Annotated in this window: 106 protein-coding genes and 1 tRNA gene (2 of these 107 cut by a window edge); 42 read left to right on the plus strand and 65 right to left on the minus strand. The window is 68.5% G+C overall.

Features of this window, described 5'->3' with window-relative positions; all coding sequences use genetic code 11:
- Together OB895_RS08005 and OB895_RS08010 are read left to right on the plus strand one after the other, a co-directional pair.
- Positions 1–1,418: the 3' portion of a TrkH family potassium uptake protein gene (locus OB895_RS08005; RefSeq protein WP_042539422.1), read on the plus strand. 13 nt of this gene lie to the left of the window's left edge; 1,418 of the gene's 1,431 nt are visible here — the last part of the coding sequence; the start codon falls outside the window, past its left edge; the stop codon is at positions 1,416–1,418.
- Positions 1,411–2,082, plus strand: coding sequence for a potassium channel family protein (locus OB895_RS08010; protein ID WP_042538973.1), 672 nt, complete (start codon positions 1,411–1,413; stop codon positions 2,080–2,082). The genes OB895_RS08005 and OB895_RS08010 overlap by 8 nt, the downstream gene beginning before the upstream one ends.
- Before the next feature lie 17 nt (positions 2,083–2,099).
- On the opposite strand, the gene OB895_RS08015 is transcribed toward OB895_RS08010, so the two are convergent.
- Both OB895_RS08015 and proC read right to left on the minus strand, forming a co-directional pair.
- Positions 2,100–2,387 (minus strand): DUF1905 domain-containing protein, encoded by a 288-nt coding sequence (locus tag OB895_RS08015; RefSeq protein WP_079112305.1) that lies wholly within the window; start codon positions 2,385–2,387, stop codon positions 2,100–2,102.
- Between the two features lies 1 nt (position 2,388).
- Positions 2,389–3,228, minus strand: coding sequence for a pyrroline-5-carboxylate reductase (gene proC, locus OB895_RS08020; RefSeq protein WP_079112304.1), 840 nt, complete (start codon positions 3,226–3,228; stop codon positions 2,389–2,391).
- Positions 3,229–3,288: 60 nt separating this feature from the next.
- Here proC and OB895_RS08025 point away from each other — a divergent pair, with 60 nt between their 5' ends.
- Positions 3,289–4,260 carry a cation diffusion facilitator family transporter gene (locus tag OB895_RS08025; protein WP_042538967.1) on the plus strand — a complete coding sequence of 324 codons (972 nt, stop codon included), beginning with the start codon at positions 3,289–3,291 and terminating at the stop codon, positions 4,258–4,260.
- Between the two features lie 21 nt (positions 4,261–4,281).
- Here OB895_RS08025 and OB895_RS08030 read toward each other — a convergent pair whose 3' ends face one another.
- Positions 4,282–4,737, minus strand: a complete 456-nt coding sequence (locus tag OB895_RS08030) for a nucleoside deaminase (protein WP_079112303.1) — start codon at positions 4,735–4,737, stop codon at positions 4,282–4,284.
- An 82-nt stretch (positions 4,738–4,819) separates the two neighbouring features.
- On the opposite strand from OB895_RS08030, the gene upp reads away from it, so the two are divergent.
- The gene (gene upp / locus OB895_RS08035) at positions 4,820–5,452 is read left to right on the plus strand and encodes a uracil phosphoribosyltransferase (RefSeq protein WP_042538962.1); all 633 of its coding nucleotides are present in this window, start codon (positions 4,820–4,822) and stop codon (positions 5,450–5,452) included.
- 17 nt (positions 5,453–5,469) lie between these two features.
- On the opposite strand, the gene OB895_RS08040 is transcribed toward upp, so the two are convergent.
- Positions 5,470–6,411: a LysR family transcriptional regulator gene (locus OB895_RS08040; RefSeq protein ID WP_042538960.1), complete on the minus strand. Its 942-nt coding sequence runs from the start codon at positions 6,409–6,411 to the stop codon at positions 5,470–5,472.
- Between the two features lie 119 nt (positions 6,412–6,530).
- Here OB895_RS08040 and OB895_RS08045 point away from each other — a divergent pair, with 119 nt between their 5' ends.
- Together OB895_RS08045 and OB895_RS08050 are read left to right on the plus strand one after the other, a co-directional pair.
- The gene (locus OB895_RS08045) at positions 6,531–7,535 is read left to right on the plus strand and encodes a putative oxygenase MesX (protein ID WP_042538958.1); all 1,005 of its coding nucleotides are present in this window, start codon (positions 6,531–6,533) and stop codon (positions 7,533–7,535) included.
- The gene (locus tag OB895_RS08050) at positions 7,532–8,584 is read left to right on the plus strand and encodes a methionine synthase (protein ID WP_079112302.1); all 1,053 of its coding nucleotides are present in this window, start codon (positions 7,532–7,534) and stop codon (positions 8,582–8,584) included. Before OB895_RS08045 ends, OB895_RS08050 begins: the two co-directional genes overlap by 4 nt.
- Before the next feature lie 63 nt (positions 8,585–8,647).
- Here the strand turns inward: OB895_RS08050 and OB895_RS08055 are convergent, their stop codons facing one another.
- The 3 genes from OB895_RS08055 to nadE form a co-directional block, all read right to left on the minus strand.
- Positions 8,648–9,415, minus strand: a complete 768-nt coding sequence (locus OB895_RS08055) for a hypothetical protein (protein WP_079112301.1) — start codon at positions 9,413–9,415, stop codon at positions 8,648–8,650.
- A gap of 34 nt (positions 9,416–9,449) precedes the next feature.
- Complete coding sequence (locus tag OB895_RS08060) at positions 9,450–12,920, minus strand: TM0106 family RecB-like putative nuclease (protein WP_079112300.1); 3,471 nt, start codon at positions 12,918–12,920, stop codon at positions 9,450–9,452.
- Between the two features lie 71 nt (positions 12,921–12,991).
- Positions 12,992–13,810 carry an NAD(+) synthase gene (gene nadE / locus OB895_RS08065; RefSeq protein WP_042538954.1) on the minus strand — a complete coding sequence of 273 codons (819 nt, stop codon included), beginning with the start codon at positions 13,808–13,810 and terminating at the stop codon, positions 12,992–12,994.
- Positions 13,811–13,922: 112 nt separating this feature from the next.
- Here nadE and OB895_RS08070 point away from each other — a divergent pair, with 112 nt between their 5' ends.
- Positions 13,923–14,480 carry a phosphorylase family protein gene (locus tag OB895_RS08070; protein ID WP_042539416.1) on the plus strand — a complete coding sequence of 186 codons (558 nt, stop codon included), beginning with the start codon at positions 13,923–13,925 and terminating at the stop codon, positions 14,478–14,480.
- 50 nt (positions 14,481–14,530) lie between these two features.
- Here OB895_RS08070 and OB895_RS08075 read toward each other — a convergent pair whose 3' ends face one another.
- The 5 genes from OB895_RS08075 to OB895_RS08095 all read right to left on the minus strand — a co-directional run bounded on the left by OB895_RS08075 (position 14,531) and on the right by OB895_RS08095 (position 21,467).
- Entirely contained in the window at positions 14,531–17,527 is a 2,997-nt protein-coding gene (locus OB895_RS08075; RefSeq protein ID WP_079112299.1) for an AAA family ATPase, read from the minus strand.
- A gap of 72 nt (positions 17,528–17,599) precedes the next feature.
- Complete coding sequence (locus OB895_RS08080) at positions 17,600–18,754, minus strand: exonuclease SbcCD subunit D (RefSeq protein ID WP_042538950.1); 1,155 nt, start codon at positions 18,752–18,754, stop codon at positions 17,600–17,602.
- A 109-nt stretch (positions 18,755–18,863) separates the two neighbouring features.
- A complete protein-coding gene (locus OB895_RS08085; protein WP_079113912.1) occupies positions 18,864–20,309 on the minus strand; it encodes an MFS transporter in 1,446 nt (481 codons plus the stop codon).
- Positions 20,310–20,638: 329 nt separating this feature from the next.
- Positions 20,639–21,106 (minus strand): DIP1984 family protein, encoded by a 468-nt coding sequence (locus tag OB895_RS08090; RefSeq protein WP_042538948.1) that lies wholly within the window; start codon positions 21,104–21,106, stop codon positions 20,639–20,641.
- A gap of 52 nt (positions 21,107–21,158) precedes the next feature.
- Entirely contained in the window at positions 21,159–21,467 is a 309-nt protein-coding gene (locus OB895_RS08095) for a GNAT family N-acetyltransferase (RefSeq protein ID WP_042538946.1), read from the minus strand.
- Between the two features lie 329 nt (positions 21,468–21,796).
- On the opposite strand from OB895_RS08095, the gene OB895_RS08100 reads away from it, so the two are divergent.
- From OB895_RS08100 to OB895_RS08110, 3 genes are read left to right on the plus strand one after another with little or no spacing between them, the layout of a single operon-like run.
- Complete coding sequence (locus tag OB895_RS08100; RefSeq protein ID WP_042538945.1) at positions 21,797–22,501, plus strand: winged helix-turn-helix domain-containing protein; 705 nt, start codon at positions 21,797–21,799, stop codon at positions 22,499–22,501.
- Positions 22,502–22,536: 35 nt separating this feature from the next.
- A complete protein-coding gene (locus tag OB895_RS08105) occupies positions 22,537–23,496 on the plus strand; it encodes a DNA-3-methyladenine glycosylase family protein (protein WP_042538944.1) in 960 nt (319 codons plus the stop codon).
- Positions 23,497–23,533: 37 nt separating this feature from the next.
- On the plus strand, positions 23,534–23,731 hold the full coding sequence (locus OB895_RS08110) for a hypothetical protein (protein WP_042538943.1): 198 nt from the start codon (positions 23,534–23,536) through the stop codon (positions 23,729–23,731).
- Between the two features lie 3 nt (positions 23,732–23,734).
- Here the strand turns inward: OB895_RS08110 and OB895_RS08115 are convergent, their stop codons facing one another.
- The 4 genes from OB895_RS08115 to OB895_RS08130 are packed head-to-tail and all read right to left on the minus strand — an operon-like array spanning position 23,735 to position 27,539.
- Positions 23,735–24,490: an iron ABC transporter ATP-binding protein gene (locus OB895_RS08115; RefSeq protein ID WP_042538942.1), complete on the minus strand. Its 756-nt coding sequence runs from the start codon at positions 24,488–24,490 to the stop codon at positions 23,735–23,737.
- Positions 24,487–25,512, minus strand: a complete 1,026-nt coding sequence (locus OB895_RS08120; RefSeq protein WP_042538940.1) for an iron chelate uptake ABC transporter family permease subunit — start codon at positions 25,510–25,512, stop codon at positions 24,487–24,489. The genes OB895_RS08115 and OB895_RS08120 overlap by 4 nt, the downstream gene beginning before the upstream one ends.
- A complete protein-coding gene (locus OB895_RS08125; RefSeq protein ID WP_042538938.1) occupies positions 25,505–26,494 on the minus strand; it encodes an iron chelate uptake ABC transporter family permease subunit in 990 nt (329 codons plus the stop codon). The genes OB895_RS08120 and OB895_RS08125 overlap by 8 nt, the downstream gene beginning before the upstream one ends.
- Before the next feature lie 52 nt (positions 26,495–26,546).
- Positions 26,547–27,539: a siderophore ABC transporter substrate-binding protein gene (locus OB895_RS08130; RefSeq protein ID WP_079112297.1), complete on the minus strand. Its 993-nt coding sequence runs from the start codon at positions 27,537–27,539 to the stop codon at positions 26,547–26,549.
- 102 nt (positions 27,540–27,641) lie between these two features.
- Here OB895_RS08130 and OB895_RS08135 point away from each other — a divergent pair, with 102 nt between their 5' ends.
- From OB895_RS08135 to OB895_RS08155, 5 genes are all read left to right on the plus strand, one after another.
- Positions 27,642–28,409, plus strand: coding sequence for a siderophore-interacting protein (locus OB895_RS08135; protein ID WP_311879766.1), 768 nt, complete (start codon positions 27,642–27,644; stop codon positions 28,407–28,409).
- 33 nt (positions 28,410–28,442) lie between these two features.
- Positions 28,443–28,847: a VOC family protein gene (locus OB895_RS08140; RefSeq protein ID WP_042538932.1), complete on the plus strand. Its 405-nt coding sequence runs from the start codon at positions 28,443–28,445 to the stop codon at positions 28,845–28,847.
- Between the two features lie 276 nt (positions 28,848–29,123).
- Positions 29,124–30,293, plus strand: a complete 1,170-nt coding sequence (locus tag OB895_RS08145; protein WP_079112295.1) for an RtcB family protein — start codon at positions 29,124–29,126, stop codon at positions 30,291–30,293.
- 157 nt (positions 30,294–30,450) lie between these two features.
- Positions 30,451–30,741, plus strand: a complete 291-nt coding sequence (locus OB895_RS08150) for a hypothetical protein (RefSeq protein ID WP_079113911.1) — start codon at positions 30,451–30,453, stop codon at positions 30,739–30,741.
- Between the two features lie 17 nt (positions 30,742–30,758).
- Positions 30,759–31,574, plus strand: coding sequence for an acyl-CoA thioester hydrolase/BAAT C-terminal domain-containing protein (locus tag OB895_RS08155; RefSeq protein ID WP_079112294.1), 816 nt, complete (start codon positions 30,759–30,761; stop codon positions 31,572–31,574).
- Between the two features lie 2 nt (positions 31,575–31,576).
- Here the strand turns inward: OB895_RS08155 and OB895_RS08160 are convergent, their stop codons facing one another.
- Both OB895_RS08160 and OB895_RS08165 read right to left on the minus strand, forming a co-directional pair.
- On the minus strand, positions 31,577–33,031 hold the full coding sequence (locus OB895_RS08160; protein WP_056375663.1) for an MFS transporter: 1,455 nt from the start codon (positions 33,029–33,031) through the stop codon (positions 31,577–31,579).
- 58 nt (positions 33,032–33,089) lie between these two features.
- The gene (locus OB895_RS08165; protein ID WP_079112293.1) at positions 33,090–34,433 is read right to left on the minus strand and encodes a M20/M25/M40 family metallo-hydrolase; all 1,344 of its coding nucleotides are present in this window, start codon (positions 34,431–34,433) and stop codon (positions 33,090–33,092) included.
- Positions 34,434–34,531: 98 nt separating this feature from the next.
- On the opposite strand from OB895_RS08165, the gene OB895_RS08170 reads away from it, so the two are divergent.
- The 4 genes from OB895_RS08170 to OB895_RS08185 all read left to right on the plus strand — a co-directional run bounded on the left by OB895_RS08170 (position 34,532) and on the right by OB895_RS08185 (position 36,814).
- The gene (locus tag OB895_RS08170) at positions 34,532–35,542 is read left to right on the plus strand and encodes an FUSC family protein (protein ID WP_079112292.1); all 1,011 of its coding nucleotides are present in this window, start codon (positions 34,532–34,534) and stop codon (positions 35,540–35,542) included.
- Positions 35,543–35,580: 38 nt separating this feature from the next.
- Entirely contained in the window at positions 35,581–35,979 is a 399-nt protein-coding gene (locus tag OB895_RS08175) for a DUF1801 domain-containing protein (RefSeq protein WP_079112291.1), read from the plus strand.
- A 62-nt stretch (positions 35,980–36,041) separates the two neighbouring features.
- Positions 36,042–36,308 (plus strand): thioredoxin domain-containing protein, encoded by a 267-nt coding sequence (locus tag OB895_RS08180; RefSeq protein WP_042538922.1) that lies wholly within the window; start codon positions 36,042–36,044, stop codon positions 36,306–36,308.
- Between the two features lie 95 nt (positions 36,309–36,403).
- Positions 36,404–36,814 carry a VOC family protein gene (locus OB895_RS08185; RefSeq protein ID WP_042538920.1) on the plus strand — a complete coding sequence of 137 codons (411 nt, stop codon included), beginning with the start codon at positions 36,404–36,406 and terminating at the stop codon, positions 36,812–36,814.
- 112 nt (positions 36,815–36,926) lie between these two features.
- Here OB895_RS08185 and thrC read toward each other — a convergent pair whose 3' ends face one another.
- Positions 36,927–38,330, minus strand: coding sequence for a threonine synthase (gene thrC / locus OB895_RS08190; RefSeq protein WP_079112290.1), 1,404 nt, complete (start codon positions 38,328–38,330; stop codon positions 36,927–36,929).
- 176 nt (positions 38,331–38,506) lie between these two features.
- On the opposite strand from thrC, the gene OB895_RS08195 reads away from it, so the two are divergent.
- Genes OB895_RS08195 through treZ form a run of 4 tightly spaced genes read left to right on the plus strand, consistent with a single transcriptional unit; the run spans position 38,507 to position 45,097 of the window.
- Positions 38,507–38,791 (plus strand): hypothetical protein, encoded by a 285-nt coding sequence (locus OB895_RS08195; RefSeq protein WP_079112289.1) that lies wholly within the window; start codon positions 38,507–38,509, stop codon positions 38,789–38,791.
- A complete protein-coding gene (glgX, locus tag OB895_RS08200) occupies positions 38,788–40,998 on the plus strand; it encodes a glycogen debranching protein GlgX (RefSeq protein ID WP_042538916.1) in 2,211 nt (736 codons plus the stop codon). Before OB895_RS08195 ends, glgX begins: the two co-directional genes overlap by 4 nt.
- Positions 40,995–43,343 (plus strand): malto-oligosyltrehalose synthase, encoded by a 2,349-nt coding sequence (treY, locus tag OB895_RS08205; protein ID WP_311879770.1) that lies wholly within the window; start codon positions 40,995–40,997, stop codon positions 43,341–43,343. Before glgX ends, treY begins: the two co-directional genes overlap by 4 nt.
- A complete protein-coding gene (gene treZ / locus OB895_RS08210) occupies positions 43,340–45,097 on the plus strand; it encodes a malto-oligosyltrehalose trehalohydrolase (RefSeq protein ID WP_079112287.1) in 1,758 nt (585 codons plus the stop codon). The genes treY and treZ overlap by 4 nt, the downstream gene beginning before the upstream one ends.
- Positions 45,098–45,103: 6 nt before the next feature.
- Here treZ and OB895_RS08215 read toward each other — a convergent pair whose 3' ends face one another.
- A complete protein-coding gene (locus OB895_RS08215) occupies positions 45,104–45,580 on the minus strand; it encodes a GNAT family N-acetyltransferase (RefSeq protein WP_079112286.1) in 477 nt (158 codons plus the stop codon).
- A gap of 119 nt (positions 45,581–45,699) precedes the next feature.
- Between OB895_RS08215 and OB895_RS08220 the strand changes: the two genes are divergently transcribed.
- Together OB895_RS08220 and OB895_RS08225 are read left to right on the plus strand one after the other, a co-directional pair.
- A complete protein-coding gene (locus tag OB895_RS08220) occupies positions 45,700–46,032 on the plus strand; it encodes an ArsR/SmtB family transcription factor (protein WP_153302134.1) in 333 nt (110 codons plus the stop codon).
- Positions 46,032–46,715: a cation efflux transmembrane domain-containing protein gene (locus OB895_RS08225; RefSeq protein WP_079113910.1), complete on the plus strand. Its 684-nt coding sequence runs from the start codon at positions 46,032–46,034 to the stop codon at positions 46,713–46,715. Before OB895_RS08220 ends, OB895_RS08225 begins: the two co-directional genes overlap by 1 nt.
- Positions 46,716–46,922: 207 nt before the next feature.
- Here the strand turns inward: OB895_RS08225 and OB895_RS08230 are convergent, their stop codons facing one another.
- The gene (locus tag OB895_RS08230) at positions 46,923–47,525 is read right to left on the minus strand and encodes a response regulator transcription factor (RefSeq protein WP_042538906.1); all 603 of its coding nucleotides are present in this window, start codon (positions 47,523–47,525) and stop codon (positions 46,923–46,925) included.
- Positions 47,522–48,745: a sensor histidine kinase gene (locus OB895_RS08235; RefSeq protein ID WP_042538904.1), complete on the minus strand. Its 1,224-nt coding sequence runs from the start codon at positions 48,743–48,745 to the stop codon at positions 47,522–47,524. Before OB895_RS08235 ends, OB895_RS08230 begins: the two co-directional genes overlap by 4 nt.
- Positions 48,746–48,901: 156 nt before the next feature.
- On the opposite strand from OB895_RS08235, the gene OB895_RS08240 reads away from it, so the two are divergent.
- Complete coding sequence (locus OB895_RS08240) at positions 48,902–49,444, plus strand: hypothetical protein (RefSeq protein ID WP_042539404.1); 543 nt, start codon at positions 48,902–48,904, stop codon at positions 49,442–49,444.
- Positions 49,445–49,516: 72 nt separating this feature from the next.
- On the opposite strand, the gene OB895_RS08245 is transcribed toward OB895_RS08240, so the two are convergent.
- The 4 genes from OB895_RS08245 to OB895_RS08260 all read right to left on the minus strand — a co-directional run bounded on the left by OB895_RS08245 (position 49,517) and on the right by OB895_RS08260 (position 54,359).
- Positions 49,517–51,151 (minus strand): Ig-like domain-containing protein, encoded by a 1,635-nt coding sequence (locus OB895_RS08245; protein ID WP_153302133.1) that lies wholly within the window; start codon positions 51,149–51,151, stop codon positions 49,517–49,519.
- A 137-nt stretch (positions 51,152–51,288) separates the two neighbouring features.
- The gene (locus tag OB895_RS08250) at positions 51,289–52,107 is read right to left on the minus strand and encodes a carbohydrate ABC transporter permease (protein ID WP_042538900.1); all 819 of its coding nucleotides are present in this window, start codon (positions 52,105–52,107) and stop codon (positions 51,289–51,291) included.
- Positions 52,100–53,026, minus strand: coding sequence for a carbohydrate ABC transporter permease (locus tag OB895_RS08255; protein ID WP_309686106.1), 927 nt, complete (start codon positions 53,024–53,026; stop codon positions 52,100–52,102). The genes OB895_RS08250 and OB895_RS08255 overlap by 8 nt, the downstream gene beginning before the upstream one ends.
- Positions 53,019–54,359, minus strand: coding sequence for an ABC transporter substrate-binding protein (locus OB895_RS08260; protein ID WP_079112282.1), 1,341 nt, complete (start codon positions 54,357–54,359; stop codon positions 53,019–53,021). Before OB895_RS08260 ends, OB895_RS08255 begins: the two co-directional genes overlap by 8 nt.
- A gap of 181 nt (positions 54,360–54,540) precedes the next feature.
- Between OB895_RS08260 and OB895_RS08265 the strand changes: the two genes are divergently transcribed.
- Genes OB895_RS08265 through OB895_RS08275 form a run of 3 tightly spaced genes read left to right on the plus strand, consistent with a single transcriptional unit; the run spans position 54,541 to position 58,474 of the window.
- Positions 54,541–56,031 (plus strand): LLM class flavin-dependent oxidoreductase, encoded by a 1,491-nt coding sequence (locus tag OB895_RS08265; protein WP_079112281.1) that lies wholly within the window; start codon positions 54,541–54,543, stop codon positions 56,029–56,031.
- Positions 56,028–57,254, plus strand: a complete 1,227-nt coding sequence (locus OB895_RS08270) for an acyl-CoA dehydrogenase family protein (protein WP_079112280.1) — start codon at positions 56,028–56,030, stop codon at positions 57,252–57,254. Before OB895_RS08265 ends, OB895_RS08270 begins: the two co-directional genes overlap by 4 nt.
- Positions 57,254–58,474, plus strand: coding sequence for an acyl-CoA dehydrogenase family protein (locus OB895_RS08275; RefSeq protein ID WP_079112279.1), 1,221 nt, complete (start codon positions 57,254–57,256; stop codon positions 58,472–58,474). Before OB895_RS08270 ends, OB895_RS08275 begins: the two co-directional genes overlap by 1 nt.
- Positions 58,475–58,590: 116 nt before the next feature.
- Here OB895_RS08275 and OB895_RS08280 read toward each other — a convergent pair whose 3' ends face one another.
- Positions 58,591–58,956 (minus strand): hypothetical protein, encoded by a 366-nt coding sequence (locus OB895_RS08280; RefSeq protein ID WP_228385654.1) that lies wholly within the window; start codon positions 58,954–58,956, stop codon positions 58,591–58,593.
- Entirely contained in the window at positions 58,953–60,497 is a 1,545-nt protein-coding gene (locus OB895_RS08285; RefSeq protein WP_079112278.1) for a PspC domain-containing protein, read from the minus strand. Before OB895_RS08285 ends, OB895_RS08280 begins: the two co-directional genes overlap by 4 nt.
- 114 nt (positions 60,498–60,611) lie before the next feature.
- On the opposite strand from OB895_RS08285, the gene OB895_RS08290 reads away from it, so the two are divergent.
- From OB895_RS08290 to OB895_RS08300, 3 genes are all read left to right on the plus strand, one after another.
- Positions 60,612–61,904, plus strand: a complete 1,293-nt coding sequence (locus OB895_RS08290) for an ATP-binding protein (protein WP_311879785.1) — start codon at positions 60,612–60,614, stop codon at positions 61,902–61,904.
- Positions 61,879–62,556, plus strand: a complete 678-nt coding sequence (locus tag OB895_RS08295) for a LuxR C-terminal-related transcriptional regulator (RefSeq protein WP_194286006.1) — start codon at positions 61,879–61,881, stop codon at positions 62,554–62,556. Before OB895_RS08290 ends, OB895_RS08295 begins: the two co-directional genes overlap by 26 nt.
- Positions 62,557–62,747: 191 nt before the next feature.
- Entirely contained in the window at positions 62,748–63,188 is a 441-nt protein-coding gene (locus OB895_RS08300; RefSeq protein WP_079112276.1) for a GNAT family N-acetyltransferase, read from the plus strand.
- A gap of 70 nt (positions 63,189–63,258) precedes the next feature.
- Here OB895_RS08300 and OB895_RS08305 read toward each other — a convergent pair whose 3' ends face one another.
- From OB895_RS08305 to OB895_RS08330, 6 genes are all read right to left on the minus strand, one after another.
- Positions 63,259–63,918 (minus strand): response regulator, encoded by a 660-nt coding sequence (locus OB895_RS08305; protein ID WP_042537151.1) that lies wholly within the window; start codon positions 63,916–63,918, stop codon positions 63,259–63,261.
- A complete protein-coding gene (locus OB895_RS08310; RefSeq protein WP_079112275.1) occupies positions 63,915–65,150 on the minus strand; it encodes a sensor histidine kinase in 1,236 nt (411 codons plus the stop codon). The genes OB895_RS08305 and OB895_RS08310 overlap by 4 nt, the downstream gene beginning before the upstream one ends.
- A gap of 68 nt (positions 65,151–65,218) precedes the next feature.
- Positions 65,219–66,445 (minus strand): serine hydrolase domain-containing protein, encoded by a 1,227-nt coding sequence (locus OB895_RS08315; protein WP_079112274.1) that lies wholly within the window; start codon positions 66,443–66,445, stop codon positions 65,219–65,221.
- Positions 66,446–66,491: 46 nt separating this feature from the next.
- Positions 66,492–67,316: a hypothetical protein gene (locus OB895_RS08320; protein ID WP_079112273.1), complete on the minus strand. Its 825-nt coding sequence runs from the start codon at positions 67,314–67,316 to the stop codon at positions 66,492–66,494.
- Positions 67,316–68,047, minus strand: a complete 732-nt coding sequence (locus OB895_RS08325; protein ID WP_079112272.1) for an ABC transporter ATP-binding protein — start codon at positions 68,045–68,047, stop codon at positions 67,316–67,318. The genes OB895_RS08320 and OB895_RS08325 overlap by 1 nt, the downstream gene beginning before the upstream one ends.
- 165 nt (positions 68,048–68,212) lie before the next feature.
- Positions 68,213–68,467, minus strand: coding sequence for a VanZ family protein (locus tag OB895_RS08330; RefSeq protein ID WP_153302132.1), 255 nt, complete (start codon positions 68,465–68,467; stop codon positions 68,213–68,215).
- A 185-nt stretch (positions 68,468–68,652) separates the two neighbouring features.
- On the opposite strand from OB895_RS08330, the gene OB895_RS08335 reads away from it, so the two are divergent.
- From OB895_RS08335 to hrpB, 3 genes are all read left to right on the plus strand, one after another.
- Positions 68,653–69,081 carry a MarR family winged helix-turn-helix transcriptional regulator gene (locus tag OB895_RS08335; RefSeq protein ID WP_079112270.1) on the plus strand — a complete coding sequence of 143 codons (429 nt, stop codon included), beginning with the start codon at positions 68,653–68,655 and terminating at the stop codon, positions 69,079–69,081.
- 238 nt (positions 69,082–69,319) lie between these two features.
- Positions 69,320–70,924: an SPFH domain-containing protein gene (locus OB895_RS08340; protein WP_042537139.1), complete on the plus strand. Its 1,605-nt coding sequence runs from the start codon at positions 69,320–69,322 to the stop codon at positions 70,922–70,924.
- Positions 70,925–71,109: 185 nt separating this feature from the next.
- On the plus strand, positions 71,110–73,662 hold the full coding sequence (gene hrpB, locus OB895_RS08345; protein ID WP_079112269.1) for an ATP-dependent helicase HrpB: 2,553 nt from the start codon (positions 71,110–71,112) through the stop codon (positions 73,660–73,662).
- Positions 73,663–73,683: 21 nt separating this feature from the next.
- On the opposite strand, the gene OB895_RS08350 is transcribed toward hrpB, so the two are convergent.
- From OB895_RS08350 to OB895_RS08370, 5 genes are all read right to left on the minus strand, one after another.
- On the minus strand, positions 73,684–74,418 hold the full coding sequence (locus OB895_RS08350; RefSeq protein ID WP_079112268.1) for an ABC transporter permease: 735 nt from the start codon (positions 74,416–74,418) through the stop codon (positions 73,684–73,686).
- Complete coding sequence (locus OB895_RS08355) at positions 74,415–75,191, minus strand: ABC transporter ATP-binding protein (protein ID WP_228385653.1); 777 nt, start codon at positions 75,189–75,191, stop codon at positions 74,415–74,417. Before OB895_RS08355 ends, OB895_RS08350 begins: the two co-directional genes overlap by 4 nt.
- A gap of 78 nt (positions 75,192–75,269) precedes the next feature.
- Positions 75,270–75,866: a TetR/AcrR family transcriptional regulator gene (locus OB895_RS08360; RefSeq protein WP_079112267.1), complete on the minus strand. Its 597-nt coding sequence runs from the start codon at positions 75,864–75,866 to the stop codon at positions 75,270–75,272.
- Between the two features lie 44 nt (positions 75,867–75,910).
- Complete coding sequence (locus OB895_RS08365) at positions 75,911–76,663, minus strand: AAA family ATPase (protein WP_079112266.1); 753 nt, start codon at positions 76,661–76,663, stop codon at positions 75,911–75,913.
- A gap of 59 nt (positions 76,664–76,722) precedes the next feature.
- Complete coding sequence (locus OB895_RS08370; protein WP_079112265.1) at positions 76,723–78,216, minus strand: L-serine ammonia-lyase, iron-sulfur-dependent, subunit alpha; 1,494 nt, start codon at positions 78,214–78,216, stop codon at positions 76,723–76,725.
- Here OB895_RS08370 and OB895_RS08375 point away from each other — a divergent pair.
- Complete coding sequence (locus OB895_RS08375; protein ID WP_228385652.1) at positions 78,179–78,649, plus strand: prolipoprotein diacylglyceryl transferase; 471 nt, start codon at positions 78,179–78,181, stop codon at positions 78,647–78,649. The two genes, OB895_RS08370 and OB895_RS08375, sit on opposite strands and share 38 nt — an antisense overlap.
- A gap of 75 nt (positions 78,650–78,724) precedes the next feature.
- On the opposite strand, the gene OB895_RS08380 is transcribed toward OB895_RS08375, so the two are convergent.
- Positions 78,725–80,455 carry an L-aspartate oxidase gene (locus OB895_RS08380; protein WP_311879794.1) on the minus strand — a complete coding sequence of 577 codons (1,731 nt, stop codon included), beginning with the start codon at positions 80,453–80,455 and terminating at the stop codon, positions 78,725–78,727.
- Positions 80,456–80,526: 71 nt separating this feature from the next.
- Here OB895_RS08380 and OB895_RS08385 point away from each other — a divergent pair, with 71 nt between their 5' ends.
- The gene (locus OB895_RS08385; protein WP_042537122.1) at positions 80,527–81,459 is read left to right on the plus strand and encodes a LysR family transcriptional regulator; all 933 of its coding nucleotides are present in this window, start codon (positions 80,527–80,529) and stop codon (positions 81,457–81,459) included.
- Positions 81,460–81,465: 6 nt separating this feature from the next.
- Here the strand turns inward: OB895_RS08385 and OB895_RS08390 are convergent, their stop codons facing one another.
- The 6 genes from OB895_RS08390 to OB895_RS08415 form a co-directional block, all read right to left on the minus strand.
- On the minus strand, positions 81,466–81,750 hold the full coding sequence (locus OB895_RS08390; RefSeq protein WP_079112263.1) for a hypothetical protein: 285 nt from the start codon (positions 81,748–81,750) through the stop codon (positions 81,466–81,468).
- 81 nt (positions 81,751–81,831) lie between these two features.
- Entirely contained in the window at positions 81,832–82,878 is a 1,047-nt protein-coding gene (locus tag OB895_RS08395; RefSeq protein ID WP_079112262.1) for a family 43 glycosylhydrolase, read from the minus strand.
- On the minus strand, positions 82,875–85,499 hold the full coding sequence (locus OB895_RS08400) for a family 78 glycoside hydrolase catalytic domain (RefSeq protein WP_079112261.1): 2,625 nt from the start codon (positions 85,497–85,499) through the stop codon (positions 82,875–82,877). The genes OB895_RS08395 and OB895_RS08400 overlap by 4 nt, the downstream gene beginning before the upstream one ends.
- 1 nt (position 85,500) lies before the next feature.
- Positions 85,501–86,406: a carbohydrate ABC transporter permease gene (locus OB895_RS08405; protein WP_311879799.1), complete on the minus strand. Its 906-nt coding sequence runs from the start codon at positions 86,404–86,406 to the stop codon at positions 85,501–85,503.
- A 4-nt stretch (positions 86,407–86,410) separates the two neighbouring features.
- Positions 86,411–87,295: a carbohydrate ABC transporter permease gene (locus tag OB895_RS08410; RefSeq protein WP_056375625.1), complete on the minus strand. Its 885-nt coding sequence runs from the start codon at positions 87,293–87,295 to the stop codon at positions 86,411–86,413.
- Between the two features lie 62 nt (positions 87,296–87,357).
- Positions 87,358–88,683 (minus strand): extracellular solute-binding protein, encoded by a 1,326-nt coding sequence (locus OB895_RS08415; RefSeq protein ID WP_228385650.1) that lies wholly within the window; start codon positions 88,681–88,683, stop codon positions 87,358–87,360.
- A gap of 168 nt (positions 88,684–88,851) precedes the next feature.
- Here OB895_RS08415 and OB895_RS08420 point away from each other — a divergent pair, with 168 nt between their 5' ends.
- A complete protein-coding gene (locus OB895_RS08420; protein ID WP_228385649.1) occupies positions 88,852–89,898 on the plus strand; it encodes a LacI family DNA-binding transcriptional regulator in 1,047 nt (348 codons plus the stop codon).
- Positions 89,899–89,966: 68 nt separating this feature from the next.
- Here OB895_RS08420 and OB895_RS08425 read toward each other — a convergent pair.
- Together OB895_RS08425 and OB895_RS08430 are read right to left on the minus strand one after the other, a co-directional pair.
- Positions 89,967–90,039 (minus strand) — tRNA-Arg (locus tag OB895_RS08425).
- Between the two features lie 66 nt (positions 90,040–90,105).
- Positions 90,106–90,687 (minus strand): asparagine synthase, encoded by a 582-nt coding sequence (locus tag OB895_RS08430; RefSeq protein ID WP_079112258.1) that lies wholly within the window; start codon positions 90,685–90,687, stop codon positions 90,106–90,108.
- Positions 90,688–90,815: 128 nt separating this feature from the next.
- Here OB895_RS08430 and OB895_RS08435 point away from each other — a divergent pair, with 128 nt between their 5' ends.
- Positions 90,816–91,655, plus strand: a complete 840-nt coding sequence (locus OB895_RS08435) for an SDR family NAD(P)-dependent oxidoreductase (protein WP_311879803.1) — start codon at positions 90,816–90,818, stop codon at positions 91,653–91,655.
- A gap of 1 nt (position 91,656) precedes the next feature.
- Here OB895_RS08435 and OB895_RS08440 read toward each other — a convergent pair whose 3' ends face one another.
- The 8 genes from OB895_RS08440 to OB895_RS08475 all read right to left on the minus strand — a co-directional run bounded on the left by OB895_RS08440 (position 91,657) and on the right by OB895_RS08475 (position 99,099).
- Entirely contained in the window at positions 91,657–92,520 is an 864-nt protein-coding gene (locus OB895_RS08440; RefSeq protein WP_311879804.1) for a hypothetical protein, read from the minus strand.
- Positions 92,521–92,530: 10 nt separating this feature from the next.
- The gene (locus OB895_RS08445) at positions 92,531–92,776 is read right to left on the minus strand and encodes a hypothetical protein (protein ID WP_079112256.1); all 246 of its coding nucleotides are present in this window, start codon (positions 92,774–92,776) and stop codon (positions 92,531–92,533) included.
- Positions 92,777–92,892: 116 nt separating this feature from the next.
- Entirely contained in the window at positions 92,893–93,552 is a 660-nt protein-coding gene (locus OB895_RS08450) for a GntR family transcriptional regulator (protein WP_042537112.1), read from the minus strand.
- 143 nt (positions 93,553–93,695) lie between these two features.
- Positions 93,696–94,337 (minus strand): NADPH-dependent F420 reductase, encoded by a 642-nt coding sequence (locus OB895_RS08455; protein WP_042537109.1) that lies wholly within the window; start codon positions 94,335–94,337, stop codon positions 93,696–93,698.
- Positions 94,338–94,394: 57 nt separating this feature from the next.
- Entirely contained in the window at positions 94,395–95,330 is a 936-nt protein-coding gene (locus OB895_RS08460) for a GNAT family N-acetyltransferase (protein ID WP_079112255.1), read from the minus strand.
- A 31-nt stretch (positions 95,331–95,361) separates the two neighbouring features.
- Positions 95,362–95,796: a Fe-S cluster assembly sulfur transfer protein SufU gene (sufU, locus tag OB895_RS08465; protein ID WP_042537106.1), complete on the minus strand. Its 435-nt coding sequence runs from the start codon at positions 95,794–95,796 to the stop codon at positions 95,362–95,364.
- Complete coding sequence (locus OB895_RS08470; RefSeq protein WP_079112254.1) at positions 95,793–97,115, minus strand: cysteine desulfurase; 1,323 nt, start codon at positions 97,113–97,115, stop codon at positions 95,793–95,795. Before OB895_RS08470 ends, sufU begins: the two co-directional genes overlap by 4 nt.
- 58 nt (positions 97,116–97,173) lie before the next feature.
- Positions 97,174–99,099 carry a sigma-70 family RNA polymerase sigma factor gene (locus OB895_RS08475; RefSeq protein ID WP_079112253.1) on the minus strand — a complete coding sequence of 642 codons (1,926 nt, stop codon included), beginning with the start codon at positions 99,097–99,099 and terminating at the stop codon, positions 97,174–97,176.
- Positions 99,100–99,253: 154 nt separating this feature from the next.
- On the opposite strand from OB895_RS08475, the gene OB895_RS08480 reads away from it, so the two are divergent.
- The gene (locus tag OB895_RS08480) at positions 99,254–100,843 is read left to right on the plus strand and encodes a PucR family transcriptional regulator (protein ID WP_079112252.1); all 1,590 of its coding nucleotides are present in this window, start codon (positions 99,254–99,256) and stop codon (positions 100,841–100,843) included.
- 4 nt (positions 100,844–100,847) lie between these two features.
- Here OB895_RS08480 and OB895_RS08485 read toward each other — a convergent pair whose 3' ends face one another.
- The 5 genes from OB895_RS08485 to OB895_RS08505 all read right to left on the minus strand — a co-directional run bounded on the left by OB895_RS08485 (position 100,848) and on the right by OB895_RS08505 (position 108,732).
- Positions 100,848–102,746: a sigma-70 family RNA polymerase sigma factor gene (locus OB895_RS08485; protein WP_311879807.1), complete on the minus strand. Its 1,899-nt coding sequence runs from the start codon at positions 102,744–102,746 to the stop codon at positions 100,848–100,850.
- A 259-nt stretch (positions 102,747–103,005) separates the two neighbouring features.
- A complete protein-coding gene (locus OB895_RS08490) occupies positions 103,006–103,503 on the minus strand; it encodes a hypothetical protein (protein WP_079112250.1) in 498 nt (165 codons plus the stop codon).
- 92 nt (positions 103,504–103,595) lie between these two features.
- Complete coding sequence (locus OB895_RS08495) at positions 103,596–104,558, minus strand: class C sortase (protein WP_079112249.1); 963 nt, start codon at positions 104,556–104,558, stop codon at positions 103,596–103,598.
- 99 nt (positions 104,559–104,657) lie between these two features.
- Positions 104,658–106,139, minus strand: coding sequence for a SpaH/EbpB family LPXTG-anchored major pilin (locus OB895_RS08500; RefSeq protein WP_228385647.1), 1,482 nt, complete (start codon positions 106,137–106,139; stop codon positions 104,658–104,660).
- 67 nt (positions 106,140–106,206) lie between these two features.
- Positions 106,207–108,732: a CLIPPER-2 domain-containing protein gene (locus OB895_RS08505; protein WP_153302131.1), complete on the minus strand. Its 2,526-nt coding sequence runs from the start codon at positions 108,730–108,732 to the stop codon at positions 106,207–106,209.
- 212 nt (positions 108,733–108,944) lie between these two features.
- Between OB895_RS08505 and OB895_RS08510 the strand changes: the two genes are divergently transcribed.
- Positions 108,945–109,592 (plus strand): LysE family translocator, encoded by a 648-nt coding sequence (locus OB895_RS08510; protein WP_042537092.1) that lies wholly within the window; start codon positions 108,945–108,947, stop codon positions 109,590–109,592.
- Positions 109,593–109,601: 9 nt separating this feature from the next.
- On the opposite strand, the gene OB895_RS08515 is transcribed toward OB895_RS08510, so the two are convergent.
- The 4 genes from OB895_RS08515 to OB895_RS08530 all read right to left on the minus strand — a co-directional run bounded on the left by OB895_RS08515 (position 109,602) and on the right by OB895_RS08530 (position 113,328).
- The gene (locus OB895_RS08515) at positions 109,602–110,399 is read right to left on the minus strand and encodes a DUF1206 domain-containing protein (RefSeq protein ID WP_042537090.1); all 798 of its coding nucleotides are present in this window, start codon (positions 110,397–110,399) and stop codon (positions 109,602–109,604) included.
- Between the two features lie 65 nt (positions 110,400–110,464).
- The gene (locus OB895_RS08520) at positions 110,465–111,097 is read right to left on the minus strand and encodes a GyrI-like domain-containing protein (protein ID WP_079113902.1); all 633 of its coding nucleotides are present in this window, start codon (positions 111,095–111,097) and stop codon (positions 110,465–110,467) included.
- Between the two features lie 109 nt (positions 111,098–111,206).
- On the minus strand, positions 111,207–112,070 hold the full coding sequence (locus OB895_RS08525) for an AraC family transcriptional regulator (RefSeq protein WP_079112247.1): 864 nt from the start codon (positions 112,068–112,070) through the stop codon (positions 111,207–111,209).
- A gap of 88 nt (positions 112,071–112,158) precedes the next feature.
- Positions 112,159–113,328, minus strand: coding sequence for an ROK family transcriptional regulator (locus OB895_RS08530; protein WP_079112246.1), 1,170 nt, complete (start codon positions 113,326–113,328; stop codon positions 112,159–112,161).
- Between the two features lie 86 nt (positions 113,329–113,414).
- Between OB895_RS08530 and xylA the strand changes: the two genes are divergently transcribed.
- Positions 113,415–114,545, plus strand: the 5' portion of a protein-coding gene (gene xylA, locus OB895_RS08535; RefSeq protein ID WP_042537080.1) for a xylose isomerase. 57 nt of this gene lie beyond the right edge of the window; only the first 1,131 of its 1,188 coding nucleotides appear in the window; the start codon lies at positions 113,415–113,417; its stop codon lies beyond the right edge, outside the window.

Consider the following 114,545-nt stretch of genomic DNA (forward strand, 5'->3'; position numbering starts at 1 on the left):
CTTCGGCGTCGTCACCTCGACAGCGTCTTGAGAACGCCGCCTCCTGGGGCAAGCACATCGTCACCTCGTCGCCCTCGCGCTTCGCGATCGTCATCTTCGCGATGCTCATCCTCGTCTTCACGGTGCTGCTGTCTCTGCCGATCGCGTCGGCATCGCGCACGGTCACGCCGCTGGCGGATGCGCTGTTCACGGCTGTGTCGACCATCTGCGTCACGGGCCTCGCCACCGTCGACATGGCGAACCACTGGTCTCCGTTCGGGCACGTGCTGATCTTCATCGGCGTGAACATCGGCGGACTCGGCGTGCTCACCCTGGCGTCGCTGATGGGCCTGGTCATCTCGAAGCGCCTCGGGCTGCGGGCCAAGCTCATGGCCGCCGGAGACACGAACCCGCTGCGAGCCCACGGCGGCGTCGTGAACGAGAGCCAGACCGTGCGGCTGGGCGAGGTCGGTCAGCTCCTGCGCACCGTCGCGGTGTCGTCGCTCATCATCGAGGGCGTCCTCGCGATCCTCCTCTACCCCGCGCTGGTCCTGGCGGAGGTCGACCCGATCGCCGCCCTGTGGGAAGCGCCGTACTTCGCCGCCATGGCATTCACGAACACCGGGTTCGCTCCCAACGACGGCGGTGTGGCCGTCTTCGCCGACGACTACCTCGTGCTGTCGCTGCTGATGGTGGGCGTCTTCCTCGGGAGCATCGGCTTCCCCGTGATCTACACCCTGGCCAAGCACGTGTGGCACGTGAAGAAGTGGTCGCTGCACACCAAACTCACCCTCGTCACCACCGTGCTCCTGTTCGTGTTGGGTGCCGCGGTGTTCCTGATCCTCGAGTACGCGAACCCGAAGACGTTCGGCTCGATGGATGCCGCAGACACGACGTTCCAAGCCTTCTTCCTCTCGGCGATGACCCGTTCGGGTGGCTTCAACGTGATCGAGATGGACGACCTGAACGGCTCGTCGCTGCTGGCCGCGAGCATGCTGATGTTCGTCGGCGGCGGTTCGGCATCCACCGCCGGAGGAATCAAGGTCACCACTCTCGCCGTGCTCGCCATCGCCGTGTGGTCGGAGGCGAAGGGGCGCCAGTCGGTCGAGGTCTTCGGCCGCCGCATCCCCAGCGACGTGCAGCGTGTGGCGCTCAGCGTCGTCGCCTGGGGCGCCACGATCGTCGCGCTGTCGACGATCATCATCGCCCAGATCACCAAGGCCGACATCAGTCATGTGCTGTTCGACGTGATCTCGGCGTTCGGCACCGTCGGCCTCTCGACAGGTCTCACCGCCGAGCTCCCCGATTCCGCCTCGTACGTGCTGGCGACCACCATCTTCATGGGGCGCGTTGGTACAGTGACTCTCGCCGCGGCAGTCGCCGCGACGTCGCGATCGCAGTATTACTCGCTGCCCGTGGAAAGGCCGATCGTTGGTTGAAGTGCTCCGGGGCGACGCTCCCGTACTCGTCATCGGCCTGGGCCGCTTCGGCGCCGCGTGCGCCGGCGAGCTCGACCGGCTCGACCGCGAGGTGCTCGCGATCGACGGCAATCTGGAGCTCGTGCAGAAGTGGTCCGACCGCGTCACGCACACGGTGCAGGCCGACGCCAAGAACATCGACGCCCTGCGTCAGATCGGCGCGCAGGACTTCCAGGTCGCCGTCGTCGCCGTCGGCTCGTCGATCGAAGCATCCGTGCTGATCACCGCGAACCTCGTCGACCTCAAGGTGCCGCAGATCTGGGCGAAGGCCGTCTCGCAGTCGCACGGCAAGATCCTCGCCCGCGTGGGTGCCAACCACGTCATCTACCCCGAGCGCGAAGCCGGCGAGCGCGTCGCTCACCTCGTCTCCGGCCGGATGCTCGACTTCATCCGCTTCGACGACGACTTCGTGCTGGCGAAGATGTACCCGCCGAAGTTCATCCGCGGCGTGGGTCTGAACGAATCCGGCGTGCGCAGCAAGTACAAGGTCACCGTCGTCGGCGTGAAGAGTCCGGGCAAGCCGTTCCGCTACGCCGAGGCGAACACGATCGTCACCAACCACGACCTCATCATCGTCTCGGGCACCAACAGCGACATCGAGCGCTTCGCCGCGCTCGACCGCTGAGCGGCAGCCCCGCGGGTTCAGGCGTCGATGTCGAGCGTGATCTCGACGACGTCGTCGATGCCGATGCCCTCCCGATCCTGCAGCGCCTTCTTGATGGGCACGATGTACCCGCCGTCCTTCGGCCACAGCGCCGTGGTCACGGTCGTGCGTCCGATCGTCACGGATGCGGGGATCATCCCCCACCCGTAGGTGACGACGCCGGCGATCTCGCCGATCATCTCGCTCTCGGCCGGCGGCACGGTGACGAAGTGGAACGGCGCCGGTCCGCGCCAGAACCAGATCTCTCCCGAGAACCGCAGCTGCATGTCATCCTCCTGCGGCGAGTTCCTTCGCCCGCGCCAGCGCCGCGTCGGCGGCCTGCGCGAACGTCCGGTCGAGGTGCGCGTCCTGCAGCACGGCGACGGCCCGCTCGGTGGTGCCCTTCGGACTCGTGACCCTGCGACGGAGCTCAGACGGCTCCTCCCCCGACGCGTCGAGCAGCGCGGTCGCACCGATGAAGGTCTGCTCCACCATGACTCGTGCGTCGCTCTCGCTGAAGCCCATGCCGACGGCGGCCTTGGTGAGCTCCTCGATGAGCAGATAGACGTAGGCGGGGCCCGAACCCGAGATCGTCGACAGCGCGTCGATCTGCGACTCGGGCACCTCGACGACAGCGCCCACGGTCGCGAAGAGGCGGTGCACGAGGGCGAGGTCGTCGGCGGATGCGGCCGCCCCCGCGGCGAGGCCGGTGACGCCCTTGCCGACGGTCGACGGCGTGTTCGGCATCGAGCGGATGACACGGACATCGGCGCCGAGGTTGTCGGCGAAGGTCTGCAGGGTGACCCCGGCCGCGAGACTCACCACGATCGCGTCTTCGGGCAGGGAGGGAGCGATCTCGCGCAGCAGATCGGGGACCATCGCCGGCTTCACCCCGACCAGGACGACACGCGCCGACTGAACCGCCCGCGCGTTGCCGTCCGGCGTCTCGGAGAGCGCGATGCTCGTGACGCCGTCGAGGTCGGCGAAGGCCGCTGCCTTCTCGGGCGTGCGGTTCGTCGCGGTGATGCCTCCGTCGACGGGGATGCCGGATGCGACGACCCCTCGGAGGATCGCGCCGCCCATGGAACCGGCACCGAGGAACGCGAGAGCGGGAAGAGATTCAGCCATGTCGTCATCCTACGGCGGGCGCACCGGGCGACCGCGGGCGAGCCGATCTAGACTCGTCGCATGAGTGCATCCGGCGGCGGCAAGGCCATTCTCGCGGCGTTCCTGGCGAACCTGGGCATCGCCCTGGCGAAGTTCATCGCCTGGGCGCTCTCAGGATCCGCGTCGATGCTCGCCGAGGCGATCCACTCGGTCGCCGATTCCGGCAACCAGCTGCTGCTCATGCTGGGCGGCCGCAAGGCGAAGCGCGAGGCCGACCGAGCGCACCCGTTCGGCTATGGCCGAGAGCGTTACGTATACGCGTTCGTCGTGTCGATCATCCTGTTCTCCGTCGGAGGCCTGTTCGCGATCTACGAGGCGATCGACAAGCTCACCCACCCGCACGAACTCGACAAGACCTGGTGGTGGCTGCCGCTCGTCGTGCTCGTGGTCGCGATCGGCCTCGAGTCGTTCTCGCTGCGCACGGCCGTCAAGGAGAGCAACCTCGTGCGCGACGAGGGCCAGTCGTGGGTGTCGTTCGTGCGCCGCGCCAAGGCGCCGGAGCTGCCCGTCGTGCTGCTCGAGGATGTCGGGGCGCTGACCGGTCTCACCTTCGCACTGCTCGGTGTGGGATTGACCATCATCACCGGCAACCCCGTGTTCGACGCACTCGGAACGCTGATGATCGGCATCCTGCTCGTGCTCATCGCGATCGTGCTCGGAGTCGAGACCAAGAGCCTCCTGGTGGGCGAGGGAGCCACCCCGGCCGATCACGATCGCATCGTCGACGCGATCAACGCCGGCGACGAGATCGAGAAGATCATCCACATGAAGACGCTCTACCTCGGACCGGACGAGTTGATGGTGGCGGCGAAGATCGCACTCAATGCCGACAAGCCGCTGCGCGAGGCCGCGGTCGACATCGACGCGATCGAGGCCCGCATCCGCGAGGCCGTGCCGACGGCCAGGGTCATCTACATCGAGCCCGACGTGTACCGGCCGTCGCTCGACCCGGAGCCGTCGACCGACGTGTTCGTGCTCAAGTCCTCGGACTGACTCCCCCGAGGTCCGCGACCCTCAGCGGCGCTGCTCGAAGAAGTCCCGCAGCAGGGCCTTGGCGGCGTCTGCCTCGACCCCGCCGATGACCTCGGCGCGATACGGCAGCCGACGATCACGCAGCACGTCGTACATGGATCCGGCGGCCCCCGCCTTGTCGTCCCAGGCTCCGAAGACGACCCGAGTGATCCGCGCCTGCAGGATCGCCCCGGCACACATGAGGCAGGGCTCAAGCGTGACGACGAGGGTGTGGCCCTCGAGATTCCACGAGCCGACGGATGCCGCGGCGGCACGCAGTGCCTCGACCTCGGCGTGACCGGTCGGATCCCCGGTCGCCTCACGATTGTTGCGACCGTCCGCGACGATCCGCCCCTCGGCGTCGAGCACCACCGCACCGACGGGGATCTCCGACACCGCTGCCGCCTCGGCCGCGAGCTCGAGAGCGCGGCGCATCGCGATGAGGTCGGCGGCGGTCATGGGTCGAGCCTACGACAGCCGCAGAAGCCACTCCCGTGCAGCCGATGTCGTACGCGAGCGTCCGGCGCATTAGCCTGTAGGCATGCGTGTTCACGTCGCCGACCACCCTCTCGTCACTCACAAGCTCTCGGTGCTGCGCGACCATCGCACACCGTCGCCGGTCTTCCGCCAGCTGACCGAAGAACTCGTGACGCTGCTCGCGTACGAGGCGACCCGCAACGTGAAGGTCAGCCCGGTCGAGATCACCACTCCCGTGACCACGACCATGGGCGTGAAGATCTCGGAGCCTCGCCCGATCGTCGTACCGATCCTGCGCGCAGGACTCGGCATGCTCGAGGGACTCGTCAAGCTTCTGCCGACCGCCGAGGTCGGATTCCTCGGGATGGTCCGCGACGAAGAGACCTTCGAGCCGACGACCTACGCCGAGCGCCTCCCCGATGACCTGAGCGATCGCCAGTGCTTCGCCATCGACCCGATGCTCGCAACCGGTGGCTCGCTGGCTGCGGCCATCCAGTTCCTCTTCGACCGCGGGGCCAAGGACGTCACGGCGATCTGCCTGCTCGGCACGCCGGAGGGTCTCGCCGCGATCGAGGCGCTCGTCGGAGACCGCGATGTGACCATCGTGCTCGGCGCGCTCGACGAGCGTCTCAACGAGAAGGGCTACATCGTCCCCGGACTCGGCGACGCCGGCGATCGGCTCTACGGCACCGTCTGACGCATCGGCTGCTCGCGCTAGCCGAGCAGCGCCACGCCGAACCCCGCGACGACGTCGCGGACCTCGGCGAGATATCGCTGCGCCTGCTCGGTCAGGGGGATGGCGGTGCGTCCGACCCATCCGATCTCGATGTGGTCGTCGACGTCGAGAGGCACCGCGACGATCTCAGGATCGAGGTCGTCGCTGATGATGCCCGTCGAGATCGTGTACCCGTCGAGTCCGATCATGAGGTTGAAGATCGTCGCTCGGTCGGAGACCCTGATCTCGCGAGCGCTCGAGAGGGTCGAGAGGATCTCCTCGGCGAAGTAGAACGAGTTGTTCGCCCCCTGATCGAAGGTGAGCCGCGGCAGGCCGACGAGATCGTCGAGGGTCGCCCGCTCGCGGGAGGCGAGCGCGTTCCGTCGCGAGACGAAGATGTGCGGCTCGGCGACGAAGAGCGGATGGAACGCGAGCCCCGAGTCGCGCAGCAGCTTGTCGATGACGTTCCGGTTGAAGTCGTTGCGGAAGAGGATGCCGAGTTCGCTGCGCAGCGTCCGGACGTCTTCGATGATGTCCCATGTGCGGGTCTCCCGCAGTGAGAACTCGTACTCGGCCGCGCTCGAGCCCTTGACCATCCGCACGAAGGCATCGACAGCGAACGAGTAGTGCTGCGTCGACACCCCGAGGAGTCGGCGCGACGGCGGCCGCCCCAGGTAGCGCTGCTCGAGCAGCTCGGCCTGCTCGACGATCTGTCTGGCGTACCCGAGGAACTCCGAGCCGTCACTGGTGAGCGTGACGCCCCGGGCCGAGCGGGCCAGAAGGGCACGACCCACCCGACTCTCGAGGTCTTTCATCGCCGCGGACATCGTGGGCTGAGCAACGTAGAGCATGTCGGCCGCGGCGGTGATGGATCCTTCCGCGGCGACCTCGATGAAGTACTGGAGCTGTTGCAGCGTGATACCGCTCGATCGCCTGGGCATAGGAGAAGGCTATAGCACCGCATAGTGGAGCTGAATTACCCGATGACCCTCGTTCGGCAGCACCATGAGAACACAGCATTCGCGAGGCCCTGTCGGCCTCTCTCCCGGATTGGCCCCTCATGGCGAACGAGATCACGTTCAGCATCACCACCACGCGCTTCGACGAGGACTACGCCCCGTCGGACAGTTCGCGGATCACCACGAACTTCGCCAACCTCGCCCGCGGCGAGCGTCGCCAACAGAACCTCCGCAATGCCCTCACGATGATCGACCGACGGTTCAACGATCTCGCTCGCGGCGACGGACTCGACGGCGACGGCCCCGACGGCGGCCGCTACTCGGTGGAACTCGACATCGTGTCGGTGCAGCTGCGATTCGCCGACGGAGAGGACCGGGAGTTCCCCGTCCTCGAGGTGCTGGACATCCACATCGTCGACCGGCTGACCGGCGAACGCCACCAGGGCATCGTGGGGAACAACTTCTCCTCCTACCTGCGCGACTACGATTTCAGCGTCGTCCTGCCCGCGGCGAGCGCAGCCGCCGGCGGATTCGCGACACCCGACGACTTCGGTGAGCTGCACGGCAAGCTCTTCCAGCACTTCCTCGAGTCCGACGCCTATCAGGAGCGGTTCTCGACGCTGCCGGTGATCTGCATCAGCGTCTCGACCAGCAGGACGTATCGCCGCAACGGCAACGTCCACCCCGTGCTCGGCATCGAGTACGTCCAGGACTCCTTCTCGCTCACCGACGAGTACTTCGGGAAGATGGGCCTGCAGGTGCGGTACTTCATGCCGCGCGGCAGCTCTGCCCCGCTCGCCTTCTACTTCCGCGGCGACCTTCTGAGCGACTACTCCGATCTGCAGCTCATCGGCACGATCAGCACCATGGAGACGTTCCAGAAGATCTACCGCCCCGAGATCTACAACGCGAACACACCCGCCGAGAGCGTCTACCGTCCGAGCCTGGCGCACGAAGACTTCCAGCAGACCGAGATCACCTACGACCGCGAGGAGCGCAGCCAGCTCGCGGTCGTCCAGGGACGCTACGCGGATGAGCACTTCGTGACGCCCCACCGGCGCGTGCTGGATCAGTGGGCCGCCGCCTACCCGGCTCCGGTCCGATGACCGGCGCCGGCTCGACGACCTCGGAACCCCTCCTCCCCACCTCGATCGTCGGGAGCCTGCCCAAGCCGGCATGGCTCGCGAGGCCCGAGGTGCTCTGGTCGCCGTGGGAGTTGCAGGGGGATGCGCTCGTCGAGGGCAAGCATGATGCGCTGCGCGCCGCGGTGCACGAACAGCGGCGGCGCGGCATCGACATCGTCAGCGACGGGGAGCAGACCCGCCAGCATTTCGTCACCACCTTCATCGAGCATCTCGACGGCGTGGACTTCGAGAATCGCGAGACGGTGCGCATCCGCGACCGCTACGACGCGAGCGTGCCCACAGTGGTGGGTGCGGTGAGCCGTCCGAAGCCCGTGTTCGTGGACGACGCGACGTTCCTGCGTCAGCAGACCGATCAGCCGATCAAGTGGGCGCTCCCTGGCCCGATGACGATGATCGACACCCTGGCCGACCGTCACTACCGCAGCCGCGAGAAGCTGGCGTGGGAGTTCGCGACCATCCTCAACCAGGAGGCGAGGGAGCTCGAGGCTGCGGGAGTGGACATCATCCAGTTCGACGAGCCCGCGTTCAACGTCTTCTTCGACGAGATGAAGGACTGGGGCATCGCGGCCCTCGAGCGCGCAGTCGAAGGGCTGAGCGCCGAGACGGCTGTGCACATCTGCTACGGCTACGGGATCAAGGCGAACAACGACTGGAAGGCGACTCTCGGCGCGGAGTGGAGGCAGTACGAGGAGTCGTTCCCCCTTCTGCAGCGGTCCTCCGTCGACATCATCTCGCTGGAGAGCCACCACTCTCACGTTCCTATGGACCTCATCGAGCTCATCCGCGGCAAGAAGGTCATGCTCGGGGCCATCGATGTGGCGAGCGAGCAGGTCGAGACTCCGGAGGAAGTCGCCGACACCCTGCGCCGCGCGCTCGAGTTCGTCGACGCAGAGCTTCTCATCGCCAGCTCGAACTGCGGCATGGCACCCCTGCCGAGGCATGTCGCGCTCGACAAGCTGAGCGCTCTGTCTGCGGGAGCGCGACTGGTCCGCGAGGAGCTCGGCGCCTGACCGGCGCCACGCCCTGAACATCGCCGCGCGTGGCCCCCGGCTGTGGCGCCCCGTCGGGGCGACTCACACGCCCAGGCGGTAGCCGCGCTCGTCTCCGTAGTGTGTGAAACCTGCCCGCTCGAGGATCGGTGCGGACGTCGCTGTGCGCCCCTTGACGAGTGCCGTCTCCGCCCCGAGGGATGCGCTCACCCGCAGCCGCTCGGCGAGGACCGCCCGGTAAGCACCTCTGCCCCGCACGTGCTCGAGCGTGGCGGCACCCCACAAGCGGGCGAATCCGTCGACGATCGTGCACCCGCCGTTGCTGACGGCCCGGCCGTCGAGCCGCGCGAGAACACGGGCGTGCGTACCCGCGTCGAGCGTGGACGTGATCTCTTCGAGTTCGATCCGAAGTCCTTCTTCGTCGAGGGGCTGCTGCTGCCACACCGGCACGTTGATGGCGTCGACCTCGCGGACCTGCTCGAGTGTGCGAACGACCTCTGCGGCGGCTGACGGCGGGACGTCGATCGACGCGCGGTCGATCGGACAGGCGAACACCGTGACCGTGTCGATGTGCTCGGCTCCGCGTCTGCGCAGCTCGGCTTCGAGGTCGGGGCGATCGGACGCGTTGGTCCAGAAGCGCAGCTCGCGCTCCCCCCACGATCTGGTGCGGTCGATCGCGTGGTCGAGAACAGTCGCGGCATCAGCGTCCGAGTCGACCTGCGATCCGCGCACCCCGCCACCGAACCGTTCGGGATACCGCACCAGCTGCAGCTCCGTCTTCTCGCGCTCGCTGTCACGGGGGAACCACACCCAGGCCGCCGAGGCGCGAAGGATGTCGTCTGTCGTGTGCATGGTGGCTGTTCCTCGCCGTGGGGTCGGTCGTCGCTCAGCTCGCCGCGCCGACGAGACGGGCGAAGGCACTCATCCGCGCGACCCCCTCCGGTGCGCGCGGGAGGTCGTCGAGCAGTGCCGGGGAGTGGATCAGGTAGGCCGCGACCTGCGCTCTCGAGATCGCCACGTTCAATCGGTTCTGCAGCAGCAGGAACTCGGGACCCCGTGGAGCATCCCGACCGCTGGAGGCCGCGAGGGACGTGATCGAGACCACCGCCTCCTTGCCCTGGAAGTTGTCGACCGTGCCGACCGGGACGTCGGGGAAGCCTGCCTCGGCGAGTAGGTCGTGCACGGCCTGACGCTGCGCGTTGTAGGGCGCGACCACGATGATGTCGCGCTGCGCGAGCGGCCGGACCGTGGCATCGGCATCGTTGTCGGTGAACGCGCGTCCGACGAGGTCTCGCACGAGTGCCACAACCTCGCGCGCCTCCTCCGGCGACTGCGTGGCGTTGCCGCGGTGTCGGAGAGGGACGATGTGCAGACCGGGATCGATGCCGTCGAGCGCACGCCGTTCGGTGCCGGGAGCCGACGCGAGCTGCCCGGCGTATGCGAGCTTCGACACCGGCGCGGCGAGGCGAGGATGCATGCGCCACGAACGTGCCAGAAAGTAACCGTAGTCGGGTCGGACCACCGCGTCGCCGTCCATGACCCATCCGAGAGCCGACGTGTCGACGGGCTCGGGGTGCGCCCCCTGGCTGACCTGGGGAAGCTGCTGCGGATCGCCGAGCAGCAGCAGACGCTGCGCGCCCGCGGCGACGGCGATCGTCGAGGCGAGAGAGAACTGCCCCGCCTCATCGACCACGAGCAGGTCGAGGCCCCCGCGCTCCACGCGTGCGGTGTTGCTGAAGTCCCAGGCCGTTCCGCCGACGACCGCTCCGTGCTCGGCATGCTCGCCGAGGAATGCGGCCATGCCGTTCTTGGGAATCGCCGTGTACGAGGGATCGGATGACGGATCTTTCGGCGCCTTCCCGACCTGCGCCGCGGGAACGCCGTCGGCCACCACCCGCTCGAGCAGATTCTCGATGATCGCGTGGGACTGCGCGACGACGCCGACCCGGAAACCGTGCTCCTTGACCAGCCGCGCGATCACCTGGGAGCCCGTGTAGGTCTTGCCGGTGCCAGGAGGACCCTGCACGGCGAGATAGCTGCGATCGAGGTCGAGGACCGCTCGCACGATCGCATCGATCGTCTCGCCCCCCTGGTCAGGCAGGGGGCCGCCCGAGAGCGTCCGCGGAGGGATCCTGCGCAGGATGTCGGTGGCCGCGTCGGACGGGAACCCGGGTGCTGCCGCGTGGACCGTGTCGGCCCATTCGTCGATCGCGCCCTGCAGCGAGACGACGCGCGGCGGAGCCGCGGGGGTGAGAGCGAGAGGCAGTTCGTCCCACGTCTGTCCCTGGATCGCCGTCTCGGTGATCAGATAGCCGTCGTCGAGCACCTCGGTGACAGTGACCGTATGCGGCACGTGCACCGCGCGTGACGGAGCCTCGGTGTCGAACGGAGCCGGCACGGGATAGAGCGCGAACGGCTGCGACGCCGCTCCGAGAGTGGTGCCGGGTGACACCTCTCCGCGGATCTCGACGTCGCGCGACATCACCCGGCGCCCCTCGCCGACGCTCCAGTCGCGCTGCACGGTCGAGGACATGCGGTCGACGCGCACGACATCGCGAGTGCCGTCCCACATCGTGACGGGCTCGCGCAGTCGCTGGAAGTGCGACACCCAGAAGCTCTTCGCCTCGCGAGGGAAGTAGTCGATGGCGGCCGCAGCGAGGCGATGCACCTGACCGTCGCCGCCCGCCGCCACGGCCCGCTCCGCGTCGGCGAGGAGTGCCACCGATCGCGGCGACGGCTCGTAGATCACCTCGTCGGCCTCGTCGGGCGGGGCGGGGTTCACCCCCTCCTTCCGGGCGATGTCGATCAGCCAGTTGCGAAGGCGCCTCGTCGACACACAGTCGTAGCGGTTGTAGTCGGCGAGATCGGCGAAGACCGCATCGGCCTCGTCCTGCTCCCCCGCCGCCGCGAACTCGCGGGCCGCCACGTACTGCACGATTGAGTCGTCGCCCTTCTGCACGTCACTGGTGCGCACGTCCTCACCCATGTAGAGCGGCTCGAGCTTCTTGATCGAGTACGACCGCGACCCCACGCGCACGGTGCGCAGCACCAGCGGATACAGGTCGACGAACACGCCCTCGCGCAGCAGGCGGTCGATCTCGCCCTCGCGCACGCCGTGGCGTGCCGCCATCGCCACCAGGTGCGAGGTCTCGTATGGCGCGTAGTGATAGATGTGCATGCCGGGGTGCGCTGCTCTGCGCACCTTCACGAAGTCGAGGAATCGTTCGAACGCCTCTCGCTCCGCAGCGAAGTCGTGGGCCCACAGCGCCGTGTACTGGTCGGCGTTGTCGACCCATCCGAAGAGGTAGTCGATGCCCCAATGAGCCTCGCCGTCAGGCGCCGGCTCGGTGTAGAGCGGGTCGCCCTCGAAGTCGAAGAAGATGTCGCCGTGACTGGGCACGGGGAGGGTGTGGATCGCCGCGGCGTAGTGCACGTCGTATGTCGGCGCACCCTCGGCATCCGCGCGGATCTGCAGCCTCGCCTGCGCCCGCAGCGTCTCGAACGTGTCGGTGTTCATGCCGTCAGGAGGCGTATCGGCGTCGGCCAGCGCGTCGATGGTCTCGATCCCGGCCGCCCGCAGCCGGGCGCGCTGCACGGGCCGCATGCGCGCGACCATCAGCAGGTCGCGGTGCGCGATCACCTGCTCCTCGCAGGTCGCGCATCGTCCGCAGGCCACGATCTCGAGGTCTCCGCGGTCGTCGCCCCACGCCAGCGGGGCGCCGCTGGAGCCGTCGTCGACGCGGCGATCCGCGATGAGGGCGCGCAGGCGCGCTCGACGCACCTGGAACAGCGGAAGGAGGTCGTCCACCGAGTGGGTGCTCAGCGTTCCGTCGCCGAGGATGAGGTCGACCTCGTCGGACCGCGGAATGCCCAGCCGGTCGAGCTGATCGACATATGCCGCGAGCTGCATGAGGGCGGTGACCCGCGCCTTGCGGGCGAGCTTGGAATCCTGCACCCGCCATCGCCCGTCGTCATCGCGCTTGAGGAAATCGGCGAAACCGACGAACTCGGGTGTCGCGAACGCCGCCTGGAACACGACCAACGCATCGGATCCGAGCGCATGCACCGTCTCTTCGACGGCAGCCGCGAGCGCCTCGGCGTCGATCGACGACACCTTCTCGACCCGGTGCACCCGATCGCTCCCGAGATCGTCGATGTAGCGCGCGAGGATGTTCTGCTCGTGGACGTCTCCGAGCAGCGCGGCCCTGGCGAGAGTCGCGTCTTCAGGCTCCTCCACGGCCGGGACGCGGCCCAGCTTCGCATCGATCGCGCGGCACCACGCGAACTCGCATTCGGCGGCCGCCTTGAGGTCGCTCGCGCTCCAGATGACGCGCTGCGCCTGAGTGTCGATCCGCACGATTCTCCCGTTCCCTCGGATGCTTCGACACTAGCCGCGGCATCCGACACGGGATCACGCCGAGAAGCGTGTCAGCGCCACCACGTGTCGTCGGGGGTGACCGGGAGGTGACGCTTGTGCTGCGTGGCGAGGTATCGGGACTCGATCCGCCCGGCGACGTCCGGGTCGACCTCGCGACCTTCGAGGAAGTCGTCGATCTGCTCGTAGGTGAGGCCCAGCTCGTCTTCGTCGGCTCGGCCGGGCTGGCCGTCCAGGAGGTCGGCCGTCGGCACCTTGTAGGCGAGACGATCCGGCGCCCCGAGCAGCAGCAGCAGTGACCGGCCCTGCCGCTTGCTGAGACCCGAGAGGGGAAGGATGTCGGCCGCGCCGTCGCCGAACTTCGTGTAGAAGCCCGTGACCGCCTCAGCCGCGTGGTCGGTGCCGATGACGATGAGACCGTCGTGTCCGGCGAGCGCATACTGCGTCACCATGCGCACGCGCGCCTTGATGTTGCCGCGGTTGAAGTCGCTGATGTCGCTCGTGACCGCGAACTCGATGTCCTCCTCGACGCCGTCGACGCCGTTCTGGATGTTCACCTCGACCGAGGAGTCCGGTGCGATGAACTCGAGCGCGGCCTCGGCATCAGCGGCGTCCTTCTGCACCCGGTACGGCAGCCGCACGGCGAGGAACTTCGCCTCTCCGCCCTCGGCGCGCACGCGTTCGACCGCGAGCTGTGCGAGTCGCCCCGCGAGTGTCGAGTCCTGGCCGCCGGAGATCCCGAGCACGAAGCCCTTCGCTCCGGTCACCCGCAGGTAGTCGACCAGGAACGCCACTCGGCGCTCCACCTCGACCTCGGGGTCGATCTCGGCCTTCACACCGAGCGCTTCAGAGATCTGCTGCTGCAGGGTCATTTGTTCCTCCGGTCTGCCCGACGCCAGTATCCTCCCCCAGTGTTACATCGAGATGACGTCGGTCGCACGCGCTCGGCTTCGCGGCGATCGATCCACCTGGCAGGATGGCGGAGTGAAACTTCTCGTCGCAGCCATGGCATCCGAACTCGCAGCGTTCCCGGACGAGCTCGAGGGATTCGACCAGCTCGTCACCGGCGAGGGCAAGATGCAGGCCGTGTACGCCCTCACCCGTGCGCTCGACGCCAAGGAGTACTCCGAGGTGGTGGTCGTCGGGACCGCCGGCGGCATCGACCCTGAGCTCGATGCGACCGTGCACGAGATCGGCAGCGCACTGCAGCACGACGTGTTCGACCTCGACGGCGTCGCAGGGCAGCACGTGTCGCTGCCCGCGCGCGTGTCCACCGGCCGCGAGGGCGTGCTGATCGCGACCGGCGACAGCTTCGTCGGCGATGCCGGGATCACCGCCGTCATCCGCCCCTCGGGTGCAGGTCTGGTCGACATGGAGACCTATGCGTACATCTGGGTCGCCGAGCAGTTCGGAGTGCCGATCCGCGCGTTCCGCGCGATCTCCGACCGGGCGGAGGATGGCGCGCTCGTCGACTTCCGCGAGGCGATCGCACGGTGCAGCGTGCAGCTGCGTGAAGTGATCCGCCGGGAGTACGGCGTCTGAGGACGGGCATCGGCTGAGCCCGCTGCTCTGGCGAGGGGGCGCGCCGGGTCTCAGCGCGCCTCGATCACGCTCGGACCGCTCGACGTCGCACGCACCCGCAGCTGCGCAGGGATCTGCTCCTGCATCGCCTCGACGTGGCTGATGACGCCGACGGTGCGACCGCCCTGGCGCAGCTCGTCGAGCGTGCGCATGGCGACGTCGAGGGTGTCGCCGTCGAGCGAGCCGAAGCCCTCGTCGATGAACAGGGTGTCGAGACGGATGCCGCCGGCTCGCGCCGTGACCACCTCGGCGAGTCCGAGCGCAAGGGCGAGGGAGCTCAGGAAGGTCTCGCCTCCCGACAGCGACTGCGCCGGCCGGGTCTGGCCCGTGAATGCGTCGAACACGACGATGCCGAGCCCAGACGCGGCCCCGCGGGCGGCGAGCGCGTCTGAGTGGCGGAGCTGATAGCGCCCCGTCGACATGTCGCTGAGCCGGCGGTTCGCGGCGTCGACGATCTCTTCGAGTTCGGCGGCGAGGACGAACGTCTCGAGCGTCATCTTGCGGACGTTCGCCCCGCGACCGGCGATCGCGTCGGCGAGTCCTCGCAGAACCTCGTAGTCGGCGGCGTCGTCTGCGATGCGGGCGTGCTCTGATGTCGCGGCCTCGATGACCGCGGCGAGCTGCTCTGACACCCCTGCCGCCCGCCCCGCCTCGTCGACCGCGACGGACCAGCGCTGCCGCGCGGCGAGGGAAGACTGCTCGGCAGGACCGAGATCGATCGTCTCCTCCGGGAGCGTGCGGAGCTCGAGGTCGAGGAGGATCGCGCGCTCCTTCTCGCGCTGGACGGCGTGCTGGGTGACTCGATTCTCGAGAGCCGCCTGCGCTGCGGCCGTGCGGAGCGACAGCTCGACCGCCGCGACCCCATCGAACTCGGATGCTTCCAGCGCCGCATCCAGTTCGGCCTTCGCAGCTGTCGCGGCCAGAGCCTTGCGTGCCCGCTCTGCCGCCGCCTCGACGAGCGCGAGAGCAGCCTGGACTTCGACACGCGTCGCCGTGAGCCTCTCGGCCACGGACTCGTAGTGCCCTTTCGCTTCTGCGATCGTCTCTCGCGTATCGGCGACCCGCTGCGCCACGAGCGAGTGCGCTTCGCGTGCCGCGGCCAGCGCCGTGGAATCACGGTCGCGGTCGCTGTCGAGACGGCGGATGCGCGCGAGGAGGGCTTCGCGCTGCTGATCGAGTGTGACCAGCTGGTCGGCTGCGTCTGTGCTCTGTGCATGCGCCGCTGTCGCGGTGTCGAGTTCTGCGACAGCCTCGTCGACCTCTCGACCGCCTGCGCGGCTGATCGCCGCGGCGAGGTCGGCGCGCAGTGAGGATGTCCGTTCTGCCGCATTCCGCTCGCGCTGCGCGAGGACATCACGTGCGGCTTCAGCCTCGTCGACGTCTTCCGCCGAGACGGGGTCGGCATGCACGGCGGGAGCCGGATGCTCGTGAGATCCGCATACCGGGCACGCCTCGCCCTCGTGCAGCGAGGTCGCCAACTCCCCCGCGAACCCGTCGAGTCGGCGCTGTCTGAGCTGAGCGAGCGCGGTCTGAGCTGCAGCGAGCGCGGCGCTGGCGTCAGCGAGTTGCCGTTCGGCGTCGTCATGAGCGGCTCTGAGACGGACTGTCTCGACCGCCGCCGCATGCCGCGCTGCGGCAGCATCCCGTGCTGCGGCCAGATCTCCGGCGCGATCAGCGAGCTGCCTCGCCGCGTCGCGCGCGAGTGTGAGCTGTTCGAGCTCTGCGGGAAGCGCGACACGATCGGCCTCGGCCGCGTCGATGCGAGCGGTCGCCGCCGCCACAGCATCGGACGTCGCCGCAAGCTCGGCATCGAGCGCCGATGCGGAGCGTTCCAGCTCTGCCGCACGCTGCCACAGGCCGGTCTGCGCCGTGCGCTCGGCCGCCCACTCCGTGAGATCGTCCGCGACGATGCCGTGAGCCTCCCAGGCCGCTCGTGCGCGTGTCTCGGCCTCGATCGCGGCGTCGAGCGCCGATGTCGCCGTCGTCGCGGCGGAGATCGGGCCCCGAAGCAGCTCCGCGGCCCTGGCGTTCTGCAGTTCACCGCGCGCAGCGGCGATGTGCGGCTCATCAGCCTCGAGACGTGCGAGCGCGGCTCTGGCCCGATCCCGCTCGAGCTGCGCCCGCTGCTCCTCACGCGCGATCGCGAGCGCCGCGTCTGCTGCGTCCGACTGCTTCTCCGCCTCGATGCGCTCAGCCGCTCGACGTTCTGCGCGGTAATCGGCACGAGCCTTCGCGCGACGCAGACCGTCGAGGCGCTCCTCTGTCGTCACCGCGACAGGCTCTGAGTCGGCCGCGCCCGCGTCTTCTCCCTGCACCTCGCCGTCGTGCCCGAGGCCGGCGCTGCCGACGAGCCTCTCGCCCTCGTCGAGGCGGGCAGACACCGTTGCGAGGCGTGCCCCGAGACTCTGCTCGGCCGCCTTGCGTCGTTCATCGAAACGCGCCTGCACGTCTTCGAAACGCTCGGTGCCGAACAGCCGCCGCAGCAGCGACTGTCTCTCTTTGCTCCCCGCCAGCAGGAACTCCGAGAACCGATTCTGCGCGAGCAGGATCACCTGCAGGAACTGCTCGCGACTGAGCTGCAGGATCTCGTCGAGCTCGAAGGCCGCCTCGCGCTCTTTCGCGGCGAGACCGATCCATCCGCCGCCGACCGAGGTGTCGAGCTGCACGGCCGCCGGCTGCACCGTCATGCCGCCGCCGCGCTTCTTGGGGCGCTCGTACTCCGGTGAACGCCTGACGCGGAATCGGCCCGCCGGAGTGCTGAACTCCACCACGACCTCGGTCACGTCGTCGGGCTCGCAGTGATCGCTGCGCAGCCGCTTCTCGCCACCCTCGTAGCGCGGGACTCCGCCGTAGAGACCGAAGCAGACGGCATCGAGGATGCTGGACTTGCCGGCGCCCGTGCGACCGGCGATCAGGAAGATTCCGTCGTCGGCGAACGCATCGAAGTCGACGGTCTGCCGCTCGCGGAACGGGCCGAACCCTTCGACCTCCAGTCGGTGCAACTGCATCAGAGAGTCTTCTTCACTGTCGGAGAATGATCGCGGTGACGCATCGCCGGGCTGGATCGAGTCGTCACCGGATCAGATGAGGGCTTCGGCGCGGACGCGGTCATCGAGGACCTCGCGGATCAGCTCGCGCTCGCGCTCGGTCGCCCCGTGGCCCGCGCGGACGTGCTCGAGGAAGGCCTCGATGCGCTCGGGGTCGCTGACAGCACCGCTCAGCCGATCGACATAGGAGCGCTCGACTGCCGCGGATGTGTCGGAGGGCTGATGCTGCACCATCGCGCAGTGCGGATAGCGCTCTCGGAGTCGACGCATGGGCTCGGTCTGGGCGAGTGCGTCGGTGTACACCGCACAGACCCAGTCGTCGGCGTGCGCCGCGATGTTCTCGGGAGACAGGATCTCATCGAGGGTGCCCGTGAGTGTGACCAGGCGACGAGGGACGGGAAGATCGAGCCACTCGACCGATGCGAGGCCGGTGGCATCGAGGTCGACCAGCCACGAACCGCGCGGCTTGCTCTGTTCGCCGAAGCTGTAGTGCAGCGGAGCGCCCGAATAGCGCACCCGTTCGCTGATCTTCTGGCGGCCATGGATGTGCCCGAGAGCGACGTAATCAGGACCGTCGAAGACCGACAGCGGCACGACGTCGAGACCCCCCTGCCGCACCTCGCGCTCGAGACCGACCGTGGCGTCGACTCCGGCGGAGAAGCAGTGCGCGATCGCGACGGATCGCCCCGGGTGGGCCTGCATCCCCACCCGGACGAGACCCATCGCATGAGACAGCGTCTGCGCCTGCGTGCGCAGATCGGCGCCGATCCAGTGCTGACGCACGATGGCGGGCTCGAGGTACGGGATGCCGTAGAAATGCACCGGACCATCGGCGTCTGCCAGCGTCACCGGCGTGCCGATCGCGAGCGGATCGGTCAGCACGTGGATGCCGTCACGGAGCAGCCGCGCCTGGAACCCGAGACGCGCAGCGGAGTCGTGGTTGCCGCTCGTGACGATCACACGGGCACCCGTCTCATGCAGCGCGACGAGCACGTCGCCGAGAAGCGTGTACGCGGGGCCGGCCGGCGTCGCCGAATCGAAGACGTCACCGGCGACGATGACGACGTCGACCGCGTTCTCACGAACCTGCACCGTGAGCGCTCCGAGGACCTCGGCCAGCGCGTCCATGGTCGAGTTGCCATGGAAGGTGCGGCCGATGTGCCAGTCGGAGGTGTGCAGGATTCGCATACTCACACGCTACGAACCCCCACCGACATTCGGCCTCAGGCGTGCCGCGGCATCCGTTCCTGGGCCCGGAATCCGTGGGATTCCGGGCGGAACGGATGCCGCGAGCGTCTCAGTGCGCGCCGACCGCGAACCCCGGCTGCGACGGCATCAGCTCGTCCTTCGAACCGCGCACCATGACGGCGGCGATCACGGCAGCGCCGACCATGAGGATCGACGCGACGATGAACACCCAGCCGTAGGCGTCGGTCAGCTGCGTCGGGGAGACCTCCGTCTGCGCATGCCCGCCCACGGACGCCGCGTACACGGCCGTGAACACGGACAGCCCGATCGATCCGCCGATCTGCATGGCCGAGTTGGCGACGGCCGATGCGATGCCCGCGTCATGCGGTGCGACTCCGGTGAGTGCCAGGTTCTGCAGCGGGATGAACACGAAGCCCATGCCGATGCCGAGGAGCAGAAGCGCCGGCGCGATCTGCACGATGTACGCCCCATCGGGGGTGATCCCGGAGAGGAGGAACAGACCGGCCGCCGCGACGAGCGGCCCGACGATCAGCATCGGCCGCGGCCCGATCACCGTGAGGAGCTTCGTCGCGATCGGGGCGATGATCATCGTCGCGATCGGCAGCGGCAGGGTCGCCGCTCCCGCCGGGAGCGCGCCCATGCCGAGCACGAACTGGAGGTGGAAGGTCAGGTAGAGCGTCGCGCCGATCATGATCGCCCCGGCCACGCCCTGGATGAGGAACGCTCCCCCTCGCACTCGATCGGCCACCACCCGCAGCGGGAGGAGCGGCTGCGACACACGACTCTCGACCCACACGAACACGCCGAGCAGCACGACCCCCAGAGCGAGGAACGTGATCGTCAGCGGATCGCCCCAGCCGTTCTCGGCGAGGCTGAAACCGTAGACGAGCGATCCGAGACCGAGAGTCACGGTGATCGCGCCCCAGACGTCGTACCGGTTGTCGCCCTCGGCCTTGCTCTCGGTGAGGAAGAGCGCTCCGCCGACGAGGCCGATCGCGACGAAGAACAGATTGACCAGCAGGCACCAGCGCCAATCGGTGAACTCGGTGAGGAATCCGCCCAGCAGCAAGCCGACCGCTGCGCCGGTTCCCGCGACGGTCCCGAACACGGCGAACGCCGTGTTGCGCTCGCGGCCCGAGGGGAAGGTCACGGTGAGCAGCGCGAGAGCCGCCGGTGCGAGAAGTGCGGCGAAGACGCCCTGCAGGCCGCGGGCGAGGATGAGCTCCCAGCCCGACTGTGCGAGGCCGCCGTAGAGGGATGCAGCGCCGAAGCCCACCATCCCGATCATGAAGACACGCTTGCGCCCGACGTAGTCGGCGATGCGACCACCGAGCAGGAGCAGTGCGCCGAAGGCCAGGGCGTAGGCCGTGACGACCCACTGACGCTGGCCGTCGGTCAAGCCGAGGGACGCCTGGGCCTGAGGCAGGGCGATGCTCACGATCGTGCCGTCGAGGACGACGATCAGCTGCGTGAGGGAGATGACGACGAGCGCCCACCACCGGGTCTGGGGGCGGGCGCGCAAGGACGATGACATGGAAGAACCTCCGGTGTCGGGGACGATGCCGGAGGTTTCGAGCCTCGGACCAGCGCGCTTCATGAGCGCCTGACCACCTCAGCCGACGGGGCTGAGCAGAGAAACCATATTACCCGAGATGAGGCAGTGGGATCGCGAGCGGAAGGTCCCCTGACCCACCCTCGTCACGATGATCGACACGTGGTGATGCGAGATGCGCGATGCGCGATCACATGTGCGGCGTGCGGGGCTGCGCGATGCGGATCCGGGCTGCCCTCCGCCCAACATGAGCCGGAATTGCCCCTCCGGCTGGGGGTGTGCCCGCCTCGTCGTGACTACCGACTTCCGCTCTACTCCTCCAGATCGTGGAGCCAGTTCGCCTGCTGGATCCGATTGTCGAGTTCGCGCAGCTCCTGCGCGACCGCATCCGCGCGCGAGCGCAGCTCGGCGACGGGAAGCGCGGAGATCTGACGCAGCTCCGACCGCATCTGACGCAGGAACTGGTCGTTCGCCCCGGATGCCGCCGCGGCGGCGTCCGCGAGCAGCGAGTGCTGCAGCCGGAGCACGTCGCGGGCGGCGAGGGCATCGGTCATGGTTCCGTCGGTACCCAGATCCAGACGCGAGTTCGTCGCGTTGATCCGCCTGATAAGGTCGCGGAGCAGCAGCAGATCGGCATCCGCCTGAACGAGAAGCGCGGCGGCATCCTCGGCGGGCTCCTCGCCCTCCTGGTACCTGGCGTTCGCGGTGATGCGCGCACGCAGCTGCTCTATGCGGCGCTGCAGGTCTGCGCGGGCGGTGAGTGCCTCTGCGAGTTTCATGACTTCATCCTGTCAGGGCGCCACCGTGTAACACAGCGTCACACGAGCTGCGTCAGCGAGAGCGCAGGAGAGCCGAGTGCTCCGGGTGCGCCTGGAACCAGTCGGAGACGTACCAGCACACCGCATCGACCTTGCGATCTCCGCGTTCCTCGATGTCGGCGACAGCGCCCTCGACGAGGACACCCGCATAGCCGTGGCCGCGGAAAGTGGGGATCGTGAAGGCTCTCGTCAGGGCGATCGTGTGTCCGTCGTCGCGGTAGTCGAGCACGCTCACGAGCTGCCCGTCTCTCATCAACGTGTACCGCGATGCGTCCTTCTCATCGGTGAGGAGGAAGCCTGCGGCGAGGGTCGAAGTGGTCATCTGTCCACGTTACGCCCGCCTCCGGCACGGTCGGCCGTTTTGACACGCCCGGACTTCTTCCGACATAATCCCCCCATGACTACCAACGCAAGCCCTTTGTCCGCCCAGGAGGCGAACAGGACTGCCGGGATGATGATGCCCGGTCGCGTTGGCATGTGTTGCCGAATGTGTCGCTGAACGAACAGCCACTCCGTCTGACCTGACTTCTCGCGATCTGCGAGGTATGGGTCATCGAGCATCCACCCTTTGCTCGCTCTTCCGGCTCGCCCGGTCATTCATGCAACGCATCAGAGCCTCTTCCCGGCTCACGTCCTGAGGACTTCATCATCATGTCGAACACCGCACTTCTCGAGCGTCCCGCCGCCACCGCCGCCGTCCGCACCGCCGCTCCGGCGCCCGCCGCAGCCCCGCTCGATGCAGATCTTCCCGCTGTCCGCTCGCCCCGCGGCTTCGCCCTCTATGTCGGCCTCGACGAGATCAAGGCCGCAGAAGCCGGAGTCAGCCTCCCGCTCCTCGTCGACGCGCTGCGTCGCACTCTCGCCGAGCTCGCTCCCGGCGCCGAGACGCACGCCACCGTCGCGCTCGCCCCGCACGGCTCGGGAGGTCGCGACCTCGACGTCGTGCGTCTCGCACTGCACGAGCCCGGTGCGATCGCCCGCACCAAGGCCGCCGCCGAGGAGGAGACCACCGACGAGGAGGGCGGCGTCGTCGTCGACATCTCGCGCAAGCGCGTCCTGATCGACGGAGAATCCGCAGCCTTCACCTACAAGGAGTTCGAGCTGCTGCAGTACCTCGTGCTCCGCGAAGGACGCACGATCGAGCGCAGCGAACTCGTCTCCGCACTGTGGCAGGCGCAGGACGACGAGACCCCCGGCGAGCGCACCATCGACGTGCATGTTCGGCGTCTGCGCGCGAAGCTCGGCCGCTACGAGGACATCGTCCGCACCGTGCGCGGCATCGGCTACCGCTTCGACCGTCACGCCGACGTCGTCATCCGCTACGGCCACGGCACACCCTCGCCCGACCGCTTCTGATCCGAGTGTCAGCCCCGCCACGTATCGTGGGGCGCATGACCCTGACCGCGGATGCCGGAGCCGCCGACGCGGCTTCTCAGAGCGCACCGCGGGAGACCGTGTATCGGCCGACCGCACCCGTCGATCTCCGCGCGACGGTCGGCATGCTGCGGCGAGGCCCCGGGGACCCCACCATGGTCTGCGACGGTCCGGTGATCTGGCGCACTCTCCGAACTCCGCTCGGCCCTGCGACGCTGGCGCTGCGCGCGCAGAGCGGAGAGATCAAGGCCACCGCGTGGGGCCGCGGAGCCGAGCACGCACTCGACACCGTGCCCGACCTGTGCGGCGCCCGAGACGACCCGTCGGGTTTCGATCCCTCGCTCCATCCCCTGATCTCCGAGGTGGCCCGCCGTGCGCCCGGCATCCGCCTGGCTCGCACCGGCGTCGTGTTCGACGCTCTCGCCTGCGCCATCATCGAGCAGAAGGTGACGGGTCTCGAGGCGTTCCGCGCCTGGAGGCTGCTCGTCACGAAGTTCGGCGAGCGCGCACCCGGTCCGACCCCGCGGCCGATGCACGCCGCCCCGACCGCAGAGCAATGGCGTCGCATCCCCTCGTGGGACTGGCATCGGGTCGCGGTGCAGCCGCCGCAGTCGAAGACCGTCGTGCGCGTCGCCGAGCGGGCGGAAAGCATCTCGCGCGCGCTTCTGGCCGCACCCGGCGGCGACGAGCGTGACCGCGTCCTGACGAGCTTCCCCGGCGTGGGTGTGTGGACCTCGGCCGAGACGCGCATCCGGGCGCTGGGCGATCCGGATGCGGTGAGCGTCGGCGACTACCACCTCGCACATCAGGTGGGATACGCCCTCACCGGCCACCGCACCGATGACGAAGGGATGCTCGACCTGCTCGCCCCCTGGGCGGGGCACCGGCAGCGCGTGATCCGTCTCATCTTCGCGAGCAGGGTGAGCGAGCCCCGACGAGGGCCACGGCTCTCTCCCGAAGATCACCGCACTCGCTGACCTCCCGTGGCGGGCGGATCGCCTTTAGGCTGAGCCCATGTCGCGCAACGCACTCCGCTTCTCCGTCACCGCAGGTCTTCTCATCGTCGGTGTCGTGATCGGCCTGATCTTCCAGAACGTCTGGCTCGGCATCCTGCTCGCCGCGATCGTCTGGCTGGGCTGGTTCATCGGCTACGAATCCCGCCGGGGCCGCAATGCCGGCGTCAACGACGAGGACCACGGCGTCGAGCTCTGAGCGTCAGTAGTAGACGGCGAGAGGACCGGAGGGCCCCTCGACCACCTGCACGGACGTGTCGAACACGCGGGTGAGCACCTCACCGGTCATGATCGCGGAGGGAGGGCCGAACTCCACCACCTCACCGTCTTTCATGGCACAGATATGGTCGGCGTAATGACCTGCGAAGTTGATGTCGTGCAGGACGATGACGATCGTGCGCCCGAGCTCTTCGGCCGCACGACGCAGGTGCTTCATCATCTGCACGGCATGCTTCATGTCGAGGTTGTTGAGCGGCTCGTCGAGCAGCACGAACTCGGTGTCCTGCGCCAGCACCATCGCGACGTAGGCTCGCTGCCGCTGGCCTCCGGAGAGCTCGTCGAGGTAGCGCCCTTCCAGGTCGCCGAGGTCGAGGAAGTCGATCGCCCTGCTGATGATCTCCTCGTCAGCGCGGGTCAAGCGGCCCTGCGAGTGCGGGAAGCGCCCGAAACCGACGAGCTGGCGCACGGTGAGCCGCGTGACGAAGTGGTTCTCCTGGCGGAGCACCGAGACGATCTTGGCGAGGTCCTTCGACTTCGTGGTCGCGACGTCGTATCCGGCGATCTCGATCGCCCCGGCGTCCATGCCGCCGAGCCGACCGATCATCGTCAGCAGCGTCGACTTGCCCGCTCCGTTGGGACCGATCAGCGCCGTGATGCCCCCGGCGGGGATCCGGAGATCAACGGGGCCGATCGCGACCTGGTCGCTGTAGTCGCGGCGGACGCCCTCGAGTGTGATCACAGCCTGCCCTTTCTGAGGATGACGATGAGGAAGACGGTTCCGCCGACGAGCTCGATGAGGATAGAGACCATCCCCTGCGCGTAGAAGACGTTCTTCATGACGAAATAGGCCCCGGCGAGGATCGTGAAGGCCGTGAGCACGGCCACCGGGAAGATGAGTCGATGATCGTACGTGTCGGCGAACTGGTACGCGAGGGTCGCGACGAGGAATCCGAGGAACGTCATCGGACCGACCAGCGCGGTCGATGTCGCCATCAGCACGGCGACCAGGAAGAGCACCATGAAGAGCTCGCGCTTGTGGTCGAGGCCGAGCGAACGCGACACGTCGGGTCCGAGCGCGAGCAGGTTCAGCCTCCGGGACCTCATCCAGAGCAGCGCCGAGGCCGCGATGCACAGCGGAATGGCGAGCGGCAGGTACGACGCGTCGGCGTTCGAGACGTTGCCGAACAATCGCGCCGCGAGCACATCGAACTCACTGGGCGTGAGCAGCCGCTGCATGAAGGTCGAGATCGCTCCGAGACCGCCGCCGATGATGATCCCGATGAGCAGCATGATCTGCAGGTTGCCGTAGCGCCCGGACAGCAGCCATCCGTAGAGCGCCATCGCAAGCCCCACCATGATGACGACCTGCAGGCCGAACTGCCAGACGCCCTGGATCGCCACGAGACCGGCGACGCCGAACAGATACACCGTGGTGGTCTGCACGACGCGATACAGCGATTCGAATCCCATGATCGACGGCGTGATGATGCGGTTGTTGGTGACCGTCTGGAAGCTCACGGTGGCGATCGCCTGCGCCACCGCGACCACGGCCATCACGGTCACGTTCGTCACGCGCAGCTTCGCGATGCGCCAGAATCCGGGTGATCCGATCGGCATCGGGTTCTCCCACGCGAGCAGAGCGAAGGCGAAGGCCACGGAGAGGGCGACGAGGATGCCGAGCACGATGACATATCGCCGTCGTGCGCGCGGAGTCGTGAAGGATCCGGAGGTGCGGGTGCCGGCCGCGATCGCCTCAGCCACGACGACGCTGCCTCAGCAGGAGCAGGATGAAGACGATCGCGCCGACGATGCCGAGGATCAGCGACACCGGCACCTCGAACGGCATGATGATCGTCCGTCCGATGATGTCGCAGACGGTGACGATCGCGATGCCGAGCAGGCAGACCCACGGCAGGTTGCTGCGCAGATCGTCGCCGCGGACCATCGAGACGATGTTCGGCACGATCAGCCCGAGGAAGGGAAGGTTGCCGACGATGACCGTGACCACGCCCGTGGTGACGGCGATGAGCACTGTTCCGAGCAGGATCACCCGGTTGTAGTCGACCCCGACGTTCGTCGCGATCTCCTCCCCCAGCCCGGCGATCGTGAGACGGTCGGCGACGACGAACACGACGACTCCGACGATCGCCACGATCCAGAGCATCTCGTACTGCCCTCGGAGCACCGATGTGAAGCTGCCCGCGAACCAGACGCCGATGGCCTGCAGCGAGTCGGTCACGAGTGCGAAGTAGGTCGACACCGATCCGACGACGGCACCCAGCATGATGCCGACGATCGGGACGATGAGAGACGACTTCAGCGAGACGCGGCGCAGGAAGGCGAAGAACACCATGGTGCCGATGAAGGCCGCGATGATGGCGCCTGCCATCCTCAGCGGGATCGAGGGGTTCGGCACGAGCACCATGACCGTCAGCAGACCGAGGCCCGCCCATTCGGTGGTGCCGGTGGTGGTCGGCTCGACGAAGCGGTTCTGAGTGAGGAGCTGCATCACCAGCCCCGCCATCGCCATGGCGGCGCCCGCGAGGACGAGGGCTACCGTGCGCGGGACCCGGGTGATCTGGAACATCTCGGCACCGTCGGCGGCTCCCGCGATGTCGTAGACGCCTGTGAACAGGGACACGACGAGAAGTGCGAGGACGACGAGGATGCCGACGAGGAGCTTGACGTCGAAGAGCCGCCCGGCAGACCGGGGCGGCTCGGTGGAGAACGCGGTGCGAGACATCGTGAGTCGCCGGCCGGCGGCATCCGCCCTCGAGCGGATGCCGCCGAGCGGACTACTTCTGGGCGGCCTCGAGGGCGTCGGCGAGGTCGTTCAGGAACGTCGTGTACGTCTGGATGCCCTCGTTGAGGTAGGTGTCGGTGGGCATGTAGACGATCTGCTCGTCAGCGACTGCCGTGACGCCGGCGAGCGCCTCGGAGCTCTCGAGGATCTCGGATGCCTGCACGTAGTCGGGGGTCTCTGCGGCGAACACGGCGTCGCGGTCGAGCACGAGAAGCCAGTCGGGGTTCGAGGCGGCGATCGCCTCGACCGAGATGTCGTCGCCCTGATGGTCGTCCGAGGCATCGGCGACCTCGAGCGCCGGGGTCAGGCCGAGGATGTCGTAGATCGGTCCGAGCGAGCGGCCCACGGTCGGTGCCAGATACCCGATCTCGCCGCCCGAGGTGTTCACGGCCATGACGGTGTCGGCGTCGTCGTAGGCGGCCTTCGCCCGCTCCACCGCCGCGTCGAAATCGTCGACCAGTGACTGCGCCTCGTCCTGCTTGCCGAAGATCTCGCCGAGCACGGTCACCTGTCGCTTGAGCTCGTCGTCGAAGGGCTCGCCCTCGCGAGGCTCGAGATCGATGATCGTCGCCTCAGGCACGAGTTCGGCGATGGCCTCGTTGTGCTGCGTGAAGCGCTGTCCGCTGATGATGAGGTCGGGTTCGACGGCGACGATCGCCTCGAGGTCGGGCTCGCTGTGCAGGCCGATGTCGACGATCGAGTCGTCGTCGAGGTACGACACCGTGTCGGGCATGAGCGCGACCGCACCGGCCGAGAGCTCGACTCCCCAGTCGGAGAGCGTCTGGAACGTGCGGTTGTCCAGTGCGACCACGGATGCGGGAGGCGTGGCGATCTCGTGCGATCCGGTGTTGTCCTCGATCGTGACCGAGTCGGCGGCCGGGGCGGTCTCGGCCGGCTCGGCTTCGGCTCCGGAGGCGCAGCCCGCGAGGGCGAGAAGGCCGACGAGACCGACGCTCGTGGCGCTGAGGATTCTGGGCATGGACATGGAGAGACTCCTGTTCTGCGGTGGTGAGTGCGCGCGGGCGGCGCGGGACAGGCGGAGTTAGGCTCCCCTAACTCCGCCTCCAAGATAGGTTAGCCTTACTTTATGAGCGATACGAAATCCGGCTTCTCCATCGAGCGCCGAGGCCTCGATCTGCGCTTCCGCACCGTCACGCTGAGCGCCCGGGAATGGCTGGCATCCGACTTCGTGCGTGTGCGCCTCACGGGCGGCGACCTCGAGGGCTTCGACTCCCCGGGCTCCGACGACCACATGCGTCTGTTCTTCCCCTCCGGCCCGGTGGGATCGGTCGAGGAGATGCGGGCTGCACCGAGTCGTGAGTACACACCTCTGGCCTGGGGCGCGGACTGGTTGGACGTCGAGTTCGCCGTGCACGGCGATTCGGGTGTCGCAGCCCCCTGGGCGGCGACTGCTGCTCTCGGGTCATCGATCGGCGTCGGCGGGCCCCGCGGGTCGGCGGTGCTGAACGGCACCCCCGGCTCCTGGCTGCTCGCCGGAGATGAGACGGCCATCCCCGCCATCCGACGCTTCGCGGCGCTCATCCCCGCCGGCGTCGCCGCTCGAATCGTGGTCGAGACGGTCTCGGCCGGGCGTGAGATCGACATCGAAGCCCCTGTCGACATCGAATGGCTGCATCGCGGCGATGCTCCCTCTGGCTCCGCGCTCGTCTCGTTCCTCGACGACCTGGCGGTGGAAGATGCGATCGGCGACGACCCGTTCGTGTTCATCGCGGCCGAACAGTCGATCGTCAAACCGGGACGCGCGTTGCTGGACCGCTGGGGCATCGACTCCGCGAACGCCGTGGTCAAGGGCTACTGGAAGCGCGGCGAAGCCGAGTACCACGCGCCGCACTAGTGCCGCGCGTGCCTCGACTGGAAGACTGGACGCATGGCACTTCTGGATCATCTGGGCATCACCGTCGACGACCTCGAACGGGGCAGAGCCCAGTTCCACCCCGTGCTCATGGCGCTCGGCTACGTGAGCGGCGGCGAAGACGACCATTCCATCTCATGGAACAACGGCGACGAGACAGAGATCATCCTGTACGCATGGGATGAGGACTCCGGCCCTCACCGCCACGGCCGGGTCGGCTGGCAGCACATCGCGTTCGCCATGCCCTCGCGCGATGAGGTGGATCGCCTGCATGCAGTGGCGCTCGATGCCGGATGGACGGCCGTCCGAGACCCGAAGGAGTACCCGCGGTACACCGACCGCTACTACGCCTCCTTCGTCGAGGATGCCGACGGCATCCGCGTCGAGTTCATGCACAACCCCCCGCGCGATTCCGCTTGACTCCCGGGCGTGTCGCGCCCTAGTGTGGCAAAGCTGTGCCGATCGCGCACAGCATTCACGCCGAGGAGACGACGGATGACCGCCCTGCGGACCTTCCCCTTCGCCGCGGTCTTGCCGCTTCAGCAGAAGCGCAATGACCGCTACGAGTCGTACCCTCCGGCGCGCGCCGTGTGACAGCATCCGCTGTTCCCATGCCCCGCACCGTCAGGTTCGGGGCATTTCTGTTTCTCACGAGACTCCCGACCTGTGGCTGAACATCACACAAGGAAAGGAATCATGGAGAGGCTCTCCACACGGCTGCTCTCGTGGGCGTCGATGATCGATGAGAAGACACTCGATCAGGCGCACACCACCGCGCGCATGCCGTTCATCCACCCGCACCTGGCTCTGATGCCCGATGCGCACCTCGGCAAGGGAGCGACGGTCGGCTCGGTCATCCCGACGCTCGGCGCGATCATCCCCGCCGCAGTCGGTGTCGACATCGGCTGCGGCATGATCGCGGTTCGCACCCAGTTCACGAAGGGTGACCTCGCCGGTCGCGATCTCGCCGAGCTGCGCGAGCAGATCGAGCGCGCGATCCCGCTGTCGGCGGGGCGCTACAACAACAAGATCGTCGCGAGTGCCGAACCGCGCATCGCAGAGCTCGAGACGCTCGCTGAGCAGAGCGAGTTCGACCCTGAGAAGTACGCCAGGAACTGGCGACTGCAGCTCGGAACGCTCGGCTCCGGCAACCACTTCATCGAGGTGTCGGTGGACGAGCTCGACCGCGTGTGGCTCTTCCTGCACTCGGGTTCTCGAGGCGTCGGCAACCGGATCGCCGGTCACCACATCGCCGTCGCGCAGCGGCTGGCGAAGCAGTGGTGGATCGAGCTGCCCGACCCCGACCTCGCGTACCTCGTCGAAGGCACTCCCGAGTTCACCCGGTACATCCGCGAGCTGCGGTGGGCCCAGCACTTCGCGCTGCTCAACCGCGAGGAGATGATGGATCGGGTCGCACGGCAGGTGTCGGAGTTTCTCGGAACCCCCGTCGAGGAGCAGGAGCGCATCAACTGCCACCACAACTTCACCGAGTCGGAGAAGCACTACGGCAAGAGGGTGTGGGTGTCGAGAAAGGGTGCGATCCAGGCGGATGCCGGTCGTCCGGGACTCATCCCGGGCTCGATGGGAACGGCGTCGTACGTGGTCGAAGGGCTCGGTGACCCGCAGTCGCTGAACTCGTCACCGCACGGCGCCGGCCGGGAGTACTCGCGGTCGGCGGCTCGGCGCACCTTCTCTCACGAGCAGCTGCGTGAGGCGATGGAGGGGATCGAGTTCCGCGACACGAGCGCCTTCATCGATGAGATCCCGCAGGCGTACAAGCCGATCGATCAGGTGATGACGGATGCCGCGAGCCTGGTCGAGATCAGGCACACGCTGCGTCAGCTCGTCAACGTCAAGGGCGACTGAGCACGGGGGTGGGCGAGTGATGAGGATTCCCCGCCCACCCCTCCTGCACGACCACCCTGCGACTAGCAGTTCCTCCCACTGCTCGGGATGACGGTATACAGCGACCTCCATTCCGCTGCTCGGCGTGGAACGATGCGAGGATGACATGGTGCACCTCATGACCGACGCGCAGATCTGGACCATGATCGGGTGTTTCACCGCGCTCATGTTCGGCATGCTGACCGTCGTCTCCACACTGTTCATCCGGGTCGTCCGCACCGAGATCGGTGGCCTCCGCAACGAGATGAACGCCCAGATCGGGGGTCTCCGCGGCGAGATGAACGCCCAGATCGGCGGACTCCGCGGCGAGATGAACGCCCGCTTCGACACCGTGAACACGCGCATCGACGGACTCGACCGCGACATGCAGGCCGTGGTCAAGCGCTCGTTCGGGCTCGACCGCGACTGACATCGGCCCGCCACCTCATGCCTTCGTCCATCGCCTCGGATGACGTCTACGACGCATTCCCCGAGCGACCGTGCGGCACAGCCGTGCTGCTGCTCGCGGGTTCGAGTGGGCGCCTCGAGTCCGCTCGCGCCGATCTGCTCGGCCATCGGGGCACTCGGGTGCGAGCGATCCGCTGGTTCGGCGGCATCGGCCAGCGACCGGCGCCCCATGAGGTGCCGATCGAGATGTTCATCGATCAGATCGAGCTGCTGCGACGAGATCACGATCGCGTGGCGATCTTCGGAACGTCGTTCGGCGCCGAGGCGGCCCTCGTCACCGCCTCCACCGTCGAGATCGACGCGACGATCGCCGTCTCCCCGTCGTCCGTCGTCTGGTCCGGGCTGGCGGAGGGCCGCTGGTCCTCGCACTGGACTCTGGGCGGTTCTCCGCTGCCGGCGGTCGAGTTCGATCCGGCATGGACGCCGATGAGCGATCCGCCGGAGTACCTCTCGCTGTACTCGACGAGCCTGACCCTCGACCCGGCACTCACTGCGGCGGCGACGATTCCTGTCGAGCGGATCTCCGGCGACCTGCTGCTGATCGCCGGAGGCGACGACCGCGTCTGGCCGAGCACCGCGTTCACGACGGCGATCTCACAGCGCCGACATGCCCATGGCAGAAGCACGACGATCGTCCAGCATCCGGATGCAGGGCATCGTCTGCTCCTGCCCGGCGAGGCCGCCGCGGCCGGCGGCATGCACATGGCTCGGGGCGGCACACCGCGCGCGGATGCAGCGCTCGGCGCGCAGGCCTGGCCTCAGATCTCGCGGGTCCTCGGCCTCGATCCGGGCTGACGTCAGGCGATCGGAGTGGCGACGGCCTCGGCATCCGTCCGGTCGGTGAAAGCCTCTTTGGGAACGAAGACGAGGATCGCGGCGGCGACGAGCGCCGTCACGCCGCAGACCACCCAGACCGTGACGTAGCCGGCGAATGAGCCTGCGGTGCCCTCGACCGCTCCGCTCACTCCGTTGAGCAGTGCGATCCCGAAGATGCACGAGGCGATCGCTCCGCCGACCGTCTTGACCGAGTTGGTGAGCCCCGTCGCGACACCGGTCTGCGTCGCGGGCGCCGCCGACGCAGCCGCCGCGGGGAGAGCCGCCACGAGAGCGCCGGAGCCGAGTCCGACGATGACCATGTTGGTCACCACCTGCACATAGGAGTCATGGAAAGGCAGGAACAGCAGGAACCCGATGCCGACGAGCAGAGACGCGCCCATGAGAGTGATCCGCGGGCTCACCAGTCGAGCGACGAGCGGGAACAGCAGTGCGCCTGCGATCATCGCGATCAGATACAGCCCGATGATCAGCGACGTCGCGAAACCCGTCGTTCCGAGCCCATAACCGTAGACACCCGGATCGGTGCGCGCGAACGTCGACAGCGGCGCCTGGGCCCCGAGCACGCTCACTCCGAACAGGCCGGCGGTGAGGAACACAGGCCCGAGGGCCGGTGAGCGGAACATGCGCACGTCGATGAGAGGGTCATCGCAGCGCAGCTCCCAGAGCACGAACGGGATGACCAGCAGGAGGCCGAGCACGACCACCGCCCATGACCAGGGGTTGACGAGTCCGCCCTCGAGACGGAGCAGGCTCAGCCCGCCGGTGAAGCAGATCAGGGCGAGCGAGATCAGCACGACGCCGACCGTGTCGAACACGCCGCCGGTCGGATCGGGCGACTCCTTCACCCCGAACAGGATCACGAAGAAGCAGACGACGATCAGCACCGCGGGAATGAGGAGCACGACCGTCAGCGGGAGGACATCGATCAGCGCACCGCCGACGAGAGCACCGATGATCGCGCCGCCTTCGAGCGCCGCCACCAGCAGCCCTGCCGCTTTCGCCGTGATCGAGGAGCGTCCCTCCATCCGGCGTGAGCGCGACCAGATGAGCGCGATCTCGAGCGGCAGCCAGACGACGTAGAAGCCCATGAGCGTCCAGCCGATCAGGAACACGGGGAACGAGTCCGTGAACGGCAGCACGAGTGCCGCGGCGGCGGTCAGCGCCGTCGAGATCAGCAGCATCCGCTTGTGCCCGACCATGTCGCCGAGCTTCGCGAACGCCGGCACGACGAGAGCCGAGAGCATGAGCTGCGTGCCCTCGAGCCAGTTCACGTCGGCGTCGTGGATTCCCAGATGCCGCGCGATGTCGGTGAGCATGGGCGTGTAATAGCCCTGCAGCACGCCGCTGGTGAACTCGACGAAGGCGAGGAAGCCGACGACGGTGGCGAGGGTTCCCAGAGTGCGGGTGCGCGTCATCGCGGCTCCTCGGTGAAAGGGCTGACTCGGGCGCCGAGACGCCCTCGAAGGGGTGAGATCACCCTAGCCGCTCGAGGAGAGCCCGATGGAACCGCTCCCCCCGCTCGAGCGCAGCGATCTCGACGTTCTCATCGACGCCATGGATCGACGCCCGCTGCGCGTTCGACATGTCGAGCGGTGCGAAGCGGTAGACGGCCGGCGCGAAACGATGGAAGTGGCGGGAGTCCGTCGCCGCCATCATCACGTACGGCACGGCGGGGACCCCGGGGTGCGAGACCGCGAGCGCGTCGGCGAGCACCGCGAACTGGGCGTTGTCGGTCGCAGATTCGGGTGATGGTTCGCTCGCCTCCTCGACGCGGACCGTGATCAGCGGATCCCGGATGCGCCGACGCACCCGCAGCACGGTCTGCTGCGTCGTCTCGCCCAGAGCGATGCGCAGATTCACGGTCGCCGACGCCTGCGAGGGGAGGACGTTCGCCGCCGTGCCACCCGACTGCATCGTCGGGGCCACGGTCGTGCGCACGAGAGCGGCGGGCTCACCGCCGAGCGCGGCGAACAGCTGACCGGTCAGCAGCGGCGCGGATCCGAGCAGGCGCAGCAGATGTCGCGCCGGACCGGGCGTCTGAGCGCCGAGCTGCGACAGCATCCGCCCGATCGCCTTCGAGGGCCGTGGTCGGAACGTCCGCGGCCCGAGCCGATCGACGGCTCTCGCCACCCTCCGGACGGCGGTCAGAGAAGGAGGCGCCGACGCGTGGCCGCCCTCGCCGCGCGCCGAGAGGGTCAGGGTCATCACACCCTTCTCCCCGACGCCGATCATCGCCGCTCGTCCCGGTACGAAAGGCAGCGGGGCGTCGACGACCGCGCCGCCTTCGTCGACCACGAGCCACGGGATGATGCCGCGCTCGCGCAGCACCCGCGCGATCTCCTCGGCCGCTCGACCGAAGGTCTCTTCATTGCCTCCGAATGAGAGGTAGACGTCTCGCGCGGGGACGAACCCGTCGGCGAGCAGATTCTCGACCGCCTCGAGCACGACGATCAGCGGACCCTTGTCGTCGAGAGCCCCGCGCCCGTAGACCACCCCGTCGGCGATCACGCCCTCGAACGGGGGGTGCGTCCATGCATCGCTCTCATCCACCGGGACGACGTCGTAATGCGCCATCAGCACGACCGGCCCGTCGGCCTCAGCCTCTCTGCCCGACCAGCGGAAGAGCAGCCCGAAATCGGTATGCCGCTCGAGTGCGAGGTGCTCGTGAACGAGCGGGTAGAGGTCGGCGATCAACGCGACGAACGCCTCGAACGGCTCGGATCCGCGTTCCTCCAGCTCCGCCGACACGGTCGGCAGCCGGATCATCTGCGAGAGGCGTTCGGCGATTCCGGGGCGAGGTTCTGTCACGTCGGCCATCGTAGCGCCGGGCTCGTTGCCTCCCACCGGCACTCCGGACGCACCGGAAGGGCTCAGCCGCGTCCCGCGGGTCCTCGGCACCGCGAGACAATAGAAGGATGAGCCTGTTCGCCCTGGCACCCAAGCGCGGTCCGCGCTGGCACCTCGCCACCCAGGCAGCGCTGGGCATCGCGGTGCCGATCGCCGTCATGACCATGATCGGTCAGCCCTCGCTCGGCTACATCGCGGCATCGGGCGCATTCACGGTCCTCTTCGCCGGCACCGCTCCTGTGGTCGAACGGGCGAGGATCCTGCCCTTCGTCGCCGCGGGCCTGATCGCCAGCGCCGCACTCGGAGTCGCTGCCTCCGCGAGCGCCTGGCTCGTGAGCATCGGCGTCGTGGTGGTCGCGGTCGTCAGCGCGGCTCTGGCGTTCGGCTTCCGGCTCGGTCCTCCGGGGCCCCTCTTCTTCGTGCTGGTCTTCGGCCTCTCGGCTCATGTGATCGTCAGTTCACCGATCGCACCGATGGTCTACATCGCCGCGCTCGCGGCGGGATGCGTGTTCTCCTATCTGGTCGCGATGGCGCCGCTTCTGCTCCCCCGTGCGCGTTCGGTCTCGGCCAGGCCGCTGCGTGAGCTGCTGCCGGGGCCCGCGTTCACGGCCGATTCACGCATGCTGCTGATCCGGGTCGCGATCGTCGCGATCATCGGCGTGCTGCTCGGGCTGGTGATCGACCCGACGCGCACGTACTGGATCGTCGGATCGGCCGTCGCCGTGATCGGCGTGGCAGCCGCCCGCCGCGCCGCCGTGCAGCGCGGACTGCACCGCATGCTCGGGACCGTCGTCGGCGCAGGGGTCTACGCGCTTCTCTCCCTGCTGCATCCGTCGGGTCTCTGGCTGGCGCTGCTTCTCGGCGCCCTGCAGTTCACGATCGAGCTCGTCGTGGTGCGCCACTACGCTCTCGCGCTCGTCTTCATCACGCCGCTCGTGCTGCTGCTGACAGGTGCGGCGACCGGCGAGATCGGTTCGATGGACGTCGCGTGGGAACGTATCGTCGACACCCTCGTCGGGGCTGCGCTCGGTGCGCTCTCCGGTCTGCTGCATCCTCGGTCTACGACGACTCGCATCTGATCCTCGACGGCGGCCTCCGCACGGGCCATACTCGCACCATGACCCGCGCGCCAGAGATCGACGACTACCACCGGAGACTCACCCCCGAAGATCGCGAGATCTGCGAGCGCCTCGCCGACGAGATCGACCGGGGGCTTCCCGAGGCGTCCGCCAAGGTGTGGCACGCGCACCCCGTCTGGTTCCTCGACGGCAATCCGATCGTGGGATACGACCGGTTGAAGGATGCCGTGCGACTGATGTTCTGGAGTGGCCAGTCGTTCGCCGAGCCCGGACTTGTCGCGTCCGGATCGTTCGAGGCGGCCGAGGCGAGGTTCGTCGACGTCTCGGAGATCGACACCGACCGTCTCGCCGTCTGGCTGTCGGAGTCACGGGTCGTGCAGTGGGACTACGAGCACATCCGCACGAATCGGGGTCTCGTCAAGCGCACCGAGTTCTGACCTCGATCCGGGAACACGACGAGCCGGCGCCGGGTTGCACATCGAGAGCCGAGAGGAGAGCGATGGAACTCACGCTGGTCACATCCGCGTTCTGCGGCGCCTGCTCTCGAACCCGTGCGGTCGTGGCTGATGCGGTGCGCTACCTTCCCGATGCGACCGTCACCGAGATCGACGTCGCATCGGAGCCGGATGCGGCGGAGGCGCTCGACATCCGGTTCACCCCCACGGTCATCATCCGCGATGCCGCGGGTGCGGAGGTCTTCCGGGCAGAAGGCGTGCCGACCGTGCCTCAGGTGCTGACCGCGGCAGTGAAGGCGCTCCCCGACTGAGCGACGACGCCGCTCTTGCGGATGTCCGACCCCCGGCGCAGAATGAGCCGCAGCGGGGCCGACGAGGGCCCTGCCTGACAGAGCTGGGGGCAGTCATGGCGACACTCAATCCGTATCTCTCGTTCCGCACCGAAGCGAGACAGGCGATGGAGTTCTATCAGGGCATCCTCGGCGGGGACCTCGAGATCACCGTGTTCGGCGAGTTCCCCGACATGGTGCAGAACCCCGATCAGAACGACCTCGTGATGCACGCGCAGCTCACGACGCCCGACGGCCTGGTGCTGATGGCGTCGGACACCCCCGACGGCATCCCCTTCGAGCCGCCGCAGGGGTTCTCGGTCTCCCTGAGCGGCAATACGCAGGAGAAGACGCAGCAGGTCTGGGATGCGCTGTCCGACGGCGCGGCGATCACGATGCCGCTCGACGCCGCGCCGTGGGGCGGCAGTTTCGGGATGCTCGTCGATCGATTCGGGATCCCCTGGATGCTGCACGGCGACCCCGAGTGAGTCGCACGCTGCCGATCCGCTGACTGCGAAGACCCCCTCCTGCGGGCGTCCGCAGGAGGGGGTCTCCGTGATGTCAGGTCGCCCGGGTCGCCACGGGGCGGCTCGACTCAGCTCAGCTCAGGGCCTTCGCTTCGATGAACGCACGGAGCTCCTGCTCATCGTCTGCCATCTCGGTCCGGTGCTGCGGAGCATCGAGCATGGCGCGCAGCTCCGAGGAGTACTCGAGCTCGACGCCGATCGCCTCGCGGATCGTCTCGGCGAACTTCTGCGGCTTCGCGGTCTCGAGCACGAGCATCGGCACACCCGATTCGAGATTCTCGCGGGCGACCTTGACCCCGTCTGCGGTGTGAGGGTCGATGATGTCGCCCGTCGCCTCGTAGACCGCCTTGATGGTCGCGAGTCGGTCGGCGTGGGTCGAGGTGCCGCTGACGATGCCGAACTCGTCGACGAAACGAGCCAGGTCGGCGGTGAAATCGAAGAAGCCCTGGGTGTCGAGATCCTGCCAGGCCTTGACCACGCGTGCGGCATCGCGCCCGACGAGCTCGAAGATGAAGCGCTCGAGATTCGAGGCCTTCGAGATGTCCATCGACGGGCTCGAGGTGGCGAGCGTCTGCGCCGCGCTGCGGGGCCGGTAGACACCGGTGCGGAAGAACTCGTCGAGCACGTTGTTCTCATTGGCGGCGAGCACGAGCCGACGGATCGGGAGGCCCATCTGCTTCGCGAAGAACCCCGAGAGGATGTTGCCGAAGTTCCCCGACGGCACGGTGAACGAGACCTCGGTCCAGCCGCCGGCATCCGTCGCGCGCAGCCATGCCCAGAAGTAGTAGACGACCTGAGCGGTGATGCGGGCGAGGTTGATCGAGTTGACGGCACCGAGGTGCTGGGCCCGCTTGAAGTCGAGATCGCCGGCGAGCGACTTGACGAGGTTCTGGCAGTCGTCGAACACGCCGTCGACCACGATGTTGTGGATGTTCTCGTCGGCGAGCGAGAACATCTGCGCACGCTGGAATGCGCTCATGCGTCCCTTCGGAGACAGCATGAAGACCGAGATGCGGTCCTTGCCGCGCAGCGCGTGCTCGGCAGCCGATCCCGTGTCTCCGGAGGTCGCGCCGAGGATGTTCAGGACGGAGCCCTTGCGCTCGAGCGCGTACTCGACGACCTGGCCGAGGAACTGCATGGCCATGTCCTTGAACGCCAGCGTCGGGCCCTCGGAGAGACCCACCAGCGTGAGGTCGTCATCGATGGAGCGCAGCGGCACGACCTCTTCGGGGAACTGGTCGTATGCCGCCGCGGTCATGCGCGCGAGATCGGCACGGGGGATGTCCGTCGCGAACAACGCGAGCACCTCGGTCGCGAGCTGCGGGTAGGTCAGCGCCCGCCAGCGCTCGAGAGTCTCACCGTCGACCGTCGGCATGGTCTCGGGCACGGCGAGCCCGCCGTCTGTCGCGAGCCCTTCGAGCAGGGTCTCGCAGTACGGCAGCGGCTGCATGCCGCCTCGGGTGGAGATGTACTGCACGGGAGCTCCTCGGTTCGGATCGGCACGGGGCTTCCATTCTCGCAGGTGGCCGCGGGGTGGTTGCACGGCCACCACGCGTACTCACGACATAGCGCGTTCGTCGCGCGGAGGCAATGGTATTTCCCTGTGAGCTCGGATCTCTTAGCGTGGACCCCATCAACAGAACAGGAGCCCTCATGACTGCGAAGACCCATACCGCGCATGACCACAAGCCCGCCGACGGCCAGGCTCCCACGACAGCCTCCACGCCGGCCGAGCCCCTCTACGAACGTGTCGACCTCGATCGGTACGTCGTGCTCCACGAAGGTCCCGTCGGATACGTCGAGCACGTGCACCCGGTCTTCGTCTGCTACGTTGGCCACCCCTATCATCACGCCGACGAGATCGCTCAGGTGTATGACTTCCACGACGCTGTGCGGACTGTTCTGCACCGCGCCGTCTCGATGCGGCGCGCTCAGTGAGCCGCGAGATCTGGCCCGGTTCCCCCTACCCGCTCGGTGCGACCTTCGATGGCCAGGGCGCGAACTTCGCCCTGTTCAGCGAAGGCGCCGAGAAGGTCGAGCTGTGCCTGTTCGATGACGACGGCAACGAAGAGCGGATCGCGCTCGAAGAGGTCGACGCGTACGTGTGGCACGGGTATCTGCCCTCGGTTCAGCCGGGGCAGCTGTACGGATACCGCGTGCACGGCACCTACGACCCCGCCCAGGGAAAGCGATTCAACCCGAACAAGCTCCTTCTCGACCCCTACGCGAAGTCGGTCGCAGGTCGTGTGGAGTGGGGACAGCCGCTGTTCGGCTACGACTTCGGCGACCCCGACTCCCGCAACGACGAGGACTCCGGCGCGACGATGGTGAAGGGCGTGGTCGTGAACCCGTTCTTCGAATGGGCGGGCGACCGCCTTCCGAAGATCCCCTACGCGCAGACCGTGATCTACGAGGCGCACGTCAAGGGACTCACGCAGCTGCACCCCGATGTCCCCGAGGAGCTGCGCGGCACATATGCGGCGATCGGTCACCCGTCGGTCATCGCGCATCTCGTGCACCTCGGAGTCACCGCGATCGAGCTGATGCCGGTGCACCAGTTCATCTACGACTCGACGCTCGAAGAGAAGGGCCTCACGAACTACTGGGGCTACAACACCCTCGCGTTCTTCGCGCCGCACAACGACTACTCCTCCAGCGGGCAGCACGGTCAGCAGGTGCAGGAGTTCAAGGCCATGGTGCGCGCGCTCCATGCAGCGGGCATCGAGGTCATCCTCGACGTGGTCTACAACCACACCGCCGAGGGAAACCACATGGGGCCGATGCTCTCGATGCGGGGCATCGACAACGAGGCGTACTACCGCCTCGAAGAGGACCGCCGCTATTACACCGACTACACCGGCACAGGGAACAGCCTCAACGCGGGCAACCCGCATGCGCTGCAGCTGATCATGGACTCGCTGCGGTACTGGGTGACCGAGATGCACGTCGACGGCTTCCGCTTCGATCTCGCCTCGACCCTCGCGCGCGAGTTCTACGACGTCGATCGACTCGCGGCCTTCTTCGAGCTCGTCCAGCAGGATCCGATCGTCTCGCAGGTGAAGCTCATCGCCGAGCCGTGGGACGTCGGTCCAGGCGGATATCAGGTCGGCAACTTCCCCCCGCAGTGGACGGAGTGGAACGGCAAGTACCGCGACACGGTGCGCGACTTCTGGCGTGGCGAGCCTCAGGCGCTCGGCGAGTTCGCCTCCCGCCTCACCGGGTCGGCCGACCTCTACGAGCACTCCGGTCGCCGCCCTGTGGCGTCGATCAACTTCGTGACCGCGCACGACGGCTTCACGCTGCGCGACCTCGTGTCGTACAACGAGAAGCACAACGACGCGAACGGCGAGGACAACAACGACGGAGAGTCCCACAACCGCTCCGACAACCACGGCGCGGAGGGTCCTACCGAGGACGAGGGGATCAACCGCATACGTGCTCGTCAGCAGCGCAACTTCCTGGCGACGCTGCTGCTGTCGCAGGGAGTGCCGATGATCGCGCACGGCGACGAGCTCGGCCGCACCCAGGACGGCAACAACAACGGCTACGCACAGGACAACGAGCTCACCTGGGTCGACTGGGAATCGGCCGACCTGCCGCTCGTGGAGTTCACCGCAGCGGTGGCCAGGCTTCGCCGCGACCACCCGACGTTCCGACGCAGCCGCTTCTTCGACGGGCGTCCGGTGCGGTCGGACGACGGCGAGCGCGTGCCCGACGTCGTCTGGCTGCGTCCGGATGGCCGCCGCATGGAACCGGAGGACTGGGATTCCGGATTCGGTCTCGCGATCGGAGTCTTCCTCAACGGTCAGGGCATCCGCGAGAAGGACCGACGTGGTCGCCCCGTCACCGATCAGAACTTCCTCGTCTACTTCAACAGCGGCACGGATGCCGTCGAGCTCGCGCTGCCCGATGAGCGGCACGGCCATGCGTGGGAGGTCATGATCGACACCGCGGGCGAGCGAGCCGACGGCGGATCACTGGATCCGGGTGCGTCAGTCCCGCTCGAGGCCCACTCGCTCCTCGTGCTGCGCGACGTCGACCGGACGGTGGTGTCGACGGACAATTCGGTCGAAGCGTCGCTGCGCATTCAGACGGAGCAGGCCGAGGCCCCGGCGCCGGCCCCCACCCCGGAGCTGCCTCGATGACGTATCGCCCGCTCTCGACCTACCGTCTGCAGATCCGCTCAGGCTTCACCCTCGACGATGCGGCGTCGGTCACGACGTATCTGGCCGATCTCGGGGCGTCGTGGGCCTACCTGTCACCGCTCCTGGCCGCCGTGCCCGGGTCGGACCACGGCTACGACGTCGTCGATCACTCCCGAGTGGATGACGACCGCGGCGGCCCCGCCGGCCTGAAGCGGTTCGCCGCCGCCGCGCGAGCAGCCGGACTCGGCATCCTCGTCGACATCGTGCCGAACCACGTCGGCGTGGCGATCCCCCGCGCCAACGTCTGGTGGTGGGATCTGCTGAGACTCGGACGCACGTCACGTCACGCGGTGGCGTTCGACATCGACCGGCGGCTGTCGGAGGGGCGGGTGCGTCTGCCGATCCTGGGTTCGTCGCTCTCAGAGGTCCTCGAGTCCGGTGACATCGTGGTCGACACCACTCCCGCCGACGACGCCCCCGACGGAACGCTGTCGTACTTCGACCACGTGCTGCCGTTGGCGCCGGGCTCCGGTGAGTTCGCGGAAGACCTGCCGAGGCTCCTGGAGGCCCAGCACTACGAGCTGCGGTTCTGGGAAGACCAGAACACCGACCTCGACTACCGCCGCTTCTTCGCCGTGTCGGAGCTCGCCGGCATCCGCGTCGAGATCCCCGATGTCTTCGACGAGTCGCATGTCGAGATCGCACGGTGGATCACCGACGGTCTGGCCGACGGCCTGCGGGTCGACCACCCCGACGGACTGACAGACCCCGGCGGCTACCTCGAGCGACTCGCGGACATCACCGGCGGCGCATACACGGTCGTCGAGAAGATCCTCGAGCCCGGCGAGCAGCTGCCCTCGTGGTGGCGCACCGACGGCACGACCGGATACGACGCGATGGGCGAGATCGACCGCGTCCTGATCGACGGCGACGGAGTCGCAGCGCTCGACCGACTCGACGCGCGGCTGCGCACGGAGACCGGTCTGCCCGCAGCGGAGCCCTGGCACGACCTGATCCACACGACCAAGCGGATGATCGCCGACGAGCTGCTGCAGTCCGAGGTGCGCCGCCTGGTGCGGGCGCTGCCGTTCGGTGTGGTCGGCGCCGAGGATGCGCTGGCCGAGATCGTCGCCGGCTTCCCCGTCTACAGGGCGTATCTGCCGGCGGGGCGCGAGCACCTGCAGCACGCGATCGACGACGCCTCCGGACGACGACCCGACCTCGCGGCATCGATCGCCGAGCTGACGCCCCTGCTGCTCGACACGACTCTCGAGGTGTCGGAGCGCTTTCCGCAGGTGACGGGCGCCGTCATGGCGAAGGGCGTCGAGGACACCGCGTTCTACCGCCACACCCGCCTCGGGACCCTGACGGAGGTCGGCGGCGATCCGTCGATCACCTCCGTCTCGGTTGACGGGTTCCATGACGCGCAGCGAGCGCGACTGGCGTCGTGGCCGCACTCTCTCACCGCACTGTCGACCCACGACACGAAGCGATCCGAAGACGTCCGCGCACGCCTCTCGGTGCTCGCAGAGGTTCCGGATCGATGGGCTGAGGTCCTGACCGATCTTCGGGCCGTCGCGTCGACCGGACACGGCCCCCTCGATTCTCTGCTCTGGCAGGCGGCGGTGGGAGCCTGGCCGATCTCATCGGAGCGACTGCTCGCGTACGGCCTGAAGGCGGCGCGCGAAGCCGCGGAGTCGACCGGATGGCAGCATCCCGACCTCGAGTTCGAGAAGGGCATCGAATCGATCGCGAACGCGGCGAACGGAGACGCCCGCGCGATCCTCGAGGGGTTCGTGGCCGAGATCGTCGATCACGGCCGGGTGAACTCGCTGTCCGCCAAGCTTCTGCAGCTCGCAGCCCCCGGTGTGCCGGACGTCTATCAGGGCACCGAACTGTGGGATCACTCCCTCGTCGACCCCGACAACCGGCGGCCTGTGGACTTCGCCGAACGATCGGCGATGCTCCGGCGACTTGATGAGGACGTCGCCCGCGGCGTCCTCCCCCCTGTCGACGACTCGGGTCTCGCGAAGATGCTCGTCACCTCTCGCGCGCTGCGTCTGCGCAGAGACAACCGCGAGCTGTTCTACCGGTATCGCCCCGGTGGCGTCGCCGGGGAGGCATCGGATCATGCGGTCGCCATGGACCGGGGCGGCGTGCTCGCCGTCGCGACGCGTCTGCCCGCAGGACTCGCCCGTCGAGGCGGCTGGGGCGACACCGTGCTGCTGCGCCGGGAGCTGCCCGCGACCGACTCGATCACGGGGCGTCGGTTCGACCGTGGGCCGATCCGTCTCGCCGACCTTCTCGACACCTATCCGGTGGCGCTCCTGGTGGATGAGCGATGATCTCGGTCTGGGCTCCGCGCGTCGACAGGGTGCAGCTGCGGCGTCTCACCCCCGCCTGCACGACGATCTCGGAGCACGATCTCGACCCGGCGGATGACGGGTCCGGGTGGTGGCGCACGGATGTGGCGATGGCCGAGGGCGAGCGCTACGGCTTTCTGCTCGGCGACAGCACCGAGCTGCGCCCCGACCCTCGGTCGCGCCGACAGCCTCGGGGCGTGCACGGGCCCTCGGCCCTGTTCGACCCCGCCCGCTTCGAGTGGACCGACACCGGCTGGAGCGGACGGCCGCTCGACGGCGGTGTGATCTACGAGCTGCACGTCGGCACGTTCACGCCCGAGGGGACACTCGACTCGCTCGCCGGGCATCTCGATCACCTCGTCGAGCTCGGCATCACCCATGTCGAGCTTCTTCCGGTCAACGCGTTCAGCGGTGAGTGGAACTGGGGATACGACGGCGTGCTCTGGTACGCCGTGCACGAGGGGTACGGGGGCCCGGCCGCGTATCAGCGGTTCGTCGATTCCGCTCATGCACGCGGCATCGCGGTGATCCAGGACGTGGTCTACAACCACCTCGGCCCGAGCGGCAACTATCTGCCCGAGTTCGGCCCCTACCTGCGCGAAGGCGAGCACACCGCGTGGGGCGACTCGGTGAACCTCGATGAACCGGCCGTGCGCGAGTACATCATCGAGAACGCCCTGATGTGGCTGCGTGACTTCCACGTCGACGGTCTGCGTCTCGACGCCGTGCACGCCCTGCACGACGACAGCACACCGCATCTCCTGCATGAGCTGTCCGAGCGCGTGGATGCACTGTCGCGCGAGGTCGATCGCCCCCTGAGCCTGATCGCCGAGTCCGATCTCAACGACCCCGTCATGGTCCTCCCCCGCGAGGCCGGCGGATACGGTCTCACCGCTCAGTGGTCGGATGACTGGCATCACGCAGTGCACGTCGCGCTCACCGGCGAGACCGACGGGTACTACGCCGATTTCGCGGCACCGGATGCTGTCGCGAAGGTCACGCAGGACGGGTTCTTCCACGACGGCACGTATTCGTCGTTCCGCGGACGAGCGCACGGCACCCCGCTGCCGCCGAGCGTTCCCGCCTGGCGTCTGGTCACGTTCGCGCAGGATCATGACCAGATCGGCAACCGCGCGGCCGGAGACCGGCTGACGGCATCGCTGTCATCCGACCGGCTCGCCGTCGCCGCGGTGCTGACGTTGACAGCGCCGGGAACCCCGATGCTGTTCATGGGCGAGGAATGGGGAGCATCGACTCCCTGGCAGTTCTTCACGTCTCACAAGGAACCCGAGCTCGCCCGGGCCACGGCGGAGGGGCGGATCGCCGAGTTCGCGCAGATGGGATGGGACCCGGCCGCTGTGCCCGACCCCCAGGACCCTGCGACCTTCGAGCGGTCGCGGCTGGACTGGAGTGAGCTCGAATCGCCGCACCATGCTCGGATGCTCGATCTGTATCGACGTCTGATCGCGCTGCGACATGAGGTGCCTGAACTGACCGACCCCGAGATGTCGCACAACGTCGTCTCGGTCTCTCATCTCGAGGGCGCACCAGAGCACCGGGCCTACCGCATCGAGCGGGGTGAGCTCGCGGTGCTCGTGAACCTCACCACGGAGGAGGTGGAGTTCGGCCTCGGCCCCGACTCGCGGATCCTGCTGGAGACGGCACCTGGCCGGATGGCGGCACGGACCATCGCGCTGCCGCCCGAGTCAGCGGCGATCGTCGCGCCGCCGCGCTGAACCGTCTCAGGCGCCGAGCACCTTCTCGAAGCACAGTGAGAGATCGCTGCCGACGTAGTGCCCGAACAGCGGAATCGGCACATACCCTTCGCGCTGGTAGAAGCGCACGGCATCCGGCTGAGCGGTGCCGGTCTCGAGCACCAGGGACCGGATGCCGAGCTGTCGCGCCTCGGTCTCGAGGGCGCGGAGCAGGGCGACGGCCGCCCCTGTTCCGCGCGCGGACGGCGCCGCATACATCCGTTTGATCTCTGCGACATCCGATCCGAGGACCTCCGGATGCAGGGGTCTGAGACCGCCGCACACGACGGCGTGACCGCCACCGTCCCTCGCCACGAGGAAGATCGGCACATCGTCGGCCGAGGGGATGACGCCCGGCTCGTGGTCATCGCTGCCGTACCGCGCGTCCAGCTCTCTGCGTTGAGCGGCTCTGAGCCGCTCTGCGTCCGGATGCGACCACGCCACTCGCTCGACCGTCACGTCCATGTCGTCCCTTCGATTCGGTGCCAGCGCCGTTCACGATATCGAGGGGAGATTTCGCAGATGTTGCCGATCCGCACTGATTCAGGGTTCTCTGAATTCAGTTTTCTGTGTACTGTTGCTGCGTGACCCTCACCGCCTCGCTCACCCATACCGCCGCGGTCGCCCGCCTCGGGCATGCACTGTCGGACGCGACTCGGGCAGGCATCCTGCTCGCCCTCCGAGACGCCCCCGCCTATCCCTCCGACCTCGCGGACGAGCTCGGGGTCAGCCGTCAGCTCCTGTCGAATCACCTCGCCTGTCTGCGGGGATGCGGTCTCGTCGAGAGCGCCCCCGACGGACGCCGCAGCCGCTATGCGCTCGCAGACCCGCACCTCGCCACAGCCCTCGACGAGCTGATGCGCGTCATGCTGATCGTCGACCCCGGCTGCTGCGACGGAGACGGGTGCAGCTGCTGATGTCGGTGACCGCCCTCACCCCCGAGCGGCGCGCGACGCTGCATCGCCGCATCCGGCTCATCGTGGCCTTCACGATCGTCTACAACGTGATCGAGGCCGTCGTCGCGATCGCCGCGGGGTCGGCCGCCTCGTCTGCCGCGCTGATCGGGTTCGGACTCGACTCGAGCATCGAGGTGCTGTCGGCCGCCGCCGTCGCCTGGCAGTTCACCCGCCGCGATCCCGAGCGCTGGGAGAAGCCCACCTTGCGGGTGATCGCCGTGGCTTTCTTCGCGCTCGCAGTCTATGTCGCTGCGTCGTCTGCGCTGTCTCTGCTCGGCGGAGACCGGCCTGAGCACAGCGCTGTCGGTCTCGTGCTGACCGCGCTCAGTGTGGTGATCATGCCGCTCGTGTCGTTCGCCGAGCGACGGGCGGGTGTCGAGATCGGATCCGCCACGGCGGTCGCCGACTCGAAGCAGACGCTGATCTGCACCTACCTGTCGGCCGCGGTGCTCATCGGACTGGCCCTCAACAGCCTGTTCGGCTGGTGGTGGGCGGATGCCGTCGCCGGACTCGTCATCGCGATCTTCGCCGTTCGAGAGGGCCTCGAGGCATGGAAGGGCGACGCCTGCGCGACCTCGGTCGGCATGATCCTGGAAGACGAGCACGCTCGTCACACGCACGACGACGCACGTCATGAGCACTGACTCCGGAAGAAGTTCAGCGAGATCCTGACCTCAGCGTCACTTTCGGTCGACTTCGGGGTCTTGCACATGAGACCCGAAGTCGGCCTGGGGGAACATGAGCCCGCTTCCGGTCTGAGCCGCACTCTCCCCTGTTGAGCGGCTCGCGGGTGGGGCACCTCCCACAGCCCCACCCGCCCTCCTGCTCGTCACGGGGTCGGCGCGCTGGCGTCAGATCCAGCCGCGCTCCTCGGCCATCAGCACCGCCTGCTGCCGTGTGCCCACCGACAGTTTCGCGAGCACCGCGGAGATGTGGTTGCGCACCGTGCCCGGGGCGAGGGACAACGCCCTCGCGATCTGGGTCGTGGTCTCACCACGACGCCCCGCACGCAGCACGTCCAGCTCACGATCGGTGAGGGGCGAACGCTCATCGCTCAGCGCGTCGGCCGCGATCTCGGGATCGACATAGCGAGCTCCCGCCGCGACCCTGCGGATCACATCGGCGACCTGATCGGCGCCTCGGGACTTCGGGAGGAAACCTGCGACGCCCGATGCGAGCGCGCGCCGCAGCACCCCTGGGCGGGCGTGACGGGTGACCACGACGCAGCGCGTGACGATCGCCCGGTTCAGCCGCTCGGCGACCTCGACGCCGTCGAGCCCCGGCATCTCGAGGTCCAGCAGGCAGACATCGGGGGTCAACCTGAGCGCGGCAGCGAGCGCCTGCTCTCCGTCGGCGCACTCGGCCACCACCTCGATGTCTCCCTCGAGGCGCAGCAGCGCGGCGAGAGCCGAACGGATCATGCCCTCGTCGTCCGCGAGGAGCACCCGGATCATCGCGTGCCCTCCTCGTCAGCAGGCTGCATCTCAGATGCCGGCACCGTGACCGAGACGATGAACTCACCGGCGTCCTCGCGGATCTCCAGGGTTCCGCCTGCTTCCGAGATGCGTCGTCTGACCCCGTCGAGCCCCGACCCCACCGGCTCTCCCCCGGCGCCGGCCGCCACATCGTTCGCAACCTCGTAACGCCAGCCGTCGGCGACCCGGCGGAGGGCGAGACGCGCGCGGCGCCCGGCGCCGTGCCGCAGGACGTTGGTCGTGGTCTCCCTGATCACGGGTCCGAGAGCCGACGATGGCGCGTCGTCGGCGTCCGGTGCGATATCGGCCTCGACGTCGAGTCCGGCCGCGGCGAGAAGATCTCGCGCATTCGCGACCTCGTCGCCCAACGGCACCGAACGGAAGCGCGTCGCAAGGTCGCGGGTGCCCTGCCGCGCTTCGTCGACACTCACTCTGGCTGCCTGCAGCTGCTCCAGAGCCGCATCGGGGTCGATCCCCATGAGTCGCTCGGCCAATTCGAGCTGCAAGGCGATCACCTGCAGGTGGTGCCCCTGCAGGTCGTGCACATCCGTGGCGACGCGCAGCCGCTCCTGCGTCGCAGCGAGTCTCGACTCGGATGCCCTGGCGCGGTCGACGGTGACGAGCACATCCCACCACCAGAGGGAGCTCACCGACATCGCCGGGATCATGATCGCATACAGCGCGGGGATCCAGCCGGCGACGCCGATGTCTGCAGCGCCCCTCGCCGCGTCGACGAAGGCGACGAGAACGAGCAGCAGGGTGGCGAGCGCGACGATCCGCAGGCGGATGCCCTTGGGCCAGTTGAGCAGCACCACCGACTGAGCGACGGGCATGAGGGCGAGCAGCCAGCTGTCGATCACCAGTCCGGCGACGGCTCCGTAGCCGACCGCTGTCAGCAGAGGCAGCGCGATGCGCGTCCACGCGATTCCGGGCTCCGCATCGAGCCGGTGGCGGTACCCGGCGAGCAGCACCATCGTCGAAGCCCACCAGACGAGGCCTCCCAGCCCCACGATGAACGGAGCCGCCACGTCGCCCGGTACGGCGAGGGCCTGCAGCGTCCAGATCAGCACCAGGAACAGCTCGAGGAAGACGACGGCCGAGAATGTGTACCACCAGGTCGCGGTGATGCCCCGGGCGAGTTGGCGCGCGCCGGGCGGCGGGTCGCCGGAGTGGTCGGCGACCGGAGAAGTGCTGCTCATGCCCCCCAGAGTACGGGCGTGACACATGTCACGGATGCCGCAGGCGAACCACCCGGAAAGCAGTGACGCTGCGACACTGCCGCGGTCGGGCGAAAGGCGGTGGACTGGATGCATCGCGACGGAGACACCGTCGCTCAGACCGGCAGGAGCCACCCCATGAATCTCATCGAGACCTTCCAGGGCTTCGTCGCCCAGGTGCCCGAACTCGTCCAGCCGCTCATCGTCGCCCTCGCCGGGGCGATCCCCTTCATCGAGGGTGAGGGTGCCGTGTCGATCGGCATCATCGGCGGCATCCACCCCGTGGTCGCGGCGATCGCGGCGATCATCGGCAACTTCCTCTGCGTCGCTGTGCTCGTCATCGCCAGCTCGGGGGCGCGCACAGCGATCGTGAACCGGTCGCGCAGCCGGCAGGCGGTGGTCGCCGGCGGCGGAGCCGTCGAGACGGTTCCCGCCGACTCCGCGGATTCCGACCGCGGCAGTGCCCGCCGCGAGAAGTTCCAGCGGGCCTTCGAGCGCTACGGAGTGCCGGGCGTCAGCCTGCTCGGCCCGCTGCTCCTGCCCACCCATTTCACGGCCACGATGCTCGCCGCGTCGGGCGTCGGAAAGGTCCGTATCCTCGTCTGGCAGGCTGTCGCGATCATCGGCTGGACCACGGTCGTGGCTGTGATCGTCGGCGGCGCCGTGTACGCGATCCGCTGAGCCCAGGCGCCGGACGCACAGCAGAAGCCCACCCGCGGAGAGCGAGTGGGCTTCTGCTGTGCGTGTCTCACGTCAGCGACGTCCGGTGCTCGACCGTCGCTTGGCGGCGATGCCTGTGGCCAGTCCGCCACCGACGATCAGCGCGAATGCGAGGGACAGGAACGCTGCACCCGATTCGCCTCCCGTCAGCGCCAGCCCGCCGGGGGCCGCGATCGGGCTCGGCGTCGGAGTCGGCGTCACGACCGGTGACGGCGTCGGAGTCGGGGTCACGACCGGTGTCGGCGTCACGACCGGTGTCGGAGTCGGCGTCGGCGTCACGACCGGCACCGGGTTGGCGATGTTGGTCAGGGTCAGCTCGACACCGGCAGTGGTCTGCGGTGTCACCTCGTAGGTGCCGTCGCCGCCGTCGACGACGCCCTCGCCGGCGATCGTCCATTCACCCCACGTCACGCCCTGGATCTCCGGCAGATCGATCTCCTCGATCACGAAGGTCGATCCGAGGGGCGCACGCGCGCTGACCACCGGCTGCCCCACGGGAACCGACATCGTGGCGGGCGGGGCATCCGATCCCTTGACCGAGTACCGCACCGTGTAGGTCGCGTCGCGCACGGCGTCCGCCTGTGCACCGGTGATCTGCTTCGTGATCGAGAACGTCGTGTAGGCGACACCGCTGCCGTCGCCCCCACCGGACTCGACGACCGTGTGGGTCGCCGACGTCTCGAACGTGTCGACGATCGCGTGGTTGCCGAAGATGTCACCCGCGGCCACGGGTGCGTCTGCCTGCGTGAAGTAGACCAGCTCGTATGCGAACCCTCCGGCCGGCAGACCGGACGCCACGAACTCGAACGAGCGCCCGTCGTCTGCCAGGTCGATCACGTAGGTCGAAGGGTCGACCTCGCTCGCGTCGCCGACCAGCGCGCCGTTGACGACCGCACGCTGAACCAGCTTCACGTCGCCGGTGTAGTGATGCCCCGTGAGTCCCGCGTCGAGCGTGTCGGTGATCGTGAACGACCCCTCATCGACGTAGCCGCTCGGGATCCCGATGACCCACTTCAGCAGTCCATCGGTCGCGGTCTCCCCGCCGTACTTGTAGGGCTCTTCCTGTTCGGCCGGGTCTTCGGGCACCACTCCGCCGTCGCCGGGGAGATCGACGATCTCGACCGTGTCGCCCAGGTCGAACTCGACCGTCTCGCTGGTCGTCGTCTGCGAGGCCCGTGCCTCCATCCAGAACGTGCCTCCGACCTTCTCGAGACCCTCGACCGCTTCGGTGAGAGTGCAGACCATGTCGGGCCCGCCACCCGCCGCCACGGCGCAGTTCGCCATGACCAGACCCGTCACGGGATCGGCGATGGTGAACTCCCCGGCGGACTGCCGACTGAACTCAGCGGGGAGCGTCATCCCGAAGGTCTCCCCCGCCTGTGCTCCGGCCGGCACTGTCCACGTGCCGGAGATCCGCACGTTCTGCCACTGCACGAGCGGTCCGCCACCGTGCTGATTCTCGAGGGACACACCGCTGATCGCGCCGGGATACGTCACCGTCGGAGCCGCGGTGGCCGGAACAGCAGACCCCAGAAGTCCGGTCACCGCCATGACCATCCCCACGATGATCGCCGCGATGCCCCGACCTCGCGTCTTCACTCCCCCGGTCGTCTTCGCCTCGCCTGTCGTCCTTCTGCGCGCACGCACGAAACCACGCTCCCCAGTCATCGTCTTCCCCATCCGATTCGAGTCGCTCCCAGTCGCGACCCATCTAAGAGATCAGGAAAATGCCCGGGGATTACGTGGCAACCGGTATACAGCTTCGATATACCGGAATGGGTTACTGGCAGTGCGTGGTTCCCGCCTCAGCGCACAGCCCCGGCAGTCAGTCCCCCCACGAGCCAGCGCTGGAAGAACACCGCGGCGGCGAAGACCGGGATCACCCCGATGAACGACGCGGCCGCGATCTTGCCGAAGTGCGGTGTGCGGTCTCCGTAGAAGAGCGACAGCGCGACCGGGAAGGTCTGCGAGTCCACGCTCTGGGTGAGGAAGGTCGCGAGAAGGAACTCGTTGTAGTTGAGGATCGCGACGATGATGCCGATCGCGACCAGGCTCGGCAGCAGCAGCGGCACGACGACCGACCACAGCATCCGCAGGGTGCCCGCTCCGTCGATGCGCGCCGCCTCCTCGATCTCGACCGGGAGCCGGCGGATGAAGCCCTCCAGCAGCCAGACGGCGACGGGGACGTTGACGAGTGCGTAGACGAGCGTGAGTCCGAGAAGCGTGTTGTTCAGCCCCACGGATCGCAGAAGCGTCAGCAGCGGCACCACGGCGACGATCGGCGGAAGCAGCCACGGGCTCATCAGTGTCGCCGCGAGCGTGCGGCCACCTGCGTTGTGGCGCACGATGGCCCACGCGCCGGGGACTGCGATGACGAGTGAGACGGCGGCGCCGCCGAGAGCCGCGGCCAGGGAGTTCAGGATCGAACGCGGGATGTCGGTCGACAGCACGTCACCCCAGTTCTCCCAGTGCGGGGCGGCGCTCCACAGGACTCCCGAGACCGTCTCGTCACGCCCCATCAGCGACACCGAGAACAGATACGCGAGGGGGACGAGGGTGACGGCGAGCGCCACGAAGAGCACACTGCTCGCGACCGGCCGCAGACGGGTGCGCGACTCAGTCATGCCGGGCCTTTCGTGCGAAGACCGCCACCACGAGGGTCACCACGGTCACGATGACCGCGAACACGAGGGTGATCGCGGACGCCCGACCGATGTCGAACTCCTTGAGGGCGACCTGCTGGATGAGATAGGTCGTCACGGTCGAGGCCTGACCGGGTCCGCCCGACGTCATCACGAACACGAGGTCGAAGACCTTCAGCGCGATGACGAGCCGGATGAAGAGTGCGGCGATCACCGTGCCAGCGATGGCCGGCCAGGTGATGTGCCGGAACAGACCGGCTCCATGTGCTCCGTCGAGGGACGCCGCCTCCCGCACGGACGGGTCCTGCGTGAGCAGCGCGGCGTAGACGAGGATCACGATCAGCGGCGTCCACTGCCAGACGTCGGCGAGGCCGATCGCCGGGAGCGCCCATGCCGTGGTCGACAGCGGCGCGAGCGAGACGCCGGGAAGCACGGTGGCGAGGAGTCCGCCGCCGGGATTGAACACGAGCTTCCACAGGGTTCCGACCACCACCGGAGGTGTGATGAGAGGAAGCAGGAGCAGCGTGCGCACGACGGCGCCTGCGCGGGTCGCACGCTCCAGCGCGACGGCGATCGCGACCCCCAGCACCACGCTGACGACGGCCACCACGACGGCATACGCGACCGTCCGAGCGAACGACGCGACGACGTCGGCATCCGCGAGGATCGTCTCGAGATTCGCGGTTCCCACCCACTCCTGGAACGGTCTCCCGAGTGTCGAATCGGTGAAGGCCGCGGCGAGGATGAAGACGAGCGGATACGCACCGAGCACGACGATCGACAGGATGGTCGGTGCGGTCAGCAGTCGTGCGGTGCGGGACCGCGACGGACCGCCCGCCCGTCGCGGCACGGGGCCGGACGCGCGGGCGATGCGCACGCGGATCGACGAGGCGTCAGCCAAGGATCTCTTCCCATTCGGCCTGCACTCGGTCGAGCGTGTCCTGGGCGGTGCCGCCCTCACCCGCGATGAGCTTGGCCAGCTCGTCGGTGAGGATCTGCGCGGCCTGCGAGGCGTTCTCACCGGTGGGCCAGGCCAGCGAGCCGCTCAACGTCGTGCGGTTGACCCGCTGCAGGTCGGGGTAGGTCTCGCCGTAGGCCTCGCTCTCGAGCGAGGACTCGCGGTTCGGGTCGATGCCCGTCTGCGGGTCGGCGACGATGAGCTCGGAGTTGACCTCGCGGGACGAGGCGTACTCGATGAAGGCCTTGGCGAGGTCCGTCTTCTCGGTGTTCGCGGCGACGACCCACGTGAAGCCGGCCACCAGCGAGGCGCGCGCCTCGGTGTTCTCGCCGCCGACGGGCAACGTGGTCACGCCCCACTTGCCCGCGACCTTCGAATCGGGGTTGGTCTCCGAGCCCACGCCCAGGTCGGTCCAGTTCTCGATGAACGCGACCTTGCCGTCGTACCACGCGCCGTTGCCGACGCCGAAGTCGGTCTCGGCAGCCGTCGGGAAGGCGTAGGGCACCGCATCCACCAGCGCCTCGGCAGCGGCCACCGCTTCCGGGGAGTTGATCGTGGGCTTGCCGTCATCGTCGACGAACTCGCCGCCGAAGCCCGCCAGGCGGTTCGCGTAGGCGGCGCCGAGGATCAGCGGCGACTTCTGACCGAAGATCGCGGATCCGTAGACGCCGTCATCACCCTCGTTCTCGGTGATGGTCTTCACGTCTGCGAGGTACTCGTCCCAGGTCGCGGGGGGCTCGGTGATGCCGTTCCGCTCGAGGATCTCCTTGTTGTAGAAGAGCACGTGCGTGTCGCCGTCGAAGGGCAGGCCGTAGCGGCGGTCGCCGACCAGCGTGTAGGGATCGTTGATCGAGGGGATGAAGTCGTCCTCCTCGAGCGACGGGGTCTCGTCGATCCAGTCGGTGAGGTCCTGGATGGAGCCGCCCTCGGCGAGGTCCCCGATCGACACGTACCAGGGGGCCGCCACGTCGAACGTGTTCGCTCCCGACTGCTGGTCGAGGGCGAGGGTCGAGCCGATCTCGTCGTAGGGCACGATCGTGAGGTTCACCTCAGCGCCGGTCTCCTCTTCGAAGTGCTCCTTGAGCCAGTTTCCTGCGCCCTCGTGCGACGTGATGAGCAGCGCATTGAGGGTCTGGCCCGAGAAGTCGCCGTCTGCGCCCTCACCACCGGACTCGGGGCTCTGGGTCGCGCAGCCGGCGACCGCGATGGTCGCGGCCGTCAGAGCGGCGGCACCGAGGAGGACGCGGCGGCGACGGCGGCTCGGAAGGAATGACATGGGGGCTCCTCAAGGCGTCGGGTCGGGGAAGCAGATCGGCGCTCACGCTAGGAGCCGAGGGACGACCACCGCATCGCGGACGTAACAGTTCGTCGTGGAGCGACGCGAAGAGTCATCCGGCGGGTCGCCGCACTGCTCGAGTGGCTATGGTCGCGACGTCCCCGATCTCCTGAGGAGCACCATGTCTCGCCGCATCATCCTGAACGCCTTCGACATGACCTGCGTGACTCATCAGGCTCCAGGACTCTGGCGGCACCCTGAGAACCAGGCCGATCGGTACCACGATCTCGACTATTGGGTGGATCTCGCGAAGACCCTCGAGCGGGGCAGGTTCGATGCGATCTTCATCGCTGACGTGCTCGGGACGTACGACGTCTATCGCGACTCGGCCGCCACCGCGCTCGGTGATGCGACGCAGGTTCCCCTCGGCGACCCCGTCGTGCAGATCTCCGCCATGGCGCACGCGACAGAGCATCTCGGATTCGGTGTGACCGTCGCCACGACCTACGAGCAGCCGTACGCGCTCGCGCGCCGGTTCTCGACTCTCGACCACTTCACGCGCGGCCGCGTGGGATGGAACGTCGTGACGAGCTACCTCGACTCCGCCGCCCGAAACCTCGGGCTCGACACGCAGATCGCGCACGACGACCGGTACGAGATCGCCGAGGAGTTCCTCGACGTCACATACAAGCTGTGGGAAGGGTCGTGGGAGGACACCGCCGTGCTGCGCGATCGGGAGGCCGGCGTCTTCGCGGATGCGTCGCGCGTGCACCCGATCGGCCACGAGGGGCGGCATTACCGGGTTCCCGGCATCCATCTCGCCGAACCCAGCCTCCAGCGCACGCCGGTGATGTTCCAGGCGGGCGCCTCCCCTCGCGGACGCCAGTTCGCCGCGAAGCACGGCGAGGCGATCTTCATCAACGGGTTGCGTCCGGAGGCGACGCGTCCGGTCACCGACGACATCCGCGATCGCGCCGAAGCTCTCGGGCGCCCGCGGGATTCGGTCAAGATCCTCACTCTGGTCACGGTCGTCGTCGCGGCGACGGACGAGGAGGCTCAGGCGAAGCTCGAAGACTATCGCCGCTATGTCTCGGTCGAGGGCGCGCTGGCACTCTATGCCGGATGGACGGGACTCGACCTGTCGCAGTACGACCCCGACGTCCCCCTCGAATACGTCGACACGGATGCCGGACGATCCGCCCTCTCGGTCTTCACCAAGGCCGATCCGGAGCGCAAGTGGACGCCTCGCGACATCGCCCACTACGTCGGGATCGGCGGCATCGGTCCCGTCATCGTGGGCAGCCCGCAGACCGTGGCGGACGAGCTCGAACGATGGGTCGAGGTCGGCGGTGTCGACGGCTTCAACATCGCCTACGTCGTGACACCCGGGTCGTTCGAGGACATCGTGGACCACCTCGTGCCCGAGCTCCGCCGCCGCGGGCGCACCTGGGACGACTACCCCGAGGGCACGCTGCGTGGACGACTCAGCGGCGACGGCTCCCCCGTGGTGCCGGAGTGGCATCCCGCGCACGCCTACCGCGGCGCCTACGAGGGCGGCGCGTCGGCTCTCGACGGCACGCTCGGCGGGCCGCTGGTGGATACAGCGGCCGCCTCTGTTCCGGCGGAACTCGACGACCTGACAGAACTCACCGAGAAGGAGGGCGCCCGATGAGCGTCATCGCAGACACCACCCACCGCAGCCGATGGACGGGAACGGCGGATGCCGAAGAACGCGCGCACTGGCGCGGCATCGCCGAGCGCGTCGCCGCCGAGCTCGAGAGCGATGCGCTGCAGCGCGACCGAGCGAACCAGGACCCGACGGTCGAGCTCGACCTGCTCCGCGAGGCGGGGCTGGTGACGCTTCTGCAGCCGGCCGAGTTCGGGGGTGGCGGCGCGCACTGGGAGACGGCCTTCCTCGTCATCCGCGTCCTGTCGCGCGCCGATGCGTCGGTCGCCCAGGTTCTCGCGTACCACTACATCAACTCGGGCAACATCGGCTTCGCAGCCGACCCGTCGGTGCAGGAGAGATGGCACCGCAAGACCACAGAGGGCCGATGGGTGTGGGGCGACTCCGTGAACCCGACCGACCCCGACCTCGAACTGACCGTCGACGGCGAGGGGTATCAACTCAACGGTCTCAAGCGCTTCTCGACCGGTGCCTCGGCCGGCGACGTCGTGCTGGCGGCCGCACTCGTGCGCGGCGGCGAGCGCGACGGTCAGGTGCTGTTCGTCGTGCTGGACCACGATCGCGACGGCATCCGATATCTCGGCGACTGGGATGCACTGGGACAGCGGCTGTCGGCGAGCGGGTCCGTCCGCTTCGAAGACGTGCGTGTGTCTGCCGACGACGTGCTCGGCGAGCTCGGGGACGAGCCTTTCTCGACGCTGATCACGCCAGGCATCCAGCTCGCCTTCGGCAACCTCTACCTCGGTGTCGCCGAGGGAGCACTCGCCCGGGGACTCGACATCGTCCGTGCGCGCCCGCGCGCCTGGTTCCTCAGCCAGGCCGACTCGTACCGCGACGACCCGTTCGTGCAGCGCGTCGTGGGCGAGTTCTCTTCGCGGATCGCGGCGGTCGAGGCGCTGGCGGACCGCGCCGGGCGTCTCTTCGACGAGGTCGTGGATGAGGGAGACGGGGTCACGGCGGCGCGTCGAGGGGAACTGGCCATCGAGATCGCCAAGGTCAAGGTCGTCTCTACCGAGGTCGGCATCGAGGTCGCGAACAGGATCTTCGAGATCACCGGCTCGAGTTCCGCGCGTGCGGATGTCGGGCTGGACCTGTTCTGGAGGAACATCCGCACGCACTCGCTGCACGATCCGATCGATTACAAGAAGCTCGAGGTCGGCGCCTGGACGCTGAACGGCGAGCTCCAGCCGATCTCGCTGTACACCTGATGGGCGAGCAGATGCGGCGGCTCGATGCCGTGCGGGAGCGCCTGCGCCCGGTCATCGCAGAGATCGCGGCGAGCACGGTCGCACGGGAGAAGGATCACGAGCTGCCGTTCGCCCAGGTCACCGCCCTCCGCGCAGCGGGCTTCGGTCGGCTCCGGCTGCCGATCGAGCACGGCGGTTTCGGGCTGGACTGGGAATCCTTCGCCGAGGTGCTGATCGAGCTCGCCGCGGCCGACTCGAACCTCCCGCAGATCTTCCGTGGCCACATCGCTTACGTCGAGCACATCCTGGCTGCGACGCCGAGTGAGCGGCGCTCCCGCTGGCTCGAGCGCATCGCGGACGGAGAGCTGGTCGGCAACGCGTGGTCGGAGAACGGTGCCGCCGCCGTGGGGACGAATGCGACGCGCGTGACCCGACGCCCTGATGGAAGCTGGCGCGTCGACGGACGCAAGTTCTACACGACGGGCAGCATCTTCGCGGAGTGGATCGACGCGACCGTCGACCTCGACGGCACGACCGTGACCGCCCTCATCCGCAGGCATCAGGACGGAGTGGAGATCTCCGACGACTGGGACGGCTTCGGCCAGCCGCTGACGGGCACCGGCACTGCCGTGTTCACGGACGCCTCGGTCGATGAAGACGACGTCGAGCCGTTCACGTCGCGGTTCCCGTTCCAGACGGCGGTCTATCAGCTGACGCTGCTGTCTGTGCTGGCCGGGATCGCCGCCGCGATCGAGCGCGACACCGTCGCTCAGGTGCGGGCACGCACTCGCACCTACAGCCACGGCAGCGCCGAGCGAGTGGCAGACGACCCTCAGATCCTCCAGATCGTCGGCGAGCTGACGGCGACGAGTGCGACGGCCAGGGCGCTCGTGCTCGACGTCGCTCGAGCGGTCCAGCACGCAGCAGACGTGCTGGGCACACCGGAGACGGAGGATGCCGTGATCGCGGCCGAACTCCGCTCGGCGCAGGCGCAGATCGTGCTCACCGACCTGGTGCCCCGCGCCGCCTCTCGGCTGTTCGACACGCTCGGCGCATCTGCTGTGAGGTCGGGCACCGCTCTCGACCGCCACTGGCGGAACGCTCGCACCGTGTCATCGCACAACCCGTGGATCTTCAAGGCCCGACAACTCGGCGACCACGCCGTGAACGGCCGGACGCCCGAGTTCGTCTGGTCGGTCGGGCAGGCGAAGGTTCTGGAGGCGAGCACGGCCGAGCGCTGAGACGTTCACCGAGGCTGCCCACCTCGCCCGTCTCGAGGCGGACGGAACGACGCAGGCACCCGGTTCTCTGGCCGAAGCCGCATGAGCCGGGTGCCTCGTGAACCACGCCCCTCGAGCTACTCGATGGGAAGATCGTCGACGGACTGCGGCGGGATGCTGGCGCTCGTCCGGCGCTGCACCGTCCGGCGTTGCACCGTGCGGAGCAACGCCGTCGCGCCGGTGACGAGCAGGAGCACACCGATGGTCAGGATCATGAGAGTGCTGATCGTGACGGGTGTGAGGGTGAGCGCCCAGTCGGCGACGCCCGAGCGGCGGTCATCGTCGGCGATGAGCCAGAGCGAGGTCGCCGCCACGGCGGCGAACAGGACGCCCCAGACGATGGCAGCCCAGCGGGTGCGAGGCGGGGTGACCGCTTCGGCGTGGGGTGCGGATGCAGCGGTCGCCCCTGCTGTGCCCGCCTCGGTGGTCGTCTGAGTGCTCATCGCTCGTCCTCTTCCTCAGCCTCGATGAGGGTGATGTCTATCTCGCCGCTGGTCTGCGCGATGGTCACACGCTGCACGGTCGTCGTCGGTGCGTTCTCGGCCGAGATCGTCTCGGCCACGACCGATTCGCCGTCGCGTTCCGTCGCCGTCCATGTGCCGCTGTCGATGATCGCGCCGGTGCCGGCCTCGACCCGCGTCCAGCTCACGTCGGCGGTTCCGACGGTCGCCCGCAGCTGCAGCTGCACACCGGGGTCGACGGAGATCCAGGTGCTGCCGGCACCCTTCTCCACGACGATCGGCCGCGGAGCGTCGTCATGCCGGTTGAGCGAGATGGAGAGGTCACCGAACGGCTGGCGCACGTGCGCGGCCTCGTTGTTCGAGATCGATGCCCAGCCGATGCTCACGCCCTGGAAGGCGGAGAACCCGCCGGCCACCAGTCCGGCGACGAGCGTCAGCACGGTCGCGAAGGCGAGGAAGCCGCTGCGCCGTCGGAGGGCACCGGCGACGATCATCCCGATCGCGAGCACCAGTGCGGCCGACAGCAGGCCGAGGGCACCGCCGACTGCGGCGTCGCCGTTGCCGAGCCCGACCAGAGCGCCGACGACGATGGCGAGGCCGATGACCGAGGCGACGATCGCGAGACCCGCGCGTGGGCGGGAGGCGCGACGAATGCGACGGCGCTCCGCGGCCTCGGCGGCGAACACCGCTGCCTCCGCCTGACGCTCGCGTCTGACCTGATCGCGCGCCATGCGTTCGGCATCCTGCTGCCGCCGGCGCCACGCCTGGTCCTGCTCCTTCCACGCCCGATGCTGGATCCGCCACGCGGCGACCTCGGCCGGGTCCTGCACCCCGGAGGGAAGCGGCGCGGGTGGTGCGGGCGGTGCGTCGTCGATGAACGCGGCCGGTGCGGCGTACACCTCGGACGAGGCGGCGGATGTGGCATCCGCCCCCTCGGCGGTACCCGAACCGCCGAGGGGAACGGATGCCTCCGGGGCCGCCGGATCTGCGGAAGCCACCGGCAGATCAGGCGCGGAAGCACCCGGGGTGCGGCTTGCAGCACGCACGATCAGGAAGAGCAGGCCACCCACGATGACCAGCCCGACGATCCAGCTGAAGACCGCCAGCGCCGACCAGCTCTCGTATCCGAACCCGAACAGGCGTCCGGTGAGCGGAGCCGTCGGGATCAGCCCGACGATGGCCATGCCCAGAAGACCGAGCTGGACGGGCTGGTAGTCCCGCCGCAGCAGGTCGCGGACGTGGACCCGCCCGTCGAGATCCGGCAGCAGCGCCCAGGCGAGGGCGTAGAGGAAGATCACCGGCAGGCCGAAGAGCGCTGCGACCACGAGGATGCCGCGCACGATCAGCGGGTCGATCCGCAACCGGGCGGCGATGCCGGCGGCGACCCCACCGAGCCATCCGTCGGAGCGGACCACTCCGAGACCGGCGACCCACAGGAGGAATCGCTCGGCGCCGTGCGGAACGGCCGTCCTCGGCGGGCTGGCCTGGTCGGCGGGAGGCGGTGGCGCGGTCGGAATCGTCATGCGTCAATCCTGTCTCCCCCGGTCGGATCCCTGCCATGGGGTGAACCCCTGAGCGACCCCTGATTCTCTCCAGGGGAGGTCACGGATCCGCGCGCCGGATGATTGGATGTCGACATGTCCTCTTCCGCGACCGCGTCTGCGCGACCCTCTCGCTCCGCCGTGTCGTCGCGAGCGGGAGGAGACCTCCAGCCCGAGCCGCGTCAAGCCCTGACACGCGACCGCGACTGCCTGGTCGCAGGCGTCAGCGCGGGTCTCGCCCGTCACCTGGGCGTGCGGGTGTGGATGGTCCGTGCGCTCTTCATCGCTCTCACGATGTGCGGCGGGGCCGGCATCCTGCTCTACGCCTGGTGCTGGGCGTTCACGCCCTGGGCCGACGGCGACGGCACCCCGTCGCGACGGGTGCCCGTGGCCTGGATGCTGCTCGTCCCTGCGAGCGTCGGCATGCTCATCGTGCTCTTCTGGCGCGGCGGCAGCGACTGGCTCTCGGGAACGATTCCGCCTGATGCGGCGGCCGTGGTCGTGTTCGGCACCGTGGGGGCGGCGACCGGGGCCGGGCTGTGGGCGACCCTGATCGATCGCACCGACACCGCCCGGGGACCTCGACACACGATGCTGGTCAGGATCCTCTCGATCGCGCTCCTCGCGATGCTGTTCGGCCTGCTCCTGACCCGGCCTGTCGGCAGCACCGGTGTCGCACTCGTGCTGGTCCCGCTCGCCGGCATCCTCGCCGTGCTGCTGTCGACCCTGATTCCGCGGTGGCGCGACCTGGCGGGCGAACGCGTGCGGCGCATCCGTGAGGAGCAGCGCAGCGAGATGGCCGCGCACCTGCACGACTCCGTGCTGCAGACCCTCGCGCTGATCCAGAACAGGGCGGGCGCATCGAGCGAGGCGGCTCGGCTCGCACGGGCGCAGGAGCGCGAGCTGCGAGCCTGGCTGTACGACGGCGATGCCCCGGCCGACAGCGATCTGGCGACCGACCTGCGCGACTATGCCGGGGGCCTGGAACTCGACTACCCGGTGCGGATCGAGGTGGTCTCGGCGGGCCTCTCCACCGAGCGTGCGAGCGGGGAACTCGCCGCGGCGGCGCGAGAGGCGATGCTGAATGCCGCACGGCACGCGACGGGGGAGGTCTCTGTCTACATCGAGGGCAATGCGACCGACGTCGACGTCTTCGTGCGTGATCGGGGTCCGGGCTTCCGACTGGACGACGTGCCGGGCGACCGCCTGGGCGTGCGGGAGTCGATCATCGGTCGGATGCGTCGAGCCGGGGGCTCGGGCACCGTGCGCAGCGATGAGAGCGGCACCGAGGTGCATCTGCGACTGTCGACCGTGCCGCGGGGCGCGGCGAACGCCCAGGTGCCGAACGCGCCGGCGAACACGGATGAAGGCGAGGACGCTCGTGGCTGACAGCATCCGCATCGTGATCGTCGACGACCATTCGATCTTCCGTTCAGGGCTCCGCGCCGATCTCGATGCAAGCGTCGAGGTGATCGGGGAGGCAGCCGACGTGCCGTCCGCCATTGCGATGATCCGCGAGACCGTGCCCGATGTGGTGCTGCTCGACGTTCACCTTCCGGGTGGCAGCGGCGACGACTCCACCGGCGGCGAGTCGGTGATCCGCGGCTCGCTGCCGACGACGGCCCGGTTCCTGGCGCTGAGCGTGTCGGATGCCGCAGCCGACGTCGTGCGGGTGATCCGCGCCGGTGCGCGCGGCTACATCACGAAGGGCTCATCCGGCGGGGAGGTCAGCCGCGCCGTGCACGCCGTCGCCGACGGGGACGCGGTGTTCTCGCCGCGGCTCGCCGGGTTCGTGCTCGACGCGTTCGGCGCGGTCGCCGGCGAGATCGCCACGACGACCGACGAACTCGATCGACTGTCGGCACGCGAGCAGGAGGTGATGCGGCTGATAGCCCGTGGATACGCCTACAAGGAGGTGGCCGCAGAGCTGTTCATCTCGATCAAGACGGTCGAGACGCACGTCTCATCGGTGCTGAGGAAGCTGCAGCTGTCGTCGCGCCACGAACTCACGGTCTGGGCCTCGCAGCGTCGACTGCTCTAGCGGGGCTGTTCCTCGGGATGCCTCGGGCAGCGTGCGACTCAGCGTATGCCGGGGTCGGCCGTAAGCTTTCCGAGCAGACGCTCGAGCTCGCTGAGGTCGTGCAGCGCTGACCGTGGCAGAATGCTCGGCGATGCTCGATCACGGCGATCCGAGTGCGACATCATCACGCCCCGACACGCGAACGGACAGAGATGGCTGAAGCGACAACAATCCTCGACCGGGTGGCGACGGCTGCCGAGCATCGATCGATTGCGGAATCGGTGGGCTGGCACGACGCCTTCGACTGGGCGACGATCGCGGATTCCCTGGCCGGCTCGACGTTCGGCGTGGTCGCGTATGCCGGAGACGCGGCTGTAGGCATGGGGCGCGTCGTCGGAGACGGCGTGAAGTACTTCTACGTGCAGGACCTGGCCGTCCTCCCGGCCTTTCAGGGGACCGGCCTGGGGGCGCGCATGCTGGACCGCCTGACGGAGCGAATCGCCATGGCCTCCCCGGCAACGGCCTTCGTCGGATTGTTCTCGACCGCCGCGGGCACCGACCTCTACACCTCACGCGGTTTCGGCCCCGGCGACATGACCGGGCTGTTCAGGCTCATCGGGCCAGCGCCGCGGGACGATGGGCAGAACGGATAGACGCGGGACGACAGGACAGCGACCGGCGCCCGCTGAGCACGTTCATCCGAGGGCCACGGTGCGGCCCCAGTCATCCCGCCTCGACGACCCCGGCCCTGATCCCCCAGAGCACGGCCTGCAGGCGGTCGCGGGCTCCGGTCTTCTGGAGGATGCCGGCGAGGTGGTACTTGACGGTCGTCAGTTCCACGAAGAGACGGTCGGCGATCTCGGCATTCGACAGCCCCTCGGCGAGGAGTCGGAGCACATCCAGCTCCCTCTCGGTGAGCGGAGGCCCCTCGGCCGGAACCTGCGCGCTGCTCGCTCGACGGCGGTCGGCGAACTCGTGCAGGATGCGGCGGGTCAGGCGTTGGTCGAGTGTTCCGTCGCCGGCGGCCACCGATCGGACCGCGGCGAGCAGCGTGTGCTCGTCGGCGCCCTTGAGGAGGAACCCGGCGGCGCCTGCCTCGAGAGCGGCGAAGACATCGGCGTCGACATCGAAGGTGGTGAGGATGAGCACGTCGGTCGCCAGGGCTGCGTCTCCGACGATCTCGCGTGTGGCTGCGATGCCGTCTGTTCCCGGCATCCGGATGTCCATGCAGACGACGTCGGGGCGGAGGCTGCGGGCGAGACTCACGGCGTCGGCGCCGTCGACCGCTTCGCCGATCACCTCGATGTCGGCCTCGGCTCCGAGGATGACGGCGAGCCCGGCGCGCACGACGGCCTGGTCGTCGGCGATGAGAACACGGATCATGGGGTGCTCCGTCCGTCGTAGGGGATGCTCAGGCGATTGGTCCATCCGCCGTCGTCGTCGGGCCCTGTTGACAGGTGCGCCCTGATGAGTTCGGCCCGCTCCGCCATGCCGGAGAGCCCGTAGCCGGCGCCCGAGCTGTCGGTCGTCTCCCGCGTCCGGACTTCGGCGGAGGGCTCGTTGGCGACCGTGATCTCCACGGCATCCGCTCCGAACCGCACGGTCACGGCTCCCGCCGCGCCGGGCGCATGTCTCGCGACGTTCGCCAGCGACTCCTGCACCATCCGGTACGCGGTGGTCTCGGCGAGCGCACCCACCGGACGCGCATCCCCGACGGCGGCGAGTGCGACGCGCTGGCCCCGTTCGCGCGCGATATCCACGAGCGCAGGGATGCCGGCGATGGTCGGCACCGGGCTCGGGGCACCTGAGGGTGCGTCGTCATCGCTGCGCAGGAGCCCGACCGTCCGTCGGAGGTCGGCGAGCGCGATGCGGGCATCGTCCTGGACCGTCTGCATCATCTCCCGCGCCCGGTCGAGATCGCTGCGGGTGAGAGCGGTGGCGGCCTGGGCGCTCACGATGATCCCCGAGAGGTGATGCCCGGCGATGTCGTGCAGTTCCCGCGCGAGGGCCTCGCGCTCGGCACGCACCTCGCGCTCGGCGCGCTCGCGCCGCTCCCGCTCGGCCATCCTCGCCTGCTCCTGCAGCGCATCCGCGAGACGCTCGCGCCCGCGCACGTACTCGGCGACGGCCGCGGGTGCCGCGTACTGCAGGGCGATGCGCGCGATCACGGTGAGGATCAGGACGAGCGCCGATTCGCGTGACCCCAGGAGCAGCGCACTCGCGCCGACGCCGGTGGTCACGAGCGCGCCGAGGGCGAGCGCCGTCAGCGCCGGGTTGCGCCGGCTGCGCCGAGCCATCGCATAGGCGGCGAGGATCACGCCCAGCGAGCCGACCCCCAGCTCCCCCGCCGAGGTCGCCAGGATCACGGCATCGAGGAGCACGGCGCCGGCGAAGACGATGATGGGTGCGCGCTGGCGGAAGACGAGCAGGACGGCCTGCAGGGCGACGAGAGCGGCGTGGGCGAACGGCGATACATCGCCCGGCACCGCTGCGGGGAGCTCGTCGATCCACAGGTCGGCTCCGATGTAGCCGACCGCGGCGGCGAGCACGAGAATCGGCGGGATCGCGCGGCGCACGCGTTCGGCGCGCCGGGAGGGCGGCTCCGCAGGGGACATGGACTCAGTCAACCACGCCGGGCCCCACCCCCGTCGCGAGGCAGGACCCGGGATCGATCGAGGTGTGATCACCGATCGCACAGTGTCTCATCGAGCGCCTCGACGACGATCCGATACTGCTCGAGCAGCACCTCGTCGTCATCCGGGGAGACCACCGCCCAGGGAAGCGCGGTCACTGCGATCGTGACGGCGGTGCCGTCCGGTGCGACGGCGTTGCGCGTCTGGGTGCCGGGGATGTCGCCTCCGTGCCCCCAGGCGAATCCTCCGCAGCTGAGCGGGTACCGCTGCAGACCGAGTCCGTACTCCGCCTCGGGCCAGAGCTCATCGCCCGCCGGCACGGTGGTCTTCATCGTCTCGAGCCCGGCACCGCTCAGCAGCTCGCCGTTCAGCAACGCACGCATGAAGGTGTTGAGCTCTGCCGGGGTGGACACCATGGCTCCGGCCGACCAGGCGAATGACGTGTCCATGGCGGAGATGTCACGCAGCTCTCCCGGAACGTCGGCGTGATAACCGGTGGGGTGCTCCCCGCGGAGCGGGAGCTCACCAGGGGCGGGGAAGTACGTGTGTTCGAGTCCCAGCGGCGTCACGATGCGCTCATCGATCTGCTGGGCGATCGCGCGGTCGGTCACCGCCTCGATGAGCAGCCCGAGCACCAGGTAGTTCGTGTTGCTGTACTCCCATCTCTCCCCCGGCGCGAAGCTCGCAGGGCGAGTGAGGGCGATGTCGAGCATGTCCCGCGGAGAGATGTACTTCTCCTGCGCGCCGAAGGCATCGGCCGCGATCTGGTCGGCGTATTCCGGCAGACCGCTCGTCTGCTGCAGCAGCTGGTGCACGGTGATGCCGGCGCCGTCGATCCTCGCTCCCCCGATCAGCCCGGGAAGATACGTGTCGATCGGAGCGTCCAGGTCGACGAGGCCCTCGTCGACCAGCTGAAGCACGATCGTCGCGACGAACATCTTGGTGTTGCTGGCGATCCGCACTTCTGCGTCGGGTGGAGGCGCCTGGCCGGTCTCGATGTCGCCCTCGCCGGCGACCGCGTTCTCGACCTCACCATCCGGCGAGGTCACCGATGCGAGGGCCGCCGGGTAGCCGGCGTCGACGAGGGACTGCAATCTCGTCTCGAGCGCGCTGGTCGTCTCCGCGTCCGCGGACGAGGCCGGTCGATCGGACGCCCGGAAGAGCACGCCCGCTGTGATCGCTCCCGCGACGAGCACGGCGGCGGCCGCGATCGCGATCACCGTCCGCATCCTGCGTCTGGGGGCGGGCTGGTTCTGGGGTGTGGGGATGTCGTTCATGTCGTGTCCTTTCCCGTCGGATGGGTCGTGTCGGATGGGTCGGGCATCAGAGGTCGCGCCGGGACAGAGCGACGGATGCCGCGGCGAGCGCCGCCGCGGAGAGGGCGGCGAGGGCCGCGAGCGCCACTCCGACAGGCACCCCGGCCGACCCGCCGTGAATGACGTTCTGCGCGAGCGCGACCGGCAGGAACTGCGTCCAGACGGGCGCGGAGCCGCCGCCGATCAGCGAGGTCATGGCGGTGACGAGCGGTTCGGCGAAGAGCACCGCGAGCATGGTGAGGATGCCGGCGAGCTGCGTCCGCACGAGGATGCCGACCGCGAGGCCGATCAGTGCGAGGCCCGCGACTGCGACGACGCCCCGCCCCAGGGTGGCGACGACGTCACCGACGCCCGCGGTGAAAGTCGTTGCGGTCGTCGCGAGCGCGACGAGCAGGGCGGTGAGACTGACAACCGCCATGAGGGCGCCGATGACGACACCGACGACTGCGACGGCCATGGCCTTGCCCGCGACGATGCGACCACGACGGGGAGACGCGAGGGCTGCTCCGACCATGCCGCCGTACCGGTCGTCACTGGTGCCGGCGAGGGTGCCGAGCAGGACGATGGCGAGGAGCGCGATGCCGATCGACCCGCCTCCCATCGACGCGCCGAGCGGATTGATCGCGTCGAGCTGCGCCGCCGGAGATGTCAGGTCGAGCACGGGGAGGTCGGCACCGAGCGCCTCTGCGCCGGGACCGATGTCGCCGCGAGCCAGCGCCGGGAGCACGGTCACGAACATCAGCTGCGTCAGGGTGAGTCCGATCACGGCGACGAGCGCACTGACCTTCGTCGCTGTGGTCGTGGTCAGTCCGAGGAGTTCTGCGCGGAACATCAGCGCACCCCCGCGATTCCGGTGACCTGGAGGTAGTAGCCCTCGAGGTCTCCGCTCGCTGTGGCGACGGCATCCGCCAACGTCACGTCGGCGACGACCCGCCCCTCGGCGATCACGACGATGTCGTCGGCGATGTCCTGCACGTCGGAGAGCAGGTGTGAGGAGAGCAGCACCGTCCCTCCGGCATCTGCGAAGGCCCGCAGGCGATCACGCAGCCAGCGCATGCCGGCGGGGTCGAGGCCGTTGGAGGGCTCATCGAGCACGAGCAGCTTCGGCTCTCCGAGCAGCGCTGCCGCGACCGCGATGCGCTGCTTCATGCCGAGCGAGTATCCGCCGGATCTGCGGTCGGCGTCGGCGGTCATGCCCACCTCGGCGAGGACCCCATCGACGCGCTGGGGGGCGACGTCGGCGCGGGCCGCGGCGATGCGCAGGTGCTCACGTCCGGTGCGGGCGGGGTGCAGACCGCCGGCGTCGAGAACGGCGCCGACCATCGTGGCCGGCCGCTCGAGGTCGCGGTAGGGGCGCCCGAAGACCAGGGCCTCGCCCTGGTCCGCGGCGATGAGTCCGAGCAGCAGGCGGATCGTGGTGGTCTTGCCGGCGCCGTTGGGCCCGAGCAGGCCGACGACTCTCCCTGACGCGATCGTGAAACCGACTCCGTCGACGCGAGAGCGTCCATGGAAGGACTTGTGCAGTCCGCGCGCCTGGAGCGGCGGAGATGTGGAGATGTTCATGTCTCCAGCCTCGCCAGCGCGGCTCTCGAGCACCCCCGCCGGCCGCACGGGATCGCCCTGTCCGAAAGGACAGTCGTGGTCGGATCCGGATCCCGGGAACGGAACAGCGGAGGCCTCGCGAGGGCCGTCGTCCCGCTCCGGACCTCCCCCTACATCAGCGACGCATCAGGCCTCGCCCTGGTTGACACGCCCGCGACCCGGCTTCGGGATCCCGACTGGCTGGCTGCGGGGACGCTCGCGCGCCGGCCACCGGAATCGCTCGACGAATCCCGCGACGGCCGTCGAGCGCGTCGCGAGGACGATCGCCACTGCCTTCCACCGGCGCGGCCGAGCGGTGAGCAGGGGGACGAGCACACCGAGCGGGACGAACACCGCGGCGTGGATGAGCGCGTCCTCGAGCCCGAAGTCGACGAAGGGCACGAATGCCGAAGATTCCGTGACCAAACCGTTGCATTCGTTATCTCGCCGTTATAGAGTGATCGCACGGTGAATGTTTGCTGTGGCATACACCGCATGTGATTGCAGGACACTCTTGGTGCAAGGGACAAGGGCCGGTCGGGAGCCTCTCCGACCGGCCCTTTACTGTTGCCAGTACGCTGTTCTCCATGACCGATCGCAAGCTCGCCCTCGAGGCCTGGGAGAGCCTGTTCCGCGCACAGCACGAGCTGTTCACCGAGATGAACACCGACTTCGATCACACCGATCTCGGGCAGGCCGAGTACGACGTCCTACTCACCGTGACCCGCTCCCCCGGCATGTCAGCTCGCCTGCGCGATGTCACCGCGAACATGCTGATCAGCCAGCCGAGCGTCTCTCGTCTCGTCGACCGCATGGTCGCCCGCGGACTCGTCGCGAAGTGCCCCGACCCCGATGACGGGCGCGGCGCGCTGATCAGGGCCACGGATGCCGGTGTCCGAGAGTTCCGCAGCGTCGCCACGGTGCATGGCCGTTCGATCGCCGAGCGGATGTCGCGACTCGACGACGCCGAGCTGAGGACGCTGCGCGACTTGGCGGAGAAGCTCCGCGGCCGCTGAGCGGCGCGCAGGCCTCGGCCTGACGACAGAAACCTGCCCCACGGGAGGAGATCTGCGTCACGGGAGGAGATCTCGGGCTGAGACCTCCTCCCCAAGCGCATTTCTCCTCCCGAGGCGCATCCCGACGTCGACTCCTTCGACGGCATCCCCCGATCTCTGGCAGGGTGGAGCGTGAACGCCCGCGCGGCCGCGCCGGCATCCGAGACCGCCCCCTCGGGGGGAACCAGGGAGGTCATCCATGGAGATCGCCGGAGTCGTAGGCATCCTCATCATCGTCGGCATCGGCATAGCCATCGCTATCGTCGTCCTGCTCATCCTGCTGCTGTTCGCACGCAGCTGGATCAAGGTGGCGCGCGCCGATGAGGCGCTCGTCATCTCGGGACGCAAACAGAAGGTGGCGCGCGCTGTCATCGGCGCAGACGGCTCGACCAGAGACGAGATGTCGGAGTCGCCCGTCACGGTCATCGTGAACGGCAAGTCGCTGGTGAACCCCATCACGCAGCGCCACGAGATCATCTCGCTGCGCTCGCGTCAGGTCTCGCTCAACGCCGAGGCCCAGTCGCTCGACAGCGTCACGCTCAACGTCGACGGCGTCGCGATCGTGAAGATCGGCTCCGACCCCATCCTCGTGCGTCGCGCCGCCGAGCGCTTCGCCTCGCAGGACAAGGCCATCGAGCAGTTCACCACCGAGCAGCTCGAAGGTGCGCTCCGTGGCATCGTCGCGACCCTCTCGGTCGTCGAGCTCATGCGAGAGCGCAAGAAGTTCTCCGACCAGATCGCCGCCGACGTCTCGCAGGAGCTCGCCGAGCAGGGTCTGATCTTGGACTCCTTCCAGATCAAGGGCATCACCGACAAGGTCGGCTACATCCAGTCGCTCGGTGCTCCCGAGATCCAGGCGAAGCGCCAGTCGGCGGAGATCTCGCAGACCAACGCCGACCGTGCGATCAACCAGAAGAACATCGCCAACCAGGAAGCCAACCTGGTCGAGCAGACCGCACTCGACACGAACACCGCCAACGCCAACGCCGGCATCGGCCGTGCGCGCGCCGAGGCCGAGCAGGCCGAGAACCTCGCCCGCGAGCAGGCTCAGCAGGCCGTTCTGCAGCAGCAGGCCGAGAACCGTCAGGCTCAGCTCGACGCCGACGTCAAGCGCGTCGCCGACGCCCAGCGGTACGAGGCCGAGACCCGTGCGCAGGCCGAGCTCTACACGCGTGAGCGTGCGGCAGAGGCCGGCGCGATCGAGCAGGTCAAGCAGGCCGAGGCCCGCACCCGCATCGCCGAGCAGCAGGCACAGGCCGACAAGGCCAAGGCCGACGGTGAGGCCGCAGCCGCGATCGCGCGTGCGACCGGTGAGGCAGACGCCCTTCGGGCGCAGGCCGAGGCCGAGTCCGAGGCCCGCCGCCTGCGTGCGAACGCCGAGGCAGACGCCATCCGCGCCGAGGGTGAGGCGCGAGCCGCCGCCGTCGAGGCCGAGGCGAAGGCCATCGCATCGAACCAGGACGCGTTCCTGTCGCAGCGCGTGCTCGACGTGCTGCCGTCGATCATGGCGGAGTTCTCGAAGGGCTACGCAGCGATCGGCAACGTGTCGATCATCGGCAGCTCGGGCGAGGACGGCGCGTCGAACCTCGTCGGCGCCGACAGCGCGAAGGCGCTGAAGTCGGTGTTCGACAGCGTCAGCTCGGCGACCGGACTCGACCTCGCGTCGATCATCCAGGGTCAGGCCGTCGGCCGTGGCATCGGCGAGGGGGTGGCTGCGGCATCCGCGCCGTCTGCTCCGGCGACGCGCACGTCCACCCCGACCACCCCGCCGCCGCCCGCACCGCCGGCTCCGGCAGCGGAGTAGTCAGCACACAGCACACAGCGGATGCCGCGGCCGGATCGGTCGCGGCATCCGTCGTCTCAGGGAGCGCACCGTTTACTGTTCAGCATGAATCGGGGCGTCGGGGGCCGGGGATCGCTTTCTGGGACAGGTCGAGCATCTTCATGCTGAATTGTGAACGCCGTTCTCCGGCGGGGCAGACTGGAGCGATGACGCCCGCCGCCTTCGACCTCGCCGCCATCGGCGCCGGGCTCTCGTTCGCGGCCGCTCTCGACGAGCTCTCGACTGCCCTGGACGAAAGCGGGTCGGTGGTCGTGAGCGCACCGCCCGGCACGGGCAAGACCACCCTCGTGCCGCCGCTCCTCGCATCGCGATCGACCGGACGAGTGATCGTCACCCAGCCTCGTCGCGTCGCCGCCCGGGCAGCTGCGAGGCGCCTCGCGCAACTCGACGGCTCGCCGCTGGGCACCCGCGTCGGCTTCACGGTGCGCGGTGAGCGCTCGGCGGGACCGCAGACCCGGGTCGAATTCGTCACCGCGGGAGTGCTGCTGCGGCGCATGATCGACGACCCGGGCCTCGACGGCGTGGATGCCGTCATCATCGACGAGGTGCACGAGCGCGCACTGGAGACCGATCTGCTGATCGGCCTGCTCTCGGAGGTCCGCGAGCTGCGGGACGACCTCGTCGTCGTCGCGATGTCGGCCACGCTCGACGCCGCGCGCATCGCCGCAGTCCTCGGCGCGGATGACCGTCCGGCTCCGGTCGTCGACCACGACGTCCCCGCTTTCCCGCTCGCCGAGCGCTGGGCGCCGAGCGCGACGCCGCGCCTCGACGAGCGCGGAGTCACCAGAGGGTTCCTCGACCACGTCGCCCGCACCACCACGTCAGCGGCCCTCGATCTGCGACGCGAGAACCCCGACGCCGACGTGCTGGTCTTCGCACCGGGCGCACGCGAGGTGTCGGAGATCGCCCGTCGCATCCGCGACACGAGCGATGCGTTCGACGTGCGGGAGCTGCACGGCCAGATCCCCGCGGCGGAACAGGATGCCGTGATCCGCGGCCGCTCCCCGAACGACAGGCCGCGCATCATCGTCACGACATCGCTGGCCGAGTCCTCGCTCACGGTGCCCGGTGTGCGTCTGGTGGTCGACAGCTGTCTCTCGCGGCATCCTCAGCGCGACGCGACCCGCGGCATGACGGGTCTGGTCACGACCGCCGCGTCACGCTCATCGTGCGTGCAGCGCGCCGGCCGAGCCACACGCCAGGGCCCCGGCGTCGTCATCCGCTGCGTCGACGAGCGCTCCTATGCGGCAGCCCCTGCACGCCCGGCTCCGGAGATCGCGGTGACCGACCTCGCGGATGCCGCTCTGCTGCTCGCCTGCTGGGGCGCTCCGGGTGGCGCAGGTCTGCGCATGATCGATCCGCTGCCCGCAGACAACCTGGCTGATGCCGTCTCGGTGCTTCGCAGTCTCGGCGCGATCGACCACGAGGGTCGCGCGACCGCCGAAGGCCGTGCCCTCGCACGAGTTCCTGCTGACCCCCGCCTTGCCCGCGCGCTCCGCGACGGGAGCCCCGTGGTCGGCAGCCGCCTCGCGGCCGAGGTCGTCGCGGTGCTCGGCGGCGACCTGCGTATCGCCGAGGCCGACGTCGCTCACGCACTCATCACCCTGCGAGGCGGACGCACACCGGACGCGCGACGATGGCGCGACGATGCGAATCGCCTCGAGCGCATGGTCCGTCCGACACCGGACGCACGCTCGGGCCTCGACGGCGTAGGCTTCGTCATCGCCCTAGCGTTCCCCGAGCGGATCGCCCATCGCGTCGAGCGCACCGCCGAAGGGGCGACGTTTCTGCTGGCATCCGGAACCCGGGCCGGGGTGCGCGGCCCGCTCGGGGCCGTCGAGTGGCTCGCGGTCGCTGACGTCGCGCGCGCTTCGGCACGGGCGACTGCCGGCTCAGGCGCGATCATCCGATCGGCGGCCGTGCTCACCGAGGCGCAGATGGAGCGCGCCGCGAATCACCTGATGACCGACCGCGTCGAGGCGGAGTTCACGGCCGGCCGCGTCCAGGCGCGGCGGGAGCGCCGCGTCGGCGCGATCCTGCGTTCGTCTTCGCCTGTGCGGGCATCGGCCCAGGAGGGGCGCGACGCCGTGCGCCGCGCGATCAGGCGTGAGGGTCTCGACATGTTCACCTGGTCTGACTCGGCCGCCGCGCTGCGCTGCCGACTGGGGCTGCTGCGACGAGAGCTGGGCGCCCCCTGGCCCGATGTGTCGGATGCCGGACTGCTCGACGCTCTCGACGAATGGCTGGCTCCCGAGCTCGACGTGCTGGCTGGCGGCACGCCTGCGGGGCGGATCTCTCTGACGTCAGCGCTGCGGCGCCTGCTGCCGTGGCCCGACGCCGCGCGACTCGACGAGCTGGCTCCGGAACGCCTCGAGGTGCCCACCGGCTCGCGCATCCGCATCGACTACCCCGACCCCGCCGACGCCACGGCGCGCCCTGTCGTGGCCGTGAAGCTGCAGGAGTGCTTCGGCTGGGCGGAGACCCCTCGGCTGGTCGACGGGCGAGTGCCTGTGCTGTTCCATCTGCTGTCGCCCGCGGGTCGTCCGCTCGCGGTCACCGATGACCTTGCCTCGTTCTGGTCCGGTCCATACGGCCAGGTGCGCGCCGAGATGCGGGGGCGCTACCCGCGGCATCCGTGGCCTGAGGATCCCTGGGCCGCCGTGCCCACGAAGCACACCAAGAACCGCTCGGCGCGCTGAGCAGCGGCCGGCGCTGAGGCGTCAGGGCGTGCGGCGCCGCAGGGTCAGCGACGCGAGCACGAGGGCTCCGATGCCGAAGGCGACGACCACGAGCAACGGGGCGTAGACGTCCCACCCCTCGTCCCCGGCGGTCACCGCGTTGATCGTGTCGATCGCATAGCTCAGCGGGAGCCAGCCGGAGATCGCGTACAGCACATCGGGCATCTGATCCCGCGGCATGAACAGCCCGCCGAGGATGATCTGCGGGAAGACGAGCAGCGGCATGAACTGCACGGCCTGGAACTCGGTCTGGGCGAACGCGCTCGCGAGCAGCCCGAGCGCTGTTCCGAGCAGCGCGTCGACCACGGCGACGAGTCCGAGCTGCCACAGCTCGCCGTCGACATCGAGGCCGCAGACACCGACCGCGAACGACACGGTGATCACCGCCTGCAACAGCGCCATGACTCCGAAGGCCAGGGCGTATCCGAGGATGAAGTCCGCCTTGCCGAGCGGAGTCGTCATGAGACGCTCGAGGGTTCCGGAGCGGCGCTCGCGCAGGGTCGTGATCGACGTGATGAGGAACATCACGATGAACGGGAACAGCGCGAGGATCGCACCGCCGAACTGATCGAACACACCGTCCTGGTCGCTGAACAGCCACGCGAACAGACCGACCAGCAGGCTCGGCGCGACGAGCATGAGTGCGATCGACCGCGGGTCATGGCGCAGCTGACCGAGCACCCGGCCCGCTGTGGCGAGGATCCGACGGCCGTTCATTCCGCCGCCTCCCGACGCTCGCGCCTCGTGGTGCCGGGAGGCCGGCGGTCCTGCATCCGACTGTCGCGTTCGATCAGAGCGAGGAATGCCGCATCGGGGTCGACGGTGCCGGTCTCTGCGAGGAGGGCCTTCGGGGTCGTGTCGGCGATGATCCGCCCGCTGCGCATCAGCACGAGCCGATCGCACCTCAGCGCCTCGTCCATCACGTGGCTGGAGACGATCATCGTCACTCCGCGTTGAGCGAGCCCGCGGAACAGATCCCACAGCTCGACGCGGAGCACCGGGTCGAGGCCGACGGTCGGCTCGTCGAGGACGATGAGCTCGGGAGACCCGATGAGCGCCATGGCCAGCGAGATCCGTGTGGTCTGGCCGCCGCTGAGCGACTCGACGAGCTGACCCGCCTGCGCTCCGAGACCGACATCCGCGATCACCCGATCGACATCGCCCTTCGGCGCCTTCAGCACTGCCGCGAGGTACGAGAGGTTCTGACGCACGGTGAGGTCGCCGTACACGGCAGCGCCCTGAGTGCCGTAGGCCACGCGATGGCGCAGCTGCGCCGATCCGGCCGGTTCGCCGAGCACCGTCACCGTGCCTGCGGCGACCCTCTGCACGCCGACGATCGCACGCATCAGGGTGGTCTTGCCGCATCCGGAGGGCCCGAGCAGACCGGTGATCTCGCCCTGCGGGATCGTCAGGTCGGTCCCGTCGAAGACGACGGTCTTCCCCCGGCGCACGTGCAGCCCTGCGACCTCGACCGCCGGGTTATTCATCATGTGATGAATTATGCGCTCGCCGGCCGGCGAGGTCAACGGGTTCCGTGGTGGTGGGTGTGGAGTCGGGTCGGCCCCGAACTACTCGAAGAGATACCGCTGCACGGTGGGACCGACGCGCGCGACGATGTCGTCGACGGATGCGGAGGCCATCGGTGCGAGCTTCAGCACATACCGCGTGAGCAGCAGCCCCGCGATCTGCGACGCGACGAGGGCGGCCCGCAACTCCGCATCCGCGACGCCGAGCGTCTTCGCGATCTTGCCGATGAGCTCGCGCGCGAGGAACCCGGCCAGCAGCGGCGTCGTGAGCCGGCTGCCGATCGCGGTGCGCATGAGCATCACCCCGCGTCGGCGGATGTCGGGCTGCTCGAACGCCTCGAGAACATAGCGGACGAGCCGTTCGCCGACTTCCCCTCGGGGACCGGCGACGATTCCAGGCACATCGATGTCAGGTCGGAGCGGGATGCCGACCGCCTCCGCGAACAGATCGGCCTTGGTGCCGAAGTAGTGGTGCACGAGCGCGGAATCCACGCCGGCCCTGCTGGCGATCGAGCGCACCGTCGACCCGTCATACCCCTGCTCGCCGAACTCGTCGACGGCGGCACCGATGATGCGCTCGCGCGAGTCCGAGCCACCCCTCGGACGACCGCGCTTCCTCGGCGCGCGCTGCTCGGTCATGGCGTCAGCCTACGACCCGCGACCGGGGTGCCGGGACGCGACCCCTAGTCGAGCAGGTGCCGGAGATACCGCGGCGGGTCCTGCAGGAACGAGCGCCAGTGGTTCACGAGCTCGAGGTCGTTCCACTCGGCAGGGCGGATGCCCCAGTCACCCACCTCGAGGATCCGGGCGCCCGGCAGCGCAGCGAGCACCGGCGAATGCGTGGCGCACAGCACCTGGCCGCCGTCGTCGACGATGCGCTGCAGCACGGCGATGAGGGTGAGCGTCGACTGGAACGACAGCGCTGCTTCAGGCTCGTCGAGACAGTAGAAGCCCGGCTCGTCGAATCGGCTCTCGAGGAGGGCGAGGAACGACTCGCCGTGACTCATCTCGTGGAACGGCACGTCTCCCCGCGGCGAGGGGTTCTCTTCGAGGTACGTGTAGAAGGAATGCATCGTCTCGGCCCGCAGGAAGAATCCCCAGCGGTTCGCTCCGACACCTCGCTGCAGCTGCAGCCATTCCGACAGCGGTGATTCCGTCGGTCGCGTGCTGTGTCTGGCGAACTTCGACCCCCCCTCGGGCGAGAGGCCGTAGGCGATCGCGATCCCCTCGACGATCGTGGACTTGCCGCTGCCGTTCTCGCCGACGAGGAACGTCACCCCGGGCGAGAGGTCGATCCCCTCCTCCAGCACCTGGGCCACCGCGGGGATGCTCATCGGCCAGACCCGCCCGACTTCCGGCGCGTCGTCGCTCGCTCGCACGGCGACGACCGGCTGCTCTCGTCGACGACGGCTGCCGGCGGTCCAGATCGATTCCATGCGTTCCTCCTCCGAAGGAGGCTAGCCGCAGCCACCGACGCGACCGTCGGGAGGTCGGATCAGCACTCGATCACGTTGACAGCGAGGCCGCCCTCGCTGGTCTCCTTGTACTTCGTCGACATGTCGATGCCGGTCTGGCGCATCGTCTCGACGACCGCATCGAGCGAGACGTAGTGGCTGCCGTCGCCGCGCAGCGCGAGACGGGCGGCCGTGACCGCGGTCGACGCCGCGATGGCGTTGCGCTCGATGCAGGGGATCTGCACGAGGCCGCCGATGGGGTCGCATGTGAGCCCGAGGTGGTGCTCCATCGCGATCTCGGCGGCGTTCTCGATCTGCCGGTTGGTGCCGCCCATGACGGCCGTCAGCCCTCCGGCGGCCATCGCGCAGGCGGAGCCGACCTCGGCCTGGCATCCTCCCTCGGCACCCGAGATCGAGGCGTTCGCCTTGAACAGCGAGCCCAGTGCCGTGGCGGTGAGCAGGAATCGCCTGATGCCGCGGCGACGGTTCGCATCGGCGACAGCCTCATCGTCATCGGCCCCGCCGGCGTCGATCGCCCGTGTGCCGTCGAAGCCGAGCAGCGCGCTGCCGACCAGCTCTCCGTACGGCGTCACGGCATTGCCGGCGCCGAGGCCCGAGTCTGCGAGGAACCGCCACCAGTACATCGCGACGGCGGGGAGGATGCCGGCGGCACCGTTCGTCGGAGCGGTGACGACCCGACCGCCCGCGGCGTTCTCCTCATTCACCGCGAGCGCGAAGGCGCCGAGCCACTCCCCCGGCAGCTCGCGATGACCGTCGGCCTCTGCCTCCTCGAGCTGGGCGCGGATCATGCTCGCGCGTCTCTTGACCTTGAGCATGCCGGGGAGCACACCGTCGGAGTGCAGTCCGTTCTCGACGCACGCGGCCATGGCATCCCAGATCGCGTCGAGTCCGGCTGCGACCTCTTCTTCCGGGCGCTCGGCGGTCTCGTTGAGTCGCGCGACCTCGGCGATGGACAGCCCGTGATGGTCGCACAGCGCGAGCAGAGACGCGGCGTCGGCATACGAATAGGGCAGCGGCGCCGAAGCGAGCTTCGCGGCTTCTCCATCCCGCCGGATGAACCCGCCGCCGACGGAGTAGTAGGTCTCCTCGGAGACGACACCCGCAGCGGCGTCCCACGCGGTGAGCGTCATGGCGTTCGGATGACCGGGCAGACGGGTGCGCGGCTCGAACACGATGTCGGTCTTCGAGAACGGGATCTCGTGAGACCCGTCGATTCGCAGCGTCGCCCCGTCGCGAAGGTCGGTCCACGCTGACCGCACGTCAGCCGGATCGCAGGTCTCCGGCGCCAGACCGCGCAGCCCGGCGACGACCGCATCGGGTGTGCCGTGTCCGATTCCGGTGGCACCGAGCGAGCCGTAGAGGGTGCATCCGATGCGCGCGACGCGATCGAGCGCTCCTGTCGCGCGGAGCCGGTGCGCGAACTCGAGCGCCGCCCGCATCGGCCCGACCGTGTGGGAACTCGAGGGGCCCACTCCGATGGAGAAGAGATCGAAGGCCGAGACGTACGCTGTCACCTCCTCAGCCTACGTCGTGGCCGAGATGACGGGTCGGGGCATCGCCGTCAAGGCCCTTCTCGCCGCGGAATCGGAGATCGATCCTGGTCATGCATCCGATGCGAAAGGGACGACCATGACGAACAGCACTCCTGAGCAGGACCCGACCTCCGGCCTCGACCCCGAGGCCCAGACGCCGACCCCGACACCGTCGTCGGGCGATGCCGGCGAGTTCAAGGACACGGGCAGCACCGCCGAGAAGCCGGCCGAGGCCGACTCTCCTGAAGACGCGGACCCCTCCGAGGTTCCGAGCAACGACGAACTCGAAGAGCCGAGCACTGAGAAGGAGCCGTCGGAAGAGCCCAAGGCCCCGACGCGCAACGACCCCGAGCCCGACCATGAAGCGGTCGGGATCGGGGTCATCGACGGTCCGGAGACCGAAGAGGGCGACTGAGCGACTCCTACCTCGCTCGCCACCCGGCCGCTCCCGTCGCGATGCACCCTGCGACGGGAGCGAGTTCGGGGAGGGCTACTCGACGAGCTTGCCCTCGGTGTCGACCTCGCGCATGAGCTCGGCGATCTCCGCGGGGATCTCGGGGATCGACTCGTGCGTCACGCCGCCGGTCGGCGACCAGACGAGATTCACCTGTAGCGTCGGGTCGGTGTCGGGGTAGTCGCTGCGGTTGTGGCATCCACGCGTCTCCCGACGCTCCAGCGCCGCCTCGAGCGTGGCCCGTGCGGCGAGAGCAGACGCCTTCAGGTCGAACGCGTGCGCGAGGTCTTGGAAGCCGGCGATGTCGGGGTGGATGCCGATGTCCTCCATGCGTCCCTCGATCATGTCGAGTTCGGCGAGACCTGCCCGCAGTCCCTCCTCCGAGCGGACGACACCCGCGTGCTGGGTCATGGTGTTGCGGATGGCGCGCTGCAGCGCCCGCACGTTCTCGCGGCCGTCGGCGACGAGAAGGTCGTCGATCTCTGCTCGGGCCTGCGCCACGGCATCGGCCGACCGACGCTGGGCGTCGAGCCCCGCCGCATGCGCCATGGCCGCCTGACCGACGATGCGGCCGTAGACCAGCAGCTCGATGAGCGAGTTGCCGCCGAGGCGGTTGGCCCCGTGCAGTCCGCTCGACGCCTCGCCGATCGCATAGAGTCCGTCGACGTCGGTCTGGTGGTCGTCAGGGCGCACCCACACGCCGCCCATCGAGTAGTGCGCCGTGGGAGCGATCTCGATCGGGTCGGTGGTGATGTCGAGCATCTGCAGCTCCATCATCGTCTGGTAGACGCGCGACAGACGGGTCATGATCGTCTCGCGAGGCAGGTGCGAGACGTCGAGCCAGACGCCGCCGTTCTCCGTTCCGCGGCCCTCGGCGATCTCGGTGTACGCCGCGAGCGCGACGCGATCCCGGGTGGAGAGCTCCATGCGCTCGGGGTCGTAGTTCGACATGAATCGCTCGCCGAGCGCGTTGCGCAGGATGCCGCCTTCACCACGTGCGGCCTCGGAGATCAGCGTGCCTGCAGCGTTCTCGGGCTCGATGATTCCGGACGGGTGGAACTGCACGAGCTCGGGGTCGCGCAGCCGGGCGCCCGCCTCGACCGCGAGCCGGAACGAGTCGCCGGTGTTCTCGTCGCGACGCGAGGAGGTGCGGCGCCAGATGCGGTTATGGCCGCCGGCGGCGAGGATCACGGCATCCGCGTGGATCAGATAGCGCGTGCCGTCTGACTGGTCGAAGCCGTAGGCACCGAACACGACGTTGTCTCGCACGAGCAGGCGCGTGATGTACACGTGGTCGAGGATCGGCACCTCGAGCTGCTCGGCCTTCGCGACCAGGGTGCGCTGGATCTCGAGACCGGTGTAGTCGCCGGCGAATGCGGTGCGACGGAACGTGTGAGCTCCGAAGAACCGCTGCGAGATGCGTCCGTCGTCTTCGCGGGCGAAATCCATGCCCCAGCGCTCGAGGTCGCGGATGCCGCGCTCGGCGCCCTGCGTCACAATCTCCACCGTGTGGGGATTGGCGAGCAGATAGCTCTCCTTGATGGTGTCGGCCGCGTGCTGCTGCCAGCTGTCTCCCTCGTCCATGGTGCCGAGCGCGGCGTTGATGCCGCCGGCGGCGAGGGAGGTGTGGGCATCCTGTCGGGGGCGCTTGCCGACGGCGAGGACGTCGATGCCGTGCTCGGCGACCTCGATCGCCGCCCGCAGCCCGGATCCGCCGGTGCCGATGACGAGGACCGTGGTGGAGATCTGACGTTCGCGAGTACTCATGCCTTCCACGCTAGGTAGGGTGCCCTGATAACTCCAATGCATTGTTCTACTGGTATCGATACAGTGAACACATGAACCTCGAGCAGCTCCGCGGGTTCGTCGAGGTCGCCCGCCTCGGCCACTTCACCCGCGCCTCCGAGCACCTGCACCTCGCACAGCCGTCGCTGAGCCGACAGATCTCGACCCTCGAGCGCGAACTCGGCGCCGAGCTGTTCCACCGCGCACGCGGCCACATCGGCCTCACCGCGGCCGGAGAGGCTCTGCTCCCCCGCGCTCAGCGGATGCTCGCAGAGTCAGACGCGATTCGCGAGGAGATGGCCGAGCTCGCCGGGCTCCGCCGCGGACGCGTGCGTCTCGGAGCGCCACCCACTCTCTGCATCAGCCTCGTCGCCGAGGCGATCAGCACCTTCCATGCCGCGCACCCCGGCGTCGACCTGCACCTGACCGAGAGCGGGTCGAGGCTGCTCGTCGACCAGCTGGCCGTCGGGGCCGTCGACATCGCGCTCATCACGGAGTCGGAGGGGCCCCCGCCCTCGGGATTCAGTCTGACTCGCATGCCGCTGCTGACCGAGGAGCTCGTCGTCGTGTCTGCGGCGTCCGAGCCTCCGGTGTCGACGTCGTCGATCATGAGCCTCCACCATCTCGCCACGCTGCCGCTGATCGCCCTCGACGAGACCTATGAGCTGCGGGCGACCACCGACGCGGCCTTCCGCTCGGCGGGGCTGACTCCGACGGTCGTCCTCGAAGGAGCCGAGATGGATGCGCTACTCCGCTTCGTCGAACGAGGAGTGGGTGTGGCCGTGGTTCCGGCGATGGTGCTGCTCGATCAGCCGGCGCTGCGCTCGGTCAGGATCTCGCACCCGATGATGAGGCGCACCGTGAGCCTGGCCCACCGCGCCGACGTCACACCCGCCGTCGCGGTCGCCGCGATTCGCCACGTCATCATCGGCACAGCGGCAGAGGTCGCCCGCCGCGACCCGGCCATCACGAGCCTGCTCGACTGAGGTCGCTCAGGCGGTGAACATGCGGGTGAGCCGGACCGCCAGCAGACCGACCGACACGATCAGCCCCAGGTAGGCGAGCACGAGACCCGTGATGGCCGCAGCACGGAACGCACCGCGCCGCCGAACCGATGCGTGTCCGATCAGCACAGCGGTCGCGGCGATCGCGATCGCGACGAGGTAGCCCACGACGCCGCTCGGCACCACGAACGACGACAAGATCGCCAGCACGCCGCATACCAGGCCCGCGACATGCCACACCCGATTGTTCTGGGCCTGCTCGGGAAGCGTCATGGGCACGAGCCTATCGAGTGGGGTCGGCCGCGGAGACACCCGTCGGAACTCGGCGATCACAGGCCTGCGCGAAGGATCCGGTCAGGCGTCCTCGTACTCGTCGGGCGACCACTCCTCGCGCCACTCGACGACCGGTCGGTCGCCGTCGAATCGGATCGGCAGCCAGACGTAGTCGGCGATCGAGGTGTCGACGTAGGCGAACTCCTCCATCGGCTCGTCGCCGTCTCTGCCCGGTGCGAAATGCTCGATGAAGGCCTGACGAGCTCGGTCGCCATGGTCGACGTAACGCGGAAGCCAGCGATCGGCGATCGCGATGTAGAGATCCTTCTTGCCCGGGTGCCGGAACACCGACGAGATCTGCGAATGGAACGATGTGCGGGACTCATCGCTCGGATGCAGGTCGCCGAGCACTTCGAACGGGCCGTGATAGCTGCGCGCCACGGCTGACTCCGAGGGGTTCGGGTAGTACCCGGTCGTCCCGGAGGTCAGCAGATAGTGCAGCCCGCCGCGCTGGAAATGCGCCGGCGCCTCCCGCACGAACGGGGGCTGCGGCTGTGGGAAATGCGTCGAGTAGTACCCCGTGACGTCGGTGTAGTCACTGGTCAGATCGGCGCAGATCATCTCGGAGTGCACGCGCTCGAAGTAGTAGTAGCCCTTGCCGTCGTGCGGGTCGACGACCAGATCGAAGTCCCCTGCGCTCATGTCGAGCGGGCGCAGCCAGGTGCGCTGGATCTCGTACGGGCCCAGGATGCTGTCGGCGGTGAGCACCGTCGAGCGCTGCACCGATCCCTTGGTCATCACCTTGACCCAGCACACGAATTTGCCCGTCTGCGCATTGAAGATGATGTGCGGACGATCGAGGCCCTGCGACGGATGCAGCGGCGAGGACTCGTCGTCCTCGTCGGGTGGGATGATCACGCCACGGTCATCCCAGTTGACGAGATCCGTCGACGAGTAGCAGCGCACGCCCCAGTGCCAGATCCCGCTGCCGGGAGTCGAGAACTCCTTGTTCTCTCCGTACCAGTAGTGCACGCCGTCGACCGTGAGGACAGAGCCTCCGTGGGCGTGGATCCGCTCGCCCTTCGTGTCGAGCCACACCTGCCCAGGCCGGATGTGCTGCTGCGTCATGATGCTCCCTCGGTCTCGAGAACGGGCTCCGGCCTGCGCCACCCGAAGAACGGACGCTCGGGGTCGTCGGCCACCGCTCGGAAGGTCGTGGTGAACGAATGACGACCCGGTCCGACGGGGATCTCCTCCGCGGATCCGGGCAGCACCAGAACGCCCGTGGATGCCGCGGGCACCTCGACCTCGATCGACAGACTCTCGCCGTCTCGTCGCCAGGAGATCGCCGCTGTGCCCCGCACACTGTCGTACCGCGCACCCGCATGCTCGAGCCCACCGCCCGGCCGCGGCTCGAAGCGGATGCGCTCCCACCCGGGTGCGTCAGCGGCGAGCCCGGCGACCGCGCGATGCAGGAAGTCTGCGACGGCTCCCAGCGCGTAGTGATTGAACGATGTCATGTCGCCGGGGTTGATCGATCCGTCGGGCAGCATGCTGTCCCACCGCTCCCAGATCGTCGTCGCACCCATGCTGACCGGATACAGCCACGACGGAAGCTCGTCCTGCAGCAGCAGGTGGTACGCGTAGTCCATGCTGCCGGCGCGCACCAGTGCATCGCAGATGATCGGGGTCCCGACGAAACCCGTCGAGATGTGGAACCCGCCGGCTCCCACCAGCTCCTGCAGTCGAGCGCCGGCTCGCCGCACCTGTTCCTCGTTCTCGAAGAGCTCGAACACGAGCGCGACGGCGATCGAGGTCGGGGTGTCACTGACCACTCGACCGGTGTCGCTGAGGAACTCGTTCTGAAAGGCGCGCGCGGCACGCTCGGCGACTGTGCGGTAGTGCGCGGCATCCGATTCCTCGCCGAGCAGCGTCGCCGTATCGGCCAGGATCCGAGCCGTGCGCACGTGATAGGCCGTCGCCACCAGGTACTTGTCGGTGTGCGACTTGCCGGGGTCCTCGGGCGGCGCCGTCGGGTCGAGCCAGTCGCCCAGCTGGAAGCCGGTGTTCCACAGCCCCGAGTGCCCGGTGAGGTCGTCGACGAGGTCGACCCAGGCGCGCATGCTCGCATACTGGTCGGCGAGGATGCGCAGGTCGCCGTCGTTGCGGTACAACTCCCATGGGACGATCACGGCCGCGTCACCCCAGGCAGCCGTGGGGAAGTTCGGGAAGCCGCACTCGACCCACGGAACGAAGTTGGGCACGTGTCCCTGATGGTGCTGTTCGAACGCGAGGTCGCGCAGCCAGCCGGTGAGGGTGCCGTGGGCCGCGAACAGCCGCAGCGCGGTCGGGGCGAAGACCTGGATGTCACCGGTCCACCCCACCCGCTCGTCACGTTGCGGGCAGTCGGTCGGCAGGTCGACGAAGTTGTCGCGCATGCTCCACACGACGTTCGAGTGCAGCTTGTCGAGTCCGTCGTTCGAGGACTCGAACCAGCCGGTGCGACGCATGCCGGTGTGGATCACGACGGCCTCGACGTCGCCCTCATGGAACTCGCCGGGCCAGTTCTCGAGCTCGGCGTACTGGAAGCCGTGGATCGTGAACCTCGGCGTGTAGGTCTCCTCACCGCGCCCCGAGGTGATGTAGGTGTCGACCGACGTCGCTGCGCGCAGCGGACGGGTGCCGAGCTCACCGTTCTCGATGACCTCTGCGTGGTGCAGCCGCACGGTGTGACCCGCCTCCGCCCGCACCTTGATGCACAGCACACCCGAGATGTTCTGTCCGAAGTCGAGTCGGATGCGTCCGCTCGGCTGGCGCGTGATCGAGACGGGTCGCAGCGTCTCAGTCTCCTGCACCGGCAGGGCCGTCGGCGGCTCTATCGCCGCGGGGAAGTCGGACCGGGCGAGCACGGCCGCCGGAGACCAGCCGGAGGCGTCGTGACCGGGGGTCGACCATCCGTCGTCCGTGAGCCGCGCATCGAAGGTCTCGCCCTCATAGAGACCGACCGAGGTGATCGGCGACACAGACGTGCTCCACTCGAGGGGCACCCGGTGGTGGGAGCCGTCAGCCGTGGTGACCTCGAGCTGCGCGAGCAGCGCGACGTCCGATCCGTAGATGTCCCACACCCCGCCGTCGAATCCGATGTGACCGCGGTACCAGCCGTCGGCCAGCCAGGCGCCGATCACGTTCTCGCCGCTGCGCAGCGCCGCCGTCACATCGTGCGTCTGATAGCGGAGGCGGTGGCTGTAGCTCGTCCACCCGGGGGCGAGCACGTCGTCACCGACGCGTTCGCCGTTGACCTCGAGCTCGTAGACGCCGTGGGCGGTCGAGTAGACCCGCGCTCTGACGATGCCATCGGGCAGGGCGCCTTCTGCGATCACCGCACGCATCAGGTAGGCCGGGCGGGGCGCATCGCGGGCGGCTTCAACGGAGGGCGACACGAAGTCGACCGCCCAGTCATCGCCGAGTCCCGCCTCGATCCTGACGGGCTCACTCCACACCTCCGAATCGACGGCGCGGATACGGAGCTCGCCTCCGTCGCGCGGAGCGAGCGGCGCGAACGGCCACGCCACGCGCTGCGTCGTGGTCGCCTGCACGACGCGGGGGGCGCCGGCGTCGGGGGTGAACTCCAGCTCGAACGCCGGGGCCGCGGCATCCGCCAAGAAGGAGATCCGCGGCTCGACCTCTCCGATCCCGACGGTCTTGCCGCCGCGTCGGTTCTCCAACCAGATCTCGATGATGTTCGTCATGTCAGCCCTTCACCGATCCTGCGGTCAGGCCCTTCATGACCTGCTGGTTGAGGAACACGTAGATCAGCAGTGTTCCGAGCACGTTGACCGAGATCGCGGCGAAGGTCGGTCCGTACTGCACCGCTCCGTACTCTCCGGTGAAGTTGAGCAGCCCGACCTGGATCGTGCGCAGGTCGCTGCTGTTGGTGAACGTCAGGGCGATCAGCAGGTCGTTCCAGAGGAAGAAGAACTGCACCAGACCGATCGTGAAGAGGGCGTTCTTGACCAGCGGGAGCCCGATGGAGAAGAAGGAGCGGAAGATCGAGGCTCCGTCGAGGGTCGACGCCTCGAAGATCTCCCGCGGCACCGAACGGAAGAACGTCGCCATCATGAACACCGTCAACGGCATCCCCAACGCCACATACGTGATGATGAGCGGCCAGAGCGTGCCGGTCATGTTCGTGCGGAAGTAGATGGTGAACAGCGGCAGGAGGATCATCTGCGCGGGCACCATGATGCCCGCGAGGAACAGCAGCAGGACGGTGCCGCGGCCCTTCCACACCATCACCTCGAGCGCGAAGCCGGCGGCCGTGCCGAAGACGAGGATGATCGCCAGCGACGGGAACACCGCGATCACGCTGTTGACGATGTACTTGCCGAACTCACCCGTGGTGAACACCTCGATGTAGTTCACGATGTCCCACGACTGCGGCAGGGCCCAGAACGGCTCGTTGAGGAACTCGTTCTGCGTCTTGAACGACCCGAGGATCATCCACAGGATCGGGTAGATCTCGACGATGAGCAGCACGGCGATGAGCAGCCGGATCGGAAGGCGGCGCAAGAAGTCGCGGGCTCCCCGGCGGTTCGGGTCGACGTCGCGGCGGGTGGGCAGCGGCGTGCCCGTGACGATGGCGGTTGTCGCACTCACTGGTTCAGTCCTTCGTCAGATCGCGGCGGGTGGAGCGGAAGATGAAGACCGTGAACAGCAGGCACAGGATCGTCAGCATGAGGGCGATGGTGCTGCCGTACCCGTAGTCGCCGTAGGCGAACGAGGTGCGGAACATGTACAGGGTCAGCGGTGTGGTCGCGTTGCCCGGCCCGCCGTTGGTCAAGGCGACGACGGTGTCGAACACCTTGAGCGTGCCGTTGATGCTGAAGATGATCGACGACAGCAGCACGGGCAGCGACAGCGGAAGGATGATCGTGCGGATGAGCTTCCATCCGGATGCGCCGTCGATGCGCGCCGATTCGATGAGCTCATCGGGGATGTCGACGAGGCCGGCGTAGAGAAGCACGGCATAGAAGCCCATGGACCTCCAGAGGTCCATCGCGATGATGACCCAGAACGATGCGTCGGGGGTGCCGAACCAGTCGAGGTTCTGCACGCCGAGGATGCCGAGGAACGAGTTCACCGGACCGACGGTCGGCGCCGCCTCGAACAGGCGCTGGAACAGCAGTGCGACCGCCACCGTGGGCAGCACCACGGGGAAGAACACGATCGTGCGGATGATGCCCGACCCCTTGCGGAGCCAGAACACGTACATCAGGGAGAGCAGGTACCCCACGATCACCTGCAGCGCCGTGAGGATGAGGGCGTACTTCAGCGTGAAGAAGATCGCGTCCCAGGCGGCCGGGTCCTGGAAGAACTTCGTGAAGTTGGCGAACCCGTTGAAGGTGAAGCCGGTGATGGGGTTGCCGTCCTGCACCGTGTAGAACAGCGACCACACGATCGGGACGAGCATGACGAGCGAGTAGACGAGCAGCGCGGGTCCGAGAAGGACGAAGATGGCGCGCTTGTCACCGAGGACTTTGTGCATGGTGGATCTCCTGATGCGACGACGACGGTCCCGGGGCGAGCGGCGCCCGCCCCGGGAGTGGGTCAGCCTTCGTCGTTGGCTGCCTGGACGAGCTTCATGAACTCTTCGCCGGAGAGGCTGCCGTTGGCGAGGCCTGCACCGTTGTTCTGGCTGATGCCGGTGGCCTTGGGCGTGAAGAGCGCCTCGAACCAGAGCACGCTGGACGGAGCGTTCGCGATCTCCTCCTGCACCATCTGGGTCGTCGGGGGCAGGTCGGACGGCGGGTTGTCGACCACGAAGCCCGAGACCACTCCGCTGTCGTTGAGCGCGGTGTCGCCGTAGCCCTCGGCGATGCACTTCAGCCAGGCGGCCGACTCGTCGTCATAGTTCTTCTCGGCGAGCATCACCGGGATGCCGACATTGGCCGGGATCTGGTCGATGCTGCCTGCGCCGCCCTCGACCTCGGGGAACCGCGCGAAGCCGATGTTGTCGGCGCCGATCTGGTTCTGCGCCTCATCGTTGAAGTTCGCGAGGACCCAGCTGCCCATGTAGTAGAACGCGGCCTTGCCCGACAGGAACAGGTTCATTGAGGCGTTGTAGTCGATCGAGCCGACCGCGTCGCCGAAGTACCCGGCCTTGCCGAGCTCGGCGACCGCGTCGGCCGCTTCGACGTACTCGGGATCGGTCAGCTTGGCGTCGCCGTCGGCGACCTTCTGCAGGGCATCGGGGCCGAGCGTGCGGAAGATGTAGTCGCCGACCAGTCGGGTGACCGGCCAGCCGTCCTTGCCGGCGGTGGCGAACGGCTGCACGCCCGCGTCGCTGAGCGTGGACGCAGCCTCGACGAGGTCGTCCCAGGTCTCGGGCACCTCGACGTCATTCGCTTCGAGGAGCTCCTTGTTGTACCAGAAGCCCTCGATGTTGAACTCCGTCGGCAGCGCATAGAGCGCACCATCGCCGTAGAGCGCCTTGACGGTCGACTCGGCCGCGGGAACCAGACGATCCGAGACGCCAAGATCGTCGAGAGCCTTCGAGAGGTCGAGCACCTTGCCGCCGTCGATGAACTCCGACATGAGCGCAGGAGTTCCCGCGGCCATCTGCATGTCGGACAGACCATCCTGGCTGGCGAGCAGCTGGAGCTGCTGGTCCCACTGGGTGCCCGAGATGTCGTCGGACTTCAGCGGAGCGGCGTCGGCGGCGGCCTTGCACTGGTCGCCCGCGAGGGTCTCCAGCGTGGTGATGATCGTGGTGTTCTCGGTCTGGCCGAGGTAGGTGAACTCTCCGTCTCCGGCGCGGGATTCCGATCCGGATCCTCCGGAGCTGCCCGAGCAGGCCGAGAGCGCGAGTGCACCGACACCGATGAGCGCGATTGCGGGGGCAAGGCGACGGGCGCGCCTCGTTGCTGTGGTCACTGTTCCTCCTTGAAGAGCGACGCCTCTTTTGAAGCGCTTCATTCACACCATGCCATACAGAAAAAGAGACTGTCAAGACCGTTACCGATCAGAAATGAAGCGCTTCATGAATTGACATGCTCTAGAGTTGAAGAGCCAGGTCATGGCGAGGATGCCGAGGAGGAAGACGTGACCGACACTCCCCCTTCCGGGCGATCGAAGCCCAGCATGGCGGACGTCGCGGCCCACGCCGGTGTCGCGCTCGGCACGGTCTCGAACACCCTCAACAACCCCGAGAAGGTGCGCGAAGCCACGCGGCGCAAGGTGCTCTCCTCCATCGCCGAGCTCGGGTTCGTCCGCAACGACGCCGCACGTTCGCTCGCCGCGGGCAACAGCACGTCGGTCGGCCTGGTGCTCGCCGACCTCGGCAACTCGTTCTTCGTCGACATCGCCCGTGGAGCCGAGCGTGCGCTGCGCCGCCACAAGATGGACGTCCTGATCGTCAACTCGGACGTCGACCCCGACCGCGAGGTGCACAACCTCGAGCTCCTCGATCGTTCGCGGGTGGCCGGCATCATCCTCGCCCCTCTCGACACGGCGCTCGCGAAGTCGCCGCATCCGGAGAACCGCACCACCCCGACCGTCCTGGTCAACTTCGAGTCACCCTCGCTCGCCTACCCCGGAGTCACCGTGGACGAGCGCCACGGAGGCGCACTGGCCGCGTCGCACCTGATCGCCCTGGGCCGCCGGCGGCTGCTGTTCGTCGGCGGACCGAGGTTCCTGACAGCGGTCAACCAGCGCTGGGAAGGGGCGGAGCAGGCCACGGCCGCCCACCCCGAGGCGACCATCGAGATCCTCGAGACCCGGGGCGTCAACATCCGACACGGCCGGGATGCCGGGCGGCAGATCCTCGCACGCGGTGCGGGCACCTATGACGCCATCGTCGCGGCATCCGACCTCGTGGCGATCGGACTGATCCAGATCCTCAACGAGGTGCCCGGATTCTCGGTGCCGGGCGACATCGCGATCACGGGCTACGACAACAACCACTTCGCATCCGAGAGCGCGATCCCGATCAGCACCGTGAGCCAGCCCGGTGAGGAGATGGGTGCCGTCGCCGCCGACCTTCTGCTGGAGCGCATCGCACACCCGGGGGCTCGGGCACGGAGCGTGACCCTGGAACCGCGCCTTCTCCCCCGCACGTCCACCCTCGGCGAGATGTGGCGTCGGGACTGACCCGAGCGCTCTCGCCCGGCACGCAACGCAAAACCCCCGCCGCTTTCGCGACGGGGGTTTCTGTGATGTGCGCCCGAAGGGACTCGAACCCCTAACCTTCTGATCCGTAGTCAGATGCTCTATCCATTGAGCTACGGGCGCTCCTGGACCGCTCAGCGGGCCGTAGAACAGCCTACAACAGACGCGACACGAAAGCGAAACGAGGGCTCACTCGTCACTGTCGGGCGTGTTCTGCTTCTTCTTGCGCTTGGCCTTCGCGCGCTGCAGAGACGACAGCGCCTGCAGATCGACGAGGCGCAGCGCCTGCATCCGCGCCTCGCGCATGCGCTCGTAATCGGGATCCTGATCGGGCCGCATGCCCTCGACGCGCAGTCGACGATCGAGGTTGTGCCGCACATCGGCCCAGGCGCCCTCGCGGGCCTCTTCGACGATGACGCGCAACGCGGCCTCGTCCTCCATCATGTCGCGCAGCTTGGTCGCGACCCCGTGCGACTGCTTGGCCCGCCGACGCAGGTTGCGCACATCGCGGTCCCGGTAGTCGTGGGTTCCCGAGGGGTCGGAGTGACGCCCGCGAGCGCGCTTGCGCAACTCGGTCATGTTGCGCTCGACCTCTTCGGACTCCTCAGCCATCGCCCGCAGCGCTTCGCGCGCATCGGCGATGTACTTGTCCGTGTCGAAGACGCCGTTCTCGGCGATCGTGCCGATGAGGATGTGATTCTTCACGGCGAGGCGCGCCGCAGCGGTCGCGATCGCGACGCCTTCTGCGATGGCATCTGCAGTTCGTCCCACCGCTACCTCCTTGCTTCGAGCGTACCGGTATCGCTCTCGGTTGCAGTGGGCCAGAATGGATCGGAATCGGGTCTCCGCGACCTGCTCCGCGACCGGCTGCTCCTCCGATCGCCGCCAGGAGGGGTGCAATGAAGCGTCTCACGCTCACCGGAAGCACGACGGTCATCACCGGCGCTGCGAGTGGGATGGGCGCCGACATCGCCCGCCTGCTCGCGCGCCGGCGCGTGCATCTGGCGCTCATCGACCACAACGCCGAGGGGCTCGCGGCCCTCGCCGCCGAACTCGGGGGTTCCACCGTCACCACGCACGTCGTCGATCTGCGCGACGACGACGCCGTCTTCGCCGCGGCCGACGAGATCACCGCAGCGCATCCGCGCGTGAACGCTCTGATCACATGCGCGGGCTCGTCGATGCTCGGAGATCTCGAACAGCTGACCATGGAGGAGATGCGCTGGCTGACCGATGTGAACCTCTGGGGAACGGTGTCGATCACGAAGGCGCTGCTGCCCGCCCTGCGTGCGGCCCCCGCTGCGCACATCTCGCACCTTGCGAGCGTGTACGCGCTGGCCGCGCCCGCCGGACGCATCCCGTACTCCCTGAGCAAGTTCGCGGTGCGCGGGTTCTCCGAGGCGCTGCGACACGAACTCGAGGGCACCTCGGTGACGGTCGGCGCGGTCTACCCCGCCGGCGTGCGCACGGGCATCATCCTGCACGGAAGATATGCGGCCGCGATCGATCCGGCGGTCGCCGCTCGCGCCGCGGCGGCGCAAGCAGCGATGTATCACACCGAACCGACGGATGCCGCCGCGCTGATCGTGCAGGCGACTGAGCGTCGCCGCGCGCGGACGATGGTCGGCAGGGAGGCGCGGCTGATCGATGTTCTCGCGCGCCTCGCACCGACGGGCTACTGGCGGGTCATGCGCGGCCCTCTGCGCGAGGCCATCGACACGACCACCCCGATCGCCTGACTCAGCGGACCGCGCCGACCCAGATCCCCGACGCCCACGACTGCTGCTCGCTGTCGCACCCGATCGACCCGGGGTAGCCGCGCACGACCGCCATGCAGTTGGCGAGGAACTCGGGGTCGCCGCCGAAGGACGAGTAGTACACGTCCGACGAGGTCAGGGCGCCCCAGACCCGGAACTGATAGATGTGGGCCAGCTCATGCGCCATCGCCCAGTTCAGCCGGTCGACGCTCCAGTCCACGATGTCGGCGCGGTACTTGATGTAGCCACTGCTGTTCGCGCACGCCGGCGCAGTGCCTCCCGCACATGAAGCCGATTCGTAGAGGCCGACGCCCCCTCCTCCGACCCGGTCGAGGGCGGCGCGCACCCGCGCGAATCCATCCGGCCCGCTCGACGACCAGGCCGGGCCCGACGGCGCCGCGTACTGCGCCGCCTCCCAGCTGCCGATGTCCTGCCCCACCCTGTCGATGAGCGCATGCACGGTGGCGGTGGCGGCGATGACCGTTGCCGGGTTCTTCCGCTCGGCGAGGACCGACTCCTGCGCCGACATCGCGGCCGCCCGGTGCGCCGAGGTGTCGATCTTGCCGTCTGCTCCCTCCATCGCCACTCTCAGCGCGGTGATCTCAGTGACGAACGCGGGCCGTACCTCGAGCACGGCGGCGCGCGCAGCGGTGTCCTTCTCGGCGATCGCGATCGACCCTTCGAGATGGTCGGTGCGCATCTGCGCCGTCCCAGTCGACTGCGCAAGCGACTGCAGCTCGGCGATCACGGCCGCCCTGTCTTCGTCGAGAGCGACGGCGCGAGCGACGACGCCCGCACCCAGCATCAGCGCGGCGACCATGGCGACAGAGAGGACCCGTCGGATCACAGAGATCCCCTCATGGCAGCAGACCCGAGGTGTCGGAGAGGAGCGTCTCCTGTTCGGCGATGGCCGTGCGCAGCGTGGTCAGCTGCCCCGCGAGGCGCAAGTTCACCTCGTGAGCGGCGCCGAGCCGCTCTTCGGCCTCGACGACGGCCGCCCTCGCCTCGGCGAGCGCCTCCACGCGCTGCTGATCGGCGACAGCGATGAGCACCGTTCCGCCGAGGAGCAGCAGCCCACCGGCGACGACGGCGACGCCTCTCATATCGCTCCCCAGGACACGACGACTTCCGGAACGATTCCGTACGGCCAATATATCCTCGCCGGGAAGCACTCTCCAGACCACTGCGCGCTCAGCGCGGGGCGGGACAGACCGGACGCTCAGATCGAGTACGCCTGATCGCTCAGGCGCCGTTCTGCGGCTTCCTGACCGCTGGCGAGGTGCCGGGGGATCATCCAGCGGAGGGTGTCGGTGTCACGCGCTGCGACAGCGTCGAGAATGAGGCGGTGCTCCTCGGCCATTCCGAGCAGATCGTCGTGCTGTCCGAACAGCCAGCGCAGGCGCGTGACGAAGACGGCGATGAGTTCGCCGAGCATCTCGTTACCGGCGAGCTCGGCGGCGATCTCGTGGAACTCGCCCGCCGCTATGCGGGCGGCTTCGACCTCGTCGGCGGATGCGGCGGCGAACTCGCGCTCGTAGGCCGCCCGAAGCCGCGCGATCCCCTCGTCGGTATGGCGCTCAGCGGCGAAGACGAAGATCAGCGTCTCGATCGCCTCTCGGACCTCTCCGAAGTCCCGGATGTCATCATGCGTGAACTCCCGCACCACTGCCCAACTGCGTGGTCGGGCGACGACCACTCCCTCGCCGACGAGCGTGCGGATCGCCTCGCGCACGGGCAGCCTCGACACGTTGAGCTCCGCAGCGATGTCGCGTTCGATGAGCCGGGATCCGGGGGCGCGTCGACCGAGCACGATGTCGTCGCGCAGAACCCGCGTCACCCTCACCGACTCGAGTTCGCCGGTAGTCCCCACCCCCACCATGCCGGAATTATCGCACTCGCCGATCCGTCCGACAAGTTTGGTATCCCAACGGAACGCATATGTTACCGTTCCGTGCCTCGTCGGACGGCTGACCTGAGAGAGGGGAGCGGATGCCGCCGGCATTCCTCCCCTCTCCCCTCACGTCAGGGCAGACGGTTCGCGATCGCGAGGTTCGCCGTCAGCTCGTCGGCGTTCTGTCGCACGACGTACGCCGGCCGGCCGCGCTCCACGCGCCAGGACTCGCTGAGGGATCCGACGTTGACCGTGTCGAAGCCTGCCTCATCGTAGAAGCGGGTGACGAAGGCGACGGCCTCGGCATCATCACCGGCCGTGGCGAGCGCGCGTCGATCGGGCGTGCCCGCCGGCGACCCGTCGGTCGTGATGTCGGCGGCGTAGATGTGGTTGAACGCCTTGGCGATGCGCGAGGTCGGCAGCTGCGCCTGCAGAAGCTCCGACGTGGTCGTCTCGCCCCGGTCGAGGGCGTCGATGTGCCCATCGCGCTCGAAGTAATAGTTGTTCGTGTCGAGCACGATCTTGCCGGCGAGCTGCTCGACGGGCAGCTGGTCGATCTTGCCGAGCGGCACCGTGACGACCACGACGTCGCCCGCGGTGGCGGCGTCGGCAGCAGTCGCGGCCGTCGCCCGATCGCCCAGCTCCGCGACGAGGCCCGCGAGGGTCTCCGGTCCGCGCGAGTTCGCGATCACGACGTCATAGCCGTTGGCCACGGCGACGCGTGCGACCTGGCTGCCGATGTGTCCTGCACCGATGATTCCGAGAGTAGTCATGCTCGGGCCAACGTGTGCGCGGCCCTGCTATTCCCCCATGACGCCGCGTGTCGCCGATCACACCGTGAGCAGGAACCGCTCCTCGACCCGGCGGTAGCCGAGGCTCTCGTAGAGCGTGATCGCCGAGGTGTTGAAGCCGAAGACATGCAGCCCGATCGAGTCTGCTCCCAGCCGTGCCGCCTCATGCTCAGCCGCGAGCATGAGATCGCGACCGTAGCCCTTGCGACGCTGATCGGACGCGATCTCGATGTCGAGGATGAACGCATGCGGACGCCCACCCCGGCGGCGCACACCGATCCACAGCACCCCGACCTCGGCGCCGTCGACGTGGGCCGTGAAGAGCTCCTGCCCCTCCGAATCGATGCCCTCGGGAAGTTCGAGCTCCATCTGCCGGTGCGACTCGACCACCGCATCCTCTGCCGAATACCGGCCGGAAGACACCAGATCCTCGGCGAAGGCCGCTTCGGATGCCGCGGCGAAGCTCGTGAATCGCTCTGGCGTCATAGGTGTCACGACAAGGCCACCGGACGCGCGAGACGGGAGAGGTTCGAGAAGCATCTGGATCGACGCGACCTCGAAGCCTCGTCCCTCGACGAAGGCTCTGCCCGCGATGTCGGAGGAGTGCAACGCGATGCTGAGGCGACCGACGTGCTGCCTGCGTGCCAAAGACCGGAGCTCGTCGAGCAGCTCGTCGAGCTGTCGCGCGGTCGGATCGATCGCGAACGCGAGATCGACGATGATCAGCACCCCGCTGTTCGCGGCGAGCCACACCGTGCCGATGCGGGTGCCCTCTTCATCGATCGTGAGGATGAGCGAGGTCTCGGTCTCGTGGCCGGCCGAGAGCAGGTCACCCAGGACGGCATCGACGTGCGAGCCCGCGTCCTCGCCGACGAACATCCCCGACTCCTGCCGAAGCGTCACGAGCCGCGCTCTGGTGGCCTCGAGCCAGTCGTCGAAGCGGTCTGCGCTGAGCGGGGTCAGGTCAAGAGGCATGATTCCATCCTGCACCGCATGGCGCCGAGGCTCATGCCTTGTGGAGTGCGTCCTCCACGGCGACCCACGCCAGCATGGCGCATTTCACTCGCGCCACATAGCGCGAGACGCCCCCGAGGGCGGCGGCGTCGCCGAGCAGCTCCTCATCCGGTTCGATCTTGCCTCGCGAGCGCATCGCCTCGCGGAACGCGGCGATGCGGATCTCGAGCTCGTCGACCGTGAGCCCCTCGGCGAGTTCGGCGAGCAGGGACGCGGAGGCCTGCGAGATGGCGCAACCGTGGCCCTCCCACGCGAGCGCCTCGATGCTGCCGTCGTCGGCGCGATGCACCTGCAGGGTGACCTCGTCACCGCAGGTCGGATTCACCTGGTGCGACTGCGCGGCGATCTCGCCGCGCAGCCCGAACCCGTGCGGGGTGCGGGAGTGGTCGAGGATGAGTTCCTGATACAGGTTCTGCAGGTCGCTCATGCGCCCCTCCGGAAGAAGTCGATCGCGCCCTGGACGCCGTCGAGCACTGCATCGATCTCGGCCTGGGTCGTGTACAGATAGGTGCTGGCCCTCGTCGACGACGTGATGCCGAGACGACGATGCAGCGGCTGCGCGCAGTGGTGCCCCACCCGCACGGCGATGCCGCGATCGTCGAGGAACTGGCCCACGTCGTGCGAGTGGATGCCGTCCACGTCGAAGCTCGCGAGCCCGACGCGCGGCAGGTCGATGCCGGCGCCGAGCACGCGAACCCCGTCGATGGCTGTGAGCCCCTCGACGAGTCGTCTGCCGAAGGCGGCCTCGTGCGCGGCGATGCGCGGCATGCCCACCGCGGTCAGGTAGTCGATCGCCGCGGCGAGCGCGACCGCCTGAGAGACCCGCTGGGTGCCGGCCTCGAAGCGCTGGGGCGGCGGCAGATAGGCGGCCTCCGTGGTGGTGACCGTCGTGATCATCGAACCGCCCGTGAGGAACGGCGGCATGGCTTCGAGCAGCTCGCGCCGACCGTAGAGCGCGCCGATGCCGGTGGGGCCGAGCATCTTGTGACCCGACAGCACGGCGAAGTCGACATCGAGCGCGCGCACGTCGAGCGGCAGATGAGGAGCCGACTGGCAGGCGTCGAGCACGACCGTCGCGCCGACCGCGCGGGCCAGGGCGACGAGCTGCTCGACGGGGTTGATCACGCCGAGCACGTTCGACACGTGTGTGAACGCGACGAGCTTCGTGCGTTCGGTGATGAGGTCGGCGGCGGCATCGAGTCGGAGTGCCCCGTCGTCGTCGAGCGGGATCACCCGCAGGGTCGCGCCCGTACGTGCCGCGAGCTCCTGCCACGGGATGAGATTCGCGTGGTGCTCCATCTCGGTGGTGACGATCTCGTCGCCCGCACGCAGCCGAAGACGCTCGGCAGCCGCTCCCCCGCGTCCCAGCGACGCGTTCGAGATCGAATAGGCGACGAGGTTGAGCGCCTCGGTGGCGTTCGACGTCCAGACGATCTCGCCCGCGTCGGCGCCCACGAACCGCGCCACGGTCGCGCGGGCATCCTCGAACACCTCCGTCGCCTCGGCGGCGAGGGTGTGTGCACCGCGATGCACGGCGGCGTTCAGCGTCGAGGCGAACTCGCGTTCGGCGTCGAGCACGGCGAGGGGACGCTGCGAGGTGGCACCCGAATCCAGATACGTCAGGGGATGTCCGTTGACCTCGGCGCGCAGGATCGGGAAGTCCTCACGGAGGCGCCGCACCTCCGCATCGGTCAGAGCGCCACCTCCCGATGGGGCGATCACGTCGGATTCGCGGGAAAGGCTCATCCTTCTAGCTTCTCATCTGGCGCACCCTGCGGGGCGCCCCTTCGCGCAGAGGAGTCGGTCAGGGCACCACGAGGATGTGGTCGGTATCTGCGAACCCGAACGTCCCCGTCGCCGGGTCGACATAGCGCAGCGTGACCCGATGGAGTCCCGGCCGGATATCGACGAACGACACGATGGTCGACGCGCCCGTGAGCACCACGGTCGACGCAGGACCCCCGTCGACGGATACGGATGCCGTCGACCCGGCGATGCCCCGAACATCGAGCGCGAGGTCATCGCGCCTCCCGTCGCCGTCGGAATCCGTGCGCGAGATGACCCCGTCCGAGTCCTCAGCCAGTCCCGGGACGGGGAAGTACACGGGTCCGGTCGGCTCGCTCGCCGTCTGCTCGCCCGTGGTCGGCGAGGTCTGCCGCATCGAGATCGAGATGCCCTGGTGAAGGGTCTCGACGCCGGGACGAACCGAGAACGTTCCGTCCGCAGCGACGACCGTCGTGGCGATCACGCGGCCCGTCTCATCGACGATCGCGACGGCTGCACCCGGCGTCCCGGTGCCGGTGATCACCGGCGGAACGGCCGTGGTCGGCAGGATGCTCCAGGAGAGCGTCACGGGCGGATCGACGGGAGGCTCCACCACCGGCGGGTCCACCACCGGCGGGTTTACGACCGGAGGGTCCACCACCGGCGGGTCCACGACGGGAGGCTCGACGACCGGAGGGTGTTGCGCGGGGGCCGACGGCGGTCGTACCGGGGGTGGGGTGCGCACGTCCCCCGGTGTCGAAGGCTCGGTGGTGTCCGCGGGCGCCGGGGGCACGGCGATCGGGTCCTCGACGGCCTCGCGATCGGGCTGCGCCTCAGGGACCGACGCGGGCGGCTGCGGTTCGACAGGAGGCTCCGCCTCGATCGGAGGTTCGGTCGGTTCCGGAGATGCGACCGGTGCCGGGGAATCGACCGGTGCCGGAGCCACAGCCGATGCGGGCGATTCGATCGGAGCCGGCGATGCGACGACGAGTGCGGACGACTCGTCGGCATCCGGGGAGCCGACCGGCGCCAGCTGCGCGGCGACCGCCGCGACCGCGACGACCGCCGTCGCCGCGGCGACAGATCCGCCGACCACGAGCCACTGCGACGTTCCTCGGGGCATCCAGCCCGTCATCGAAGCCGCCATGGCGGGCGCCGGCGATCCGGCCGAATAGGCCGCCGCTGCAGGTCCGCCGATGACCACGGGCAGCAGCACGGCCCGCAGCTTCGACGAAGCCCGCTCGATCTCGGCACTGGCCATCGTGCATCGTGTGCAGCGTTCGAGGTGCGCGTCGAAGCGCGCGCGGTCGGCGCGCGCCACATGGCGCTTGCGACCCTGCGCCACGATGCGCTCACACGTCCACCGGCATTCGGGGTCGCGTCCGGATTCTGCGATGTGCGCCTGCAGCCATGCGAGCTTGAACCCCTCCCTCGCCCGCGCTGCCAGCACCGAGACGGCGTTCGGGGTCATGCCCATGAGCGGTGCGATCTCTCGCGGCTTCATGCCCTCGACCTCGAGGTACCAGAGCAGGGTGCGCCATCGCTCGGGGAGATCCTTGAACGCCGCTGTCAGCAGCGCCTTGTCCGACAGCAGGTCGAGCGAGTCGTCGGTGTGCTCGACCGGCAGCTCGTCGATGTACTCGAGCGCGACGACGTCCTTCTGCTTGCCTCCCCAGGTGGCCGCGGCACTGCGCACGGCGGCGAAGATGTAGGGCCGGAAGGCGTCGGTCGGACCGCCGCCGTTGCGGATCGCGCTGAAAGTCTTGGCGAATGCCTCGCTGACGAGGTCCTCCGGATCGATCGAGCTCGTGATCGAACGCGCGGCGCGAAGTGCGGCCGGCGAATGACGATCCCAGAGCACGCCAAACGCCCTGCTGTCCCCCGCGCGGGTGGCGAGCACGAGTTCGTCGTCGCTCACCTCGGAGGCGGTCCGCATGCGCCGCTCGCGCACAGTCGAGGTGCTCACGGCGTGGCCACGGGGGCGCGCATCGGGTCAGGAGCGACGGGCGGGTTGTTCACTGGGTTCCCTTTCGATTTCTCACTACCAGCCTTGCGATCCAGCGATCTGACCGGTATGTAGATTCGTATGAAGGTTCTTCCCGCCGAGTAGAGAAGGTTCCATGGCCGCCTCCGAGGTTTACCCCGCAGATCCGACGTTGCGAGACGCGCTGCGGGTCAGTGGCGGGCGGCTCTTCACGGCTGCCCGAAGCGCCCGCTTCGACTCGAGGACGTTCGCCGGAGTGGAGTTCTACGATCCGTCGACACCGGCCCCCGCGTACATCGACCGGATCGTGCTCGGTGCCGGCGTCGCATCGAGTCACGTGACGGCGCTCACAGCCGAGCTGGCCGACGCCGGGGCGGCCGCTCTCGTGCTGCGTGCCCCCATGGACGACGATCCTCGGGACTGGACGTCGACCGATCAGCACCCCGCCCTCGCCGTGCTCCGCCACGGCGAGGGAGACTGGGCGCAGCTCGCGAACGTCCTGCGGTCGCTGCTGGGTGCTCACTCGATCGGGCAGGTCACCGGCGTGCGGCTGGGTGATCTCTTCGGTCTTGCCGACGCGGTCGCCACCCTGGCAGGCGGAGCGGTCAGCATCGTCGACTCCGCGGGCCAGGTCGTGGGGTACTCCACGCACAGCGAGCAGCCGATCGACGACGCACGACGACGCACCACTCTCCTGCTGCAGGAGGACATCTCGATCACGTCCGACTCCCGCTACCGGTCGCTGCTCCGTGTCACCGAGGCGCGGCACTTCCCCTCGAGCACCGACCTGTTCGGCCGGGTCGGGATCGCTGTCAGGGCATCCGGAGAACTGCTCGGCTCTCTCTGGGTGATCCAGGTCGACCCGTCGCACGCCGCCCACACCCGAGATCTGCTGCAGGAGATGGAGCCGATCGTCGCCCAGCATCTGCTGCGCGCACGCGAGGACGCGGGCGACCGCGACCAGCGCACCTCCGGGCTTCTCCGAACGCTTCTCGAGGACCGTCGGCATGCCCGCGGCGCGGCCTCGCAGCTGCTTCTCCGACCCGAGGCCGGTTGCACCGTCGTGTGCCTGCGGGTGAACACCTTCGACGAGGTCGAGGCTGTGCGTGGATTGCACCGCGTGCTCCATCTGGCGATCAGCGTGTCCAGCGCCGCGTTCCCGGGTTCGCACAGCGCGATCGTCGGCTCCCAGGTCGTGACGCTCATCCCCGGCCCTCACCAGGCAGCGGCCGAGACCTTCACCCAGGCGATGGTCCGCGTCGACAACGCGCTGATCGCAGGCATCGGCAGGCGTGCGAACGACATCAACGGCATCGCTCGCTCGTACCGCGAGGCTGCAGCCGTCGCCGGCGCGCTCATGAATTCGCCGCGCCACGACGGAGACCGTCACGTCCATGTCGCGACCTTCGACGAGATGCGCGATCGCCTCGCGATCCTGCAGGTCGGCGATCTCATCGAGGGTCTCGACGCCGCGGTCGGCGATGCGGCGAGCATCCTCGCCGCACATGACGCGGCGCAGGGCACCGATCTGACGCGCACCATGCGCGTCTACCTCGACCAGCTCGGCAGCGTCCGCGAGACGGCGAATGCGCTGCATGTTCACCAGAACACCGTCCGGTATCGGCTCGATGTCGTGCGCACCGAGCTGGGGATCGATCTCGATTCGCCCGACACTCGGCTCTGGCTCTGGCTCCGTCTGTCAGCCGACTCGCGCACAACGGACTGAGCGCTCATTCGATGGCCGCCGGCAGCAGGATGGTCACGACGGCGCGCTTCGTCGTCGGGTCGACATATCGGGCGGCGACGAACGACTCATCGGCCCCGGAGCGGATGACGATCCCGTCGCGAGCTGCGGCCGGAAGCCACACCATGCGCGACCGCCCCTGACCATCGAGCAGCTCGACCCACGCATCCGGCTCGGCGCGCAGATGCAGGCAGCTCACAGCGCCGAGAGAGACCCCGGGGCAGGTGTCTGGGTCGGCGGGCGCGATGGTCGGTGTCGCGAAGGTCAGCGGCCCGATGTCCTCCGCCCACTCGGTGACTCCGGTCACGGCGTCCTGCTGCCCCACACTGAGCGTCATGCCCTGGTGAGTCTCTTCGCCCGAGACGTCGAGCACGAACGCGCCGAACTCATCGACGATCGCCTTATGCAGCACCACACCGTTCTCGTCGACGGCCGTGATGATCGCGCCGGGAGTGCCGATCCCCTCCAGCAGATCCGGGATCAAGGAGTTCTGCGCGATCGGCTGCGTGATGCGAAACTCCGGTGCGTCGACGGGAGGTGATGCCTCCGCGCTGCCCTCGGTCGGCCCCGTCGTCTCGGGCGCGACCGTCGACGGAACCGGAGTGCCATCGCTGCCCGGAACCAGCGGGTGGCCTTCCTCCGTGACTCGTGCCGAGCTCTCACGCGGATCGCTCTCCGTCGAATCCGACATCGACTCCGATGCGGGCGCCGGCTCGTGCTCCGGTGCCGGCTGCGCCTCGGGCGTCGGTTCGGCCGCAGGCGGCAGGACCACAGGGTGGGGCAGCTCTTCGAGAACCGGACCGGCCTCACCCCCGATCGTCACCTCAGACGATGACGAAGGGAGTTCGGTGCGGTCGGAATCCCCGGCGGACAGAGTCAGCACGCTGCCGGTGAAGATGACAGCGCCGACGACGACGACAGCGGTGGCCGCCAGCGCCGCGAGGCCTCCGGCCGGAACCGCCGATGCTGCTCCGTGCGCGGCGGCAGGAGTGCCGGCGCCGAACGATGCCCCACCGTCCGTCCCGAACGCCCCGGCTGACCCGACCGACGAGGCCGCCCCCATGACGTGGGCCTCTGCCGTCCCATCGCCTGTGTAGATCGCCGCCGCCGCGCCGCCGAGCAGTGCCGCGGGCAGGATCGAACGCAGCCGCTGCGACACGGTGTCGATCTCCGCAGCGACGATCCGGCATCCGCCGCACGTGTTCATGTGCTCGCTGAAGCGGTCCGCGTCGCCGGCACCCATCGAGCGCTCTCGCCTGGCCACCACGCGCTCGCAGAACCACCGGCACTCCTCCGACCGGGAGGGGTCGTGGATGTGCGCCTCCAGCCAGGCTCGACGGAAGCTGTCGCGTGCCCGTGCGGCCAGGGCGGAGACCGCGTTCGAGGTCATTCCCATCAGGGGCGCGAGTTCTCTCGGCTTCATCCCCTCGACCTCGAGATACCAGAGCAGGGTCCGGTGCCTCGCCGACAGCGTGCCGAACACCGCGGCGATGCTGGACCGCTCGGCGATGCGCTCGAAGGCGTCGCCGTCCTCCGCTGACAGGTCGCGCTCTGGCACCAGGTCGATCGAGAGCGCGGTCCCGTTCCGAGCCCAGCGGGCGGCGGTGTTGCGCAACGTGGCGAGAAGATAGGGCCGGAAGGCGTCGCTCGGTCCACCGCCCGCCTTCGTCACCCGGAGGATCGACGCGAAGGCCTCGCTCACGAGATCGTCGGGATCCGACGACGGCGAGATCGCCCTGGCCGCACGCCGAGCCGATTCCACGTGCCTGCGCCAGAGAAGCGCGAAGTCACCGATGTCCCCGCCGCGCACGGCCTCGATGATCTGAGCATCGGATGGTTCACCCGGGATGTCATCTTCACCATCGATGTGCGTGCCGAGATTCATGCTGCTCCGGATGCTGTCAGGACCGGCGTCTCACGGGGAGCGCCGGAGACGAATGAGGGACGAGGCAGTGGGGATGCCTCGTCCCTCGGACCCTCGTAGGGGTCGATTCCGCGGGGAGAGGGTTCGGCCGGGGAGCGGTCGATCTCTGCTGTGCGGGCGTCGGCCGGGAACCCGACGCGCGGCCGATGGCCATACCTACAAGACCGATATGACCGGAAAACATGACGGGGGCCACCGGAGTTCTTCGACGAGATGCACATCAGTCGACGCTCCCCGCCGGACCCACGGGTGCGAGCGACAGAAAGCGCATCCTGTTCTCGCCGTAGAAGCAGGTCTGCACCATGAACTCGCCCGTCATGCCGACGAGCGCCTCGACGTTCGACCACTTCGGAGTATGCCTCTCCTCGACGACCTCGTAGACGACGTCAGAGCCCTCGATCATGACGCGCTGACCGAGATCCCACCCGAGAATCACGTCGCCTCCGCAGTTGTTGTGGGCGGCGAAGAGCGGAAGCACGTCGTCGATCCGATAGCTGACCATCTCGGTGAACGTGCCGTCGCAGTGGTCGAGCTCGACCATCCCGCCCTCACCCCCGAGCCGGATCGTCGGCAGCTCGTCGGGGGCGAAGATCTGATGGAACTGCTTCAGCACCGAGACCTTGACGTCACCGGTCACCTTGTCCACGAGATCGGGGGCGAACACGGATGCCGAGAGGAACGACATCCCGAGTCCGACGAGCACGATGCTCGCGAACAACAGACCGAATCGTCGCCGCGGCCGGCGACTCGGAACAGTCCCACCGGAATCTCCTCGGTTCGAGTCGGTGCGGTCCACTGTCGTGTCGACTGTCATGAGTCGGATTCAGCGGCACGATGCGTGGCTCGTCGGCCGCTGCGGTTCTTGCGCCCGCGCCGGGGCATGACGACGATGAAAGTGAGCACCGGGACCCCGACGACGAGCAGTGCCCACCACGGGAATCCCGCCGGGCTGGTCGTGTCCGCGATCGTGGTGACGGAGGATTCCTCGGTCGGAGCGTCGATGCGCTCGGCGCGCACCAGAAGACGGTGGGTGTTGACGCCCGTGGGCGTGCAGGTGACGAGCGTCAGGTAGTCCTTGCCGGCGACCTGGCGCAGATCCTCGGCATCGTTCGGAAGAACGGTCTTCGTCTGGTCGACCTCGTAGTAGAGGTCTCGGCCCAGGGTGCTGACGACGATGATGTCGCCCTCGACGAGTTCGTCGATGTCGTCGAAGAGGGTTGCCTGCACGAAGCCGTTGTGCCCGGTGAGCACCGAGTGGGTGCCCGAGCCGCCCACGGGGAGGGAAGATCCGTAAAGGTGCCCGATCCCGCGCGACAGTGTCTCTTCGTCGGTGCCATGGAAGATCGGCAGGTCGACGTGGATGCTCGGAATGCGGATCCGTGCCATCGTGTCTGTTCCGTCGGCGCTCAGGGTGTCGAAGTATGCCGACGCGCCCTCCCCGATCGCTGTCTGCTGACCGTCAGCGCCGAGTGCATAGGGGTCACGCAGCGGTCCGGTCGGCAGGTTCTCGTTGTACTCGTCGGCCGCGGCGAGCATCTCGTCGACGGCCGCATCGGGAATCTGCTCGACGGACTGCACGTAGCCGTCGACATCGGTGTCATGACTCCACGCGGAGAACCACGAGGCTGCGGTCGGATAGACGAGCACCACGATGCCGATGGTCGCGATGAGCATGACGATCGACTGACTCCATCCCCACCGCGTCCTGTGCGCGGTGGCACGCGTGGAGGGTCGCGCCGGAGAATCCGGTGTGGACGCGTCGATGAGGGTCATGCTGCGCTCTCTGATCGGAGAAGGGGAAGAAGGTGAAGACGAGTGGGCCGTGCGGGGGAAGGAATGTCTTCACCTCCCCCGCACGGCCGGTCTTTCGGGTTACGCCTGTGCTGCGGCCTTGCGGCGGCTGCGGATGGCGAGGAGGACCGCTCCACCGAGCAGCATGACGCCACCGGCGAGGAACAGGGTCGTGCCGGTGCCACCGGTCAGCGGCAGGGTGAAGCCGGCGTTCGAGGGAACGTTGACGACCTCGAGGTCGACGCCCACGGCCGTGGTGGCTGCGGTGACGGTGAACTCGATCGGAGCCGCGAGCAGCTCGAATCCGTCGGGTGCGACGATCTCGGCGAGCCAGTACGACTGGTAGCCGTCTTCGCCCACGGCGACCGTGGCGTTGTCTGCCCAGTCGGAGTAGCGCAGACCCGAGATGGTCACAGTGCCGTCAGCGGCGACCGCGAACTCCGTCGAGCCGGCGAGGGCGATGGCGTTGGTGCCGTCGATCGCGTCCTGCTCGGTCGGGTACACCGAGAACACGGCGCCGGTGAGCGGTGCGCCGGCCTTGTCCGTCTTCTCGACCGTGATGTCGCCCCACTTGGTGATGACCTCAGGGGTGACCGTGGGTCCGCCGGGCTCACCGGGCAGAACCGTGTACGAACCGGCGTTCGGGTAGAGCACTGCCGTGTTGGCGATCTCGCCGACCGTGTTGACCTCGGTCGTGACGACGACCTGCACCTGCGTCGCGGGGTGAGCTGCGAGCACTGCGAGGCCCGACGCGGTGAACTCGACCGTGACCGCGTTGGTCGCGGCGTCGTGCACGATCGTGTAGTCGCCCGCGGCGAGCGGGGTTCCGTCGACGAGCGAGACAGCGGCGCTGACGTAGTCGAGCTTGTCGTCGAGCGTGTCGACGATCTTGTAGCCGTCGATGACGGCGACATTGGGGATGTCACCCGTGATGGTGAAGTCGATCTCGTCGCCGAGCTTGACGTCTTCCGAGTCCTCGACGGTCTTGGTCGCCTCGGTCAGGGCGTTCTTCGGGTAGACGTGCACGTCGTACAGCCAGCTGCTGTCATCGGCCGGATCGGTCAACGGCACGGTCACGAGGAACGGCGCCACACCGGTCGAGCCCGCCAGCGGCGCGGTCTCCACCACGAAGTACAGACCCAGGTCGAGGTTCGCCAGAGCGATCTCGCCGTTCGCGTCGGTCAGCGTCTGACCGCCGACCGCGCTGGCCGTGTAGCCGGCAGCGGTGATGTCGGCGACACTGTCGGGGTCGAGGTCGGCGAGATCGTTCGCGTCGATCCAGCCCTGGTTGCTCGTCAGATCGATCGTGTCGACCTTGTAGACCGTGAAGCCCACGCCGGGCAGCGGTGCCAGTGCGACGTTCTGCTCGGTGCCGTCGTTCGGCAGGCCGGTCGGCGTCTCAGGCGCCTCGAACTTGTGGATCGTCAGCGAACCGACAGCATCCGGGTCGACGAGGTTCGGTGTCGCAGCGCTTGCGGGTGCTGCGAGGGTCAGCGCGGCGACGCCTGCGACGAGCAGACCTGCCGCGACGCGGGATCCGCGTCCGTTGTTGGGAGTGTTCACTGTGTCTCTCTCTCGGTGGCCAGGTCGCCCTGGTGGTGTACAGATGGTGGTCGGTGAGAAGTGCAGATCAGATCTGCGGGTCATCGGCGGCGGCACGTGCACTACGTCTGCGGACCCAGAGGGCCAGCGCGCCCGCGCCGAACACGGTCAGGGAACCGGCGAGGATGTAGGGCAGCGCGCCCGTCCCCCCGGTGGTCGGAAGGCTCATCGCCGGAACATCGCGCACCGTGATGATCTGGCCTGTGGCGGTCACCGCCGCGTCGCCGCCTGCCGTGATGCTCACGGTGCGGTCGGGGTTGATGGTGAACTTCACCGGCGCTGCGAGCAGGCTGAATCCGTCTGGTGCCGTCAGCTCGCTCAGCCAGTAGGTGCCGGCGGGGATGCTGTCGATCTGGAACAGTCCCGTCTCGATGCCGTTGATCGTGAACGGCAGCGCGGTGCCCGGCTCGCCGTTCGCGTCGGCGAGCACGGCGAACGAGGAGCCGTCCATGCGCACCCACGTGTTCGCGGATGCCTCGCCGACCTTCTCGATCTGCAACGGGATGCGGAACGGCTCGATCGGCGTCTCGGTGCTGTCGTTGTTCGAGCGCACCGGGCCGCCCTTGGGGTCGGTTCCCGTGGAGTAGGCCGTGTTGATGACCTTCTTCGCGTCGACATCGGCCTGTCCGATGACATACGGCGCATTCGCGACGCAGTGCGAGACCTGAGTGGGCGCGATGGTCGTGGGCGTGCACGTCACGGTGATGTTGCGCTGCGTCAGCCGGTCGTCGACCACCGTGATGTTCGCGACCGTGACGTTGCCGGTGTTGGTGACGTCGAACGCGTACATGATGTGATCGCCGAGCCCGGTCACGCCGTCCTGGTCGACGTCGACGACCGAGGCCGTCTTGTCGAGCACGATCTCGGGCGTCCATGTGGCCGGGATGATCTCGTCGTCCGTGTCGGTCACGGTGGGGCCGACGGCCGGAGTTCCGGTGGCGCGTGCGACGTTCGTCAGCGGTGCGTTGTCGATGTCCCCCTGCTGCACCACGTAGGTGGCCGTGCAGGTCATCTTGGCGCCGCTGGCGAGCGTGGAGCCCTGCGGCGGAACGCAGGTCAGGGCGCTCATGTCACCGACACCGGAGAACGCGTCCTCGGTGATGCGCACATTCGTCAGGTTGGTGTTGAGCGTCGTGTTGGTCGGTGCCTTGGGAGTCGTGTTGGTCGCCACGAAGGAGTAGGTGATGACGTCGCCGACCTTGGTGTACACCTTGTCGGGGTCGGTGTCGCTGGTCACGGCGACCCCGTTCACGGCGGTGATGCTCTTGACGATGTCGATCGACGGCTGGATGACCTCGAGCGAGGCGTCGGCCGGCGGGTTCAGGTTCGTCGTGATGTTGGCCGGGCCGTTGATGTAGGTGCCGTTGACCGTCGAGGTGACGTCGACCGTGATCGTGCACGAGGCCTGGCCCAAAGCGAGGTCGCCGCCGGTGACCGACACCGAGGTTCCGCCTGCGGGTGCCGTGACCGCATAGGCCGCACCGGCGCGCTGGACGCAGGTTCCGCCGACGTTCGGCGCCGCCGCGATCTTGAGGTTCGCCGGCAGCGCGTCGGTGATGAACCAGTCGTTCTTGGCCATGAGGTCGCTCGTGTTCGTGACCGTGAGCGTCATCTTCGAGGTCGAGCCGTTCGTGATCACCGTCGGGCTGAACGCCTTGTCGAGCTGAGGAGTCACATCGACGATCTGCGGCAGGTCGAAGGCGACGTCGTTGCCCGAACCCGTGGCGGTCGCGTTGAACAGCGTCAGGCCGAGGTTGGCCGTGGTTCCGACGGGCACCTGATAGGCAGCAGACTGCAGCTTCGCGGTCTGCGTGCCCCAGAAGGTGTTGTTCGTGCAGGGGTTCAGACCCGTGCTGAGCACGATCGGGTTGCCGTTGACGATCAGGCTGAACGTCTCCTTGGGCTGGTTCGCACCACCGGCGGCGGGGCAGTTGACCGCGGCGAAGTACGCCGACACGGCGTAGTAGTGTCCGGCGACCGCGGGGATGGTGTTGACCGTGCGGAACTGCGTGCCCGCGGCGATGACGCCGTTCGTCGCGTTGGTGTACGAGGTGAGCACCTGGTTCGTCGCGGCCTGAGCCGCCGTCTGCCCTTGCGCTGTGCCCAGTGCCGCCGCCATCTGCTGAAGCGTGGGCCAGGTCGTGGTCGGGTTGTTGAGGCAGCCGAGATCGGTGACGGGCGCCGTCGGGGTCACGCTGCTCATGACCCATCCGTTGCACTGGTTGCCGGCGGGCGTGTACTGAGTCGAGGCGGTGTACGTCGAGTTGGCCGCGGCCGCGCCACCCGTGTAGTTCAGGATGCTGATCGGCAGGAGCGACGCGTTCTGGTTCGAGAAGTTCTCGGTGTACACGGGCGTGCCCGGCTGCGGGGTGCCGGGAGTGCCAGGCACCGTCGCCGCGGCCGTGATGCCGCTGTTGGGGGCGAGAGTCGCGCCGGCGACGAGCACGCCGGCGATGGCGAGCACGCCGAGCAGCCGCGTCATCGCCCGTCGGCGAGGCGCGACTCCGGAGCGTGATGACCGCTCCGTCGTGCGGTGGTGCGAGCGAATGCTCATGAATGTCCCAATCCCGGCGCGCCGATCCCGTCCGCCACGTACGGCGAGCAGGAGAGGCGCATGCCTTGTCCCCGAAAAGTCGTGTGTGTCCCCAGTGCGAACAGGAAGCAGAAGCTGCCTGTCACATACCCAGACCTGGATGCGGAGTTTTTATGACGGGCGCGAGAAAAAACTTTTCGAGGGTCTCCGCGGGCCTGGCCTAAGCTCGCAGCATGTTCAGCGCCGAGACCCTTGCGACCTTCGTCGTGGCCGCGTTCGTGATGGTCGTGATCCCTGGGCCGACGGTGCTCTTCACGATCGGCAGAGCGATGGCCCTGGGGCGGCTCGGCGGATTTCTCAGCATCCTGGGCACGGCGCTCGGGTCGATCGTGCTGGTCGTCGGCGTCGCGCTGGGGGTGGGCACGGTGGTGGCGCAGTCGATCGTGCTCTTCACGATCGTGAAGGTGCTCGGCGCCGGCTACCTGGTGTTCCTCGGCATCCAGGCGATCAGGCATCGCAAGGACTCCGCGGCCACGATGACCGGGCCGGTGGCGAGGCGATCAGGCGTGCGGCTGCTCGTCGAGGGTTTCGTCGTCGGCGTCACCAACCCCAAGTCGATCGCCTTCTTCCTGGCGATCCTCCCGCAGTTCGTCGACCTGCACGCGGGGTCGGTGCCGATGCAGCTGTTCGTGCTCGGCGCGATCGTCGTCGCGATCGGTGTCGCCTGCGATGCGATCTGGGTGCTGCTCGCCAGCGGCGCCCGTGAGTGGTTCGGTCGATCTCCTCGCCGCATCGAGGCCATGGGCGCCACCGGAGGTGGGCTCATGATCGGCCTCGGCGCGTTCCTGCTGCTGTGGAGCGAGAAGCCCGCTAACGGCTGAGGCGCAGCGTCACATCCGTGCGAAGCGCGCGCGGACCATCGAGAAGATGCCGTAGATCGCGAGTCCGACCCCGACGAGCCAGAGGATCGCGCGGCCCTGGGGCAGGTCGATCAGACTCCGCAGGGCTCCATCCAGGCCCGCAGCCTTCTCGGGGTCCTGCGTCCACGCCGCGACGACGAACAGCAAGCCGGTCACGGTGATCGCGATGCCCTTGGCGATGTAGCCCGCGATGCCGAGGGCGATGATCCCGGGCCGCGAGGGCCCCTCCGGAACATCCATCGTCTTCTCGAAGCCCCGGGTGAAGCCGATGACGATGAACCCGACACCCACACCCGCCACGGTGAGCCCGATGATGATGAGCAGCACGATCCCGCCGGGAGCACCGAGGATCACCGCGCTGAGGGCGCGCAGCGTCGTCTCGGACTCGACATGCCCTCCGAAGGCGAAGATCAGCGCAAGGCCGGCGATCACGAGGTACGCGCCCGCGATGCCGATGAGCTTGATCCTCATCCCCCATTTGCGGGGCTCCTTGCCGCGGGCGAGGAGCCCGCTGGCGATCTGCCACACGGCAAGGGCGACCAGCGCCACCGCGACCAGCCCGAGAACCAGCCCGCCGACGGGGGTCGAGCGGATCTGCTCCATCGCTCCGTCCTGGTCGGCGTCGCCGCCGCCGCCTGTGGCGATGGAGACGGCGATCGCCCCGATGATGATGTGCACGAGACCGACCACGACGAAACCTGCCCGCGCCACCCGTCGGAAGGCATCGGATCGCTGCGCGGTGCGCGCGGCACCCTTCGCTGAGGTCATCCGAGCAGGATATCCCCCGCCACGAAGAACGCCGGAGGGGTTGCGCGGAGCGCGCTCGACACTCGTCAGCCGGTGCGCTCCACGGGCTGGCGCAGGATCGTCCGGAGCTTCGACGGATCGACGCGCCTGACATCGCTGAGGTAGACCTCGTGGTGCAGCCCCGTCATGGCCAGATCGTTCTCGGGGATGAACCGGTGGTGCAGCTCGTCGAGCACCGGGGCCTCATCGTCGTATGAGCCGACGTGAAGGGTCTGCACGCACAGTCCCTCGTCGAGGGTCTCGAGCCGCACGGACCGCAGCGCGGGAGATGCCTGCTTCTTCCTCGCGAGCTTCTCCTCGACCGTGTCGACCGCGCGATCGAACATCTCGCGGGTGACGTGCTCCGGCACCATGATCATGAGCGTCCATTCCCACGCCGACTTGTCGCGGCGCGATGTGAACGACTCCATGTCGGGTGCGTGCCACTGCCCCTCGAGAGGCATCACGACCGTGTCGATCCCGAGCTGGTCCCTGCTCGCGAACTTGAGCGTGTAGGCGACGGGGAAGAGGGCGGACACCGCATCCTGATACGCCTGGGCACTGTTCGGGTCGCCCGCGCCGTCGACCATCAGGTACTGCATCGGGGGCACCTCGAGGATGCGGAACTCACCGCGCTTCGCCCGATAGGCGTCGAGGGTCTTCTTGGGATCGAGCGCCATCGCGGGTCCTCTCACGGCGGCATCGGCATCCGACCGTCGCCACAGTGTCGCACGGGCCGCAGACATCGGGTGGGCGGCGCGACGGTCCGTGCCGCCCACCCGAGTCGCGTCACGTCGGCTCGACCGCCAGCCAGAGCTCGCACGACGCGTGCGAGCCGGTGAACTCGAGGTACCGCACGATCGACGGACCAGGGCGCAGCCGCCAGGGGTTCGACGGGAACCACTCGGTCGCCGTGGCCGCCCAGAGGGTCTGCAGGGTCTCAGGGAACGGACCTGACGCGGAGAAGACCGCCCACGCGCCCGCCTCGACCCGGATGGCGTCGAGGTCGTCGGGAACCACGGTGGATGCAGACACGGAGACGCCATGCAGATAGGTGAGCTCCGTCCCCTCCGGCGCGTCCGGTGCGACATCACCGGTGACGGCGAGGATTCCGCCGGGTTCCGCGTCGCTCATCGCCTTCAGCCTGAGATGCTCTTCGGGTGCGATCGAGGCGATGTGCGCCTGGATGTGCGGATTCGCGCCCTCGTGGATGAGCGGCACTCGCGCGGCGTGGCCGACGAGCACGAGCTCTGGGGTGGTGGTGATGGTGACGTCCATCTGGGTGCTCCCTTCGACGCTCAGGCGGAACCGGAGCGTGGGTTGTGTGCGGAGAGGACCCCCGTCGCGGCGCGCGTCGACCGGACTGATCCCGTGCACGGCGCGGAACGCGCGGCCGAACGCCTCGTTCGAGCCGTAGCCGTGTCTCACCGCGACATCGAGCACGTTGGGGGCGCCGGCGGCGAGTTCTGCTCCGGCGAGCGTCATCCGGCGGCGGCGGACATACTCCGACAGCGGCATCCCGGCCAGAGCCGAGAACATCCGCCGCAGGTGGTACTCCGTCGTCCCGTGGACACGAGCGAACCCGGCGACGTCGATCTCGTCTGCGGCGTCCGCCTCGACGAGATCGACCAGTGCGTTGAGCGTTCCGATCATGAGGTCCTCCTTTCCTCACCATCGTGCGATCCGAGGGTGTGCCGCGACCCGACTTTCCGCGTCGGATCCGATCAGTCGCCTCGCGAGGTCAGCTGCGCTCCCCCGGATCCGCGAGCAGGTCGGCGAGGGCCAGTTCGGCCGCGCCGATCAGCAGCCTGTCGGCGCCGAGAGCGGCAGGACGGATCTCGAGCGTCTCCGCGCTCTCCGGCATCGCCAGCGCACGCACGTCGTCCGCGATCTGCGTCGCCCTCAGATCGGCGATCGTCGCGAGGAACCCTCCGAGCACGACGAGAGCGGGGTTGAGCACGTTGACGGCGTTGGCCAGCGCCCCCGCGAGCACACGCGCCTGACGCGTGATCTCATCAGCCACCACCGCCGATCCGGATTCCGAGAGCTCGGCGTCGAGCGTCTCGTCATCCGCCGTATCGAGGCCCACCGCGTCGAGCAGCAGACGGCGACTCACCTCGGCCTCGAGCACGCCATCGGCGGTGCGGCGATCCGCGTCTGCAGAGATCCGCGGCCTGTTCTGGCCGAACTCCCCCGCGTATCCGCCCGCGCCGGCGACCGGCTTGCCGTTGACGATCAGGCCGCCGCCGATGCCCGACGCACCTCCGTTCAGGTAGACGACGTCGTCGATGCCGCGGCCGGCGCCGTAGCGGTGCTCGGCGATGGCCCCGAGCGTCGCATCATTGTCGACGAAGGCGGCAGACGACGTGGCCGCGGAGACGAGGTCGGCGAGCGGCACGTCGGTCCAGCCCAGATGCGGCGCGTTGCGCACGACCCCGTCGGAGGCGCGCACGAGACCGGGCACGGCGACGCCGATGGCCGCGATCCGCGCATCGGCGAGCGGCCCCTCGCGCCATGCGGCGATGCGCTCGGCGATCGTCGCCGCGACGACTCCGGGTGTCGGCACCGTCTCGTTCGGCAGGCGTTCGCGCACGAGGATGCTGCGGTCGAGGCCGACCGCAGCGATCTCGATCGCATCGACCTCCGGGTTCACAGCGATGGCGACGATGCGAGCCGAGGCCGTCACGACCGGCGACGGTCGACCCACACGACCGGCGACATCCGGGACCCGCTCGTCGACGAGCCCCCGTCTGACGAGCTCTGCGACGAGGTCGGCGATCGTCGAGCGGTTGAGCCCCGTCTGCTCGGTGAGAGCTGCTCTCGACTGGGCGCCGTTCTCGTGCACGAGCCGCAGGATGAGGGAGAGATTGTGGGGGCGGGTGCCCAGCGCGGGGCTCGACTGCGACGGCATCCCTTCACTGTAGGGGGTGGACGCGCCCCCTGTCATGAGATATGTTGTCAAGCACAACTTATTCGATGACCTGCACAGGAGCAGCCATGAGCACCCCTACCCGCGATGACAAGTTCTCCTTCGGCCTGTGGACCGTCGGCTACAACGGCGCAGACCCCTTCGGCGGCCCCACCCGGCCGGCGCTCGACGTGGTGCACGCCGTCGAGAAGCTCGCCGAGCTCGGCGCCTACGGTCTGACCTTCCACGACGACGACCTGTTCGCCTTCGGATCGACCGACGCCGAGCGCCAGACGCAGATCGACCGACTCAAGGGCGCTCTCGACGACACGGGCCTCGTCGTGCCGATGGTCACCACCAACCTGTTCAGCGCACCCATCTTCAAGGACGGCGGCTTCACGTCGAACGACCGCGATGTGCGCCGGTACGCCCTGCGCAAGGTGTTCCGCCAGCTCGACCTCGGCGCGGAGCTCGGCGCCAAGACGTTCGTCATGTGGGGTGGGCGCGAGGGTGCCGAGTACGACTCCGCGAAGGACATCCGCCAGGCACTCGAGCGCTACCGCGAGGCCGTGAACCTGCTCGGCGACTACGTCACCGACAAGGGCTACGACATCCGGTTCGCGATCGAGCCGAAGCCCAACGAGCCGCGCGGCGACATCCTGCTGCCGACCCTCGGACACGCGATCGCCTTCATCGATTCGCTCGAGCGCCCCGAGCTCGTCGGCGTGAACCCCGAGGTGGGTCACGAGCAGATGGCCGGACTCAACTTCACCGCCGGCATCGCGCAGGCGCTCTTCCACGGCAAGCTCTTCCACATCGATCTCAACGGTCAGCGCGGCATCAAGTACGACCAGGACCTCGTCTTCGGTCACGGCGACCTGCACAACGCCTTCTCGCTCGTCGACCTGCTCGAGAACGGCGGCCCCGGCGGAGTGCCCGCCTACGACGGCCCCCGCCACTTCGACTACAAACCGAGCCGCACCGAAGACGAGAAGGGCGTCTGGGACTCGGCGGCCGCGAACATGCGCACCTACCTGCTCCTGAAGGAGCGCGCTGCGGCGTTCCGCGCCGACCCCGAGGTGCAGGAGGCACTCGCAGCGGCTCGCGTCGACGAGCTCTCGACGCCGACCCTCAACCCCGGAGAGAGCTACGACGACTTCCTCGCCGACCGCTCGGCATACGAGGACTTCGACGCGAACTCCTACTTCGGCGGCAAGGGC

The organism is Microbacterium forte (assembly GCF_031885415.1).
Taxonomy (GTDB): Bacteria; Actinomycetota; Actinomycetes; order Actinomycetales; family Microbacteriaceae; genus Microbacterium; species Microbacterium forte.

Coding starts and splice junctions, on each gene's coding strand:
- OB895_RS08275 (WP_079112279.1), top strand. CDS start 57,254: ATGGGCGAGCAGATGCGGCGGCTCGATGCCGTGCGGGAGCGCCTGCGC.
- OB895_RS08485 (WP_311879807.1), bottom strand. CDS start 102,746: ATGAATCTCGGCACGCACATCGATGGTGAAGATGACATCCCGGGTGAA.
- treY (WP_311879770.1), top strand. CDS start 40,995: ATGACGTATCGCCCGCTCTCGACCTACCGTCTGCAGATCCGCTCAGGC.
- OB895_RS08300 (WP_079112276.1), top strand. CDS start 62,748: ATGGCTGAAGCGACAACAATCCTCGACCGGGTGGCGACGGCTGCCGAG.
- OB895_RS08235 (WP_042538904.1), bottom strand. CDS start 48,745: ATGAGCAGCACTTCTCCGGTCGCCGACCACTCCGGCGACCCGCCGCCC.
- OB895_RS08045 (WP_042538958.1), top strand. CDS start 6,531: ATGGCGAACGAGATCACGTTCAGCATCACCACCACGCGCTTCGACGAG.
- OB895_RS08075 (WP_079112299.1), bottom strand. CDS start 17,527: ATGCAGTTGCACCGACTGGAGGTCGAAGGGTTCGGCCCGTTCCGCGAG.
- OB895_RS08110 (WP_042538943.1), top strand. CDS start 23,534: ATGTCGCGCAACGCACTCCGCTTCTCCGTCACCGCAGGTCTTCTCATC.
- OB895_RS08400 (WP_079112261.1), bottom strand. CDS start 85,499: ATGACGAACATCATCGAGATCTGGTTGGAGAACCGACGCGGCGGCAAG.
- nadE (WP_042538954.1), bottom strand. CDS start 13,810: ATGACCCTGCAGCAGCAGATCTCTGAAGCGCTCGGTGTGAAGGCCGAG.
- OB895_RS08165 (WP_079112293.1), bottom strand. CDS start 34,433: ATGGCCGACGTGACAGAACCTCGCCCCGGAATCGCCGAACGCCTCTCG.
- OB895_RS08080 (WP_042538950.1), bottom strand. CDS start 18,754: ATGCGAATCCTGCACACCTCCGACTGGCACATCGGCCGCACCTTCCAT.
- OB895_RS08530 (WP_079112246.1), bottom strand. CDS start 113,328: ATGCCGTCGCAGTCGAGCCCCGCGCTGGGCACCCGCCCCCACAATCTC.
- OB895_RS08145 (WP_079112295.1), top strand. CDS start 29,124: ATGGAGAGGCTCTCCACACGGCTGCTCTCGTGGGCGTCGATGATCGAT.
- OB895_RS08410 (WP_056375625.1), bottom strand. CDS start 87,295: ATGCACAAAGTCCTCGGTGACAAGCGCGCCATCTTCGTCCTTCTCGGA.
- OB895_RS08350 (WP_079112268.1), bottom strand. CDS start 74,418: ATGAACGGCCGTCGGATCCTCGCCACAGCGGGCCGGGTGCTCGGTCAG.
- OB895_RS08480 (WP_079112252.1), top strand. CDS start 99,254: ATGGCCGCCTCCGAGGTTTACCCCGCAGATCCGACGTTGCGAGACGCG.
- OB895_RS08310 (WP_079112275.1), bottom strand. CDS start 65,150: ATGTCCCCTGCGGAGCCGCCCTCCCGGCGCGCCGAACGCGTGCGCCGC.
- OB895_RS08270 (WP_079112280.1), top strand. CDS start 56,028: ATGAGCGTCATCGCAGACACCACCCACCGCAGCCGATGGACGGGAACG.
- OB895_RS08305 (WP_042537151.1), bottom strand. CDS start 63,918: ATGATCCGTGTTCTCATCGCCGACGACCAGGCCGTCGTGCGCGCCGGG.
- OB895_RS08195 (WP_079112289.1), top strand. CDS start 38,507: ATGACTGCGAAGACCCATACCGCGCATGACCACAAGCCCGCCGACGGC.
- OB895_RS08510 (WP_042537092.1), top strand. CDS start 108,945: ATGTTCAGCGCCGAGACCCTTGCGACCTTCGTCGTGGCCGCGTTCGTG.
- OB895_RS08375 (WP_228385652.1), top strand. CDS start 78,179: ATGGAGAAGAGATCGAAGGCCGAGACGTACGCTGTCACCTCCTCAGCC.
- OB895_RS08325 (WP_079112272.1), bottom strand. CDS start 68,047: ATGAACATCTCCACATCTCCGCCGCTCCAGGCGCGCGGACTGCACAAG.
- OB895_RS08245 (WP_153302133.1), bottom strand. CDS start 51,151: ATGACTGGGGAGCGTGGTTTCGTGCGTGCGCGCAGAAGGACGACAGGC.
- OB895_RS08055 (WP_079112301.1), bottom strand. CDS start 9,415: ATGCACACGACAGACGACATCCTTCGCGCCTCGGCGGCCTGGGTGTGG.
- OB895_RS08240 (WP_042539404.1), top strand. CDS start 48,902: ATGAATCTCATCGAGACCTTCCAGGGCTTCGTCGCCCAGGTGCCCGAA.
- OB895_RS08100 (WP_042538945.1), top strand. CDS start 21,797: ATGTCGAACACCGCACTTCTCGAGCGTCCCGCCGCCACCGCCGCCGTC.
- OB895_RS08280 (WP_228385654.1), bottom strand. CDS start 58,956: ATGAGCACTCAGACGACCACCGAGGCGGGCACAGCAGGGGCGACCGCT.
- OB895_RS08215 (WP_079112286.1), bottom strand. CDS start 45,580: ATGGACGTGACGGTCGAGCGAGTGGCGTGGTCGCATCCGGACGCAGAG.
- OB895_RS08130 (WP_079112297.1), bottom strand. CDS start 27,539: ATGTCCATGCCCAGAATCCTCAGCGCCACGAGCGTCGGTCTCGTCGGC.
- OB895_RS08515 (WP_042537090.1), bottom strand. CDS start 110,399: ATGACCTCAGCGAAGGGTGCCGCGCGCACCGCGCAGCGATCCGATGCC.
- OB895_RS08085 (WP_079113912.1), bottom strand. CDS start 20,309: ATGTCATCGTCCTTGCGCGCCCGCCCCCAGACCCGGTGGTGGGCGCTC.
- OB895_RS08340 (WP_042537139.1), top strand. CDS start 69,320: ATGGAGATCGCCGGAGTCGTAGGCATCCTCATCATCGTCGGCATCGGC.
- OB895_RS08525 (WP_079112247.1), bottom strand. CDS start 112,070: ATGATCGGAACGCTCAACGCACTGGTCGATCTCGTCGAGGCGGACGCC.
- OB895_RS08265 (WP_079112281.1), top strand. CDS start 54,541: ATGTCTCGCCGCATCATCCTGAACGCCTTCGACATGACCTGCGTGACT.
- OB895_RS08435 (WP_311879803.1), top strand. CDS start 90,816: ATGAAGCGTCTCACGCTCACCGGAAGCACGACGGTCATCACCGGCGCT.
- OB895_RS08285 (WP_079112278.1), bottom strand. CDS start 60,497: ATGACGATTCCGACCGCGCCACCGCCTCCCGCCGACCAGGCCAGCCCG.
- OB895_RS08125 (WP_042538938.1), bottom strand. CDS start 26,494: ATGTCTCGCACCGCGTTCTCCACCGAGCCGCCCCGGTCTGCCGGGCGG.
- OB895_RS08290 (WP_311879785.1), top strand. CDS start 60,612: ATGTCCTCTTCCGCGACCGCGTCTGCGCGACCCTCTCGCTCCGCCGTG.
- OB895_RS08295 (WP_194286006.1), top strand. CDS start 61,879: ATGAAGGCGAGGACGCTCGTGGCTGACAGCATCCGCATCGTGATCGTC.
- OB895_RS08140 (WP_042538932.1), top strand. CDS start 28,443: ATGGCACTTCTGGATCATCTGGGCATCACCGTCGACGACCTCGAACGG.
- upp (WP_042538962.1), top strand. CDS start 4,820: ATGCGTGTTCACGTCGCCGACCACCCTCTCGTCACTCACAAGCTCTCG.
- OB895_RS08135 (WP_311879766.1), top strand. CDS start 27,642: ATGAGCGATACGAAATCCGGCTTCTCCATCGAGCGCCGAGGCCTCGAT.
- proC (WP_079112304.1), bottom strand. CDS start 3,228: ATGGCTGAATCTCTTCCCGCTCTCGCGTTCCTCGGTGCCGGTTCCATG.
- OB895_RS08025 (WP_042538967.1), top strand. CDS start 3,289: ATGAGTGCATCCGGCGGCGGCAAGGCCATTCTCGCGGCGTTCCTGGCG.
- OB895_RS08360 (WP_079112267.1), bottom strand. CDS start 75,866: ATGACCGAGCAGCGCGCGCCGAGGAAGCGCGGTCGTCCGAGGGGTGGC.
- OB895_RS08495 (WP_079112249.1), bottom strand. CDS start 104,558: ATGACCCTCATCGACGCGTCCACACCGGATTCTCCGGCGCGACCCTCC.
- OB895_RS08315 (WP_079112274.1), bottom strand. CDS start 66,445: ATGAACGACATCCCCACACCCCAGAACCAGCCCGCCCCCAGACGCAGG.
- OB895_RS08260 (WP_079112282.1), bottom strand. CDS start 54,359: ATGTCATTCCTTCCGAGCCGCCGTCGCCGCCGCGTCCTCCTCGGTGCC.
- OB895_RS08180 (WP_042538922.1), top strand. CDS start 36,042: ATGGAACTCACGCTGGTCACATCCGCGTTCTGCGGCGCCTGCTCTCGA.
- OB895_RS08160 (WP_056375663.1), bottom strand. CDS start 33,031: ATGACGCGCACCCGCACTCTGGGAACCCTCGCCACCGTCGTCGGCTTC.
- OB895_RS08320 (WP_079112273.1), bottom strand. CDS start 67,316: ATGTTCCGCGCAGAACTCCTCGGACTGACCACGACCACAGCGACGAAG.
- OB895_RS08390 (WP_079112263.1), bottom strand. CDS start 81,750: ATGACGCTTCCCGAGCAGGCCCAGAACAATCGGGTGTGGCATGTCGCG.
- OB895_RS08395 (WP_079112262.1), bottom strand. CDS start 82,878: ATGACGCAGCAGCACATCCGGCCTGGGCAGGTGTGGCTCGACACGAAG.
- OB895_RS08090 (WP_042538948.1), bottom strand. CDS start 21,106: ATGAAACTCGCAGAGGCACTCACCGCCCGCGCAGACCTGCAGCGCCGC.
- treZ (WP_079112287.1), top strand. CDS start 43,340: ATGATCTCGGTCTGGGCTCCGCGCGTCGACAGGGTGCAGCTGCGGCGT.
- OB895_RS08050 (WP_079112302.1), top strand. CDS start 7,532: ATGACCGGCGCCGGCTCGACGACCTCGGAACCCCTCCTCCCCACCTCG.
- OB895_RS08250 (WP_042538900.1), bottom strand. CDS start 52,107: ATGACTGAGTCGCGCACCCGTCTGCGGCCGGTCGCGAGCAGTGTGCTC.
- OB895_RS08095 (WP_042538946.1), bottom strand. CDS start 21,467: ATGACCACTTCGACCCTCGCCGCAGGCTTCCTCCTCACCGATGAGAAG.
- OB895_RS08185 (WP_042538920.1), top strand. CDS start 36,404: ATGGCGACACTCAATCCGTATCTCTCGTTCCGCACCGAAGCGAGACAG.
- OB895_RS08460 (WP_079112255.1), bottom strand. CDS start 95,330: ATGCCTCTTGACCTGACCCCGCTCAGCGCAGACCGCTTCGACGACTGG.
- OB895_RS08030 (WP_079112303.1), bottom strand. CDS start 4,737: ATGACCGCCGCCGACCTCATCGCGATGCGCCGCGCTCTCGAGCTCGCG.
- OB895_RS08450 (WP_042537112.1), bottom strand. CDS start 93,552: ATGGTGGGGGTGGGGACTACCGGCGAACTCGAGTCGGTGAGGGTGACG.
- OB895_RS08335 (WP_079112270.1), top strand. CDS start 68,653: ATGACCGATCGCAAGCTCGCCCTCGAGGCCTGGGAGAGCCTGTTCCGC.
- sufU (WP_042537106.1), bottom strand. CDS start 95,796: ATGAGCGACCTGCAGAACCTGTATCAGGAACTCATCCTCGACCACTCC.
- OB895_RS08225 (WP_079113910.1), top strand. CDS start 46,032: ATGTCGGTGACCGCCCTCACCCCCGAGCGGCGCGCGACGCTGCATCGC.
- OB895_RS08015 (WP_079112305.1), bottom strand. CDS start 2,387: ATGCAGCTGCGGTTCTCGGGAGAGATCTGGTTCTGGCGCGGACCGGCG.
- OB895_RS08040 (WP_042538960.1), bottom strand. CDS start 6,411: ATGCCCAGGCGATCGAGCGGTATCACGCTGCAACAGCTCCAGTACTTC.
- OB895_RS08365 (WP_079112266.1), bottom strand. CDS start 76,663: ATGGAATCGATCTGGACCGCCGGCAGCCGTCGTCGACGAGAGCAGCCG.
- OB895_RS08175 (WP_079112291.1), top strand. CDS start 35,581: ATGACCCGCGCGCCAGAGATCGACGACTACCACCGGAGACTCACCCCC.
- hrpB (WP_079112269.1), top strand. CDS start 71,110: ATGACGCCCGCCGCCTTCGACCTCGCCGCCATCGGCGCCGGGCTCTCG.
- OB895_RS08380 (WP_311879794.1), bottom strand. CDS start 80,455: ATGAGTACTCGCGAACGTCAGATCTCCACCACGGTCCTCGTCATCGGC.
- OB895_RS08155 (WP_079112294.1), top strand. CDS start 30,759: ATGCCTTCGTCCATCGCCTCGGATGACGTCTACGACGCATTCCCCGAG.
- OB895_RS08170 (WP_079112292.1), top strand. CDS start 34,532: ATGAGCCTGTTCGCCCTGGCACCCAAGCGCGGTCCGCGCTGGCACCTC.
- OB895_RS08230 (WP_042538906.1), bottom strand. CDS start 47,525: ATGATCCGGGTGCTCCTCGCGGACGACGAGGGCATGATCCGTTCGGCT.
- OB895_RS08105 (WP_042538944.1), top strand. CDS start 22,537: ATGACCCTGACCGCGGATGCCGGAGCCGCCGACGCGGCTTCTCAGAGC.
- OB895_RS08385 (WP_042537122.1), top strand. CDS start 80,527: ATGAACCTCGAGCAGCTCCGCGGGTTCGTCGAGGTCGCCCGCCTCGGC.
- OB895_RS08355 (WP_228385653.1), bottom strand. CDS start 75,191: ATGATGAATAACCCGGCGGTCGAGGTCGCAGGGCTGCACGTGCGCCGG.
- OB895_RS08470 (WP_079112254.1), bottom strand. CDS start 97,115: ATGAGCCTTTCCCGCGAATCCGACGTGATCGCCCCATCGGGAGGTGGC.
- OB895_RS08445 (WP_079112256.1), bottom strand. CDS start 92,776: ATGAGAGGCGTCGCCGTCGTCGCCGGTGGGCTGCTGCTCCTCGGCGGA.
- OB895_RS08520 (WP_079113902.1), bottom strand. CDS start 111,097: ATGGCGCTCGATCCCAAGAAGACCCTCGACGCCTATCGGGCGAAGCGC.
- OB895_RS08505 (WP_153302131.1), bottom strand. CDS start 108,732: ATGAGCATTCGCTCGCACCACCGCACGACGGAGCGGTCATCACGCTCC.
- OB895_RS08150 (WP_079113911.1), top strand. CDS start 30,451: ATGACCGACGCGCAGATCTGGACCATGATCGGGTGTTTCACCGCGCTC.
- OB895_RS08455 (WP_042537109.1), bottom strand. CDS start 94,337: ATGACTACTCTCGGAATCATCGGTGCAGGACACATCGGCAGCCAGGTC.